Source organism: Micromonospora sp. NPDC049645, assembly GCF_040675155.1.
Classification (GTDB): Bacteria; Actinomycetota; Actinomycetes; order Mycobacteriales; family Micromonosporaceae; genus Micromonospora.
Genome location: NZ_JBFAOI010000004.1, coordinates 1 through 113,466 on the forward strand (window position 1 = coordinate 1; position 113,466 = coordinate 113,466).

109 protein-coding genes (1 of these 109 only partly in view) are annotated in these 113,466 nt (G+C 72.4%); 57 read left to right on the forward strand and 52 right to left on the reverse strand.

Translation table 11 applies throughout. The annotated features are described in order from the left end of the window. Positions 1-126: 126 nt before the first annotated feature. On the reverse strand, positions 127-1,143 hold the full coding sequence (sigB, locus tag AB0J33_RS11560) for an RNA polymerase sigma factor SigB (RefSeq protein WP_363612421.1): 1,017 nt from the start codon (positions 1,141-1,143) through the stop codon (positions 127-129). A gap of 231 nt (positions 1,144-1,374) precedes the next feature. Between sigB and AB0J33_RS11565 the strand changes: the two genes are divergently transcribed. Beyond that, on the forward strand, positions 1,375-2,163 hold the full coding sequence (locus AB0J33_RS11565; protein ID WP_363613168.1) for a sporulation protein: 789 nt from the start codon (positions 1,375-1,377) through the stop codon (positions 2,161-2,163). 72 nt (positions 2,164-2,235) lie between these two features. Here AB0J33_RS11565 and dtd read toward each other — a convergent pair whose 3' ends face one another. Together dtd and AB0J33_RS11575 are read right to left on the reverse strand one after the other, a co-directional pair. Continuing rightward, positions 2,236-2,658 (reverse strand): D-aminoacyl-tRNA deacylase, encoded by a 423-nt coding sequence (gene dtd / locus AB0J33_RS11570; protein ID WP_363612423.1) that lies wholly within the window; start codon positions 2,656-2,658, stop codon positions 2,236-2,238. Continuing rightward, on the reverse strand, positions 2,658-4,142 hold the full coding sequence (locus AB0J33_RS11575; RefSeq protein WP_363612425.1) for a methyltransferase: 1,485 nt from the start codon (positions 4,140-4,142) through the stop codon (positions 2,658-2,660). The genes dtd and AB0J33_RS11575 overlap by 1 nt, the downstream gene beginning before the upstream one ends. A gap of 95 nt (positions 4,143-4,237) precedes the next feature. Between AB0J33_RS11575 and AB0J33_RS11580 the strand changes: the two genes are divergently transcribed. Continuing rightward, the gene (locus tag AB0J33_RS11580; protein ID WP_363612427.1) at positions 4,238-4,828 is read left to right on the forward strand and encodes an HhH-GPD-type base excision DNA repair protein; all 591 of its coding nucleotides are present in this window, start codon (positions 4,238-4,240) and stop codon (positions 4,826-4,828) included. Positions 4,829-4,840: 12 nt separating this feature from the next. Here the strand turns inward: AB0J33_RS11580 and AB0J33_RS11585 are convergent, their stop codons facing one another. Both AB0J33_RS11585 and AB0J33_RS11590 read right to left on the reverse strand, forming a co-directional pair. Continuing rightward, positions 4,841-5,152 carry a hypothetical protein gene (locus tag AB0J33_RS11585; protein WP_363613170.1) on the reverse strand — a complete coding sequence of 104 codons (312 nt, stop codon included), beginning with the start codon at positions 5,150-5,152 and terminating at the stop codon, positions 4,841-4,843. Positions 5,153-5,166: 14 nt separating this feature from the next. Beyond that, entirely contained in the window at positions 5,167-5,454 is a 288-nt protein-coding gene (locus AB0J33_RS11590; RefSeq protein ID WP_124771959.1) for a hypothetical protein, read from the reverse strand. A 104-nt stretch (positions 5,455-5,558) separates the two neighbouring features. Between AB0J33_RS11590 and AB0J33_RS11595 the strand changes: the two genes are divergently transcribed. Beyond that, complete coding sequence (locus AB0J33_RS11595; RefSeq protein WP_030337423.1) at positions 5,559-5,918, forward strand: DUF3099 domain-containing protein; 360 nt, start codon at positions 5,559-5,561, stop codon at positions 5,916-5,918. A 30-nt stretch (positions 5,919-5,948) separates the two neighbouring features. Here the strand turns inward: AB0J33_RS11595 and AB0J33_RS11600 are convergent, their stop codons facing one another. Together AB0J33_RS11600 and AB0J33_RS11605 are read right to left on the reverse strand one after the other, a co-directional pair. Further along, the gene (locus AB0J33_RS11600; RefSeq protein WP_363612430.1) at positions 5,949-6,848 is read right to left on the reverse strand and encodes a PfkB family carbohydrate kinase; all 900 of its coding nucleotides are present in this window, start codon (positions 6,846-6,848) and stop codon (positions 5,949-5,951) included. Next, a complete protein-coding gene (locus tag AB0J33_RS11605) occupies positions 6,845-7,780 on the reverse strand; it encodes a pseudouridine-5'-phosphate glycosidase (protein ID WP_363612432.1) in 936 nt (311 codons plus the stop codon). The genes AB0J33_RS11600 and AB0J33_RS11605 overlap by 4 nt, the downstream gene beginning before the upstream one ends. An 88-nt stretch (positions 7,781-7,868) precedes the next feature. On the opposite strand from AB0J33_RS11605, the gene AB0J33_RS11610 reads away from it, so the two are divergent. The 3 genes from AB0J33_RS11610 to AB0J33_RS11620 all read left to right on the forward strand — a co-directional run bounded on the left by AB0J33_RS11610 (position 7,869) and on the right by AB0J33_RS11620 (position 10,737). Continuing rightward, positions 7,869-8,087 (forward strand): DUF3039 domain-containing protein, encoded by a 219-nt coding sequence (locus AB0J33_RS11610; RefSeq protein WP_007456912.1) that lies wholly within the window; start codon positions 7,869-7,871, stop codon positions 8,085-8,087. Positions 8,088-8,127: 40 nt separating this feature from the next. Then, complete coding sequence (locus AB0J33_RS11615) at positions 8,128-8,790, forward strand: trimeric intracellular cation channel family protein (RefSeq protein WP_363612435.1); 663 nt, start codon at positions 8,128-8,130, stop codon at positions 8,788-8,790. A gap of 213 nt (positions 8,791-9,003) precedes the next feature. Then, positions 9,004-10,737, forward strand: a complete 1,734-nt coding sequence (locus AB0J33_RS11620; RefSeq protein ID WP_363612437.1) for a DEAD/DEAH box helicase — start codon at positions 9,004-9,006, stop codon at positions 10,735-10,737. A 393-nt stretch (positions 10,738-11,130) separates the two neighbouring features. Here AB0J33_RS11620 and AB0J33_RS11625 read toward each other — a convergent pair whose 3' ends face one another. After that, complete coding sequence (locus AB0J33_RS11625; RefSeq protein WP_030337431.1) at positions 11,131-11,364, reverse strand: hypothetical protein; 234 nt, start codon at positions 11,362-11,364, stop codon at positions 11,131-11,133. A 245-nt stretch (positions 11,365-11,609) separates the two neighbouring features. After that, positions 11,610-13,220: an RNA polymerase sigma factor gene (locus AB0J33_RS11630; RefSeq protein WP_363612439.1), complete on the reverse strand. Its 1,611-nt coding sequence runs from the start codon at positions 13,218-13,220 to the stop codon at positions 11,610-11,612. Positions 13,221-13,869: 649 nt separating this feature from the next. Between AB0J33_RS11630 and AB0J33_RS11635 the strand changes: the two genes are divergently transcribed. Then, positions 13,870-14,688, forward strand: coding sequence for an inositol monophosphatase family protein (locus AB0J33_RS11635; RefSeq protein WP_363612441.1), 819 nt, complete (start codon positions 13,870-13,872; stop codon positions 14,686-14,688). Between the two features lie 46 nt (positions 14,689-14,734). On the opposite strand, the gene AB0J33_RS11640 is transcribed toward AB0J33_RS11635, so the two are convergent. Further along, positions 14,735-15,250, reverse strand: a complete 516-nt coding sequence (locus AB0J33_RS11640; RefSeq protein WP_363613172.1) for a LytR C-terminal domain-containing protein — start codon at positions 15,248-15,250, stop codon at positions 14,735-14,737. 432 nt (positions 15,251-15,682) lie between these two features. Between AB0J33_RS11640 and AB0J33_RS11645 the strand changes: the two genes are divergently transcribed. Further along, on the forward strand, positions 15,683-15,979 hold the full coding sequence (locus AB0J33_RS11645) for a DUF4193 domain-containing protein (protein ID WP_007075406.1): 297 nt from the start codon (positions 15,683-15,685) through the stop codon (positions 15,977-15,979). 116 nt (positions 15,980-16,095) lie between these two features. Next, positions 16,096-16,953, forward strand: a complete 858-nt coding sequence (locus AB0J33_RS11650) for a hypothetical protein (RefSeq protein WP_363612444.1) — start codon at positions 16,096-16,098, stop codon at positions 16,951-16,953. A 20-nt stretch (positions 16,954-16,973) separates the two neighbouring features. Here the strand turns inward: AB0J33_RS11650 and AB0J33_RS11655 are convergent, their stop codons facing one another. Next, positions 16,974-17,501: a DUF3093 domain-containing protein gene (locus AB0J33_RS11655; protein WP_363612446.1), complete on the reverse strand. Its 528-nt coding sequence runs from the start codon at positions 17,499-17,501 to the stop codon at positions 16,974-16,976. Positions 17,502-17,591: 90 nt separating this feature from the next. Between AB0J33_RS11655 and dut the strand changes: the two genes are divergently transcribed. The 4 genes from dut (at position 17,592) to AB0J33_RS11675 (ending at position 20,020) form a co-directional block, all read left to right on the forward strand. Further along, positions 17,592-18,128 carry a dUTP diphosphatase gene (gene dut, locus AB0J33_RS11660; RefSeq protein ID WP_363612448.1) on the forward strand — a complete coding sequence of 179 codons (537 nt, stop codon included), beginning with the start codon at positions 17,592-17,594 and terminating at the stop codon, positions 18,126-18,128. Between the two features lie 25 nt (positions 18,129-18,153). Beyond that, entirely contained in the window at positions 18,154-18,816 is a 663-nt protein-coding gene (locus tag AB0J33_RS11665; protein ID WP_363612450.1) for a DUF3710 domain-containing protein, read from the forward strand. Positions 18,817-18,930: 114 nt separating this feature from the next. Further along, the gene (locus tag AB0J33_RS11670; RefSeq protein ID WP_363612452.1) at positions 18,931-19,311 is read left to right on the forward strand and encodes an OB-fold nucleic acid binding domain-containing protein; all 381 of its coding nucleotides are present in this window, start codon (positions 18,931-18,933) and stop codon (positions 19,309-19,311) included. Between the two features lie 25 nt (positions 19,312-19,336). Next, complete coding sequence (locus AB0J33_RS11675) at positions 19,337-20,020, forward strand: DUF3159 domain-containing protein (RefSeq protein ID WP_363612454.1); 684 nt, start codon at positions 19,337-19,339, stop codon at positions 20,018-20,020. A 37-nt stretch (positions 20,021-20,057) separates the two neighbouring features. Here AB0J33_RS11675 and AB0J33_RS11680 read toward each other — a convergent pair whose 3' ends face one another. After that, positions 20,058-20,747, reverse strand: coding sequence for a TrkA family potassium uptake protein (locus AB0J33_RS11680; RefSeq protein WP_363612456.1), 690 nt, complete (start codon positions 20,745-20,747; stop codon positions 20,058-20,060). A gap of 2 nt (positions 20,748-20,749) precedes the next feature. Beyond that, the gene (locus tag AB0J33_RS11685; protein WP_363612458.1) at positions 20,750-21,415 is read right to left on the reverse strand and encodes a TrkA family potassium uptake protein; all 666 of its coding nucleotides are present in this window, start codon (positions 21,413-21,415) and stop codon (positions 20,750-20,752) included. 164 nt (positions 21,416-21,579) lie between these two features. On the opposite strand from AB0J33_RS11685, the gene AB0J33_RS11690 reads away from it, so the two are divergent. The 3 genes from AB0J33_RS11690 (at position 21,580) to dxs (ending at position 27,011) form a co-directional block, all read left to right on the forward strand. Continuing rightward, on the forward strand, positions 21,580-23,658 hold the full coding sequence (locus AB0J33_RS11690; protein ID WP_363612460.1) for an APC family permease: 2,079 nt from the start codon (positions 21,580-21,582) through the stop codon (positions 23,656-23,658). A gap of 40 nt (positions 23,659-23,698) precedes the next feature. Beyond that, entirely contained in the window at positions 23,699-24,937 is a 1,239-nt protein-coding gene (locus tag AB0J33_RS11695) for a TRAM domain-containing protein (RefSeq protein WP_363613174.1), read from the forward strand. A gap of 127 nt (positions 24,938-25,064) precedes the next feature. Beyond that, positions 25,065-27,011 carry a 1-deoxy-D-xylulose-5-phosphate synthase gene (dxs, locus tag AB0J33_RS11700; protein ID WP_363612462.1) on the forward strand — a complete coding sequence of 649 codons (1,947 nt, stop codon included), beginning with the start codon at positions 25,065-25,067 and terminating at the stop codon, positions 27,009-27,011. Between the two features lie 232 nt (positions 27,012-27,243). Here dxs and AB0J33_RS11705 read toward each other — a convergent pair whose 3' ends face one another. Beyond that, positions 27,244-28,398 (reverse strand): hypothetical protein, encoded by a 1,155-nt coding sequence (locus tag AB0J33_RS11705; RefSeq protein WP_363613176.1) that lies wholly within the window; start codon positions 28,396-28,398, stop codon positions 27,244-27,246. A 308-nt stretch (positions 28,399-28,706) separates the two neighbouring features. On the opposite strand from AB0J33_RS11705, the gene AB0J33_RS11710 reads away from it, so the two are divergent. Both AB0J33_RS11710 and AB0J33_RS11715 read left to right on the forward strand, forming a co-directional pair. Continuing rightward, on the forward strand, positions 28,707-30,560 hold the full coding sequence (locus AB0J33_RS11710) for a hypothetical protein (RefSeq protein ID WP_363613178.1): 1,854 nt from the start codon (positions 28,707-28,709) through the stop codon (positions 30,558-30,560). Then, positions 30,560-32,356, forward strand: coding sequence for a hypothetical protein (locus AB0J33_RS11715; protein WP_363612464.1), 1,797 nt, complete (start codon positions 30,560-30,562; stop codon positions 32,354-32,356). Before AB0J33_RS11710 ends, AB0J33_RS11715 begins: the two co-directional genes overlap by 1 nt. Here AB0J33_RS11715 and AB0J33_RS11720 read toward each other — a convergent pair. Next, positions 32,353-34,242, reverse strand: a complete 1,890-nt coding sequence (locus AB0J33_RS11720; protein ID WP_363613180.1) for a hypothetical protein — start codon at positions 34,240-34,242, stop codon at positions 32,353-32,355. The two genes, AB0J33_RS11715 and AB0J33_RS11720, sit on opposite strands and share 4 nt — an antisense overlap. A gap of 110 nt (positions 34,243-34,352) precedes the next feature. On the opposite strand from AB0J33_RS11720, the gene AB0J33_RS11725 reads away from it, so the two are divergent. Further along, positions 34,353-35,624, forward strand: coding sequence for a PQQ-binding-like beta-propeller repeat protein (locus tag AB0J33_RS11725; protein ID WP_363612466.1), 1,272 nt, complete (start codon positions 34,353-34,355; stop codon positions 35,622-35,624). On the opposite strand, the gene AB0J33_RS11730 is transcribed toward AB0J33_RS11725, so the two are convergent. Continuing rightward, entirely contained in the window at positions 35,625-36,776 is a 1,152-nt protein-coding gene (locus tag AB0J33_RS11730) for a C39 family peptidase (RefSeq protein ID WP_363612468.1), read from the reverse strand. It lies immediately after the preceding gene. Between the two features lie 144 nt (positions 36,777-36,920). Here AB0J33_RS11730 and AB0J33_RS11735 point away from each other — a divergent pair, with 144 nt between their 5' ends. From AB0J33_RS11735 to AB0J33_RS11745, 3 genes are all read left to right on the forward strand, one after another. Next, complete coding sequence (locus tag AB0J33_RS11735; RefSeq protein ID WP_363612470.1) at positions 36,921-37,589, forward strand: response regulator transcription factor; 669 nt, start codon at positions 36,921-36,923, stop codon at positions 37,587-37,589. Continuing rightward, on the forward strand, positions 37,586-38,761 hold the full coding sequence (locus AB0J33_RS11740; RefSeq protein ID WP_363612472.1) for a HAMP domain-containing sensor histidine kinase: 1,176 nt from the start codon (positions 37,586-37,588) through the stop codon (positions 38,759-38,761). Before AB0J33_RS11735 ends, AB0J33_RS11740 begins: the two co-directional genes overlap by 4 nt. A 244-nt stretch (positions 38,762-39,005) precedes the next feature. Beyond that, positions 39,006-39,395 (forward strand): VOC family protein, encoded by a 390-nt coding sequence (locus tag AB0J33_RS11745; RefSeq protein ID WP_363612474.1) that lies wholly within the window; start codon positions 39,006-39,008, stop codon positions 39,393-39,395. Positions 39,396-39,459: 64 nt separating this feature from the next. Here AB0J33_RS11745 and AB0J33_RS11750 read toward each other — a convergent pair whose 3' ends face one another. From AB0J33_RS11750 to AB0J33_RS11770, 5 genes are all read right to left on the reverse strand, one after another. Further along, complete coding sequence (locus AB0J33_RS11750) at positions 39,460-40,263, reverse strand: hypothetical protein (protein WP_363612476.1); 804 nt, start codon at positions 40,261-40,263, stop codon at positions 39,460-39,462. A gap of 169 nt (positions 40,264-40,432) precedes the next feature. Then, the gene (locus AB0J33_RS11755; protein ID WP_363612478.1) at positions 40,433-42,493 is read right to left on the reverse strand and encodes a 3-hydroxyacyl-CoA dehydrogenase NAD-binding domain-containing protein; all 2,061 of its coding nucleotides are present in this window, start codon (positions 42,491-42,493) and stop codon (positions 40,433-40,435) included. Beyond that, the gene (locus AB0J33_RS11760; protein ID WP_363612480.1) at positions 42,490-43,713 is read right to left on the reverse strand and encodes a thiolase family protein; all 1,224 of its coding nucleotides are present in this window, start codon (positions 43,711-43,713) and stop codon (positions 42,490-42,492) included. Before AB0J33_RS11760 ends, AB0J33_RS11755 begins: the two co-directional genes overlap by 4 nt. 192 nt (positions 43,714-43,905) lie before the next feature. Next, positions 43,906-45,231: a ribonuclease D gene (locus AB0J33_RS11765; protein WP_363612482.1), complete on the reverse strand. Its 1,326-nt coding sequence runs from the start codon at positions 45,229-45,231 to the stop codon at positions 43,906-43,908. 95 nt (positions 45,232-45,326) lie between these two features. Next, positions 45,327-45,899, reverse strand: coding sequence for a DUF3000 domain-containing protein (locus AB0J33_RS11770; RefSeq protein WP_363612484.1), 573 nt, complete (start codon positions 45,897-45,899; stop codon positions 45,327-45,329). A gap of 149 nt (positions 45,900-46,048) precedes the next feature. Here AB0J33_RS11770 and hemE point away from each other — a divergent pair, with 149 nt between their 5' ends. Genes hemE through hemQ form a run of 3 tightly spaced genes read left to right on the forward strand, consistent with a single transcriptional unit; the run spans position 46,049 to position 49,260 of the window. Beyond that, positions 46,049-47,146 (forward strand): uroporphyrinogen decarboxylase, encoded by a 1,098-nt coding sequence (gene hemE, locus AB0J33_RS11775; protein ID WP_363612486.1) that lies wholly within the window; start codon positions 46,049-46,051, stop codon positions 47,144-47,146. Positions 47,147-47,152: 6 nt separating this feature from the next. Beyond that, positions 47,153-48,562: a protoporphyrinogen oxidase gene (gene hemG / locus AB0J33_RS11780; protein ID WP_363612488.1), complete on the forward strand. Its 1,410-nt coding sequence runs from the start codon at positions 47,153-47,155 to the stop codon at positions 48,560-48,562. Continuing rightward, on the forward strand, positions 48,559-49,260 hold the full coding sequence (hemQ, locus tag AB0J33_RS11785; RefSeq protein WP_363612490.1) for a hydrogen peroxide-dependent heme synthase: 702 nt from the start codon (positions 48,559-48,561) through the stop codon (positions 49,258-49,260). Before hemG ends, hemQ begins: the two co-directional genes overlap by 4 nt. A gap of 112 nt (positions 49,261-49,372) precedes the next feature. Here hemQ and AB0J33_RS11790 read toward each other — a convergent pair whose 3' ends face one another. From AB0J33_RS11790 to AB0J33_RS11805, 4 genes are all read right to left on the reverse strand, one after another. Then, positions 49,373-50,425, reverse strand: a complete 1,053-nt coding sequence (locus tag AB0J33_RS11790) for a lytic polysaccharide monooxygenase (protein WP_363613182.1) — start codon at positions 50,423-50,425, stop codon at positions 49,373-49,375. Between the two features lie 163 nt (positions 50,426-50,588). Beyond that, positions 50,589-51,044 (reverse strand): GNAT family N-acetyltransferase, encoded by a 456-nt coding sequence (locus AB0J33_RS11795; protein ID WP_363612492.1) that lies wholly within the window; start codon positions 51,042-51,044, stop codon positions 50,589-50,591. Positions 51,045-51,068: 24 nt separating this feature from the next. After that, positions 51,069-52,010: an EamA family transporter gene (locus AB0J33_RS11800; RefSeq protein WP_363612494.1), complete on the reverse strand. Its 942-nt coding sequence runs from the start codon at positions 52,008-52,010 to the stop codon at positions 51,069-51,071. A 211-nt stretch (positions 52,011-52,221) separates the two neighbouring features. Further along, positions 52,222-52,482 (reverse strand): hypothetical protein, encoded by a 261-nt coding sequence (locus AB0J33_RS11805; protein WP_030336232.1) that lies wholly within the window; start codon positions 52,480-52,482, stop codon positions 52,222-52,224. Positions 52,483-52,638: 156 nt separating this feature from the next. Here AB0J33_RS11805 and AB0J33_RS11810 point away from each other — a divergent pair, with 156 nt between their 5' ends. From AB0J33_RS11810 to AB0J33_RS11820, 3 genes are all read left to right on the forward strand, one after another. Continuing rightward, positions 52,639-52,914 carry a glycoside hydrolase gene (locus tag AB0J33_RS11810; RefSeq protein ID WP_363613184.1) on the forward strand — a complete coding sequence of 92 codons (276 nt, stop codon included), beginning with the start codon at positions 52,639-52,641 and terminating at the stop codon, positions 52,912-52,914. Positions 52,915-53,022: 108 nt separating this feature from the next. Then, positions 53,023-53,769, forward strand: a complete 747-nt coding sequence (locus AB0J33_RS11815; protein ID WP_363612496.1) for a lytic polysaccharide monooxygenase — start codon at positions 53,023-53,025, stop codon at positions 53,767-53,769. A gap of 65 nt (positions 53,770-53,834) precedes the next feature. Continuing rightward, entirely contained in the window at positions 53,835-54,437 is a 603-nt protein-coding gene (locus AB0J33_RS11820) for a DUF305 domain-containing protein (RefSeq protein WP_363612498.1), read from the forward strand. Between the two features lie 12 nt (positions 54,438-54,449). Here the strand turns inward: AB0J33_RS11820 and msrB are convergent, their stop codons facing one another. After that, entirely contained in the window at positions 54,450-54,854 is a 405-nt protein-coding gene (gene msrB / locus AB0J33_RS11825) for a peptide-methionine (R)-S-oxide reductase MsrB (protein ID WP_203152073.1), read from the reverse strand. 47 nt (positions 54,855-54,901) lie between these two features. Between msrB and ligD the strand changes: the two genes are divergently transcribed. The 11 genes from ligD to AB0J33_RS11880 all read left to right on the forward strand — a co-directional run bounded on the left by ligD (position 54,902) and on the right by AB0J33_RS11880 (position 66,607). Then, on the forward strand, positions 54,902-55,933 hold the full coding sequence (gene ligD / locus AB0J33_RS11830; protein WP_363612500.1) for a non-homologous end-joining DNA ligase: 1,032 nt from the start codon (positions 54,902-54,904) through the stop codon (positions 55,931-55,933). Positions 55,934-56,245: 312 nt separating this feature from the next. Continuing rightward, positions 56,246-56,545: a nucleoside triphosphate pyrophosphohydrolase gene (locus tag AB0J33_RS11835; RefSeq protein WP_363612502.1), complete on the forward strand. Its 300-nt coding sequence runs from the start codon at positions 56,246-56,248 to the stop codon at positions 56,543-56,545. Positions 56,546-56,558: 13 nt separating this feature from the next. Then, positions 56,559-57,230, forward strand: coding sequence for an HIT domain-containing protein (locus AB0J33_RS11840; RefSeq protein ID WP_363612504.1), 672 nt, complete (start codon positions 56,559-56,561; stop codon positions 57,228-57,230). Next, positions 57,223-57,858: a hypothetical protein gene (locus AB0J33_RS11845; protein WP_363612506.1), complete on the forward strand. Its 636-nt coding sequence runs from the start codon at positions 57,223-57,225 to the stop codon at positions 57,856-57,858. Before AB0J33_RS11840 ends, AB0J33_RS11845 begins: the two co-directional genes overlap by 8 nt. A 185-nt stretch (positions 57,859-58,043) precedes the next feature. Then, positions 58,044-58,478 (forward strand): DUF2975 domain-containing protein, encoded by a 435-nt coding sequence (locus AB0J33_RS11850; RefSeq protein ID WP_363612508.1) that lies wholly within the window; start codon positions 58,044-58,046, stop codon positions 58,476-58,478. Beyond that, positions 58,478-58,693, forward strand: coding sequence for a helix-turn-helix transcriptional regulator (locus tag AB0J33_RS11855; RefSeq protein ID WP_363612510.1), 216 nt, complete (start codon positions 58,478-58,480; stop codon positions 58,691-58,693). Before AB0J33_RS11850 ends, AB0J33_RS11855 begins: the two co-directional genes overlap by 1 nt. Beyond that, positions 58,690-58,854: a hypothetical protein gene (locus tag AB0J33_RS11860; protein ID WP_363612512.1), complete on the forward strand. Its 165-nt coding sequence runs from the start codon at positions 58,690-58,692 to the stop codon at positions 58,852-58,854. The genes AB0J33_RS11855 and AB0J33_RS11860 overlap by 4 nt, the downstream gene beginning before the upstream one ends. Positions 58,855-58,982: 128 nt before the next feature. Continuing rightward, positions 58,983-62,168, forward strand: a complete 3,186-nt coding sequence (locus AB0J33_RS11865; protein WP_363612514.1) for an ABC transporter permease — start codon at positions 58,983-58,985, stop codon at positions 62,166-62,168. Beyond that, positions 62,165-64,873, forward strand: a complete 2,709-nt coding sequence (locus tag AB0J33_RS11870) for an FtsX-like permease family protein (RefSeq protein WP_363612516.1) — start codon at positions 62,165-62,167, stop codon at positions 64,871-64,873. Before AB0J33_RS11865 ends, AB0J33_RS11870 begins: the two co-directional genes overlap by 4 nt. Before the next feature lies 1 nt (position 64,874). Next, positions 64,875-65,870 (forward strand): ABC transporter ATP-binding protein, encoded by a 996-nt coding sequence (locus tag AB0J33_RS11875; RefSeq protein ID WP_363612518.1) that lies wholly within the window; start codon positions 64,875-64,877, stop codon positions 65,868-65,870. 50 nt (positions 65,871-65,920) lie between these two features. After that, complete coding sequence (locus tag AB0J33_RS11880; RefSeq protein ID WP_363613186.1) at positions 65,921-66,607, forward strand: ABC transporter ATP-binding protein; 687 nt, start codon at positions 65,921-65,923, stop codon at positions 66,605-66,607. Positions 66,608-66,994: 387 nt separating this feature from the next. Here the strand turns inward: AB0J33_RS11880 and AB0J33_RS11885 are convergent, their stop codons facing one another. Beyond that, positions 66,995-67,447 carry a GNAT family N-acetyltransferase gene (locus AB0J33_RS11885; protein WP_363612520.1) on the reverse strand — a complete coding sequence of 151 codons (453 nt, stop codon included), beginning with the start codon at positions 67,445-67,447 and terminating at the stop codon, positions 66,995-66,997. Positions 67,448-67,520: 73 nt separating this feature from the next. On the opposite strand from AB0J33_RS11885, the gene AB0J33_RS11890 reads away from it, so the two are divergent. Next, positions 67,521-68,033, forward strand: a complete 513-nt coding sequence (locus AB0J33_RS11890; RefSeq protein WP_363612522.1) for a potassium channel family protein — start codon at positions 67,521-67,523, stop codon at positions 68,031-68,033. Here the strand turns inward: AB0J33_RS11890 and AB0J33_RS11895 are convergent. Continuing rightward, a complete protein-coding gene (locus AB0J33_RS11895) occupies positions 67,960-69,522 on the reverse strand; it encodes an alpha/beta hydrolase (RefSeq protein ID WP_363613188.1) in 1,563 nt (520 codons plus the stop codon). The genes AB0J33_RS11890 and AB0J33_RS11895 overlap by 74 nt on opposite strands. A gap of 67 nt (positions 69,523-69,589) precedes the next feature. Further along, entirely contained in the window at positions 69,590-70,705 is a 1,116-nt protein-coding gene (locus tag AB0J33_RS11900; RefSeq protein WP_363612524.1) for an ATP-dependent DNA ligase, read from the reverse strand. A 135-nt stretch (positions 70,706-70,840) separates the two neighbouring features. On the opposite strand from AB0J33_RS11900, the gene AB0J33_RS11905 reads away from it, so the two are divergent. Continuing rightward, the gene (locus tag AB0J33_RS11905) at positions 70,841-71,053 is read left to right on the forward strand and encodes a hypothetical protein (protein WP_363612526.1); all 213 of its coding nucleotides are present in this window, start codon (positions 70,841-70,843) and stop codon (positions 71,051-71,053) included. 121 nt (positions 71,054-71,174) lie between these two features. Next, entirely contained in the window at positions 71,175-71,597 is a 423-nt protein-coding gene (locus AB0J33_RS11910; RefSeq protein ID WP_363612528.1) for an SRPBCC family protein, read from the forward strand. On the opposite strand, the gene AB0J33_RS11915 is transcribed toward AB0J33_RS11910, so the two are convergent. The 11 genes from AB0J33_RS11915 to AB0J33_RS11965 form a co-directional block, all read right to left on the reverse strand. Continuing rightward, a complete protein-coding gene (locus AB0J33_RS11915; protein WP_363612530.1) occupies positions 71,572-72,066 on the reverse strand; it encodes a GNAT family N-acetyltransferase in 495 nt (164 codons plus the stop codon). The genes AB0J33_RS11910 and AB0J33_RS11915 overlap by 26 nt on opposite strands. A gap of 58 nt (positions 72,067-72,124) precedes the next feature. After that, positions 72,125-73,045, reverse strand: coding sequence for a DNA-3-methyladenine glycosylase 2 family protein (locus AB0J33_RS11920; protein WP_363612532.1), 921 nt, complete (start codon positions 73,043-73,045; stop codon positions 72,125-72,127). 106 nt (positions 73,046-73,151) lie between these two features. Then, positions 73,152-73,799 carry a hypothetical protein gene (locus AB0J33_RS11925; RefSeq protein ID WP_363612534.1) on the reverse strand — a complete coding sequence of 216 codons (648 nt, stop codon included), beginning with the start codon at positions 73,797-73,799 and terminating at the stop codon, positions 73,152-73,154. 203 nt (positions 73,800-74,002) lie between these two features. After that, positions 74,003-74,785 (reverse strand): zf-HC2 domain-containing protein, encoded by a 783-nt coding sequence (locus AB0J33_RS11930; protein WP_363612536.1) that lies wholly within the window; start codon positions 74,783-74,785, stop codon positions 74,003-74,005. After that, positions 74,782-75,474, reverse strand: a complete 693-nt coding sequence (locus tag AB0J33_RS11935) for a sigma-70 family RNA polymerase sigma factor (RefSeq protein WP_363613190.1) — start codon at positions 75,472-75,474, stop codon at positions 74,782-74,784. Before AB0J33_RS11935 ends, AB0J33_RS11930 begins: the two co-directional genes overlap by 4 nt. 125 nt (positions 75,475-75,599) lie before the next feature. Next, entirely contained in the window at positions 75,600-76,457 is an 858-nt protein-coding gene (locus AB0J33_RS11940) for a fused MFS/spermidine synthase (protein ID WP_363612538.1), read from the reverse strand. Positions 76,458-76,475: 18 nt separating this feature from the next. After that, complete coding sequence (locus AB0J33_RS11945) at positions 76,476-77,435, reverse strand: hypothetical protein (protein ID WP_363612540.1); 960 nt, start codon at positions 77,433-77,435, stop codon at positions 76,476-76,478. Between the two features lie 115 nt (positions 77,436-77,550). After that, a complete protein-coding gene (locus AB0J33_RS11950) occupies positions 77,551-80,025 on the reverse strand; it encodes an SMC family ATPase (protein ID WP_363612542.1) in 2,475 nt (824 codons plus the stop codon). Beyond that, entirely contained in the window at positions 80,025-81,173 is a 1,149-nt protein-coding gene (locus tag AB0J33_RS11955; RefSeq protein WP_363612544.1) for an exonuclease SbcCD subunit D, read from the reverse strand. The genes AB0J33_RS11950 and AB0J33_RS11955 overlap by 1 nt, the downstream gene beginning before the upstream one ends. An 18-nt stretch (positions 81,174-81,191) precedes the next feature. Beyond that, complete coding sequence (locus tag AB0J33_RS11960; protein ID WP_363612547.1) at positions 81,192-82,943, reverse strand: ATP-binding protein; 1,752 nt, start codon at positions 82,941-82,943, stop codon at positions 81,192-81,194. 148 nt (positions 82,944-83,091) lie between these two features. Next, positions 83,092-83,838 (reverse strand): pyrimidine reductase family protein, encoded by a 747-nt coding sequence (locus tag AB0J33_RS11965; protein ID WP_363612549.1) that lies wholly within the window; start codon positions 83,836-83,838, stop codon positions 83,092-83,094. A gap of 150 nt (positions 83,839-83,988) precedes the next feature. Between AB0J33_RS11965 and AB0J33_RS11970 the strand changes: the two genes are divergently transcribed. From AB0J33_RS11970 to AB0J33_RS11995, 6 genes are all read left to right on the forward strand, one after another. Then, positions 83,989-84,552 (forward strand): plasmid pRiA4b ORF-3 family protein, encoded by a 564-nt coding sequence (locus tag AB0J33_RS11970; protein ID WP_363612551.1) that lies wholly within the window; start codon positions 83,989-83,991, stop codon positions 84,550-84,552. A 302-nt stretch (positions 84,553-84,854) separates the two neighbouring features. Continuing rightward, a complete protein-coding gene (locus tag AB0J33_RS11975; protein ID WP_363612553.1) occupies positions 84,855-86,144 on the forward strand; it encodes an extracellular solute-binding protein in 1,290 nt (429 codons plus the stop codon). 109 nt (positions 86,145-86,253) lie between these two features. Beyond that, positions 86,254-87,225, forward strand: coding sequence for a sugar ABC transporter permease (locus AB0J33_RS11980; RefSeq protein ID WP_363612555.1), 972 nt, complete (start codon positions 86,254-86,256; stop codon positions 87,223-87,225). A 10-nt stretch (positions 87,226-87,235) separates the two neighbouring features. Beyond that, entirely contained in the window at positions 87,236-88,078 is an 843-nt protein-coding gene (locus AB0J33_RS11985; RefSeq protein WP_363612557.1) for a carbohydrate ABC transporter permease, read from the forward strand. After that, positions 88,075-89,496: a GH1 family beta-glucosidase gene (locus tag AB0J33_RS11990; protein ID WP_363612559.1), complete on the forward strand. Its 1,422-nt coding sequence runs from the start codon at positions 88,075-88,077 to the stop codon at positions 89,494-89,496. The genes AB0J33_RS11985 and AB0J33_RS11990 overlap by 4 nt, the downstream gene beginning before the upstream one ends. An 82-nt stretch (positions 89,497-89,578) precedes the next feature. After that, the gene (locus AB0J33_RS11995) at positions 89,579-90,625 is read left to right on the forward strand and encodes a LacI family DNA-binding transcriptional regulator (RefSeq protein ID WP_363612561.1); all 1,047 of its coding nucleotides are present in this window, start codon (positions 89,579-89,581) and stop codon (positions 90,623-90,625) included. Positions 90,626-90,708: 83 nt separating this feature from the next. On the opposite strand, the gene AB0J33_RS12000 is transcribed toward AB0J33_RS11995, so the two are convergent. Then, complete coding sequence (locus AB0J33_RS12000) at positions 90,709-91,920, reverse strand: acyl-CoA dehydrogenase family protein (RefSeq protein ID WP_363612563.1); 1,212 nt, start codon at positions 91,918-91,920, stop codon at positions 90,709-90,711. Continuing rightward, positions 91,920-92,999 (reverse strand): phosphotransferase family protein, encoded by a 1,080-nt coding sequence (locus AB0J33_RS12005; protein ID WP_363612565.1) that lies wholly within the window; start codon positions 92,997-92,999, stop codon positions 91,920-91,922. The genes AB0J33_RS12000 and AB0J33_RS12005 overlap by 1 nt, the downstream gene beginning before the upstream one ends. 202 nt (positions 93,000-93,201) lie before the next feature. Here AB0J33_RS12005 and AB0J33_RS12010 point away from each other — a divergent pair, with 202 nt between their 5' ends. The 3 genes from AB0J33_RS12010 to AB0J33_RS12020 all read left to right on the forward strand — a co-directional run bounded on the left by AB0J33_RS12010 (position 93,202) and on the right by AB0J33_RS12020 (position 96,952). Further along, positions 93,202-94,926 (forward strand): thiamine pyrophosphate-binding protein, encoded by a 1,725-nt coding sequence (locus AB0J33_RS12010; RefSeq protein WP_363612567.1) that lies wholly within the window; start codon positions 93,202-93,204, stop codon positions 94,924-94,926. 158 nt (positions 94,927-95,084) lie between these two features. Next, the gene (locus AB0J33_RS12015) at positions 95,085-95,786 is read left to right on the forward strand and encodes an amino acid-binding protein (protein WP_363612569.1); all 702 of its coding nucleotides are present in this window, start codon (positions 95,085-95,087) and stop codon (positions 95,784-95,786) included. Between the two features lie 89 nt (positions 95,787-95,875). Continuing rightward, a complete protein-coding gene (locus AB0J33_RS12020; protein ID WP_363612571.1) occupies positions 95,876-96,952 on the forward strand; it encodes a GNAT family N-acetyltransferase in 1,077 nt (358 codons plus the stop codon). Between the two features lie 10 nt (positions 96,953-96,962). Here AB0J33_RS12020 and AB0J33_RS12025 read toward each other — a convergent pair whose 3' ends face one another. Then, positions 96,963-97,361 carry a VOC family protein gene (locus AB0J33_RS12025; RefSeq protein WP_363612573.1) on the reverse strand — a complete coding sequence of 133 codons (399 nt, stop codon included), beginning with the start codon at positions 97,359-97,361 and terminating at the stop codon, positions 96,963-96,965. Positions 97,362-97,436: 75 nt separating this feature from the next. After that, on the reverse strand, positions 97,437-99,002 hold the full coding sequence (locus AB0J33_RS12030; protein WP_363612575.1) for an aldehyde dehydrogenase family protein: 1,566 nt from the start codon (positions 99,000-99,002) through the stop codon (positions 97,437-97,439). Between the two features lie 435 nt (positions 99,003-99,437). On the opposite strand from AB0J33_RS12030, the gene AB0J33_RS12035 reads away from it, so the two are divergent. Continuing rightward, positions 99,438-102,341, forward strand: a complete 2,904-nt coding sequence (locus AB0J33_RS12035) for a glycoside hydrolase family 9 protein (protein WP_363612577.1) — start codon at positions 99,438-99,440, stop codon at positions 102,339-102,341. Between the two features lie 250 nt (positions 102,342-102,591). Here the strand turns inward: AB0J33_RS12035 and AB0J33_RS12040 are convergent, their stop codons facing one another. The 3 genes from AB0J33_RS12040 to bioB are packed head-to-tail and all read right to left on the reverse strand — an operon-like array spanning position 102,592 to position 104,329. After that, a complete protein-coding gene (locus AB0J33_RS12040) occupies positions 102,592-103,098 on the reverse strand; it encodes a GNAT family protein (protein WP_363612579.1) in 507 nt (168 codons plus the stop codon). 4 nt (positions 103,099-103,102) lie between these two features. Next, positions 103,103-103,312, reverse strand: a complete 210-nt coding sequence (locus AB0J33_RS12045; RefSeq protein ID WP_363612581.1) for a hypothetical protein — start codon at positions 103,310-103,312, stop codon at positions 103,103-103,105. Positions 103,313-103,333: 21 nt separating this feature from the next. Then, positions 103,334-104,329 (reverse strand): biotin synthase BioB, encoded by a 996-nt coding sequence (gene bioB, locus AB0J33_RS12050; RefSeq protein ID WP_363612583.1) that lies wholly within the window; start codon positions 104,327-104,329, stop codon positions 103,334-103,336. A 156-nt stretch (positions 104,330-104,485) separates the two neighbouring features. Here bioB and AB0J33_RS12055 point away from each other — a divergent pair, with 156 nt between their 5' ends. The 4 genes from AB0J33_RS12055 to AB0J33_RS12070 are packed head-to-tail and all read left to right on the forward strand — an operon-like array spanning position 104,486 to position 108,694. Next, a complete protein-coding gene (locus tag AB0J33_RS12055; RefSeq protein ID WP_363612585.1) occupies positions 104,486-105,622 on the forward strand; it encodes an 8-amino-7-oxononanoate synthase in 1,137 nt (378 codons plus the stop codon). 55 nt (positions 105,623-105,677) lie between these two features. Beyond that, positions 105,678-106,403, forward strand: coding sequence for a dethiobiotin synthase (gene bioD, locus AB0J33_RS12060; RefSeq protein WP_363612587.1), 726 nt, complete (start codon positions 105,678-105,680; stop codon positions 106,401-106,403). A gap of 54 nt (positions 106,404-106,457) precedes the next feature. Next, positions 106,458-108,017, forward strand: coding sequence for a histidine kinase (locus AB0J33_RS12065; protein ID WP_363612589.1), 1,560 nt, complete (start codon positions 106,458-106,460; stop codon positions 108,015-108,017). A gap of 11 nt (positions 108,018-108,028) precedes the next feature. Continuing rightward, positions 108,029-108,694, forward strand: coding sequence for a response regulator transcription factor (locus AB0J33_RS12070; RefSeq protein WP_363612591.1), 666 nt, complete (start codon positions 108,029-108,031; stop codon positions 108,692-108,694). Positions 108,695-108,730: 36 nt separating this feature from the next. On the opposite strand, the gene AB0J33_RS12075 is transcribed toward AB0J33_RS12070, so the two are convergent. The 5 genes from AB0J33_RS12075 to AB0J33_RS12095 all read right to left on the reverse strand — a co-directional run bounded on the left by AB0J33_RS12075 (position 108,731) and on the right by AB0J33_RS12095 (position 113,260). After that, on the reverse strand, positions 108,731-109,501 hold the full coding sequence (locus tag AB0J33_RS12075) for an ABC transporter permease subunit (protein ID WP_363612593.1): 771 nt from the start codon (positions 109,499-109,501) through the stop codon (positions 108,731-108,733). Then, positions 109,498-110,430, reverse strand: a complete 933-nt coding sequence (locus AB0J33_RS12080; protein ID WP_363612595.1) for an ATP-binding cassette domain-containing protein — start codon at positions 110,428-110,430, stop codon at positions 109,498-109,500. The genes AB0J33_RS12075 and AB0J33_RS12080 overlap by 4 nt, the downstream gene beginning before the upstream one ends. An 89-nt stretch (positions 110,431-110,519) precedes the next feature. Continuing rightward, positions 110,520-111,368 carry a polysaccharide deacetylase family protein gene (locus tag AB0J33_RS12085; protein ID WP_363612597.1) on the reverse strand — a complete coding sequence of 283 codons (849 nt, stop codon included), beginning with the start codon at positions 111,366-111,368 and terminating at the stop codon, positions 110,520-110,522. A 35-nt stretch (positions 111,369-111,403) separates the two neighbouring features. Next, positions 111,404-112,582 (reverse strand): cytochrome P450, encoded by a 1,179-nt coding sequence (locus AB0J33_RS12090; protein ID WP_363612599.1) that lies wholly within the window; start codon positions 112,580-112,582, stop codon positions 111,404-111,406. Between the two features lie 9 nt (positions 112,583-112,591). Continuing rightward, entirely contained in the window at positions 112,592-113,260 is a 669-nt protein-coding gene (locus AB0J33_RS12095) for a 50S ribosomal protein L11 methyltransferase (RefSeq protein ID WP_363612602.1), read from the reverse strand. Between the two features lie 149 nt (positions 113,261-113,409). On the opposite strand from AB0J33_RS12095, the gene AB0J33_RS12100 reads away from it, so the two are divergent. Further along, on the forward strand, positions 113,410-113,466 hold the 5' end (the start) of the coding sequence (locus AB0J33_RS12100) for a hypothetical protein (protein WP_363612604.1). Its footprint extends 834 nt past the window's final position; the window shows 57 of its 891 coding nt (coding positions 1-57); it begins with the start codon at positions 113,410-113,412; the stop codon falls past the right edge of the window.

The following is a 113,466-nucleotide window of genomic DNA, read 5'->3' on the forward strand; positions in this document are numbered from 1 at the left end:
CCGCCCCTGGTGGGGGGGGGGGGCGCGGCACCCGGCCCGGACCCGGGCGCGCGCCGGCTCGCTTGGGCCGGGTTCGCACGGAAGGCCCCGGCGAACCGCCGGGGCCTTCCGTGCGAACCGGGTGCGTCAGCAGGCGTACGCCTCCAGGCGCTGGGCCCGCTCCGGGGCGCGCAGCTTCAGCAGCGTCACCTTCTCGATCTGCCGGATCCGCTCCCGGGACAGGCCGAACTCCCGACCGACCTCGTCCAGGGTGCGCTGCCGGCCGTCGTCCAGGCCGAACCGGAGCCGGATGACCGCCTGCTCCCGCTGGGACAGGGTGGCCAGCACGATGCTGACCTCGTTGCGCAGTTCGCCCTGGGCGGCGGCGTCGCCCGGCTCGGTGCGCGGGTCTACCGAGGCGACGAAGTCGCCGAGCGCGCTCTCACCGTCGTCGCCGACGGCCTGGTCCAGGCTGACCGGCTCCCGGTCGTACGAGATCAGCTCGATGACCTGGATCTCGGGGATCTCCAGTGCGCGGGCGACCTCGCTGACCGTCGGTTCGCGGCCCAGCGTCACCGCCAGCTCGCGGCGGGCCCGGACCATCCGGTTGACCTGCTCGACCATGTGCACCGGGATGCGGATGGTGCGGGCCTGGTCGGCCATGGCGCGGGTGATGGCCTGTCGGATCCACCAGGTGGCGTACGTGGAGAACTTGTAGCCCTTGGCGTAGTCGAACTTCTCCACCGCCCGGATCAGGCCGAGGTTGCCCTCCTGGATCAGGTCGAGAAACGCCATGCCACGGCCGGTGTAGCGCTTGGCGATGCTGACCACCAGCCGCAGGTTCGCCTCCAACAGGTGGTCCTTGGCCGCCCGACCCTCCGCGACGATGAGCTCCAGGTCGGCTCGCAGCTCCGCGGAGACCGGGGTGCAGGTGGCCAGTTTCTCGTCGGCGAACAGGCCGGCCTCGATGCGCCGTGCCAGGTCGACCTCCTGCGCGGCGGTCAGCAGCTTCGTCCGGCCGATCCCGTTGAGGTAGGCCCGGACCAGGTCGGTGGAGATGCCGCGCTCGTCGGTGGCGTCCAGGTCGACGAGAGCGTCGCCGGCCCCGTCGGTGTCGGTCGTGGTGGCCGGGCGCGTCCGGTGTTCCGTCATCTGCAGGACCATCTCTGTCTCTCCCCGTTTCCACGTCTGTGCCGTGTCTCCGGCCCAGTGGTGCCGGTGTGACAACAGCTTGGCGGGCGGGGCGTAAAACGGGAGTGAGGCGATCGGGCACCCGACAGGAATCGGGTCGGATCGCTGGCGGGGTGTGTCATCCCGCCGGTGGTTGCCCGTCCCGGCTACGTTGCGGACGGCCGGCCACCTCTGGCCGGCCGAGGACGACTGATGGAGGACGGCGTGGTCTTCAAGCGGCTGATGAAGGCGATGGGGGTCGGCGGCCCGTCGGTGGAGACGGTGCTGGCCAACCCGAACTGCCGCCCCGGCGGCCAGTTGGAGGGCCGCATCCAGGTGGTGGGTGGCGACCACCAGGTCGACATCGACCATGTCACTCTCGGGCTGGTCACCCGGGTCGAGGTCGAGAGCGGCGACAACGACTACGACACCACGCAGGAGTTCCACCGTCAGCAGGTCACCGGCGCGTTCCGGCTGGAGCCGGGGCAGCGCTACGACCTCCCGTTCCGCTTCGACGTGCCGTGGGAGACACCGGTCACCGAGCTGTACGGGCAGCACCTGCACGGGATGACGATGGGCCTGCGTACCGAGTTGGAGGTCGCCCGCGCGGTCGACAAGGGTGACCTGGACGCCGTGGCGGTGCAACCGCTGCCCGCGCAGGAGCGACTGCTGGACGGGTTGCTGCGGCTGGGTTTCCGGTTCGCTCGCGCCGATGTGGAGCGTGGTCACATCTACGGCGTACGTCAGACGTTGCCGTTCTATCAGGAGATCGAGTTCAGCCCGGCGCCGCAGTACGCCCGCTCGATCAACCAGTTGGAGGTCACCTTCATCGCCGACGCGCAGCAGATGCAGGTGGTGCTGGAGGTCGACAAGCGTGGCGGTGTCTTCACCGAGGGCCGGGACGCCTTCGGCCGGTTCACGGTCGACCACGCCACCGCCGGCCGCACCGACTGGAGCGCGGAACTCGACGACTGGCTCCGCCAGTCCCTGACCCGCCGTGGCCTCTTCTCCTGACCACCTCCACCCCGGGGCCAACGGGCGGAGGGTGGCGGCCGGGGGTGGGTGGGGCCGGGGGTGGGTGGGGCGTTAGAGGTCCAGGAGGAGGGTTTGGGGGCCGATGTTGGTGCTCTCGACCAGCATGTGGGTGCGGAAGCGGCCGGTCTCGACCTTGGCGCCCCGCTCACGCAGGGCCTCGACGACAGCGGTGACCAGCGGTTCGGCGACCTCGGCGGGGGCGGCGGCGATCCAGCTCGGACGGCGACCCTTGCGGACGTCGCCGTAGAGGGTGAACTGACTGACCACCAGGATCGGGGCGCCGGTGTCGGCGGCGGAGCGTTCACCGTCCAGGATGCGGACCTCGTGCACCTTGCGGGCCATCGTCTGCGCGGTCTGCGCGGTGTCGGTGTGGGTCACCCCGAGCAGCACCAGCAGACCGTTCTCGATCGCGCCGACCACCTCGCCGTCGACCGTCACGCTGGCCCGCCCGACGGTCTGCACCACCGCCCGCATCAGCCGGTCACCGGCTCGATGAAACCGCGCTCCACCAGGTGCGCCACGATCGGGCCGGCGGCCTCGGCCATCTCGTCGGGCTCGACGTCGTGCGCGGCGGCGAGCAGGGCGAGCTGATCACGCAACGCCAGCCGACCGTCGGCGCCGCCGACCAGCGCCAGCACCAGCGGGTCGATCTCCTCGGTCCAGCGCAGACCGTTCGGCATCGCGAGGACCTGCCGGTCCACCCCCCAGCCCTCGTCGCCCATGGTCGCCTCCTGCCGCAGCTGGAGGCCCTCGGCGGCCCGGTAGCGCTCGGCGAGCAACGATTCGGTGTCGCGTACCCGAAGAAAGTCCTGGCGGTCGAACCAGGCGCTGATCTGGTCGCCCAGCGGTGGCTGCACCCGCTGACGCAGGTCCTCCACCCGGACCACCGGGTCGGCGTGCCCACCGCGGCGCAGGGACACGATGCCGAAGCCGATCCCCTCCACCTTGTGCGCGTCGAACCAGTCCAGCCAGGCGGCCATCCGCTGCGGGTCGGCGGTCTCGCCGACGTCGGTGAGCCACAGGTCGACGTACGCCATCGGGTCGGCCACCTCGCGCTGGATCACCCAGGCGTCCAGGCCGGTGCCGGCGAACCAACCGGCCACCCGCTCGTCCCATTCCTCGCCGGCGACGTGCACCCAGTTCGCCAGGTACTGCATGGTGCCGCCCTCGGTGAGCAGGCCCGGCGCGGCGGCGGCCAGCTCGGCGCCGATCGCGTCACCGACCCGGCCGGAGTCGCGGTAGACGTGCGTGGTGGTGCCCGGCCCGACCACGAACGGCGGATTGCTCACCACCAGGTCGAACCGACGGCCAGCCACCGGAGCGACCAAATCGCCCCGCAGGAGCTCCCAGTCCTGACCGTTGAGCGCGGCGGTGGTCGCGGCGAAGCGCAGCGCCCGCTCGGAGAGGTCGGTGGCGGTCACCGACCGGGCGTGGGTGGCCAGGTGCAGGGCCTGGACTCCGGAGCCGGTGCCCAGGTCCAGTGCGGTGTCGACCGGCCGACGCATCGTCGCGCCGATCAGGGTGTGGGTCGCCCCGCCGACGCCGAGGACGTGTTCGGCGTGCAACGGGCGACCCGGTCGGGCGCTGGCCGGCACGTCGGCGAGCACCCACCAGTCGTCGCCGTACGGCTCCAGGTCGACGCCGGCGCGCAGGCCGTCTCCGTACCGCTCGACCAGCCCGCCGGCCAGCGCCTCGGCCAGGCTCAGCGGCGCCAACGCGGCGGCCACCGCCGCCTCCGGCTCGGTCTGGTCGCAGATGAACACCCGGATCAGGGTGCCGAGCGGATCGCCGTCCTCGGTGGCGCGTAACGCGGCCCGGTAGTCGTTGCGGGCGACCGCGGCGGTCGCCTGGGCGCCCAGCCTCTCGGCGATGCCGTGGCCGGTGAAACCGGTCCGGGTCAGCGCGGTCCGCAGCGCGTCGACACCGGCGGGGGAGAGCAGCATGTCGTGTTCGTCCACCCCGCCATCCTGCCCTCCGTCGTACCCCGGGTCAGCGGCACCCGCCGGTAGACGTCGGGGTGTCGGTGCCCACCCGGATCGGCGCGGGAGGCAGGATGGTCCGCATGACGCTTGTGCTGCCCATCGATCCGGAGGCGAACCGGCTGCTGGAGCGCAGTCCGCTGGCCCTGCTGCTCGGCATGGTCCTCGACCAGCAGGTGCCGATGGAGAAGGCGTTCTCGTCGCCGTACGTGCTGGCGCAGCGGCTCGGTCACGAGCTGGACGCGGCGGAGCTGGCTGGGTACGACCCGGAGGCGCTTGTCGCGATCTTCGCCCAGCCGCCCGCGTTGCACCGGTTCCCGAAGGCCATGGCGGCCCGGGTGCAGGAGGTCTGTCAGGTGCTGGTGGAGCGCTACGACGGCGACGCGGCGCTGCTCTGGGCCGACGTCGCCGACGGGCCGGAGCTGCTGCGCCGGGTCTCCGCGCTGCCCGGCTTCGGCAAGCAGAAGGCGCAGATCTTCGTGGCCCTGCTCGGCAAGCGGTTCGGGGTGACCCCGCAGGACTGGCGGGAGGCCGCCGGCGGGTACGGCGACCCGGGCGCGTACCGGTCGGTGGCCGACGTCACCGACGCCGACTCGCTGCGCCGGGTGCGGGAGTTCAAGCAGCAGATGAAGGCGGCGGCGAAGGCGAAGACCGCCGACGCCTGACCCGGGGGCCGTTCAGGCGGCGGTGGGGTGCGCCAGTGAGGCCAGCGCGCGCCGGACGTCGGCCAGCGAGACGGTGGCCGAGTCGTCGAGGTCGGCCAGGCCCGCCTCGATCCACTGGCGCATCAGCGTGGTGACCCCGATGCCCCGGGCGTCGGCGGCGGCGCGGACCCGCTCGTAGGTGTCCAGTGGCAGCCGGACCGAGCGGCTCACCATCGGCACGTCGGTGTCGGGGGTGGGCAGGTCCGCCGCCGGGCTCTCGTTGATCAGCTCGGCGATCCGGTCGCCGCCGCCGTGGAACTGCTTGGTCGCGTCGTTACGGTGCATCGTCACGGCCCCCTTTATCGGCGATCTCTCCGTACGGCCTCGTCGTAGCGCTTGGACTCGACGTCGCTCAGCTCGCGGGCGGAGAGGATGTCCCAGTCGTTGTCGGTGCCATCGGCCTCGGCGAGCAGCACCGCCAGCCGGCGGCCCCGACGGGCGGCGGCGTAGACCACCATCACGTCGTCGCCCAGATGGCGGATGACCCGGCGGGCGCTGTGCAGCGCCTCCCAGACTTCCCCGGGCGTGACGTCGTAGACCCTCAGGTTGGCCAACGCCTCGTCGGTGAAGCTGAACCTGCTGCCCACGCAGCGGAGCGTACCACGGACGTAACACGCACCGGGATGAGTCGAAGTTCGCTGATCACGCGGCCGCGGTGACAGGATGAGGCGTAATCCCCTCGAGGAGGTCCATGGTGAAGCGTCAGGCGTACCAGCCGATTCTGATCACCGACGCCTCGCGCAGCCAGGACGATCAGCTCAACAGTCGCCAGCGCCGCTACGTCCTGATGATGGGCATCCGGGTGCTGTGCATCATCGTCGGCGCGATCCTGGTCGGTGCGAACGCCCCACTGCTCTGGCTGTGGCTGCCTTTGTGCGGCCTCGGCATGGTGCTCATCCCCTGGCTGGCCGTGCTGCTGGCCAACGACCGGCCGCCGAAGGAGGAGCACCGGCTGGCCAACCGGTTCCACCCCCGTCAGCAGGACGACACCCCGCCGATGAGCCTCACCGCCGAGGAACGCCCGCACAAGGTCATCGACGTCGAACCCTGACCCGCGCGGGCGGGCCAGGGTTCGCGCCCGTCAGGGCTGTGGCCGGGCCCCGGCCGTGGAGACGGCCAGCGCGCCCAGGTCGGTGGCGCGGCTCAGCGCCGCGCTCGGGGTCGCACCGGCGAGCCAGGCGGTGAGCAGACCGGCCGCGAAGGCGTCGCCCGCCCCCGTGACGTCCACCACCGCCACCCGCCGGGCCGGTGTCACACACACCGCCGCGGTGCGGTCGACCCAGACCGCACCGGCCGCGCCGCCTTTGACCACGACCCGCCGAGCCGTCGCCGACAACGCACGCCCCTGCGCCGCCGGGTCCAGCCCGCCGGCCAGCACCGTGGCCTCGTCCGCGTTGACCAGGAGCAGGTCGATGTCGCGTACCCAACTCAGGAACGCCGCCGCGCCGACCCGCCGCAGCGGCGCCGCGGAGGCCGCGTCGACGCTGGTGGTGAGCCCGCGCTCGCGGGCGGCGGCCAACGCCCGCAGCCCCGCGCCGCGCGACGCGGCGTCCAGCAGGGTGTACGCGGACAGGTGCAGATGCCCCGCGTCGGGCGCCGCCGCGACGGCCTGGTCGACGTGCGCGGCGCTCAGCCGCAGGTTCGCGCCCCGCTGGCTGACCATGGTGCGTTCGTCGTCGTGGGCCAACACGATGACCGTGCCGGTCGGGGCGCCCTCGATCCGCTCGATCGCGCAGTCGACGCCCGCCCGGTCCAGCTCGGCCACCCGGTCCCGCCCGGCGTCGTCGGCACCGACGGCGCCGACGAGCGTGACGTCCACCCGTTGCGCGGCGACCCACGCGGCGGTGTTGGCCGCCTGACCGCCGCCACCGAGACTGATCCCGGCGCCGGTGTCCGAGCCGGCCGCGAGCGGCCCGGACAGTACGGCGACCACATCGGTGATCACGTCCCCGACGACGACCACCCGGGCCGGTCGGGTCATGCCGCCACGGCGGTGCCGCGGGCCGCCGCGGCGACCGCGATCCGCGCGGCCAGGTCGGCGTTGCGCAGGATGATCCGGACGTTCACCGCGAGGCTCGCGCCCTCGGTGGCCGAGTGGAAGTGCGCCAGCAGGTACGGGGTGACGGCCTTACCGGTGATCCCGTCCCGCTCCAGCAGGGCCAGACCGTCGGCGAGCGTCCGGTCGTGCAGCTCCGGGTCGAGTTGCTCGTCGACCGGCAGTGGATTGGCGATGAGCAGTCCGCCGGTGTGCACGGCCTGCTCGTCCCGGGCGGCGAGCACGGCGGCGACCTGCTCCGGTGAGTCCACCGACCAGTCCAGGTCGAAGCCGGCGTCGGTGCGGTAGAAGCCGGGGAAGCGGCGGGTGCGGTAACCCACCACCGCGACCCCGAGGGTCTCCAGGCGCTCCAACGTCGCGCCCACGTCGAGGATCGACTTGACCCCGGCGCAGACCACCGCGATCGGGGTCTGCGCCAGGGTGACCAGGTCCGCCGACTCGTCGAAGGTGTGCGCGGCCTCCCGGTGCACCCCGCCCAGGCCGCCGGTGGCGAACACCCCGATGCCGGCGGCGGCGGCCACCGCGCTGGTCGCGGCCACCGTCGTCGCGCCGTCCGCACCGGTCGCGGCCGCCACCGCGAGGTCGCGGACGGAGAGCTTCGTCACGCCGTCGACCGTGGCCAGCCGGGTCAGCTGCGCGTCGTCGAGGCCGACCACCAGCCGTCCGGCGATCATGCCGATCGTCGCCGGAACGGCCCCGGCGTCCCGAACCGCCCGCTCGATCTCCCGGGCCACCCGCAGGTTCTCCGGGCGGGGCAGACCGTGCGAGACGATGGTGCTCTCCAAGGCGACGACGGGCCGGCCGTCGCGCTGGGCTTCGGCCACCTCGGTGCCGTAGCTGATGCGAAAGTCAGTCACACGGGCACCGTACGGGGTCGGGCCTCGGCCGGGCTCAAGTGGACCCGGCCGTGATGACCTGCCAAACTTGACGGTTGGAGGTGCAGACGTGAGCACAGAGGTTCTCGAGCGTCCGGAGCTGAAGGACGCCGACACCGGTCCCGAGATGTTCCACTACGTCCGCAAGGAGAAGATCGCCGAGAGTGCCGTCATGGGCACTTTCGTCGTCGCTCTCTGCGGCGAGACCTTCCCGGTCACCAAGGCGGCCAAGCCGGGTTCACCGGTCTGCCCCAAGTGCAAGGAGATCTACGACTCGTACCGCGAGTGAACCTCGGCCCGTGTCCCGGCGGGCGACGTAGCCTGCGGCGGTGACCACCTCCACCGCCCTGCTCCTCGCCGACCTGACCGGGGTCGCGGTGTTCGCCGCCTCCGGCGCCTCGGCGGCGGTGGCCAAGCGGCTGGACCTGTTCGGTGTCGCGTTCGTCGGTTTCGTGGCCGCCCTCGGCGGTGGGATCTTCCGGGACCTGGTCATCGACGAGGTGCCGCCGCTGGCCTTCGCCGACTGGCGGTACGCGGCCACCGCAGCGGTCACCGCGCTCGCCGTCTTCTGGCTGCACCCGCAACTGGCCCGGCTGCGTACCACCGTGCTGGTGCTGGACGCGGCCGGCCTGGCGCTGTTCACCGTCACCGGCACGCTCAAGGCCCTCGACGCCCGGGTGCCGGCGGTCGGCGCCTGCCTGATCGGCATGCTCACCGCGATCGGCGGCGGACTCGGCCGCGACCTGCTCACCGCCGAGATCCCGGTCGTGCTGCGCCGGGAGATCTACGCGCTGGCCGCGTTGGCCGGCTCGGTCCTGGTGGCGTTGCTGTACGTCACCGGGCAGACCGGGCCCGCGCCGCTCACCGCCGCCGCCGTCCTGGTCTTCGGTCTGCGCCTGATCGCGTTGCGCCGACGCTGGTCCGCGCCGGTGGCCACGCTGCGTCCGCCACGTACCGGTTCGGCGGATCCACGCACCGACCGGGAGTGGTGAGACGGTCCGACCGGGAGTGGTGAGACGGTCCGACCGCTCTTCGATCGGGTGCGGGATTGTGACCAGCGTGGCGTCGCCTGGGCCCGACGGCCCGCGCTGGTTATGCTGAGTCGGCCTTCGCGGCAGCTTCTGCGCGGAGGCGTTTTCATGGGCGGCGGATCCTCGTGGCCCTCGCCCGGGGTCCGCCATCGTGCGGTCGGAGAGGAGCTTCGCGTGGCAGCCCGGACGCCGGTGCTCGAGACGTTCCCGGCGCTGCGCGCCTGGCAGCGCAAGGCGCTGGTGGAGTACCTGCGCCGACGTACCGAGGACTTCACCGCGGTCGCCACGCCCGGCGCCGGCAAGACCACCTTCGCCCTGCGGATCGCGGCCGAGCTGCTCGGTGACGGCACCGTGGAGGCGGTCACCGTGGTCGCCCCGACCGAGCACCTGAAGAACCAGTGGGCAGACGCCGCGGCCCGGGTGGGCATCCAACTCGACGCCGCGTTCCGCAACGCCGACCTGCACTCCGCGGCCGACTTCCACGGCGCGGTGGTCACCTACGCGCAGGTGGGGATGGCCCCGCAGGTGCACCGGCGACGCACCATGACCCGCCGGACCCTGGTCATCCTCGACGAGATCCACCACGCCGGCGACTCCCGGTCCTGGGGCGACGGGGTGAAGAACGCCTTCGAACCCGCCGTACGCCGGCTGATGCTCACCGGGACGCCGTTCCGCTCCGACGACAACCCGATCCCGTTCGTCAGCTACGAGCGGGGCGGAGACGGGCTGCTGCGCTCCCGCGCCGACTCGGTGTACGGCTACTCCGACGCCCTGCGCGACGGCGTGGTCCGGCCGGTGCTCTTCCTGGCGTACTCCGGGGAGACCCGCTGGCGCACCAACGCGGGGGAGGAGTTGGCCGCCCGACTGGGCGAGCCGATGACTCAGGACCTGGTGGCGCAGGCGTGGCGTACGGCCCTCGACCCGGCCGGCGACTGGATGCCACAGGTGCTGCGCGCCGCCGACGCCCGACTCACCGTGCTGCGCAACGCTGGCATGGCCGACGCCGGTGGTCTGATCATCGCCACCGACCAGCAGACCGCCCGCTCGTACGCCAAGCTGATCGAGCAGGTGACCGGCGAGAAGGCCGCCGTGGTGCTCTCCGACGACCAGGGCGCGTCCGCCCGGATCGCGACGTTCGCGGCGTCCGACCAGCGGTGGCTGGTCGCGGTGCGGATGGTGTCCGAGGGTGTCGACATCCCGCGACTGGCGGTCGGGGTCTACGCCACCAGCGCCAGCACGCCGCTCTACTTCGCCCAGGCGATCGGCCGGTTCGTACGGGCCCGTCGACCCGGGGAGACCGCGTCGGTCTTCCTGCCCAGCGTGCCGCACCTGCTCGGGCTGGCCAGCGAGATGGAGACCGAGCGCGACCACGTGCTCGGCAAACCCAAGGAAGCCGACGGATTCGACGACGACCTGCTGGAACGCGCGCAGCGCGACGACCAGGCCAGCGGAGAGTTGGAGAAGCGGTTCGCGGCTCTCTCGGCCACCGCCGAGCTGGACCAGGTGATCTTCGACGGCGCGTCCTTCGGCACCGCGGCCCAGGCCGGCACCCCGGAGGAGGAGGAGTACCTCGGCCTGCCCGGCCTGCTCACCGCCGACCAGGTCTCGCTGCTGCTGACCAAGCGGCAGGCCGCACAGCTCGCCGCCCAACGCCGTCGCACGGCCGACGGGGCCGCTCAGACGGCCGCTGCGCCCACGGCAGCGCCACCGGCACCAATGAGTGCCGCCCAGCGTCGCGTGGCGCTCCGGCGGCAACTGAACGCCCTGGTGGCCGCCCGACACCACCGTACCGGCCAGCCACACGGCAAGATCCACGCCGAGTTGCGTCGGCTCTGCGGCGGGCCGCCGAGCGCCCAGGCCACTATCGAGCAGCTCGAGGAACGCATCGCCACCGTGCAAACCCTCTAGACCCGCCCCATCGGAGGGCTGGCGGGGACGCTACGTGCTGGGGCGTGGGCGACCTGTACCGGCGGTGGCGAGGACGCTGGCCGGGACGCTGCCGACTGCGGTACCGAGGATCAGGGTGTCACGGGCGGGCACCTGGGCGGCGCTGCTGGCTCTGCTCGGCTCCGGCCGGGCCGAAGGACTCCCCGTCCCTGCGGCTACGGCTGCCCTCTGTGCGCGTCCCCGGATCAAGATCGTGCAATCTCCACGATGTAGTGGCATCGGTGCGTCGGTGAGGCCCCTACATCCAGGTTCGAGCGTGACCTTGGCGGAGTGCGGGGCGCGGGGCGTTTGGACAGAAAAGTCGGCCGGAGGCACCCTCTGGGTGCCTCCGGCCGGCTATGTCGGTTTGCGGATCTAGTTCGCCATCAGATCGGCGCCACGCCAACTGAAATCGGGCTCCGTTGCGAACCGCTCGGTGATCTTCACGAGATCCTCCGCGTACTTGTTCGCGTGGTGCCCGCAGAACACCAGCTCGCTCCCACCCGCCAGAGTGATCCGGAGCTTCCCGGCAGCATTGCAGCGGTCGCACCGTTCATCGGCGGCTGGGGGCGCCACCGTCTCGGGCGGCGGCGTGAGGGTCGGGGTCATCGCCTTCCTCCTCTGGTCGTCACCGATGAACAATCTCTTCGGTCGTTGCTCACCTATCGTGCAACACCCTTACTAGGCACTGCCTTCCCTGTGTGCCCGCGGGGGACCGAGGTCACACCTGGAAGGGACAGTGTGCCGTGCACCCAGGGTGCCACGTCAACGATCACATTCGTGCATCCGGACGATCTCCATCTGGTGTTGCACACCAGGTGGTCAAAACGACACGTTCAGTTGACGAAACCGGCTCAGTCCAGGTAATCCCTGAGGACCTGTGACCGGGACGGGTGACGCAACTTCGACATCGTTTTGGACTCGATCTGCCGGATCCGCTCCCGGGTCACCCCGTAGACCTGGCCGATCTCGTCCAGCGTCCGAGGCTGGCCGTCGGTCAGGCCGAAGCGCAGGCGTACCACACCCGCCTCACGCTCGGAGAGCGTCTGTAGCACCTGCTGGAGCTGGTCCTGCAGGAGCGAGAACGAGACCGCGTCGACCGCGACCACGGCCTCGGAATCCTCGATGAAGTCACCGAGCTGGCTGTCGCCCTCGTCGCCGATGGTCTGGTCCAGCGAGATCGGCTCCCGAGCGTACTGCTGGATCTCCAGCACCTTCTCGGGTGTGATGTCCATCTCCTTGGCCAGCTCTTCCGGGGTGGGCTCGCGGCCCAGGTCCTGGAGCAGCTCACGCTGTATGCGGCCGAGCTTGTTGATGACCTCGACCATGTGCACCGGGATGCGGATGGTGCGGGCCTGGTCGGCCATGGCGCGGGTGATGGCCTGTCGGATCCACCAGGTGGCGTACGTGGAGAACTTGTAGCCCTTGGTGTAGTCGAACTTCTCCACGGCCCGGATCAGGCCGAGGTTGCCCTCCTGGATCAGGTCGAGGAAGGCCATGCCACGGCCGGTGTAGCGCTTGGCCAGCGACACCACCAGTCGGAGGTTCGCCTCCAGGAGGTGGTTCTTGGCGCGCTCGCCGTCGCGGGAGATCCAGCCCAGGTCACGGACCATCTCCCGGACGAGCTTCTCCTCGCCCTCGTCGGCGGCGCGCAGCCGCTCGGCGGCGTAGAGCCCGGCCTCGATCCGCTTGGCCAGCTCAACCTCTTGCTCGGCGTTGAGCAGCGGAACCTTGCCGATCTGCTTCAGGTACGCCCGGACGGAGTCGGCGGAGGCGGTCAGCTCGGCGTCGCGCCGGGCCTGCTTGAGGGCCTCGGACTCCTCGTCGTCCCACTCGAAGTCGTTGTCGGTCGCGGAGGCGGCGGCGTCGGTCTCGGCGGCCTGGGCCAGCTCGGCCGGCTCCTCGACCACCACGTCCTCGATCGCGGCGGCCAGCTCCTCCGGGTCGATATCGCCCTCGGCGCCCTCACCCTTGGCCTTGCCGGCGGCCTTGGTCGGCTTGGCCCCGGCGGCCGCGGCCACCGTCGCCTTGGTGGCTCGGGTCGACCTGGTCGCCTTCGTCGGCGTCGCCGCGGCGGCCTCGGCGGGGGTGCCGGTCGCCTTGCGGGCGGCCACCTTGCGCGGGGCCGGCGTCGAGGGGGCGTCGTCGGCGGCGGGCGCCTGCTTCGGGGCGGGCGCGGCGGCCTTCTTGGTGGTCTTGGCGGTGGTGGCCCGGGACGCCGGCGTGGTCGAGCGAGCCGCGGCGACGCGTCGGCGGGTGCTCGCCGAGCCGTCCACCACCACGGTCACGCCCGCCTCGGAGAGCGCCCGCAGGATCTTCTTGGCCTGGGCCGGAGTCACCTCGGCGGACTCGACGGTGCGCGCGAGCTGGGCCGACGTGAGCTGACCACCGGCGCTCTGCGCGTGGGCGATCAGGGTGTCGGTGAGCGAGCGAACGTCGGCGCCGGGCTGGCGGGGTTCTGTCACGAATGACCTTCCGGAGGCGAAGAGCGGGCACGGCGGGTTCGTCCAGCGCAGCGAGGGTTACCGTGCCGGGCGATGTGGTTGAGGGACCCTCGTGTCACGGTCCGGCCGGTGCTCGGCGGTCCGTGCCGCGTGGGCAGGGGTGAATTGTAACGCCGTCTGCGGCGATCATCCTGCTCCGCACCGCGTACCGCCGGTGAGGACCGTCGGTGCGGCGGAGATCTGGACTTTCGGGTAATGATAGCCGCGCGACGGGCGGAGGGTTCGCGTCGTCGAAGCCCGCGGTGCGCAGATCGTGGCCAAACTGCCGCTTGAGCAGGCGATAGCAGCCCACCGTGACGGTTGCGCCGCTGCGCCGGTGGATCGGTGGGGGCGCCGGTGCCGTCCCGAGCACGTCGCGGTCGGGCAACGTTGGTGGGCCGAGCGGGTCCAGGGCGGTAGGCACTTAAGCGACATTACCTGACCTAAAGGGGCATGTTGGTCAGGCTTGGTGGCTCAAGACGCGCGGATGGGCGAGGGGTGCCCACCTAGCCGGTGGGCGGCGGCGAAGATCCTGGTCTGGTGCCGTCGCGCGGCGTCCGGGACGATGATCTTCGGAAGCCGGGTCGGCAGGCGCATCCACTTGCACCCGGAGTGCGGAAAGAGGCGAACCATGACCAATTCGGCAACGACGCCGCCGGAGCTGCTCGCGATCGCGATCGAGGTGGCTCGGGACGCGGCGGACACCGCGTACCGGATGCGCGCCGAGGGGGTCGTCGTCGCCGCGACGAAGAGCACCGTCACCGACGTGGTCACCGCCGCCGACCGGGCCGTCGAGCGACAGATCCTCGACGCGCTGGCCGCGCGGCGCCCGGACGACTCGGTGCTCGGCGAGGAGTACGGCGAGGGCGCCTCCGGTGCGGCGCGTAGCGGGGTGCGGTGGATCGTCGACCCGATCGACGGCACGGTGAACTACCTGTACGGGCTGCCGCACTCCGCGGTCTCGCTGGCCGCCGAGGTGGACGGGGTGGTGGTCGCCGGGGTGGTGCGCAACGTGAACACCGGCGAGGAGTGGACCGCCACGGCCGGCGGCGGAGCCTGGCGCGACGGTGTCCGGCTGCGCTGCTCCGACGAGGTCGACCTGGGTCAGGCGCTGGTCGGCACCGGCTTCGGCTACGACGCGGGTCGGCGGGCCCACCAGGCGCAGGTGGTGGCCGGGTTGATCGCACACGTGCGGGACATCCGCCGGCTCGGTGCCGCCGCCCTGGACCTCTGCCTGGTCGCGGAGGGTCGGCTCGACGCGTACTTCGAGAAGGGCCTCGCGGCCTGGGACCTGGCGGCGGGCGGGCTGGTGGCCGCCGAGGCGGGGGTCCTGGTCGCCGGCCTGGCCGGCGGACCGCCGGGGCCGGACCTGGTGGTCGCGGCGCCGCCCGCCCTCTTCCCGCCGTTGCACGACCGGCTGGCCGCGCTGGACGCCGCCGGCGGACCGTGATCGCTGGGCGATCGGCCGAACCGGCGGCGAGGGCTCGGTTACGCCGTCACTTGGCCGGCGGCGACGGGCAGGAGCCCTTGGGCGCGATCGGCGGGCCCGAGTCGCCGAGCGACTGGTTGACCTCGGTCGTGGTGGCGAGCTGCTGGAAGCCGTTGCCCAGCACCACGTCCACGATGTCGTCGGTGCGCTTCTCGTCGTAGCCCGGCACGGCGTCGTTGAGGAAGTACGCCTGGAGCAGGTGCGCGGAACCGACACCCTTCGGGCCGAACCGCAGCACCGCGACGCCGGCAACCTGCTTCTTCTCGGTTGCGGTCTTCTTGACCTGGAACTGTCGGTTGCTGAACTCGTCGGCGACGGTACGGGCGAGGCCGGGCTGGTCGGTGGCGTTGAACACGTTGATCTTGACGTCCTTGCGTTCGCGCAGGGTCAGATCCGCCAGTGGCCAGCCCTCGGGGCAACCCGCCGCGGTGCCCGCCTTACCCTGGCTGTCGCGGACCACGGCCACGACGACGAAGACCAGGGCGATGACCGCCAGCAGACCGACGACGACGAGTGCTCGCACGCGCGCAAAACTCATCAGGGCACTCCCCGGACCTCAGGTGGGTGGTGGCGGCCACCAGCGATCGCTCAGGCCGCCGGCCGTCGAATACGCCGCTGAGGTTAACGGTTGTCCGGCCGTCGCGTGGAAACAGCCCGACATGCCGGCGCGCCGACCGCGAACCAGGTACTACTACCCCTATCTTCGTGTCGCCTGAATCACATTGGGAACAACTTCGCGTGCGGGGCGTACATCTCAGCCGCAAGGGCGGTATACATGCCTCGCCCAAGGGGGGGTAAGGTTCCGCGCTCGCAGGGGAGTCGCCCCGGCGAGCTCGACCCGTTCGGTCCTCGGGTCGGGTGCCCGACACAAGTGGTGGCCGGCCAGCGGAACCGAAACAGCGTCGTCCGGCGTTACAACCGGAAGCGACAACATCGATATGGGAGAGTGAAACCGATGGCCACCGACTACGACGCCCCGCGTCGCGACGAGGTCGACCTCGGCGAGGACAGCCTGGAAGAGCTCAAGGCACGGCGCGTCGACTCACAGTCAGGCGCGGTGGACGTCGACGAGGCCGAGGTGGCCGAGAGCTTCGAGCTGCCCGGTGCCGATCTGGCCGACGAGGAGCTCACGGTCAAGGTGCTTCCGATGCAGCAGGACGAGTTCCGGTGCGCCCGCTGCTTCCTGGTCCACCACCGTAGCCAGCTGGCAGTCGAGCGTAACGGCGAGCTGATCTGCCGCGAGTGCGTCTGACAACCACGACACCAGCGGCGGCCTCCTGAACGGGGCCGCCGCTGCCGGTGTAGGCATGCGCCAGCGGTGGGTACCTGCTTGACTCGTAGCGGGTAGCCACAGCACCGGGAGGTCCGATGAGCGATCGAGGCGGCACCACCGACGGCGGCACGGACAAGCTCGGTGCCACCGGCGGCGGCACTGACGATCGCGGTGCCACCGGCGGCGGCACTGACGATCTCGGTGCGACCGTCGCGGCGCTGACCGCTGACGACATCGAGCCGGCCCGACGCCGCCAACTGCTGACCCGGATGGTCGGGCAGGCCCGTGCCCGGGGCATCTCCGACCTGTTCAAGCCCCGGGCCGCCGTGCGCTGGATGGTCGACACCGTCACCGAGATCGCCCCGCACGTGCCCGTGCGGGACCTGGACACCCTGCGCCGACACTTCCCCGGTCTGGACGATGCCGCCCTGGCCGACAGACTCATCCGCAACGCGTCCCGGACCACCGCCGCGATCGGCGCGGCCGGCGGTGGCGTCGCCGCCGTCGAGTGGACGGTCGCTCCGACCCTGCTCTCCGCGCCGGTGCTGCTCGCCGCCGAGACCGTGGCCGTGGTGGCGGTGGAGCTGAAACTGGTCGGCGAGCTGCACGAGATCCACGGTGTCGAACTACCGGCCGGCGGCAGCCAACGAGCGGTCGCGCTGGTGCACTCCTGGGCCACCCAGCGTGGGGTCAACCCGATGGTCCCCGGCGTGGGGGTGGGCGCGGTGCTCGGCACCGCCGCCCGCAAGGAACTGCGGGACATGCTGCTGCGGCGTTTCGGCCGCAACCTCACCACGCTCGGGCCGTTCCTGACCGGCGCGGCGGTGGCCAGCTTCCTCAACCGCCGGGCCACCCAGCAGATGGCCGACCAACTCCAGGTCGACCTGCGCCGACGGGGCATCGCGCGGCCCGCGCCACCGGCCGCCCTACCGGGCCCGCCGACCGGCACCTGACCGGACCATCGGCCTCGGGGTCAGCTCCGCTCGCTCGCCGCGGGAGCGGACACCGCCGGCACGTCCCGTGCGGCAAGCACCGCCTCGGCCAGCTCGACCGGGTGGCGGGTGCTGACCACCCAGAACGGGGTCGGGTCGGCGGGGTCATCCAGGATCACCTGCACGGCGCCGCCGATCCACGGTCGCTGCACCACGAAGGCCAGCGGGTCCGCGCCGACCCCGAGCACCTCACGGCGGCCGGCCGCGTCCAGCGGCACCACGTCGGCCACGAAACGCACCGGCAGGCGGGCGTCGTCCACCAGCAGCTCGGAATCGGACACCCCGACCCGGATCCGGCCCAACCACCACAGCCCGACCGCGGTGAGCGGCACCAGCACGGCGAACGGCAGCCAGGTGCGGACGCCGGAGGCGCCCATCCAGATCTCGACGGCCAGCAACGCGGCGGCCACCAGCCCGGCCAGCCACAGCCACCAGGGCAGATCCAACCGCTCGGCGTACGCCGAGCGGGGGGCGACCGGCGGCTGATCGGCCGACGGGGAGGGCGACATGCTCACTCCTGCGAGGGTACGGCGCACGGCGGCGCGACGAACCGGCAGGATGGCAGGGTCACCCCGAGAACCGGACGGAAGAGGGGACCCGTGACCGACGTCGTACCCGTGCCCGTACAGCTGCTCGACCCCGAGCTGCCGCTGCCCACGTACGCCCATCCCGGCGACGCGGGGGCCGACCTGGTGGCGGCCGCGGACGTGGAGCTGCCACCCGGCGGCCGTGCCCTGGTGCCCACCGGCGTGGCCGTCGCGCTGCCGGAGGGGTACGTGGGCCTGGTCCATCCCCGGTCCGGTCTGGCGGCCAGGCTCGGCGTGACGGTGCTCAACGCGCCCGGTACGGTCGACGCCGGCTACCGGGGTGAGATCCTGGTCAACCTGATCAATCATGATCGGGATGTGCCGGCGAAGATCTCCCGCGGCGACCGGATCGCGCAGCTCGTGGTCCAGCAGGTCGCACGGGCGCGGTTCGAGCCGGTGGTCGAGCTGCCCGCGTCCCGGCGCGGGACCGGTGGGCACGGGTCCACCGGTGGGCACGCCGGGCTGGTGCCGTCGCCGACGGGCCAGGACCGGGTCGAGCGGCGGCCGAACGAGCCGGGCCGCGGGCAGACGGAAGAGGTGGCAGGGTGAGTGTGAACAGCGGAGGGCAGGCGCAGTGATCTTCTCCCGAAAGCGGGCCGACGCCGAGCGGCAGACCCGTGACGAGCGGGCCACCCAGGTCCCGGACCAGGGCGATGCGGCGCCGACGCTGGAGCGCGGCCCGTACGACATCTCCGAGGACTACGACGACGTGCAGCGACTCGACCTGGGCAGCCTGCACATCCCGGCGATCGCCGACGTCGAGGTGCGGGTGCAGGCCGACCCGCAGGGTGTGATCCAGCAGGTGGTGCTGGTGCACGGCGACAATGCGCTCCAGCTGGGCGTCTTCGCCGCGCCCCGGTCCGAGGGGATCTGGGACGAGGTGCGCGAGGAGATCCGGCAGTCGCTGCTCCGCGACGGGGCGAGCGCGCAGGAGGTCGCCGGCGAGTACGGCCCGGAGCTGCACGCCCAGGTGCGTACCCCGGACGGTGCGACGAACCTGCGGTTCGTCGGGATCGACGGCCCCCGCTGGATGGTCCGTGGCGTGTTCCAGGGCCCGGTGGCCACCGACCCGGCCATGGCCGGGCCGCTGGTCGAGTGCCTGGACGGCCTGGTGGTCGACCGGGGCCAGGAGGCGAAGCCGGTCCGCGAGCCGCTGCCGCTGCGGCTGCCCCGGGAGATCGCCGACCAGGCCGCCACCGAGGAGGGCGACGCCGCCGCCGAGCCGCGCCAGGTCTGACCCGCCCGCACCGGCCCGCCGGAACCAGCCCCGTCGGCGTACGCTGGCGGCACGGTTCCGGCGCCGCCGGGGCCGGCCGGGGACGGCGAGCGTGGAGAGGGTGACGCGGAGGTCATGATGACCGACGAGAGCCGGGTGTCGCTGCGGCGCATCCTGCAACGGTTCACCGCCAGCGAGGCCGAGATCGACGCGCAGGAGCTGCGTCGGGAGAGCGCCGAGTGCGGCGGGATCCCGGCCCAGCAGTGCTCCCGGGGCCAGCTGGTCTCGGTCGCCGGGCGGCTGCGCACGGTGGTCTACACGCCGCGTACCAATCTGCCGACCCTCGAGGCCGACCTGTACGACGGCAGCGACGTGGTCACCCTGGTCTGGCTGGGGCGACGACACATCGCCGGGATCGAGCCGGGCCGGCACCTGACCGCCCGGGGCCGGGTGGCGATGCGCGACGACCGCAAGGTCATCTACAACCCCTACTACGAGCTGGACTCGCCCAAGTGACGGCACTGCGGACGGAAGGCCGGCGATGACGACGGGACAGGACCGGACGGCCCAGCCGGAGACCAGCCCCCAGGACGAGGAGCCGCTGCCGACGATCGCCGAGCAGATGGCCGACCAGCTCGGCGGCTGGCGTGGGCTGGTCGAGTCCAGCATCCCGGTCGTGGTGTTCGTCGTCGCCAACATCATCGGCGAGCTGCGGCCGGCGGTGATCGCGTCGATCGCGGTGGCGGTGCTGATCGCCGGGCTGCGGCTGGCCCAGCGCCGTCCGATCCGGCACGCCGTCAACGGGCTGTTCGGCGTCGGCGTCGGCGCGGCCATCGCCTGGCGCACCGGCGACGAGCGGGACTTCTACCTTCCCGGCATCCTCTACGGCATCGGGTACGGCGTCGCTCTGCTGATCTCCGCCGCGATCCGGCAGCCGCTGGTGGGCTGGATCTGGTCGGTGCTGGTCGCCAAGGGCCGCTCGGAGTGGCGAGCCGACCCGAAGCTGGTGCGCACATTCACCCAGCTGACCGTGCTCTGGGGCGTGGTCTGGCTGGCCAAGGTGGGGGTGCAGGCCGGGCTCTACCTGGCCCACCAGGACACCGCGCTGGGCGTGGCCCGGCTGGCGCTGGGCTACCCGCCGTACGCGCTGCTGCTGCTGATCACGGTCTGGACGGTGCGCCGGGTCACCCGGGAGTCACCACCGGCCCCGCTGCCCGGCGCCTGAGCGGGGCCGAGCCGCCCGGCTCGTGCCTGTCCGCCGCTCACCGTGAGCCGCGGGTCCGTTCGACGCTGTCCGGCCCGAGGATCACCGCGCGGACCTCGTCCTCGACCTCGGCGGTGCAGACGAAGATCAGCTCGTCGCCGGCCTCGATCGGGTCGTCCGGGCTGGGCACCAGGACCCGCTTGCCGCGCAGGATCGCCACCAGCGCGGCGTCGCGGGGCAGCGGCACGGCGTGGATCGGCTGACCGACGTACGGGGCGGTCGGCGGCAGGGTGATCTCGACCAGGTTCGCCTCGCCCTGTCGGAAGGTCATCAGCCGGACCAGGTCGCCGACGGTGACCGCCTCCTCGACCAGCGCGGCCATCACCCGCGGCTTGCTCACCGCGACGTCCACGCCCCACTGCTCGGTGAAGAGCCACTCGTTCTCGGCCCGGTTGACCCGGGCGACCACGCGCGGCACCGCGAACTCGGTCTTGGCCAGCAGCGACAGCACCAGGTTGGTCTTGTCGTCGCCGGTGGCCGCGACCACCACGTCACAACCGGCGACGTTGGCCTCCTCCAGGCTGGCCACCTCGCACGCGTCGGCGAGGACCCACTCGGCGGCCGGCACCCGGTCCGGTCGCAGCATCTTGGGCTGGCGCTCGATCAGCATCACCTGGTGGCCGTTGTCGATCAGCTCCTGGGCGATCGAGCGGCCCACGTTGCCCGCGCCCGCGATGGCGATCCGCATGCTCAGTGCCCCCCTTCCGGCGGCGTCGCCGCCACCGACGTGACCGTCGCCACGATGTCGTCGCTGACCAGCATGAACACCTGGTCACCCTCCTGCACGACGGTGGAGCCGGTGGGCAGCGTGCCGATGCCGAAGCGGATCAGGTAGGCCACCCGTGCCCCGGCCGCGTCCTCGAGTGATCGCACCGGCCGGCCGATCCAGTCCTTGTGCACCGGCACCTCGACGATCGACACGGTGCTGGTGGGATCGCGGAAGATCTCCACGTTGCCCTCCGGCACCAGGTGTCGCAGCATCCGGTCGGCCGTCCACCGCACGGTCGCCACGGTGGGAATGCCCAGCCGCTCGTAGACCTGTGCCCGGCGCTGGTCGTAGATGCGGGCGGCGACCCGGGACACGCCGAACGTCTCGCGGGCCAGCCGGGCCGAGATGATGTTGGAGTTGTCGCCGCTCGACACCGCCGCGAAGGCGTCCGCGCGCTCGATGCCGGCCTGCCGGAGCACCTCGCCGTCGAAGCCGGCCCCGGTCACCGTGATCCCGGCGAAGTCGGGGCCGAGCCGGCGGAAGGCGTCGGCGTCCTGGTCGATCACCGCCACCGAGTGCCCTCGGGACTCCAGGCTGTGGGCGAGGGTCGACCCGACCCGGCCACACCCCATGATCACGACGTGCACGCTGTCCCTCCCAAGGTGCGTACCGCTCCCGCTGCCGGTGCCCTTCCGAGTGCGAGCCTGCCACGTCCCGGTGGCCAGCGGGGACCGACCGTACCCCCTCGTGCTGAGCGGCGGTGATCGCCCACCCCCGCCGTCCCGCCGTGGTGGTCGTACCCTTGGCGTTCGTGGCCAGTCCCACCTCGCTGCTGAAGCGGCTTCTTCTCGGTCGACCGTTCCGGTCCGACCGGCTGCAGCACACCCTCCTGCCGAAGCGCATCGCGCTGCCCGTGTTCGCCTCCGACGCGCTGTCCAGCGTCGCGTACGCGCCCGACGAGATCCTGCTGACCCTGTCCATCGCCGGCGCCTCCGCGTACGTCTTCTCGCCGTGGATCGCGCTGGCCGTGGTGGTGGTCATGCTCACGGTGGTGGCCAGCTACCGGCAGAACGTGCACGCCTACCCGTCCGGTGGCGGCGACTACGAGGTGGCCACGGTCAACCTGGGCCCGAAGTTCGGCGTCGGGGTGGCCAGCGCGCTGCTTGTCGACTATGTGCTCACGGTGGCGGTGTCGGTCTCCTCCGGGGTGGCCAACCTGGGCTCCGTGGTGCCGTTCGTGGCCACCCACAAGGTCCTGATCGCGGTGAGCGCGGTGGTCCTGCTGAGCGCGGTCAACCTGCGCGGCCTGCGCGAGTCGGGCACCGCGTTCGCGATCCCCACCTACGGCTTCGTCATCGTGATGGCCGGGATGCTGCTCACCGGCCTGTTCCGGGTCTTCGTGCTGGGTGACGACCTCCGCGCGCCGAGCGCCGACCTGGTCATCCAGGCCGAGCACAGCGTGACCGGTTTCGCGCTCATCTTCCTGCTGCTGCGCACGTTCAGCTCGGGCGCCGCCGCCCTCACCGGTGTCGAGGCGATCTCCAACGGGGTGCCGGCGTTCAAGGCGCCGAAGAGCCGCAACGCCGCCACCACCCTGCTGCTGCTCGGCAGCATCTCGGTGAGCATGCTGGTCGGGATCATCTGGCTGGCCCGGCTGACCCACCTGCAGTTCGTCGAGGATCCGAGCCTGCAGATCGTCTCCGGCCCCGAGGGGTACGTGCAGAAGACGGTCACCACCCAGCTCGGCGAGACGGTCTTCGGCTCCGGGTCGATCCTGCTCTACGTGGTGGCCGGGATGACCGCCCTGATCCTCTTCCTGGCCGCGAACACCGCGTTCAACGGCTTCCCGGTGCTCGGCTCGATCCTCGCCCAGGACCGCTACCTGCCCCGGCAGTTCCACACCCGGGGCGACCGGCTGGCGTTCTCCAACGGCATCGTCTTCCTCGCCCTCTTCGCGATCGTGCTGATCGTCGGCTTCCAGGCCGAGGTGACCCGACTCATCCAGCTCTACATCGTCGGGGTCTTCGTCTCGTTCACCGTCTCCCAGGCCGGCATGATCCGGCACTGGAACCGGCGTCTGCGTACCGAACGGGACCCGGAGGCGCGCCGCCGGATGCACCGGTCGCGGGCCATCAACACGTTCGGCGCGGGCCTGACCGGCGCGGTGCTGGTGATCGTCCTGATCACCAAGTTCCTGCTCGGCGCCTGGATCGCGATCGCCGCGATGGCGGTGATCTACGTGTTGATGCTGGCCATCCGCCGGCACTACGACCGGATCGCCGTGGAACTGACCCCGCCGGACGAGGGCCGGGCCGTGCTGCCCGCCCGAAACCACGCGATCGTGCTGGTCAGCAAGCTGCACCAGCCGACGCTGCGGGCCATCGCGTACGCCCGCGCCACCCGACCGGACACGCTGACCGCCGTGACCGTCAACGTGGACGAGACGGACACCCGGGAGTTGCAGGCCGAGTGGGAGCGCCGGGAGATGGCCATTCCGCTCACCGTCATCGACTCGCCGTACCGGGAGATCACCCGACCGATCCTGGACTTCGTCGCCTCCACCCGCCGCAAGTCGCCCCGGGACGTGGTCACGGTGTTCATCCCCGAGTACGTGGTCGGGCGGTGGTGGGAGAACCTGCTGCACAACCAGAGCGCCCTGCGCCTCAAGGGCCGGCTGCTCTTCGAACCGGGGGTGATGGTGGTCAGCGTTCCGTGGCAGCTCGCGTCGACGGCGAACAAGAACCTGGACCGGCTGGACGCCACGTTGTCCCGGACGCCGGCGCGGGGCCCGCGGAGCACCGTGCCGGTCGCCGCCCCGCCGGTGGTGTCCGCGCCGTCCGACGAGGGCGACCGGGCAAGCGGCGGGACGGCGGGGAACGCTCGTGACTGAGCCGGGCGGGCAGCGGAACGTGACACCCCTGTCGGCGTCGGTGGCCTTCGAGCGGAGCCTGGCCGAGACGGACCGGGTGGAGCTGACCGTCGATGCGGTCGCCCCCGGCGGGCACTGTGTCGCCCGGGTGGACGGGCAGGTCGTCTTCGTCCGGCACGCGCTGCCCGGTGAACGGGTCATCGCCGAGGTCACCGAGGTGCACCGGGGGTTCGTCCGGGCCGACGCGGTGACCGTGCTGGAGCCCTCACCGGACCGGGTCGAGCCGCCCTGCCCGTACGCGAGGCCCGGTGCCTGTGGCGGTTGCGACCTCCAGCACGTCGCCCCGGCCGCGCAACTGGCCTGGAAGACCGCCGTGGTACGGGAACAGTTGGTCCGCCTCGGTGGGCTGACCGACGTCGAGCTGGATCGGCTCGGCGTCCGGGTCGAGGCGCTGCCCGGCGGGCTGCTCGGCTGGCGCTCCCGGGTCCGGTACGCGGTGGACGCCGCGGACCGCGCCGGCCTACTCAAGCACCGCTCGCACGAGGTGGTGCCGATCGACCGCTGCCGGATCGCCCACCCGGCCATCCAGCAGCTGCCGGTGCTCACCCCCAGCGGCGCGCGTTGGCCGGCCGCCGAGGCGGTGGAGACCGTCGCCAGCACCGGCGGGGACGTGACCGTCACCGAACTCCGCGACGGGGCGCCCACCCCGGTCAGCGGCCCGACCGAGGTCCGCGAGGTCGCCGCCGGACGGGACTGGGCGCTGCCCGCGTCCGCGTTCTGGCAGGTCCACCCGGCCGCCGCGGACACCCTCGCCACGGCGGTGCTGGAGTTGCTGGACCCACAGCCGGGCGAGATCGCCTGGGACCTCTACGGCGGCGCCGGGTTGTTCGCCGCCGGCCTGGCCACCCGGGTCGGCACGACCGGCCGGGTGACCCTGGTCGAAGCGGCGGCGCAGGGCGTCGCCGCCGCCCGGGAGAACCTCGCCGACCTGCCCACCGTCGAGGTGGTGTCGGCCCGGGTGGAGACCGCGTTGGCCCGCCGGCGGATCACCGGCCCGGTCGACGTGGTGGTGCTCGACCCGCCGCGCGCCGGCGCCGGTGCCCCGGTGGTCCGCGCGCTGGCCGCCGCCGGCCCACGGGCGGTCGCGTACGTGGCCTGTGACCCGGCCGCCTTCGCCCGGGACGTCCGCACCTTCGCCGACCTCGGCTGGCGGCTGGCGGCGCTGCGGGGCTTCGACCTGTTTCCGATGACACAGCACGTCGAGCAGGTCGGGTTGCTGCTCCCGCCGGACGGGCGGTAGGACGGCGCGACCGGCGCCACGTGTCGACGCCTGACCGGGCGCACAGCCGCCAGTGCCCTGCCCGGTCCGGGCGACCGGGGCTCGGGCCGAGCTGCGGAGTACCGGGCGGCCGATAGACTCTCCGGTCATGAGCGTTGAAGAGGACACGGCCAACCACGGCCGGCTGCTGGGGACGGTTCGCGGTCCGCAGGACGTCAAGCGGATGTCCGGCGAGGAACTGGACGTCCTCGCCGCCGAGATCCGGGACTTCCTGATCACCAAGGTCTCCCGTACCGGCGGGCACGTCGGGCCCAACCTCGGTGTGGTCGAGCTGACGCTCGCCATGCACCGCGTCTTCGACTCCCCCCGGGACCGGCTCCTGTTCGACACCGGCCACCAGGCGTACGTACACAAGATCATCACCGGGCGTCAGGCCGGCTTCGACAAGCTCCGCCAGCGCGGTGGCCTCTCCGGCTACCCCAGCCAGGCCGAGAGCGAGCACGACCTCATCGAGAACTCGCACGCCTCCACCGCGCTGTCCTACGCCGACGGCCTCGCCAAGGCGTACGCCCTGCGTGGTGAGGCGCGCAGCGTCGTGGCCGTGGTCGGCGACGGCGCGCTGACCGGCGGGATGTGCTGGGAGGCGTTGAACAACATCGCCACCGCCGGCAACCCCCTCGTGATCGTGGTCAACGACAACGGCCGCTCGTACGCTCCGACCATCGGCGGGCTGGCCGACCACCTCTCCTCGCTGCGGCTCAACCCCGGCTACGAGAAGGTCCTCGACACCGTCAAGGACGCCCTCGGCTCCACGCCGCTGGTCGGCCGACCGATGTACGAGGTGCTGCACGCGGTCAAGAAGGGGATCAAGGACGCGGTCGCCCCGCAGGCCATGTTCGAGGACCTCGGCATCAAGTACGTGGGCCCGGTGGACGGGCACGACGTCGCGGCGGTCGAGGTGGCGCTGCGGGCGGCGAAGAACTTCGGCGGCCCGGTGATCGTGCACGCGGTCACCCGCAAGGGCTACGGCTACCGTCCCGCCGAGGAGGACGACGCCGACTGCCTGCACGGCCCCGGCAGCGCCTTCGACGTGGAGACCGGCGCCCTGCTGGCCGCCCCGTCGGTGAAGTGGACGCACGTCTTCGCCGACGAGCTGCTGGCCGTCGCCGACGAACGCCCGGACGTGGTGGGCATCACCGCCGCCATGGCCGAGCCGACCGGCATCGCCAAGTTGGCCCGCAAGTACCCCGAGCGGGTGTACGACGTGGGCATCGCCGAGCAGCACGCGGCCACCTCGGCGGCCGGGTTGGCGCTCGGCGGCCTGCACCCGGTGGTCGCCGTCTACGCCACCTTCCTCAACCGCGCCTTCGACCAGGTCCTGCTGGACGTGGCGATGCACAAGCTGCCGGTGACCTTCGTGCTGGACCGGGCGGGCATCACCGGCCCGGACGGGCCCAGCCACTACGGCATCTGGGACATGTCGGTCTTCGGGGTGGTGCCCGGGCTGCGGATCGCCGCGCCGCGCGACGCCGCCACGCTGCGCGAGGAGCTGCGCGAGGCGGTGGCCGTCGACAACGGCCCGACCGTCGTGCGGTTCCCGACCGGCGCGGTCGCCGCGGACCTGCCGGCGCTGCGCCGGGTCGGCCCGGTCGACGTGCTGGCCGAGTCCGCCCGTACCGACGTGCTGCTCGTCGCCGTCGGCTCGTTCGGCCAGTTGGGCATGGAGGTGGCCGCCCGGGTCGCCGAGCAGGGCTACGGCGTCACCGTCGTCGACCCCCGCTGGGTGCGCCCGGTCCCGGCGGAGCTGGTCGAGCTGGCCGCCCGTCACCGGCTCGTGGTCAGCGTCGAGGACGGCGTCCGGGTCGGCGGGGTGGGCGACGCGCTCGCCCAGGCGATGCGCGACGCCGACGTCCGGGTGCCGCTCAAGGACCTCGGTGTGCCGGCCGACTGGCACCCGCACGGCACCCGCGCGCAGATCCTCGCCGATCTGGGCCTGACCGCCCAGGACGTGGCCCGCAACGTCACCGGCTGGATCTCCAGCCTGGACGCCACCCCGGACCGCCTCACCCCCAGCGACGCCGCCGCACAGAACTAACCCGAAACAAAAAGGGCGGGGCGGCAACCAACAATCCGCCACCCCGCCCCGCGCCGTGCCCCGCGCCACCCCCCGCCCGCCCTCCGCGCCCCGCCGCAGGGTCGATCAAGGACTTGTGGTGCCTCACAGAAGGGGCGAAAGGCCGCTTACTGCCCACCATTACTCCATGATCGACCCCGACGAGGGTGGGGCCGTCCGTGCGGGGGCGGGTGGGGTGGGGAGAGGGGCTGGGTTAGTGGGGGGAGATTGAGCGGTAGTGGGTTTTGTCGGTGTTGGCGAGGCTGTAGGTCTGGGAGCGGGACGGGGTGGGGATGACCGCCAGGCCGGGGCGCTCGACCAGCAGGGGAGTGCCCGGTGGGACGGACAGCGAGCTGTCCCGGGTGGGCCGCCAGCTCAGCACCACCAGCGGTTGCCCGGGCACCGGCAGTTGGTACGCCTGCAACGGCGTGGCCCGGTCGGCGGGTGAGACGACGGGCGCGCTCCCGTCGGCCGGCCGGTAGACCACCGCGGTCATCGCGCCGGCGTCGGTGTCCCAGCTGAGCTGCTGCAACTCGGCCGCCTCGCCGCCACCCAGGGCGACCTCGCCGAGCGAGCGCACCGTGAGTTTCGCCATCGGCCAGGACGTCGGCACCGAGCGGGGGGCGTCCCGGTCACCGATCCGGCGCGGGATGCTGCCGAACGGACCCCGATCGCCGGCCAGCACGCAGGTGTCCAGGCCGGCGAGCGCGCGACGGCCCGTACCGGACTCGTCGCGGACCAGCGGATAGCGCGGGTCGACGGTGCCGGTGCCCAGGTCGAGCAGCCGGTCGGCGGCCCGCCCGCGGGGCAACGACTCGGTGGTTCGCAGGGTGGCGGTCACCGCGACGGCCGTGCAGGACGGCACGTCGACCGGCGCGCTGAGTCCGTCGGCGATGGTCAACGTGCGGTTCTGTGGCCCGAGGAGGGTCTGCACCCGGGCCGAGACCAGGTAGCGCCGGCCGCCGGCCGTCTGCACCGGCAGCACGTCGGAGTAGACGAGGTAACCCGGGTCGGTGTATTCGGTGGCGCGGGTCACCGCGTACCGGTCGCCGTCGCGAGTGAGTTGCAGCAGCCAGGACGCGCTCTCGCCGGGCACGTCGGCGGCCACCAGCGCCACCGGGGCGCCGTCGACCCGACCGGAGAAGAGGATGCCGGACGACGGCAGGTGCGCGCGGTCGTCGGCCGGTGACCGCCAGTTGCGCACGGTCGCGGTGACCGCCGCCGTCGCCGTGGGGTCCGCGGAGAGGTCGCCGCGCGGCGGCCACACGGCGAGGGTGCCGTCCAGGCTGTCGTACCCGACGCGCAGGTCCTGCGGCTTCCGCTCGGCTACCGGACCGCAGGCCGTGCTGGCCAGCAGCGCGCTCAACAGGACGGGAAGCGCCCTGCCGTACCGACGGCCTGGAGTCACCTGGCCCGCCCCCGATCGCCTCGCCGTCGCTGTCGGAAAGCGCCATAGTACGAGATGTCCGGTGCCGACCCTCAGTTGGCCGGCACCGAACCCACCACAATGGACACCACCGGGGCTTTAGGCCGTTTTGGTTGCTCCGGTAGACTCCGCCGACTGTGACGCCTGCCGAGTCCCGCGCCCTGCCCGCGCCGCACCCGGAGGCGGCAGACGACTCCGCCGAGCTGGTGAGCTACCGCACACCGGTCGGCCTCTTCGCCGGCCCGCCCGCGCTGACCGGCTCCACCACCACAACAGACACGGTCGCAGCCCCGGCCGAGCCAGCAGCGTCGGCGGACAGCGCGGCCGAGGACGCGACCCCGACGTCGACGCGGGCGCGGTGGCGTCGGTGGACGCGGCGGCGGCAGCACCTGGCGGTGGGCGGGCTGTTCCTGCTCGCCGCGCTCTGGGTGACGAGCCGGATCTGGCTGGACCCGTCCGGCCGGGTGGCCTCGCTCTACACCGGTGACCCGGCTCAGGTGCAGTTCTTCCTCGCCCACTCGGTACGCGTGGTGCTGCACGGCGAATACCCGTTCTACACCGAACAGTTCAACTACCCCGACGGCGTCAACCTGATGGCCAACACGGCCGTGCTGGCGCTGGGCATCCCGATGGTCCCGGTGACGCTGCTGTTCGGGCCGGCGGTCTCCTTCGTGGTGCTTGTCACGCTCGGCCTCGCCGGCACCGCGATGGCCTGGTACCTCATGCTCTCCCGCCACCTGGTGCGTACGCCGCTCGCGGCGGCGGTGGGCGGCTGGTTCTGCGGGTTCTCGCCGGCCATGCTCTCGCACGCCAGTTGGCACCCGAACATCATCAGCCAGTTCCTGCTGCCGTTCATCGTCTGGCGCGTGCTGGTGCTCACCCGCTCCGGCAGACCGGTTCGGGACGGGGCGTTGCTCGCCCTGCTGGTCACCGCGCAGGCGTTCATCAACGAGGAGATCCTGCTCTTCACGGCGTTGGCCTGTGGCGTCTTCCTGTTGGCGGTGCTCGCCCAGGAACCGGCCCGGTGGTGGGCGGCGTGGCGGCCCCTGGGTGCCGGTGTGGCGACCTGCGCGGTGCTGGCCGGGGCGCTGCTGGCGTACCCCCTGTACGTGCAGTTCGCCGGGCCGATGGCCTACCACGGGCTCAGCGACGCGGTGCAGGACTACGGCAACGACATCGCCGCCTTCTTCGCCCCCGGCTCGCCCACGCTCGGCGGCAACCAACGCGCCAACATCAACCTGGCGCCCAACTACTCCGAGGAGAACGCCTTCTTCGGCTGGAGCCTGTCGCTGCTCGCCATCGGCATCGTGGTCTGGCTGCGTCGGGAGTTGATCGTCCGGGCGCTCGCGGTGACCGGCGTGTTCTTCGCCGTGCTGTCCCTCGGTGAGCGGGTGTCCTGGTGGGACCGGGAGCTGATCACCGGGCCGTGGCAGTGGTTGGTGCACCTGCCGCTGCTGGACGCCGTGGTGCCGACCCGGTTCGGTCTGATCACCAGTGTGGTGATCGGTCTGCTGCTCGCGCTCGCCGTCGAACGGGCCTGGGCGCTGCGTCCGGCCGAGCAACGTACCGTCCGCACGCTCACCGCCGCGGGCCTGGCGTTCGCGTTGCTGCCGATCGCACCGATGCCGCTGCGGATGGTCTCCCGCCCGCCGGTGCCGGACTTCATCACGGCCGACCGGTGGCGGGCGTACGTCGGGCCGGACCAGACGCTGGTGCCGATCCCGGTACCCAGCATGGGCAACACGCACGGCATGCGTTGGGCGGCGGCCACCAACCTCGACTTCAAGATCCCCGGTGGGTACTTCCTCGCGCCCCGCAACGGCAACACCGGTGACGCGGGCCGGTTCGGTGGTCGTCCCAGCGGGGTGGGCCAGATGCTGGAAGAGGTGGCGACCACCGGCCGTACGCCGAAGCTCGACGACCGGCAGCGTCGCCGGTTCACCGACGAGTTCCGGCACTGGCGGGCGGCGATCCTGGTGCTACCGGTGCGGCAGCAGAACGCCGAGCCGCTGCGACGTACCGTCGAGGAGCTGGTCGGCCCGGGCCGCCAGGAGTTGGATGTCTGGGTCTGGGACGTCCGGACGCTCACCGACCGTTCGGTCTGATGACCACCGGGACGACGTCCCCGAACACCTCGTCGCCGGCGGCGGTCGGCGCGTCCCGTCCAGCCTGGCCGCGGGACGCGCTGGTGGTGGCCGGCTATCTGGGCCTCGCCGTGCTGGTGACCAGCGGGCAGTGGGGTCATCCGTGGCGACTGTTCCACCAGGCCGGCGACCAGATCCTCTTCGAATGGATGTTGGCGCACGCGGCACACGCGGTCGCCGAGGGGGAGAACCCGCTCTACAGCGCCGGTTTGAACGCGCCGGACGGGATCAACCTGATGGCGAACACCTCGGTGCTCGGCCTCGGTGTCCCGCTGACTCCGGTCACCCTGCTCTTCGGTTCGCAGGTGGCGTTCTGCGTGGCGGTGGTCTGCTGCCTCGCTGGTACCGCAGCCGCCTGGTACGTGCTGCTGCGCCGCCGGTTGGTCACCACCCGGTCGGCGGCGGCGGTGGGCGGGCTGATCTGCGGATTCGCCCCGGGCATGATCGCGCAGGCGGGCGCGCATCTGCACGTCGCCGCGCAGTTCCTGGTGCCCGGGATCCTCGCCCTGGTGTTCCGGCCCGGCGCGGATGCGGGGCGCCCCGGCGGGTGGCGGGCCGGCGTGGGTCTCGGGCTGCTGCTCGTCTGGCAGGTCTTCATCGGCGAGGAGGTGCTGGTCTTCCTGGCCCTCGCGGCCGGGGTCTTCGCGCTGGCCTACGCGCTCGCTGACCGGGTGGCCGCCCGGCGGCTCGCGCCGGCTCTCTTCGGCCGGCTGGCGGTCGCGGCCGGGGTGGCGGCGGTGGCCCTGGCGTACCCGCTCTGGTTCCAGTTCCACGGCTCGCAGCACTACTCGGGCATGGCGTTCGCCACGCAGGGCTTCCAGCTGGACGTCGCCTCGTTCACCGCGTCGGCCCGGCAGACCGTGCTCGGTGACGACTGGTTGCCCGGGTTGCTGTCGCCCAACCCGACCGAGGAGAACTCGTTCTTCGGCCCGGGTCTGCTGGTGCTCGCCGTGGTGATCGTGATCTGGCAGTGGCGACGACCGCTGGTCCGGGCGCTGGCCGTCTGTGGCGTGGTGTTCGCCCTGCTCTCGCTCGGCGACGAGCTGCGGGTGGACGGTGACGCCACCGGCATTCCGGGCCCGTACCGGCTGGTCAGCGGGTTGCCACTGCTCGACCTCGCGGTGCCGGCCCGGTTCGCGCTGGTCTGCGTACCGGTGCTGGGTGTGCTGGTGGCGCTCTCCCTGGACCGGGTCCGGGCCGCCGACGGGCCGACCGCGACGCCGGGCCTGCCGGTGCGGCTGCTGTGGGCCGGCGCGGTCGCCGCCGCGTTGCTGCCCCTGGTGCCGACGCCGATCCGCGTGGTGCCGGTCGCGCCGGTGCCGGCGTTCATCGCCGCCGGTGGCTGGCGTCCGCTGGTGCCGCCCGGCCGGACGGTGGTCGCGGTGCCGCCGGTCACCGGTGCCGGGCGGAGCCCGGTGATGCTCTGGTCCGCCCGCAGCGGCCTGGCGTTTTCCGCGCCGGGCGGTTACTTCATCGGGCCGAGCGGCCCGGACGACCCGACGGCCCGCTGGGGCGCGCCGGACCGGCCGACGTCGGTGCTGCTGCGCCAGGTGGCCGACACCGGCGTGGCGCCGGTGCTCACCGACGCCGACCGCCGCCAGGCCGTCGAGGACCTGCGGCACTGGCGGGCCGCGGTGGTCGTACTCGGTCGGCTGGAGCACGGCGACCCGGTCCGTCGAACCGTCGACGACCTGCTCGGCCCCGGCCGGCCGGTCGACGGCGGGTGGTTGTGGGACGTGCGGGGTCGCGTCGACTAACCCACCAGGGCGCGGACGTCCCAGACCCAGACGTCGTCGACCCGCTGCGGTGGCCCGAGCAGCCCGGTGACCAGCTCGCGCAGCACCGCCTCGCGTGGGTGCGCCCCGAGCACCACCACCGACGCCTTCCAGAACCGCAGGTCCTCGACGGCCTGGCGGCGGTTCTCCTCGGTGAGCGCCGGAACCGCGTCCTTGTCCATCGTGGAGTAGATGAGCGAACTGGTCGGTCGGTTCGGCGCGCCGAAGACTCCCTCGCCCAGCTCGTTGGGGCCGATGAAGTAGCCGCCCGGGACGGGGAACTCCTGCCCGGTCAGGGCACTCCAGCGCAGCGTCGGCAGGCCGTGCACGTTGCTCGGGATCGGCACCGGCACCAGGGTGCGGCCCGCCGGCACGTACGGCCGCCAACCACCCGCGGTGATGAAGTGCGGCGGCGGGTCGATCTGCTGGGCGGGCAGCGGCCGTGGGAAGAGCGGCAGCACGGCGAGGGCGACCGCCGCGTACCCCACCGGGCGCAGCCACCGACGGCGGGCCGCGACCGGCGCGGCCGGCTCGTCGGACGCCGCCGGGGCCGCCTCGGCCACGCGCTGGGCCGGCACCCGCGGCCGGTCGGCCACCGGGCGCCCCTGCCGGTACGCGGCGTCCCAGGTCAACGCGAGCAGTACGCCCACCGCGCCGGCGACCACCAGCGCCAACCGGGTCGGCATCATCATCTCGACCAACGGCAGATCGTCCGACACGTACGACCACGGACCGCGTACACCGGTCTCCACACCGTCGAAGCGCACCCACGGCCCGATCGCGGCCACGGTGAACACCACGATGAGCACCGCGACGATCCGGGTGGCCAGCGAGCGGCGGACCAGCAGCACCAGGGCCACCACCGAGAGCAGCACCAGCGGCCAACCGAACCAGGTGTTCTGCTCGGTCAGACCGATCGTCTTCTCCACCGCCGGGTCACCGGCCCAGGTGTCCCGGGCGAAGGTGACGAAGGCGACCAGGTCCTCGCCCCAGTTGTGGAACACCCCGCCCTGTAGGCCCCGGTAGGACTGCGGGCCGTTGAACTGGAACCAGATCGGGTACGCGGTGAGCACCAGGGCCAGCCCGCCGGCGACACCCAGACCGGCCAGGAAGGTGCCGGCGGCGGCCCGGGTGGCCCTCGGCCGCTGCACGGCGTACGCCAGCACGATGACCAGGCAGGCCAACGCGGTGAGCAGCAACATCTCCTCGTTGATGAAGATCTGGTACGCCACCAGCGCCCCGAGTACGAGCCCGTTGCGCCGCCACCGGTCGGGCTCGGCCAGGGTCAGCACCCGCACCACGATCAGCGGAAGCAGGAAGTTGGACACGAAGTTCGGTTGGCCGTTGGCGTGGTGGATGATTCCCGGCGCGAAGCCGAGGAACGCGCCTCCGACGAACGCCGCCGCCCGGGAGCGCACCAGGTGGCGCGAGAGCATCCAGTACCCGGTGCCGGCGGTGGCCGCCAGCGCCGCACCCAGGTAGAGGGCGTACATCACCTGGGGGCCGAGCAGCATGGTCAGGGGGGCCAGCGGCAGGGTCACCCCGAGCAGTGAGGTGTTGGCCATCATGTTCACCCCGTCCGGGGCGTTCTGGCGGGCCGTGAAGAGCGGGTTCTCCAGGTGCCGCACCGAGTACGCGCCGTGCGCGAACAGCCACTCGAACCAGCTGTGGTCGGTGGGCAGGTGCGACGAGACCCGGCCGGTGACGTCACCCCAGTAGTTGAGGCAGACGAACACGCCCAGCAACACATAGGCTCCGAGGGCCAACAGGTCGGCTCGGGCCGGGCGGCGTCGGGGCCGCCGTGTCGGCTCGACCTCGGCCGGGTCGGCGTCGGTCAGGGATTTCAGCGAAGGGTCTACCACCGGCACGGCCACGACGCGCCATCGTACAGGCGAGGGTCCGTCGCTTTTGCCGGGCCGGTGTGCCCCACGGCCGGTTTGCCGTACGTTGCTCCCGTTACCCCATGATGGAGGGCCCGGTGATCGACCTCGGTGAGCTGCGGCACGGTTCGGACCCGGACCCGCTGTCCCGCCCGCCCCGCGCCAACGGCCGGTCGGTGCGCTACGCGCTGGCGCTGCTGCTGGTGCTGGTCACCGTGGGTGCCGCCGCTGTCCCACCGCCCCGCCGGACCATGGTGACCCTGCCGGCCCGACCTGGGGCTGACGTGCTGGTCGACGGTGATCTGTTGCTGGGCATCGAACCGATCGACGACACCCGGACGCTGCGACGGCGGCTGGCCGCGTACCGGCTGCCCGGCGGCGCCCCGGTCTGGCAGGCGTCGCTGCCCGGCGAGGCCCGGTACTGGGGGATCGTCCCGCTGGCGGGGATGCTGCTGGTCACCGGGTACGAGATCGGCCCGGACAGTCAGAGCAGCGTGACGGTGGCGCTGGACCGGGCGACCGGGGCGTACCGGTGGCAGCAGCCGGGCAGCGCCACCCCGCTGGCCGACGGCAGCCTGCTGCTCCAGTCCGGCGGCGAGGGCCAGCCGGTGAGCGTGCGGACGGTCGATGCCTGCTGCGGCACCGTGCGGTGGCAGTTGCCCGCCGCCGCGAACGTCGAGGTTCAGCACAGCGGGCCGGGAGCCGCCCGGGTGGTGCTCCACCAGCGCAACGGGCCGACCGAGGTACGAGACACGGCCACCGGCGCGGTGCTGGCCCGCGCCGACCTGCGCCCACCCGACGGCGGGCCACTCACCTTCGTGCAGGTCATCGACGACCTGCTGGTGACCGTCGGCGGCGAGCCGACCACGGTCACCGGATACGGGCTCGACCGGCTGGACCGCCGCTGGACCAGCACGGGCGTCCGGGTCGAGTTCGTGGCGGACTGCGGCCCCGTCCTGTGTCTGCGCACCGGCGCCAACGAACTACAGGCGATCGACATCGCGACCGGCCAGCTGCGCTGGCGCAGCGAACGCTGGCGGTGGGGCTGGCCGTTCGACGGGCGGCTGATGGTCAGCGCGAACGAGGGCGGTGCGGTGGAGCACTACCTCGTGCTCGATGCGCTGACCGGCCGGCTGGAGGCCGACCTGGGTCAGTGGGTGCTGTTCCAGCTCGGCATCGGCGGCCGGCTGCTGGGCGTACGCCGGCACCCCGACAGCGGGGTGATCGTCGGTGAGCTGGACATCCGCGCCGGGAAGGTGCGCATCCTGGACGTGCTGCCGGAAGCCGTCGGGGACTGTCAGGCGATCGTGGATCACCTGCTCTGCGCCACCCCGAACGGCCCGTACCAGCTCTGGACGTTGCCGGACTGATCACCAGTTCGGCTGGGCGGGCGGCGGGGGCAGCCGCACCGACGCGGGTCGCAGCACGTACGCCACCCCACCGCTGCCGCGCTGCCAGACCGCCTCGAACCCCTGCCGGGGCACGGTACGACGGACCGCCTCGTCGTCCGGGGCGTACGGGTCGTTGAGCACCGGGTCGCCGCCGGCGGTGAAGCCGACCAGCACCATCAGGTGCCCTCCGGTGTCGTACCCGAGCCCCGGCACCTCGTCGGCCCGGAACGCGGCCGAGACGATCAGTGGGATACCGGCGGCGACGAACGCCTCCGCCTCGGCCAGCGACCGCAGTCGGGTGACGAACGCGTCCACTCCGTGCAGGCCGGCGTACGCGGTGTTGAACGGCCAGTTGCCGGCCCCGGCGTACGCGTGGTCGTAACAGTGCCGGGCGGCGTGCACCACCACCGGACGCGGGCCGGACGGCTGCACCCAGGCGTAGTGCTCCGGCGTCGGCTCGGCCCCCCAGTAGGCGAGCACCATCGAGGTGCAGGTGGGGCTGCACCAGGAGTCGCCGCCGCCACCCCACTGCGGGTACTGCCCGGCGTGCAGCCGCTGGGAGTAGCGGGGCACGTCCAGCACGATCCCACGGGCGGCGGTCGAGGCGGGTTCCCGCTCGTACCCCTGGTGGCTCGGGGTCGGCCCGGTGGCGACCGCGCCGATGCTGCGCAGCACCGGGCCGTTCGGGCTGCCGGCGGGCCGGCACAGGGTCACCCGCGCCTGCCACCCGGTGACTGTCGCTCCGGTCACGATCAGGGTGTCGGTGTCGACCCGGGCGGCGGCGTCGCGCTGGCCGGGCACCGAGGTGCGTCGTACCGCGCGGTCGTCGGCCGCCCAGCGGGCCAGCCGGTACCAGCCGGTGCTGGGCGCGTCGTCGTGCCAACCGCGCAGGTCGACCTCGATCCAGCAGCCGTCCGGGGTGTCGGCGGTCCAGGACGGCACCACCTCGTCGACGACGAACCCGACCCGTACCGGCGGTGACGTCCAGGTGCCCCGCCGATCCACGCCGCCGAGGGCGAGCCCCCGGTGGGTGGCGAGCAGGGCGTCGCCGCCCCCGCTGCTGGTGTCGGCCGGCAGGTGGAAACCCCGGTAGGCGATGTCCCTCCAGGTGGGCGGTGCCGCAGTGGTCATGCCAGGTCCGTCCCGTCGCTCGGTGCCGGCGGACAGCATCGCGTACGCCGTGGTGGCCCGCAACGCCGACCGGCGCGGGCGGCGAGGGACGATTGTTGCCGGCCGGCACTAGGTTGTCGGTGGTCAGCAGCGAGGAGGCCGGGGATGCGGGTACTGGTGGTGGAGGACGAGCGCAACCTCGCCGACGCGATCGCGCGCGGGTTGCGCAAGCGGGGGATGGCGGTCGACGTGGCGTACGACGGCGATGCCGGACACGAGGCGGCGTTCGTCACGCGGTACGACGTGGTGGTGCTCGACCGCGACCTGCCGGGTGTGCACGGCGACCAGATCTGCGCCGATCTGGCGGCCTCCGGCGCGCTGACCCGGGTGCTGATGCTCACCGCCAGCGGCACCGTGGCCGACCGGGTGGAGGGGTTGCAGCTCGGCGCGGACGACTACCTGCCCAAACCGTTCGCCTTCGACGAGTTGGTCGCCCGGGTGCAGGCGCTGGGCCGGCGGGCCACCCCGGCCGCGCCGCCGGTGCTGGAACTCGCCGACCTGGTGCTCGACCCGGCCCGCCGGGTGGCCACCCGCGCCGGCCTGCCGGTGGAGCTCACCAACAAGGAGTTCGGGGTGCTCAGCGAGCTGCTCAAGGCACGCGGCGCGGTGGTTTCCAGCGAGGAGCTGCTGGAGCGGGTCTGGGACGCGAACACCGATCCGTTCACCACCATCGTCCGGGTCACCGTGATGACGTTGCGCAAGAAGCTCGGCGACCCGCCGCTGATCGAGACGGTGGTCGGCGCGGGCTACCGCACCGCCGAGGCGGCACGGTGAGCAGGCGGTTGCGGCCCACCCTCAGGTTGCGGCTGACCCTGCTCAACGGCGTGCTGCTGATCGGCGCCGGGGCCATCCTGGTGTTGTTGGCCTGGCTGCTGGTCCGTGACGCGTTGCGCCCCACCGACGAGTTGGTGCCCGGCACGACCGTGTTGCTCTCCGACGGCCGGGAGATGGACGCCGCCCAGTGGCAGCGGCAGTTGGTCGATGCCGCCTCCGGGGAACTGCTGGCCAAGGGGCTGGTCGCGCTGGTGGCGATCAGCGTGGTCGGGGTGGCCGGCGCGTACGCGGTGGCCGGTCGTGCGCTGCGCCCGCTGCACCAGGTCACGGCGACCGCGCAGCGGCTCGGTGAGGCGACCCTGGACCAGCGGATCGGTTACTCGGGCGCCGACGACGAGGTGGCCGAGCTGGCCAAGACGTTCGACGCCATGCTGGACCGGATCGCGTCCGCCTTCGAGGCGCAGAAGCGCTTCGTGGCGAACGCCTCGCACGAGCTGCGTACCCCGCTCGCCGTGATGCGTACGGAGATCGACGTGACGCTCAGCGACGACGACGCGGACGCCGCCGAGTACCGACGGATGGCGACCGTGGTCCGGGACGCCTCCGAGCGGGCCAACGGACTGGTGGACGCCCTGCTGGTGCTGGCCCGCAGCGAGGCGCAGGCCGGGCGGCAGCTGGGCCGGCGTACCGAGTGTGACCTCGCCGCGGGCACCGCCAACGCGTTGTCGGCGATGCGCCGCGAGGTGGAACGGATCGGCCTGCGGGTGCAGACGTCGCTGGAGTCCGCGCCGGTCGTCGGCGACCCGGGGCTGCTCGACCGGTTGGCCGGGAACCTGATCGAGAACGCGGTCCGCTACAACCACCTGCACGGCCGGCTCTGGGTGCGTACCGGCACCGACGGCGACCGGTCCTGGCTGGTGGTGGGCAACACCGGCTTCGAGGTGGATCAGGCGGACGTGCCGGGGTTGTTCGAGCCGTTCCGCCGTGGTGGCCGGGAACGCACCGGCGCGCGGGGTTCCGGCCTGGGGCTGTCCATCGTCCGGGCGGTCTGCGACGCGCACGGCGGTAGCGTGCGGGTGGTCGCGCAGCCCGGTGGTGGTCTGGAGGTGACGGTCACCCTGCCGTCGGCGGACGCCCCGGTGGTGCCCGGCACGGTGCCCACCGCCGGCTGATCGGGGTTGCGCACGCCGTTCGGCCGATGGCAAGATCGCGTCGTCAGCTTGAGCGGAAGGGGGTGCGTCGATGTCCACCATGTCCAACTCCGCGCCCCGGGTGAGCGCCGGCTGACTCCCGGAGGCGGAGCGTCCCCGTACGAGCCGGGCGCTGATCGCCCACCCGAACGGAAATCAGTTCCTCACGTGGTGCGCCGCGCCCGGAAACGGGGCCGCACCACGTCACCCACCGTGGAGGACCACCGTGAGTTCGACCATTCACAACATCAGCTTCGACTGTGCCGACACGTACGCCCTCGCCGGCTTCTGGGCGCAGGTCTTCGAGTGCCCACGCCAGCCCGACGACTTCCCCGGCGACCCGGAGGCGATGCTCCTGCCGCCGGGCGGACCGGAGGTGCTGTTCATCGCCGTGCCCGAGGGCAAGACGGTGAAGAACCGGCTGCACCTGGACCTGCAACCCGCCGACCGGACCCGGGCGGAGGAGGTCGAGCGGCTGCTCGGCATCGGCGCGACGCTCGTCGACGACCAGACCCGACCGGACGGCACCGGCTGGGTGGTGCTCGCCGACCCGGAGGGCAACGAGTTCTGCGTGCTGCGCAGCGCCGCCGAGCGCGCGGCGACGTCGGCCGGGTAACTCGCGCCACGGCACGGGGCCCCGGCCACCCCGAGGGGTGGCCGGGGCCCCGGACCGGTGCAGCTCAGGACTGTTGCTCGACCTGGCCCCGGATCGTGGTGAACTCGGCCTTCGCCTGGTCGGCGGACTTGAAGTACATCACCACCATGCCCAGGCTGCCCCGGTCGGCCCAGACGCAGATGCCCAGCGGAACGCTCTGGGCCTTGCCGTCGCCACAGCGGGCCTCACCGCCGAGCGGGCCGGCGTCGACGGTCGCCATGTCGCCCACCGTCAGCTCGGTGGCGAGCCCTGTCACGTAGTCGTCGAGCGCCTTCGTCAGGTCCGTCAGCAGCCCCGACACGCCCGTGATCATGACGAGGTCCTGCTTCGTCGGGTCGCCGTAGAAGGCGGCGACCGTGCTGGTCTCGTTCTGTGCCTTCGATTTCATCCCGGTGACCGCCTGGTCGGCGGCGTTCTGCAGCTCGGGGTCGGTGAGCTTCGGCCGGCCGGCGAGGGTGGCCGGCGCGACCACCCGGGTCCTGCTGGCATCGACGACGGCGCTCACGTCGTCCTTCACGACGAACCAGGTGATCGCCACGCCGCCGAGGCAGAGCACCAGCACCACGGCCAACACGATCAGCACGATCTTGCCGACGTTCGACTTCTTCGCCGGGGGCGGGCCGCCGGCCAGGTTCGGGTCACCGTAGGGGAAACCCGGCTGCGCGGGTGGGAAGCCACCGGGCTGCGCGGGTGGGAAGCCACCGGGCTGCTGTGGCTGTCCCTGCTGCTGCTGCGGCGGCGGCCATCCGCCAGGCTGCTGGCCCGGCTGCTGCGGCTGGTGGGGCGAATCGTGCGGCGGGCCGTAGGGATTGGCCGGCGGCTGGGACATCAGTCAGCTCCAAGATGGGGGTGCAAAGCGCGTGATCCTAACCCGGTGTGGAGCTGACCGTTGTCCCCGCGTACACCCGGATCCGGAACCTGTTGATCACAAACGGTCGCGGTGGCCGGCCGTCCACGAGGGACGGTCCGACCACCGCGACGGTGGTGCTGCGATTCGCTCAGGCGGGCAGGCTCGCCGCTCCGGGCGGCAGGAACCGCTGGCCGGTGACCCGCTCGGAGGTGCCGGTCCGATCCAGGTACGGCGTGACGCCACCCAGGTGGAACGGCCAACCGGCGCCCAGGATCATGCACAGGTCGATGTCCTGCGCCTCGGCGACCACACCCTCGTCCAGCATCAGCCGGATCTCCTGGGCGAGCGCGTCGAGCGCGTTCTGTCGTACCTGCTCGGCGGTCAACGGCTGGTCACCCACGACGAGCAGCTTGGCCACCTCCTCGTTGACCTGGTCGTCGACCACGAGCGGTTGGCCCGAGTCGGCGATGCGCTTGAGGTTCTCGCTGACCCCGAACCGGTCCGGGTACGCGGCGTGCAGGGTGCCGCCCACGTGGTACGCGACGGCCGGCCCGACCAGCTGGAGCAGGGCGAGCGGACGCATCGGCAGGCCCAGCGGGTCCAGTGCGCTGTTCGCCACGTCCAGCGGGGTGCCGGCGTCGACGGCCGCGAAGACGGTGCCCAGGAATCGGGTGAGCAGCCGGTTCACCACGAACGCCGGAGCGTCCTTGACCAGCACGCTCGACTTCTTGAGCTGCTTGCCGACCGCGAACGCGGTGGCCAGGGTGACGTCGTCGGTGCGTTCGCCCCGGACGATCTCCAACAGCGGCAGCACCGCCACCGGATTGAAGAAGTGGAAGCCGACCACCCGCTCCGGGTGCTCCAACTCGGCGGCCATCTCGGTGATCGACAACGAGCTGGTGTTGGTGGCGAGCACCGCCTCCGGGGAGACGATCTTCTCCAGCTCGGCCCAGACCTGCTTCTTGACGCCCAGGTCCTCGAAGACCGCTTCGATGACGAAGTCGGCGTCCGCGAAGGCAGACTTGTCGACCGTGCCGCTGACCAGGCCGTACAGCTTGGCGGCGGTGTTCTTGTCCATCCGGCCCTTGGTGACGGCCTTCTCGATCTGGGTGTGCACGTAGCCGACGCCCTTGTCCACCCGGGACTGGTCGAGGTCGGTCAGCACCACCGGCACCTGGAGGCGGCGGGCGAACAGCAGCGCCAGCTGGCTGGCCATCAGGCCGGCGCCGACGATGCCGACCTTGGTGATCGTGCGGGCCAGTCCCTTGTCCGGTGCGCCGGCCGGGCGCTTGGCCCGCCGCTGCACCAGGTCGAACGCGTACAGGCCGCTGCGCAGCTCCTCGGAGAAGACCAGGTCCGCGAGGGCCTCGTCCTCGGCGGCGGTGCCGGCGGCGAAGTCGGCGTCCTTCGCCGTCTCCAGCAGGTCCAGCGCCTTGTACGCGGCCGGAACCGCGCCGTGCAGCCGCTGGTTCAGCGTCTCCCGGGCGAAGTAGAGCACGCCCGCCCACATGTCCTTGTCGACCTCTGGCCGGGTCACCGTGACCTGACCGCGGACCACCCCGGCGGCCCACTCCAGGGACCGTTCGAGGAAGTCGGCCGGCTCCAACAGGATGTCCGCGATGCCCAGCTCGGCGGCCTGCTTCGGCTTGAGCATCTTGTTCTGCATCAGCGGGTTCTGGATGATCACCTGGGTCGCGGCGGGGATGCCGATCAGGTTCGGCAGTAGTTGCGTGCCGCCCCAGCCGGGCACCAGACCGAGGGACACCTCGGGCAGCGCCAGGGCCGTCGCGCCGCCGGAGAGCGTCCGGTAGTGGCAGTGCAGCGCCAGCTCCAGGCCACCGCCCATCGCCGCGCCGTTGACGAACGCGAACGTGGGGACGGTGCTGTCCTTGAGGCGGGCGAAGACCCGGTGACCGAGCCGGCCGATCTCCAGCGCCTGCTCGCGGTCGGCGAGCTGCGGCAGGCCGACGATGTCGGCGCCCACGCAGAAGATGTACGGCTTGCCGGTGATCGCGATGAACGCCGGGTCCGCCGCGAGCGCGGCCGTGATCGCCTCGTCCAGGCTGGTCAGCCCACCCGGACCGAAGGTGTTCGGCTTGGTGTGGTCGAAGCCGTTGTCAAGCGTGATCAGGGCGGCGGGACGGTCCAGCCCCGGTACGTTCACCGGACGCAGCAGCGCCCGGGTGACGACCTCGTTCGGTGCCTTCACTTGTTGCCACCCTCCCCCTGAGCAGGCTTGCTGGACCCCGTCCAGTGTGGGTTCTCCCAGATGACCGTGCCGCCCATGCCGATGCCGATGCACATCGCGGTGAGGCCGTAGCGGACCTCGGGGTGCTCGGCGAACTGGCGGGCCAGCTGGGTCATCAGCCGTACGCCGGAGGAGGCGAGGGGGTGACCGATGGCGATCGCGCCGCCCCACGGGTTGACCCGCGCGTCGTCGTCGGCGATGCCGAAGTGGTCGAGGAAGGCGAGCACCTGCACGGCGAACGCCTCGTTCAGCTCGAACAGGCCGATGTCGTCGATGCCGAGCCCGGCCAGGCGCAGGGCCTTCTCCGTCGACGGGATCGGGCCGACGCCCATCACCTCCGGCTCCACGCCGACGAAGCCGAACGACACCAGCCGCATGGCGACCGGCAGACCCAGCTCGCGGGCGGTGGCCTCGTCGGCCAGCAGACTCGCGGTGGCACCGTCGTTCAGGCCGGCCGCGTTGCCCGCGGTGACCTTGCCGTGTGGGCGGAACGGGGTCTTCAGGGTGCCCAGCTTTTCCAGCGAGGTGTCCCGGGGGGCCTCGTCCACCGTGGCGAGACCCCAGCCGCCCTCCGCGTCGCGGATCGACATCGGCACCAGGTCGTCCTGGAGCTTGCCGTTGGCGTACGCCTTGGCGGTCTTCTGCTGCGACGCGAGCGCGAACGCGTCGGTGCGTGCCTTGGTGATGTGCGGGACCAGGTCGTGCAGGTTCTCCGCGGTGGCGCCCATCACCAGCGCGGACGGGTCGACCAGTTTCTCCGCGATGATGCGCGGGTTGGGGTCGACGCCCTCACCCATCGGGTGCCGGCCCATGTGCTCGACGCCACCGGCGATGGCGACGTCGTACGCGCCCATGGCGATGCCGCTGGCCACGGTGGTCACCGCGGTCATCGCCCCCGCGCACATCCGGTCGATGGCGAAGCCGGGAACGGTCTTGGGGAGCCCGGCCAGCAGGGCGGCGGTGCGGCCGATGGTGAGGCCCTGGTCGCCGATCTGGGTGGTGGCCGCGATGGCGACCTCCTCGACCCGCTCCGGGGGCAGCTGCGGGTTACGACGCAGTAGTTCCCGGATGCAGCGGATCACCAGGTCGTCGGCGCGGGTGTTGGCGTACATGCCACCCGCCTTGCCGAACGGGGTACGGACGCCGTCGACGAAGACGACGTCGCGAACTTCACGGGGCACTTGAGCCTCCTATTCGACCGTGACTCGGCCTTCGCGCCGGGCGGGCACGCCGGACCGAACGGGGGTCGCCGACACGGGCACGTTTCCCCCGGATGCTACTCGCCAGTAACCATCAGCGCCCCCACCCCCCGCTGTGGCCCACCCCACACCCAGCCCAGCCCCACGCCCCCGGGCCAGGCCAGCTTCCGACGATCAGGACGTTGACGGGGGAGTTAGGGCTTCGGTCAGATCGGGGGTGAGGAGGCCGATCTGCCATTCGCGCGCGTTGAGGCCGCGCAGCGTCTCCGCGACCGTCTCGTCGGTGATCTCCTCCGGCGGGGTCCAGGCCAGTCGACGGACCGAATCCGGGGTGATCAGGTTCTCCGGCGGGAGGTTGTGCGCGCCGGCGATCCGGATCACGACCTCCCGGCAGCGGGCCAGCCGACCGGCCGCCACCGGGTCCCGTTCGGCCCAGCGGTGCGGCGGGGGCGGGCCCTCCACGGCCGGCGAGACCGGCAGGGAATCCTCCGGCAACTGCCGGGCGTCGTCGAGCGCGGCGAGCCAGGTGCGGGCCAACCGACGAACCGACCGACCACCGAAACCGGGGAGGGTCAGCAGGGTCTTCTCGTCCCTCGGGTCCAGCTCGGCCGCGGCGATGATCGCCGAGTCGGGCAGCACCCGACCGGGCGCGGCGTCCCGCCGGGCGGCGATCTGGTCCCGGGCGTACCACATCGAGCGGACCCGGGCCTGGGCCCGCGCCCCCCGCAGCCGGTGGATGCCCGAGGTGCGCCGCCACGGTTCCGCGCGCACCCGCGGCGGGCGGGCCCCGGTACGGACCAGCGCGGCGAACTCCTCCGCGGCCCAGGCCGACTTGCCCTGCCGGGTCAACTCGGCGTCGAGCGCGTCCCGCAGGTCGGTGAGCAGTTCCACGTCGAGAGCGGCGTACGTCAGCCACGACTCGGGAAGCGGTCGGCTCGACCAGTCGGCCGCCGAGTGGTGCTTCTCCAGGGTGAACCCGAGCAGCTGCTCGGTCAGCGCGGCCAGCCCGACGCGTTCGAAGCCGGCCAGCCGCGCCGCCAGCTCGGTGTCGAACAGTCGACGTGGGCGCAACCCCACCTCGGCCAGGCAGGGCAGATCCTGGCTGGCCGCGTGCAGCACCCACTCGGCCTCGCCGATCACCGCGTCCAGCGCGCTGAGGTCGGGCAGCGGTAGCGGGTCGATAAGCGCCGTACCCGCGCCGGCCCGGCGCAGTTGCACCAGGTACGCGCGCTGGCTGTAGCGGTAGCCGGAAGCCCGCTCGGCGTCCAGGGCGACCGGGCCGGTGCCCGCCGCGAAGCGGGCCACGACCTCGGCAAGCTCGGCCGGAGCGGCCACCGGCTCGGGGGTGCCGTCACGCGGGGCGATCAGCGGAACGGGCCCACCGTCGGCCGGTTCGGCCCCCTCGCCCGCCGGCTGCGGCTGGGCCGACGGCGGGTGTTGGGGTGCGTTTCCCGGAAGTTCCTCGGTGGGCCGACGGCGCAGGGGTGGTTCGTCGGTCACCTGCCAACCCTAGTGCGCGCGGAGATCCGGCGGGTGCAGCCGGTCCGGCGTGTGTCGAGCAGGTGTCCGCGAAGTGTCCTTCCGGACGCCGACCATCAGGCTGCGCCGGCGGGACGGCGGTCGGAGAGGGCGGTGACGCCGGGTGGGGGGAGGCCGGCGGTGGAGGCGAGCAGCGCGCACCAGCCGAGCAGGTGCGGGGTCAGGCCGTCGTCGATCGGTGTCCAGGAGGCGCGGATCTCGATGTCGCCGATGGTGGGTGGCCCGGCAAGGTCGCCGAACCGGGTCGACATGGTCTGCGTCACCGTCCCGCCGATCGCCCGGTAACCGGCGTCCTGCGCGTCCAACGCGTCGGTCAGCCACGTCCAACCGACCCCGGGAAGCAGCGGGTCGGCGGCCAGGTCGACCTCCAACTCGGCGGTCACGTAGGTCACCAACCGCAGGGTGCCCTGCCACGCCTCGTGCCCGGCCGGGTTGTGCAGCAGGATCAGCCGGCCGGTCGCCACCTCGTCGTCGTCGCGCAGCACGGTCGCGGAGAGCGCGAACGCGTACGGGGCCAGCCGCTGGGGGGCGCCGACCTCCTCCAGGGTGATCTCCGGCCGAGGGGCGGCCGACCGCAGCCCGGCGACCGCGCGGGCGAACGTCTCCGGGAGCGCGATCGGGGGGGCCATGTCGGCAGCCTATGCCGACGCCCGCCGCCCGCTTCGACGGCGCGCCGACGCTCACCCAGGGGCCCCTGCGCCAACACGGCGGTAAGGAACGGTGCCCTTCCTCTCACCCCCACCCGGTTTCCGGTGGCGGGCGTGGCACGATTGCGGCGATGACCACGGACACCACGGGCACTGTCGCCCGAGACGGAGATTCCCGCCCCGGCGGACCGGCAGACTCGCCCTTCATCCGGGCGTGCCGACGTCGGCCCGTCCCGCGCACCCCGGTCTGGTTCATGCGCCAGGCGGGCCGCTCCCTCCCCGAGTACCGGGAGATCCGGGCGAGCGTGCCGATGCTGGAGTCCTGCCGCCGCCCGGAGCTGGTCACCGAGATCACCCTCCAGCCGGTGCGCCGACACGGCGTGGACGCCGCCATCCTGTTCAGCGACATCGTGGTGCCCGTCGCCGCGGCCGGGATCGACCTGGACATTGTGCCGGGCACCGGCCCGGTGGTGGCCGAGCCGATCCGCGCCGCCGCCGACGTGGAGCGGATCCGACCGATCACCCGCGACGACGTCTCGTACGTCGACGAGGCCGTCCGGCAGTTGGTGGTCGAGCTGGGCGACACCCCGCTCATCGGGTTCGCCGGTGCGCCGTTCACCCTCGCGAGCTACCTGGTGGAGGGCGGGCCGTCGCGTACCCACGCGAAGACCAAGGCCCTGATGTACGGCGATCCCGAGCTGTGGCACGCCCTCTGCGCCCGGCTGGCCGACGTGACGCTCGCCTTCCTGCGGGTGCAGATCGAGGCCGGCGTCTCCGCCGTGCAGCTGTTCGACTCGTGGGCCGGCGCGCTCTCCGAGGCCGACTACCGCCGCTTCGTGTTGCCGCACTCGACCACCGTGCTCAGCGGGCTGGCCAGCGCCGGGGTGCCCCGGATCCACTTCGGGGTGGGCACCGCCGAACTGCTCGGCGCGATGGGCGAGGCCGGCGCGGACGTGGTCGGCGTCGACTGGCGTACGCCGCTGGACGTGGCGACCGGCCGGATCGGCCCGGACAAGACGGTGCAGGGCAACCTGGACCCGTGCGTGCTGCTCGCGCCGTGGCCGGTGGTGGAGGCCGAGGTGCGCCGCATCCTGACCCAGGGCCGGGCCGCCCCCGGGCACGTGTTCAACCTCGGCCACGGGGTGCTGCCGGAGACCGACCCGGACGTGCTGACCCGGGTGGTCGCGCTGGTGCACGAGCTTTCCAGCCGCCGGGCCGACCAGGGCTGACCGACGATGCGGCAGCCCTGGCGGGTGGCGGTGGTCGGCGGCGGGATCGCCGGGCTGGCCGCCGCGGTCCGGCTGCGCGACCGCGCTCCGGCCGGCACCGAGATCACGGTGTACGAGCAGTCCGGCGCGTTGGGCGGCAAGCTGCGTACCGGGGAGTTGGCCGGTCAGCCGGTGGAGTTCGGCGCGGAGTCGTTCCTGATGCGCGACCCCACCGGCGCCGAGAGCGCGGCGGTGGCGTTGGCCCGCCGGCTCGGCCTGGCCGAGAAGATCGTGCACCCCACGGTGGGGCAGGCCGCGCTGGTCATCGACGGGGGGCTGCGCCCCATCCCGGGCGGCACCCTGGTGGGCGTACCCGGGGATCTGGATCGGGTGGCCACGGTCGCCCGCCCGGCCGCGGACGCCGACACCGACGGAGGTCGGCCGCTGGTCGGGCCGGACGCGGACGTCTCGGTGGGCGCGCTGGTCCGGTCCCGCTTCGGGGACGAGGTGGTCGACCGACTCGTCGACCCGATGCTGGGCGGCGTGTACGCCGGCCGCGCGGACGATCTCTCCCTGGTCACGACGATGCCGGCGCTGGCCCGCGCGGCGCGGGTGGAACACACCCTCACCGGGGCGGTTCGGGCCGCGCAGGCCGCCGCGCCGCGTGCGCCCGGCGCACCGGTCTTCGGGACCCTGGCCGGTGGGCTGACCACGCTGGTCGAGGCGGCGGTGACGGCCAGCGGCGCGACGGTACGCCGCGACGCCGCCGTGCGGGAGTTGGCCGCGACCGGCACCGGCTGGCGGCTCACCGTCGGCCCGACCCGGGACCCCGAGTTGGTGGACGTGGACGCCGTGGTGCTGGCGGTGCCGGCGCGACCGGCGGCGCGGCTGCTCGCCGGTCCCGCGCCGGAGGTGGCGGCGGGCGTCGGTGCGTTGGACTACGCGAGCGTCGCGCTGGTCAGCATGGTGTTGCCGCAGCCGCGACTGCCGGAGCTGTCCGGGTTCCTGGTGCCCAGCACCGAGGGCCTGCTGATCAAGGCGGCGACCTTCTTCACCACCAAGTGGGGGCACCTGCGCCGGCCGGACGGGTTGGCCCTGGTGCGCGCCTCGGTGGGCCGGTACGGCGAGGAGGCGCATTTGCAGCGCCCCGACGCGGACCTGGCGGCCACCGTGCACCGCGAGCTGTCGGCGGTGCTCGGCATCCCACTGCCCGCCCCGGTCGACGGGCACGTGCAGCGGTGGGGCGGGGCGTTGCCGCAGTACGCGCCGGGGCACGCCGACCGGCTCGCCGCCGCGCGGACGGCGTTGCGGGCCGCGCACCCCACAGTGGTCCTCGCCGGCGCCGGCTACGACGGGGTCGGCATTCCGGTCTGCGTCCGCTCCGGTGAGACGGCGGCCGAAGAGATCATCACAGCACTGGGAGGATCGGCGAGATGACCGAGCAGACCAACGCGGCCCGGTTGCGGGAGCTGAACGACAGCATCCGCTACACGATGTGGTCGGTGTTCCGGGCCAGCTCCCCGCTGCCGTCGCTGCGGGACAACGTCACCGGCGAGGTCGAGTCCCTCTTCGACGAGCTGGCCGGCAAGGACGTCGTGATCCGGGGCGTGTACGACGTCTCCGGCCTGCGCGCCGACGCGGACGTGATGATCTGGTGGCACTCGGCGTCCAGTGACGCGCTCCAGGACGCGTACCTGCGGTTCCGCCGCACCACGCTGGGGCGGGCGCTGACCCCGGTGTGGTCGCAGATGGCGCTGCACCGGCCGGCGGAGTTCAACAAGAGCCACATCCCGGCCTTCCTCGCCGGTGAGGAGGCCCGCCCCTACCTCTGCGTCTACCCGTTCGTCCGCTCGTACGAGTGGTACCTGCTGCCCGACGCCGAGCGGCGTGAGCTGCTGGCCGAGCACGGCAAGATGGCCCGCGGCTACCCGGACGTACGGGCCAACACGGTCGCCTCGTTCGCGCTCGGCGACTACGAGTGGATGCTCGCCTTCGAGGCCGACGAGCTGCACCGGATCGTCGACCTGATGCGGGACCTGCGCGCCTCCGGGGCCCGCCGGCACGTCCGCGAGGAGGTGCCGTTCTACACCGGCCGCCGCCGCTCGGTAGCCGAGATCGTCAACTGTCTGGTCTGACCGTCGGGCGCGGGCCGGTGGAGCATGGCCCGTTCGCGGATGGGTCGCCGGCGCCGCCGTGTTTCCGCCGACCGGCGCCGCACCCCCGCCCGGGTGCGGCGCCGGACGGGGATCAACTGGTCGTCGTGCAGGTGACCAGCGGAACCGGGTTGCTGCCGTTCCAGGAGCCGAGGAAACCGAACGTGGTGCTCGCTCCGGCGGCGAGGGTGCCGTTGTGGCTGACGTTGCGCGCGGTGACCAGCGTGCCGTTGGTGCTGACCGTGGTGTTCCACGACGAGGTGACCTGCTGGCCGTCGTTGTAGTTCCAGCTCACCGACCAGCCTCGGACGGGTGAGCCGCCGGCGGTCACCTTCACGTCGGCCTGGAAGCCACCGGCCCACTGACCGGTGATCTGGTACGTCGCCGAGCAGGCGCCGGCCGGCGGCGGGGTGGTCGGGGGTGGGGTGGTCGGCGGGGGAGTGGTGGGCGGCGGGGTCGTCGGCGGGGGAGTGGTGGGCGGGGTGGTCGTCCCGCCGCCGAAGTCGACGTCGCTGCACAGGTAGTACGACTGGTCCAGGTGGCTGGCCTGCCAGATGGTGTAGACGATGTGCCGCCCGGTGCGTCCGGGTGCGCTGACCGGGATCTGGATCGAGACGCCACCGGTGTCCGGGTTCCACTGCGAGGCCGGGGTGTTGCCGATCTGGCCGGCCAACTCCAGGTCACTCCAGCCGAGCGGCTGGGTGGCCGAGTTGAAGCCCTGCTTCGTCACGTACACCCGGATGTAGTCGGCGCCGTGGGAGGCCTGGTCGAAGAAGCGCAGCCGGAAGTTGTTCGACACCGAGGTGGTCTTCCAGGCGCCGACGGTGTCCAGCGCGTTGTAGCGACCGTTCTGGGTCCGCCCGCCACTGCACAGCTGGCCGTTGGGGATGGCGCCCTGGTGGTTGCCCGCCACGCCCTCCCGGAACAGACCGTTCCAGTTCCACATGGCGTTCGGGTCGGACTGCCAGGCCTGCCAGCACGTCGGGTCCTCGGTGGCCATCCGAGGATTCTGGAAGTCGCTGCCCCAGCGTTGCCAGCAGCTGTAGTTGCGCGAGGCGGGGTCGACGACCGACCCGTGCGCCGAGGCGGACGGGGCCAGCACGGTGGTGAGCGCGGTCGTCACCAGGAGCGTGGTGGCCGCCGCGATGGCGAACAGCCAGAGCACGTGACGTGATCGGAGAAGAGTGGACACGGAGCCCCCGGGGGGATGAGGTCGGACGTCGACACCCGGATCGTCGGGAGTTGCCCACTCCCGCGCCTAATCGCTGGCTCCCGCGACGGCTCTACCCGGCACCATGCCAGCCTGATCGTCAGGCGTCAATGGCGTTCCGGCGCATCGGCGTGTGCGGGATGCCGTCCTCGACGTACTCGGGGCCGCTGACGGCGAAGCCGTGCCGGCGGTAGAACGCGACGAGGTGCGACTGGGCGTCCAGCACGCAGGGCCGGTTGCCCACCACCTCCAGCGCCGCGCTCATCAGCCGACCGGCGTGGCCGCCGCCGCGTGCCGTCGGGGCCACCACCACCCGTCCGATCCGGGCGGCGCCGTCCGGGTCGGCCAGGATCCGCAGGTACGCCAGCGGCGCGCCGCCGTCGGTCAGCCACAGATGCCGGGTGCCCGGCTCCACGTCCCGCCCGTCGAGTTCCGGGTAGGGGCAGTTCTGCTCCACCACGAACACGTCGATGCGCAGCTTGAGCAGGTCGTGGAAGGTGCGGGCGTTCAGGTCGGCGAAGGAGGCGGTCCGGATCTCGGTGGTCTGCTGGGGCATCCACCGATGGTAGGTCGAGCGGGTTCACGTGCTGTCCGCCCGGTCGGGCGCGACGTAGGTGGCGGCCACGGCGGTGAGCAGCAGGACGCCGCCGACGAGCACCGGCAGCGGGAGCGGTTCGTGCAGCAGCGCCACCGCCAGCGCCGCGGCGGTGAGCGGTTCGAGCAGGGTCAGCACGGCCGCGACACTGCCCGAGGTGGTGCGCAGCCCGGCGTAGAACAACGCGTACGCGAGCGCGGTGGTGACCACGCCGAGGTGCAGCAGCAGCGCCACGGTGTCGAGGCGTAGCGGCACGCCGACCCCGGCGACCAGGGCGAACGGCGCCAGGGTCAGCGCGCCGACCACGGTGGAGACGGTGGTCAGCGTCATCGGCGCGGTGCGCTGCGACACCTGCCGGCTGATCAGGGTGGTCACCGCGTAGCCGAGGCCGGAGCCGGTAGCCGCGAGCAGGCCGAGCAGCGGGGCGGGCGCCGCCGCGCCGGGTTGCTCGGTGGCGGCGGTGATCAGGACGAGGCCGGCCACCGCCGCGACCAGGGTGCCGAGCCGCAGCGGGCCGGGCAGCCGGCGGGCGTGTACCGACTCCCAGGCCGCGGCGAGCACCGGGGCCAGGCCCAGACTCACGATGGTGGCCACGCTGACGCCGGCCCAGGCCACGGCGGCGAAGTAGAGCGCCTGGTAGAGGCCGAGACCGACGCCGGTGAGCAGCAGCGGTACGGGTGCGGCGCGCAGGGCGGCCACGATCGTGCGCAGCCGACCGGCGGTGCACGCCAGCAGCACGAACGCGGCGATGGCGAGGCGGTGGAAGCCGATGCTCACCGGGCTGAGCCCGGTGCCCTCGCGTAGGAGTTGCACCGCCACGCCGGTGGTGCCCCACAGCATGCCGGTGACGGTGATCTGGATCAGGCCGCTGCGGGCGGCGTGGCGGGCGGCCGAGGCAGCCGGCAGCGCGGTACGGGTGGTGGACATGGAGGCGCTCCGAAGGGTGAGCCGTTGACGGGGACGACGTCGACGGAGCGCGTACGGCAAGGTGGCCGAGCGGGGTCAGGTCACCCGGTCGGCGCGAGGCGCGGCGCTCCGCTCAGGAGCGCGGCGGGGGAAGGACGCCCAGGAATGGCCGCATGGCGACGACCGTACCGCAGATTGGTGCTCGGGTTGGCCCGCGGCCGGAGCGGCGCGGTCAGGCCGGGCGGGCGCCGACGGCGTCGCGGACCTCGGCGCCCACCGCGCCCTCGACGGCGCGGGCGCAGTGCGCGCAGCAGAAGAAACGGCCGTTGACCTCGACGCCGTGCCCGACGATCTTGACCTGGCAGTGCTCGCAGATCGGTGCCATGCGGTGGATCGCGCACTCGAACGAGTCGAAGGTGTGCACGTCGCCGCTGACGGTGTGCACCTCGAACGCCATCCAGTAGTCGTTGCCGCAGACCTCGCAGGTTGCCACCGGAACCTCCATGAAAGTGGACGATTGCCTACAGAATCCCCCAGGATGCGAGGACGTGGGATGGAACGGGGGCGCTTGGACGCCGGTGGCGGCGTGTCGGCGTCGGCGTGTTGCCCGTTATGCCGGGTGAACCGCCGCAACCCCCGGAGGATCATGGTGATCAAGCGCAGCAAACTCTTCGGCAACCAGACCCGGGTCACCTTCTGTCTGCCCCGCGATGTCCCGCCCGGCCCGGTGAGCGTGGTCGGCTCCTTCAACGGCTGGCAGCCGGGCCGGCACGAGCTGGTGTCCCGCCGCGACGGCACGCGGACGGTGACCGTGAAGCTGCCTCCGGGGGAGCACCGGTTCCGTTACCTCGGCACCGGCGGCGTCTGGCTGGACGACGACTCGGCCGATCAGGTCGACGACCGCGGCAGCCTGCTCAGGCTCTGAGAACAAAACCGCCACCATCAATGGATTTATCGATGAGAGTCTTTACTGTTAACAATGTTTAAATTACCTTGGGGGCACCTCACCGGACCTGGAGAAGGAGCTGCCCCGATGCTTCGAAGAATGACCGTCCCGCTGGTGGCGGCGGGCGCTGTCGCCGCCACCCTCACCGTCGCCGCCCCCGCGCAGGCGCACGGCTACGTCTCCGCCCCGCCCAGCCGGCAGGCGCTCTGCGCGCAGGGCCGGGTGCCCGACTGCGGGCAGATCAAGTACGAGCCGCAGAGCGTCGAGGGGCCCAAGGGCCTGCGCAGCTGCAACGCCGGCATCGCCCAGTTCGCCGTCCTCAACGACGACAGTCGAGGCTGGCCGGCCACCTCGGTGGGCAGCTCGCTGACCTTCACCTGGGTGAACACCGCCCGGCACGCCACCAGCAACTGGGAGTACTGGATCGGCAACACCCGGGTCGGCGTGGTCAACGGCAACGGCCAGCAGCCGGGCGCCACGGTGTCGCACAACGTCAATCTCGGCGGCTTCTCCGGCCGGCAGAAGATCCTCGCCGTGTGGAACATCTCCGACACGGCGAACGCCTTCTACTCCTGCATCGACGTGCAGATCGGCGGTGGCGGGTCCAACCCGAACCCCACCCCCACGCCGACCCCGACATCCACCCCACGGCCCACCCCGACCGCCACGCCGACCACCCCGCCCGCCCAGGGCGGCACGTGGACGACGGGCCGGGCGTACCAGGTCGGCGACCAGGTCACCTACGGCGGAGCGACGTACCGCTGCCGGCAGGCGCACACCGCGATCCCGGGCTGGGAGCCCCCGAACGTGCCGGCGCTCTGGCTTCAGGTCTGACCGCGCGGGTGCGGCCCCCCTGGCCGCACCCGTGTCGCCGCTCTCGCGTGAACGGAGCAACCGGCATGCCCCGCCGTACCCCGCTGGCGTCCCTCGTCGTCGCTCTGCTGCTCACCGGCGCCTGCGCCGGGTCGCCCACGTCGAGCCCGTCGACCCTGCCGCAACCAGCCCCCGCGTCCCCGGCCGGCTCGGCGGCGGCCGGGTCCGCGGCGCCCTCGGCCGACGGCGACGCGATGAGCGGGATCGACGTGGTGTTCCTGAGCACGATGGTCGGACACAGCGAACGCACCCTGCAGATCGTCCGGCTGGCCCGGGACCGGCTGCACGACGACGCGTTGCGCACCCTGGCCGCCGCCATCGAGGCCACCGAGACCGACGAGTTGGCCGCGATGCGCGGCTGGTTGCCGACGACCGGGCCGGGCGCCAGCGCCGCCGCGCACCACCACGACGGGCACGGCGACGACGCCGCGCTCGACCGGCTGCGGACCGCGTCGACCGCGGACGTCGACCGCGTGCTGCGCCAGGTGCTCGCCGAGCACCAGCGGTCGGCCGCCGACCTGGCCCGAGCCCAGGTCGACGTCGGTCGCAACGAGCGGGTCCGCGACCTGGCCCGACGCATCGAGCAGTCCCGCACCGCCGAGGTCGAGCTGCTCAGGGGTACGCCCTGAGTGGCGCGTCGGTCAGCGGGGTTCCAGTCGGACCGAGATCGAGTTGACGCAGTGCCGGGTGTCCTTCGGGGTGAAGCCCTCACCGTGGAAGACATGCCCCAGGTGACTGTCGCAGCGGGCGCAGCGGATCTCCGTACGCGCCATGCCGAGACTGCGGTCCTCGATCTCCTTGACCCGGCCCGGGATGGCGTCGTCGAAGCTCGGCCAACCGCAGTGCGAGTCGAACTTCGTGTCGCTGGAGAACAGCTCCAGCCCGCAGGCGCGACAGTGGTAGACCCCCTGGGTCTTGGTGTCCACGTACTCGCCGGTCCACGGGCGTTCGGTGCCGGCCTCCCGCAGGACGTGGAACTCCTCGGGGGTCAACCGGACCCGCCACTCGTCCTCGGTCTTCGGCAGCTCATTGTCGTCAAGACTCACCCGTCAACGGTACGTCGAACGTCGGTGGCGTGGCATATGGTCGCGAGATGGCGGGCACCAAGGCATTGGTCACCGAGATCGAGGTGGCCGGGCACAGCGTACGGCTGAGCAGTCCGGACCGGGTGATCTTCCCCCAGCGGGGCTTCACCAAGGCGGACGTCTTCCACTACTACCTGGCCGTCGGCGACGGGATCATGCGCGCCCTGCGGGACCGGCCCACCACGCTGCAACGCTTCCCCGAGGGCGTCGAGGGTGAGGCGTTCTTCCAGAAACGGGTGCCCACCCGTGGGGTGCCACCCTGGGTGACGACCGCGCAGATCACCTTCCCCAGCGGTCGCAGCGCCGCCGAGCTCTGCCCGGCCGACCTGGCGCACGTGGCCTGGGCGGCGCAGATGGGCACCATCGTCTTCCACCCCTGGCCGGTGCGAGCCACCGACGTCGACCAGCCCGACGAGCTGCGCATCGACCTGGACCCGCAGCCCGGCACCGACTTCGCCGACGCGGCGCGGGCCGCCGGCGAGGTCCGGGCGCTGCTCGACGAGCTGGGTGCGCCCGGTTGGCCGAAGACGTCCGGCGGTCGGGGCGTGCACGTCTACCTGCGCATCCAACCCCGCTGGACGTTCACCGAGGTGCGCCTGGCCACCATCGCGCTGGCCCGGGAGGTGGAGCGCCGCAACCCGGATCTGGTCACCACCGCCTGGTGGAAGGAGGAGCGCGGCACCCGGGTCTTCATCGACTTCAACCAGATGGCCCGTGACCGGACGATCGCCTGCGCGTACTCGCTGCGGGCCAACGCGCGGGCCACCGTCTCGACCCCGGTCACCTGGGACGAGCTGCCCGACGTCGACCCGGACGACTTCGACCTGCGTACCGTGCCGGCCCGGCTCGCCGAGCGTGGTGATCCGCACGCCGGCATCGACGACGCTCCGTGGGACATCACCCCGCTGCTGGAGTGGGCCGAGCGCGACGCCGCCGCCGGCCAGGGCGACCTGCCGTACCCGCCGGATCACCCGAAGATGCCCGGCGAGCCCAAGCGCGTGCAGCCCAGCCGCGCCAAGCGCACCCCGGACAGCCCCTGACCGACCCGCGGCGCAGTAGTTGATGGGCCTCCCCACGGTCCATCCGTAACCCCGCGCTCGTCTGGTCCGGCTGCACCTCGCTGACCCTGTCCAGCTGCCGCGCCGCCACCGCTACCACCGACGGATGTGAGCTGCGGCGGATAGCCGAACACGCCGAGCCGTTCAGCGCCGTCCGGACGCTAATCGGCGCGACAGGTAGAACCGATCGAGTCGACGATCCCGCATTCGCGGATTCGGGGGTCCGCCGTCACGGCGATGAGTTAGTTGTCGCCGTGCGTACCATGGTATCGAGACACCTGAGTGGAGGTTGCCATGCCGGCGAAGCTCGTACGGGACAGGATCCCGGCCATTATCGAGGCGGCTGGGCGTTCTCCGGTCATCCGACGGGCTGAACCTCGGGAAATGCTTCCGCTGCTGCGGGCGAAACTGGTGGAAGAGGTTGACGAGTTTCTGGCCAGCGACGATCCCATGGAACTGGCTGATGTGCTGGAGGTCGTTTTCGCCTTAGCGAGTCGACTCAACCTGTCGCAGACCGAACTTGAACAGGCGAGGGCACGAAAGGCCGCAGACAACGGCGCTTTCAATGATGGTGTAATACTTCTCGGGCGGTGACAGGAGTAACGACATGGTTGATGTCGGAACGATGGAATGCCCATTCTGTGTCGAGTTCGAAGATGTGGAGAAGAGCGAATTTCGGCGCCTGTTCCCACGGGATGTTCTGCCGAGCAGGGTTCTTGAGCAAGATTCCGACTTTGTCCTCATTGCTGGTATCGGCGCGTTCCGGCCCGGCTACCTATTGCTCATTCCACGGTCCCATGTAAAACGCTTCGGTGATCTGTCGAGAGCGGTTGCCAGGCGGGCGGAGGCGTGGCGGCTCTCCTGCCTGAGGAACTTGCGAGGCCGTTTTGGCGAGGTGGTCATGTTCGAGCACGGCGGGACCCGCACCGACGCCGCAGGAGGCTGCATCGACCACGCCCATCTCCACCTCGTGCCGTGTCGCGTGGACCTCATGTCCGAACTGGACCGTCGGATGCCCTTCACATCGGCCGGCGACCTCTCGGAACTGCCGGCGACTGTCCGCGATCGGCCCTATCTGCTCGTTCAGCAGGGTGCTGACATGCGGGCCTACTTTCCGCAGGAGAGGCTGCCGTCGCAATATATGCGACGCTTGATAATGCAACTGGAGGGGACGCCGGACAACTGGGATTGGGCCGTGTTCGCGGGTAAGGAGAACGTCATGGCAACGGTGCGGATCCCGTTGTCGGATGCTCCGGGCGCTTGGTTGCCCAATGCCTGACCCATCCAGCCGCAAACTCCGCACTCAACGGGCGGCCCGGGTCCCCAGATATGAAGATATCGAGGCGAATTACCTGGAATCGCTCACTGCTGAGAAGTCCGCGTCCCTGACCGAACTGCAGAACGCCACCACGTGGGGTCTCACCATCATCACCACCGGGGCCCTGTTCATCGTGGGGCGAGCGACCTTCCCCGATTATCTCTCATTGCTCGGGCTGCTGGTGCTCATGGTGCTGGCCACGCATTTCACCACACGAACCGCCAAGGGGTATATCAATGTGGTGCGTTGGAGCCTGATACAGCGTATGCTGATTTCCGGTTTCCTTGATGAAGTGCCCGATATCGAGGGTCGCCGGCAGGTGATACGCGCGTACCACTTGGATTGGGCACTTCCGGTGCGGCGTCGCGACGTGGTCTGGAAGTCTCTGGTCGAGCTTGGCTACGGCTATATATTCGTCCTACTGGTCGGCGCTGTGGTCTACTGCCTCACCGAATTGCCGTTGGCGTTACATCACTACCTGGCCCTGGCCGTTGCGTTGGGGATGATTTTGTTCGATCTGGTCGTGTTTTCCCGCTCCCCCTACATGCGTCGCCCCGTTCCCCACTCGGATGCCCGAAGGCTGCGGTAGGCGTGGGTGCGGTCGTCGGAGACGCGTGTGGGGGTTGCGCGGACGGGGGTCGCCCAGGGTTCCCAGCCGCCGACGGCGGATGGTGGCCGACGCCCCGGCAAGCGATTGACTTTCGATAGGTAACGAGCGAAACTCGATGCATGGTGACAGAGCATCGAGCGGTTGCCGCTCTCAGAGTCTTTCTCGTGGTGCTGTTCGGGGTGCTGGTCGTGTTCCAGACCCTCTCGCTGCCCGGGCAGTTCGCGTACATGGCCCAGCAATCGCCGGAGGACGCCCACCTGCGCTGGCCGGCGACCGCCGTGACGGTGTTCTGGGTGCTCTGCGTCCAGGTCGTCATCGTCGCGACGTGGCAGTTGCTCAGTCTGGTCAAGAACGACCGCATCTTCACCGAGGCGTCCCTCAAGTGGGTGGACGCCATCGTCTGGGCCATCGCCGCCGCGTGGGTGGTGCTGGTGGGCGTCTTCCTCTGGGTCGGCTTCAACGCGGACGATCCGGGACTGCCCCTCCTGCTGTTCCTCCTGACCGTGGGCGTCACAGTGCTGGGGCTCCTCATGGTGGTGATGCGGGCACTGCTGCGGCAGGCCACCACGCTGCGCAGCGACATGGAAGCGGTGATCTGATGCCCATCGTCGTCCGCATCGACGTGCAGTTGGCCAAGCGCAAGATGAGCGTCGGTGAGTTCGCCGAGCGTGTCGGGCTCACCCCCGCCAACGTGGCGGTGCTCAAGAACGGCCGCGCCAAGGCCGTCCGCTTCAGCACCCTGGAGGCGATGTGCCGGGTGCTCGACTGCCAGCCCGGAGACCTGCTGGAGTGGGTCGAGGAGGAAACCTCATGAAGTACGCCCTGACCGTCGTCGCCGTCCTCGTGATCGCGCTCGGTGTCGCCGGCATCGTGCACGGGGAGGCCGACGACTCGCCGGGCCTTCAGCTTCTCGGCGTCGTACTCGTGCTCGGCGCGGTGGTGTTCGGCATCCGCAACCTTCGGGGCGGCAGCTGACCGCTCGCCCGCGGCCCGGCCTCACCTGACCCTTCTCCTAATAACGATCATGTAACGGGCGCGAACCTTTCCCGGTGGGTGACCTGTCTTGATGGTCGTCGGCCCGCCAGGGCCAGGGGAGGCGTCGGATGAAGCTGGTGTGGAGGCGGGCCCGCGAGGCGCGGGGGTTGCTGGTCGCCGCGGTGGTCGCTGCCCTCGTCGCCGTCGCGTTGGTCACCGGCCTATCCGACTACAACTGTCGGGCGGTGGACGCCGGGCAGCGCGCCCTGGTCGCCGCCTCGCCAGCCGAGGAACGCGGTCTCCTGGTCAGCGGCTCGGGAGGGCGGGACGCGGCCGAGTTCGCCAGCCGCGACAGGGCGGTCCGGGCCGAGTTCGCCAACGGGCTCGGCGGTGCCCCGGTCAGTGTCGTCGCCGCCCGTTACGGCACCGGTCGGGAGTTGACCGGCGACCTCGGACAGGTCCCGCGTCCGGACGACGAACCGGTCTTCGCGAGCCTGGCCACACTCGACGACCTGGCCGGCCACGTCGAGCTGACCAGCGGCGCCTGGCCCCACCCCGGGGCGAACCCCGTCCAGGTGAGCCTGCCCGAGCGGGTCGCCGGCACGCTGGGCCTGACCGTCGGAGACCGCGTCCCGGTGCGTGACCGGGCCACCGAACGGCGCGGGGAGCTGGTACTCGCCGGCACCTGGCGGCCCCGCGACCCGACCGACGCGTACTGGTTGCTGGCGCCCGGTGTGGGGACGGGCAGCGTCGGCTCCGGCACCTCGTACGGGCCGTTCACGCTCGACCCGGCCGACTTCGCGACCACCTTCCCGGGCACGGTGTCCGCGTCCTGGCTGGCCCAGCCGGACCTCGGCGGCGTCGACACCGCCGACCTGCCCGCCGTTCGGAAGGCTCTCACCGAGGCGGCCTCGGCCGTGCCCGAGGCCGCCCAACTGGGCAGTTCCGGGCAGACGGTGACCAAGATGGAGCGGTTGCTGGACCGGATCGCCCGCGCCGACCTGGTGGGTCGCTCCTCGCTGGCCACCCCGCTGCTGCTCATCCTGGTGCTCGGTGGGTACGCGCTGGTGCTGGTCGCCGCGCTGCTGCACGAGGACCGCCGCCCGCAGACCGCGCTCCTGCGCGCCCGCGGCGCCGCCCGTCGGCAGTTGGCCGGCCTGGCGGCCCGGGAGGCGACCCTGGTGGTCGCCCCGGCCGCCGTGCTCGGGCCGCTGATCGCCGCTGAGGCACTGCGGTACGTCCGACCCGGCGGGTCGAGCGACCTCGCCACCGCCGGCGGTAACACCACCCTGGTCTGGGCGGCGGCGGCGGCCACCGCCGCCGGTTGCCTCGTCGCCATGGTCCTTCCGACGCTGCGCGGCGCCGGCACGTACGTCGCCGACATGGCGGCCCGATCCCGGCCCAACCGGGCGGCGAGCGTGCAACGCGCCAGCGTCGACCTGGTTCTGCTGGCACTCGCCGTGCTCGCCTGGGTGCAGCTACGCCGGTACGCCTCACCGCTGGCCGGCTCGAACGGCCGGCTCGGGCTCGACCCGCTGCTCGTCGCCGCCCCGACGCTTGGCGTGCTGGCCGGTGCCGTGCTGGCGCTGCGGGTGCTCCCGCCGCTCACCCGGTTCGCGGAGCGGTTCGTCGACCGACGCCCCTGGACCGCCACCATGTTCGGCATGTGGCAGGCCGGTCGGCGTCCACACGCCGGCCCGGTCCTGCTGCTCGCCCTCGCCGTCGGTGGCAGCACCCTGGCCTGGTCCCTGATCAGCACGGGGGAGCGGTCCCAGGTCGAGCAGGCCGGGCACACGGTCGGCGCCGACCTTCGGGTGACCGAACGCGGCGGTGCCGCCCCGCCGACCCGGGCCGGTCAGCTCGCCGCGCTGTCGGGCGTCAGCCGGGTGCTGCCGGCGTGGCGGGACGAGGTGCGGGTCGGCCGGGCGGACCTGCCGGTGACCGTGATCGGCGTGGACCCGGCCAGCGCCCCCGGCGTCGTGCGACTCGCCGACCGCCTCGGCGACGGTGCGGCGTCGGAGCAGTACCAGCGCATGCTCGATGCGCGTGGGGCTCCCGCGGGTGTCGAACTGCCCGCCGGGGCACGTGCCGTCACCGGCACGGTCCGCACCCCGGTGAGCAGCGCCGCCCGGCAACTGCGGGTCGCGGTGACGCTGCTGGTCACCACCTCCGACGGGCTCGCCCTGCGGCTGCCGGCGGCCGACGCCGACGGTGACGGCCGGGCCACCCGGTTCACCGTGCGACTGCCCGACCTGGGCGGGACGCGGCTGCGGTTGGCCGGGTTCGAAGCCGACGGCGGGTTGGCCGCCGGCAACGCCTACCGATTCCAGCTGGACGGGTTGACGGTGGTCAACGCCGACGGCACGGCCCGGCCCGCCGAGCTGAGCGGCGACTGGGTGATGACGGCCCCCGGCGAGAAGCCCACGCCGGTGCGGACCACCGGGGGCGGGTTCGCCGCGGTCCACGCCGTGGAGGTGATCCCCGGCGGTCAGTTCGCGTATCAGCCGCCCACCCGGTTCTCCATCGTGCCCGGCGGGACCAGCACCCCCGTACCGGTGCTGATGACCCCCGAGGTGCGCGAGGCGCTGAGCCTGAGCGTCGGCGACACCGTCGACCTCACGCTCTCCGGGGCGACAGTGCCGGTCCGCCTGGTCGGTGAGCTGGACGCGGTGCCGACCACCACCGGGGCCGGCGTGTTGCTGGACCTGCCCGCCGCGGTCGACGCGCTGATCCGGGCGGACGGAACGGTGCGACCCGTACCGGAATGGTGGGTCGGCGCCGCCGACGCGACGGCCGCCGCCCGTGCGGCCGGCGAACTGCCCGGGGTCACCGTGCTCGACCGCGCGGCGGCGATCGAGGCAGCCGCCGACGATCCGTACTGGCGCGGCGCGCGTACCGGAATGCTCGCCGCCGCGTTCGGCGCGGTGCTGCTCGCCCTCGTCGGCCTGATGGTGGACGTGTGGGCGACCGGCCGGCGCCGGCTCGGCGAGTTCGCGGTGCTGCACACCCTCGGCGCCACGCCCCGGCTGATGGCCCGGGCGCTGCTGGCCGAACAGAGCTTCCTCGCCGGCATCGGCGTGGGCGTCGGGTTGTTACTGGGCGCCGCGGTCGGCGCGACCATGGCCCCGCTGGTCATCCTCACCCCGGCCGCCGGCCGCCCGGTTCCCCCGGCGACGTTCGTGTTGCCCTGGGCGCCGATCGGCCTGACCGCGGTCGGTCTGCTGCTGGCGGCGCTCGCCTTCAGCGCGTTCATCGCCACCGGCATCCGTCAGCGGGTGGCGGCGGTGCAGCTGCGAATCGGGGGAGAACGATGAGCGTCGGGGCGGCCGTCCGGCGGGTCCGGGCGTACGGGGGGCAGTTCCTGCTGCTGGCGGTGCTGACCCTGGTGGTCACGCTGCTGATCAGTGGAGTGCCCCGGCTGGTCAACCGACTCGCCGAACAGGGGCTGCGGGCGCAACTGAGCAGCGAGCCGGCCGCCCGCCGGGACATCTCGTACAGCACCAGCGTGGTGGGCGCGACGTCGAAGAACACGGCGACGGGCAGCGCCATCGAGCGGTTCAACACCCTGGCCACCGAGATGCCGCCGCAGGTGCGCTCGGCGGTGACCGAGCGGTGGTACACGGTGGAGAACCCGCCGGCCCGCGTGGTCGGGCCGGACCTTGCGGCCCGCAACCTGCTGGTCGACCTGGGCCTGCGCGCCGTGCCCGACGTTCAGAGCGCCAGCACCCTGGTCGAGGGAGCGTGGCCGAGCGAGACGTACGTTCCCGGCCGGCCGATCGAGGTGGCGCTCGACGTGGACGTGGCCGGCAAGCTCAACCTGCGTGCCGGTAGTCAACTGCGCATCGGCAACGCCGATCAGAACGGCGCCCTGTCCGACGACGCCCCGCTGCTGGTGGTGGGGTTGTTCCGCCCGAACGATCGCGCGAACGGCATCTGGGACGGGTTGCCGGCGCTGCTGCGGGTCACCGAACCGCTGGGCGACGGCGAGCCGTTCATCATCGTCGGTGTTGTCGCGCAGTCGCCGTTCAACAAACGGGCCGCGGCGGGCTGGCCGATCCAGACCACCTGGCGGTACCGGCTCGGCGTCGACACCATCGACGCACGGCAGCTGGACCAGATGATCGACGGATTGCAGAAGCTGCAACGCGAGAGGCCGCCGGACCTCAGCGTGACGCTGGGCGTCGACGTCCCGCTGCGCGCCTTCGCCGCCCAGATCGACGCCGCCCGAACCCTGCTCGCGGTGATCGCGGCCGGCGTACTGGCCACCCTGGCGGGGCTCATCGTGCTCGCGGCCGGTCTCGCCACCCGACGACGTCGGGCAGAGTTCGTGCTGTTGCGCGCCCGAGGGGGCGCGGCCACGGCCGGCGCCCGGCGCAGCCTCGCCGAGTCGGTGCTGGTGGTACCGGTAGCCGCCGTGGTGGGCTGGTGGCTCGGCACCCTGTTCCCCGGCTCGCCGGACCCGATCACGCCGTACGTCATCGGGGCGGCCGTGCTGGTCACGCTGGCACTGCCGGTGGCGACGCTTGCGGTGCCGGCCGGGGCGGCGGCGCGCCGTGACCTGGTCCGGGTGCGCCCGTCGGCCCGTCGGCTCACCGTCGAGGTGTCCCTGCTGCTGCTGGCCGTGCTCGCCGCGGCGCTGCTGCGCCGACGTGGCCTGACCCTCGGCGAGGTGGACCCGCTGCTCGTGTCGGTGCCCGTGCTCCTGGCGATCGCGGCGGCGGTGCTCGCGTTGCGCGCGTACCCCTGGCCGTTGTTGCTGCTCAGCCGGCTGGCCGCGCGGACCCGGGGCAGCGTCGCCTTCCTCGGCACGGCTCGCGCCGGTCGCGCGGCGGTCGCCGCTCCGCTAGTCGTGGTGGTGCTGGCGATCGGCACCGCGGCGTTCTGCGCGGTCGTGGCAGCTGGCGTCGACGCGAGCCGGGAACGGGCCGCCGCCCAGATCGTGCCCGCCGACGCGGTGATCCGTGGCGAGCGTTTCGCGCCCGACACCGTCGAGGAGCTGGGCCGCCTGCCGGGGGTTCGCGCCGTCACGCGGGTGCTGTACGAGACCGACGAGCGGCTGGCGGCGGACGAGTTGGGCACCGACGCCCGGGTCGCGCAGACGGACGTGCTGCTCATCGACGGCTCGGGGCTGGACGCGGTGGCCCGGGAGTCCGAGGTGGACCTGCCGGTGCCGGCCGCGCTGCTCGCCGCCCGGCCCGGCCCGGGGCCGCTGCCGGCGATCGTCTCCCCGGCGGTCGCCGCCGACCTGGCCAAGGCCGGGCTGGACGGCTCCGCCTTCATCCCGGTGCAGGGCCAGCGGTACGAGTTCCGGGTGGCCGGCACCGAGGAAGGTTTCCCGCTGTTGCCGGCCAACGCCGGCCGGTTCGTCATCCTGCCCTGGCAGGCTCTGCCGACGCGCACCACCACACCGGTGCCGACCAGCCTGCTGGTCGCCGGTGACTCGCTGGACGCGCAGGCGCTCCGCGTCGCCGGGGACCAGGGGCAGGAGCGCTACCAGCGCAACGGAACGATCGTCGGTCGGGAACGGCCGCTCGGCGTCACCGTCGACACCCGGGCGGACGTTCGCCGGAATCTCGGCGAGGGCGGGGCGAACGGGGTGCTGGCCTTCGGGTTCGTGGCCGGGGCCGTCGGCGGCTCCGTGCTCGGACTGTTGGCCATCGCGTTCACCGTGCTGGCCGGCGCGCGTGCCCGGGGCCAGGTGCTGTCCCGGCTGCGCACCCTCGGCCTGTCCCGCCGGCAGTGGCGCGGGCTGCTGCTGGTCGAGTTGACCCCGCTGGTCGCGGTGTCGGTGCTGACCGGCGCGCTCGTCGGCGCGGTGCTGCCCCTGCTGCTCAACCCGGTGCTCGGCCTGTCCGCGTTCACCAGTGGTGTGCCGGTGCGGGTGGCGTTCGAGCCCAGCCTGGTCGCTGCGGTGCTCGCGCTCGGGGCGGTCGCCCTCGGCTTCGCGGTCGCCGTCGAGGCCCTGAACAACCGCCGGTTGCGCCTCGGTGAGGTGCTGCGGCTCGGAGAGGAGAGCTGAGATGACCGCTACCGCCCAGACTCCACTGGTGCCTGATCTGGCCGCCCTGCAACAGCGGGCCGCGCAACGCGCCGCCGAGCGGGCCGGCGGGCAGGACCGCCTGCGCGGGCACATCGTCTGCGACGGCCTGGTGCGCATCTTCAAGACCGAGGGGGTGGAGGTGGTTGCCCTGCAGGGGCTCGACCTGGTCATCGACCGGGGGGAGCTGGTGGCGATCGTCGGGGCCTCCGGCTCGGGCAAGTCGACCCTGCTCAACATCCTCTCCGGCCTGGACACGCCGACCGCCGGTATCGCCCGGGTAGCCGACTACGACCTGCTCTCGCTCTCCGCCAAGCGGCGGCTGAGCTACCGGCGGAAGCTGGTCGGGTTCGTCTGGCAGCAGACCGGCCGCAACCTGCTGCCCTACCTCAACGCGCTGGAGAACGTCGAGTTGCCGATGCAGTTGGCCGGCGGGCGTGGCCGCAGGGCCCGCCGTGAACGGGCCCGGGAACTACTCGACCTGGTCGGCGTCGGCTACTGCGCCGACCGGCGGCCGGGGCAACTCAGCGGCGGCGAACAGCAGCGGGTCGCGGTGGCGGTGGCGGTGGCCAACGACCCGGAGGTGCTCTTCGCCGACGAGCCGACCGGTGAGCTGGACGAGGCGACCGGCGCGGAGGTCTTCGCGGCGCTGCGCACCATCAACGCCGAGCTGGGCGTGACCATCGTGGTCGTCACCCACGACCACGCCGTGGCCACGCAGGTCCGTCGGACCGTCGCGATCCGCGACGGCCGGACCGCCTCCGAGGTACGCCGGACCGCCCGGATCGGCGCGGACGGCAACACCGAGCTGGTCAGTGAGGAGTACGCGGTGCTGGACCGGAACGGGCGGATGCAGCTACCGGCGGCGTTCGTCGACGCGCTCTCGCTGAAGGAGCGGGTTCGGCTCGACCTGGAGCCGGACCATGTACAGGTACGGCCCGGCGACCGGGCGTCGGACGAGCGGGGGGCACGGGCATGAGCCGTCGGGACATGGTGGTGACCGGCGCGGCCGGGCTCGGCGGTGCGGCCATGACGCACCCCGGCCAGGTGGTCCGGGTCAGTGGCGTCAACCGGACCTTCGGCCGGGGCGAGCACGCCGTGCACGCGGTGCGGGACGTCTCGTTCACGGCCGACCGTGGTGAGCTGGTCGCCATCCGGGGTCGGTCCGGGGCGGGCAAGACCACGCTGCTGAACATGATCGGCGGGCTGGACCGGCCGGACAGCGGTCAGGTGGTGGTGGCCGGCCACGAGGTGACCTCGGCCGGCGAGGCGGAGCTGCTGCGGCTACGCCGGGGCACGGTCGGGTTCGTGTTCCAGACCTTCGGGCTGGTGCCGATCCTCTCCGCCGCCGAGAACGTCGGCGTGCCGTTGCGGCTGGCGCAGGTGCCTGCCGCGCAGCGGGAGGAGCGGGTCGCGGTGCTGCTGGAGCTTGTCGGCCTGGGCGGACACGCGGCCCAGCGCCCGTACGAGCTGTCCGGTGGTCAGCAGCAGCGGGTCGCGGTGGCCCGCGCGTTGGCCAACGAGCCGGACCTGCTCATCGCCGACGAGCCGACCGGCCAGCTCGACTCGGAGACCGGCCGATCCATCATGGACCTGCTACGCGCGGTGGTGCACGCGCGCGGCATGACGGCCCTGGTGGCCACCCACGACCCGGCCCTGATCGACCTCGCCGACCGGGTGCTCGTCCTGCGCGACGGTCGCCTGGTCGACGGCTGACCCACTGCTCGTCGGCGTGGTCCGCGCGCTGCGGTCCGCGCGCTGCGGTCTGCGCGCTGCGGTCCGCGCGCTGCGGTCCGCGCGCGGTGGGCCGCGCTGCGGGCGGCGGGTTCGGTCAGCGACGGCTGACTGTGGTCGTTCGCCTCCTGTAGAGCTGCCCCAAATTTGGGGCAGGGGGTGGACCCGGTGCCGGTCGCTCGTGCGGGCCGTCGACGGGACTCGCGGCCCCCCGGGAGGGTGGTTCGCTGCCTCCGAAGCGTGGCTCGCGGCCCCCCGGGAACGTGGCTCGCTGCGTCCGAAGCGTGGCTTGCTGCCCCAGCAACGGGGCAGCTCTACAGGTGCCGAGTAGCTGCCGGGGTCCGAGACACGACGCGCAGTGGCGGTGGGTCAGAGCGCGAGCTTCATGCCCTGGTGGCTGGCCACGAAGCCAAGGTTCAGGTAGAAGCGGTGCGCGTCCGCGCGGGTCTTGTCCGTGGTCAGCTGCACCAGGGCACAGCCGCGCGCACGTGCCTGGTCGATGGCCCAGTTCATCAGGTCCCGGCCCAGCCCCTGGCCACGCCGGTCCGAGCGGACCCGGACCGACTCGATCAGGGACCGTTCGCTGCCGTGCCGACCCAGGCCGGGAATGTAGGTGATCTGGAGGCAGCCGACCAACTCACCGGCCTGCTCGGCCACGATCAGTTGGTTGCGCGGGTCGGCGGTGATGTCCGCGAACGCCTTCTCGTACGCCTCGTCGACCTCGGTGAAGTCCCGGGCCTTGCCGAGGACGTCGTCGGCGAGCAGGGCGATGACGGCGGGCAGGTCGGCCCGGACCGCTTCCCGGTAGGTCACGTCGGTCATGCCGGTGATCCTGGCACAGCGAAACCGGCGGATGGGTGTCGCCGCTTGCGGGCGACGGGCAGCATGGGGCGGCATGGAGCTAGTGCTGCTGCCGTTCCGGTGGACGTATCGGGCGTTGGTGTGGTTCGCGAACTCGCCCCGCACGCTGATCACCTCGTACCTGTTGATGATCGTGGTGGCGGGGGTCATCTACGGGGAGGTCGAGCAGCGCAGCCCGGCCGACGCCGTCTGGTGGGCGGTGGTGACCGCCTCCACCGTCGGTTACGGCGACATCTCGCCGACCACCTGGGCGGGTCGAACGCTTGCCGCGCTGCTCATCTCGACCATGGTGCTGCTGGTCATCCCGCTGATCACCGCGCACTTCGCGAGCCGGCTCATCGTCGACGACGATGCCTTCGAGCATGAGGAGCAGGAGCAGCTCAAGGCCGACGTGCGCCGGATGCGCGTGCTGCTGGAGGAATTGGCCGCCCGGCAGGGGATCGATCTGCCCCCGCTGCCGCCGAGCCAGCCGGTCACCGGGCCGGACAGCGCTTCCCGTCCGGTGGCACGGTCAGGTCGAGCAGGTAGGCGTCGACCGCGTTGGTGATGCAGGACGTCTGCGGGTAGGCGGTGTGCCCCTCGCCCTCCCAGGTGAGCACCCGACCGACGCCAAGCATCGACGCGAGCCGCGGGGTCTGCTCGTACGGTGTCGCCGGGTCGCCGGTGGTGCCGACCACCACGATGGGTGGCGCGCCGTTCGCCTTGCCGGTCGGGTACGGGTCACGCCCGCCCGGCCACTCGACGCAGCTCAGCATGCCGACCGCCAGCGCCGGCCCGAACAGCGGGTATTTCCCCCGCCACTCCGACTGCAACTGCCGGATCTGCTCCCGGCTCGGCTTCTCCGTCTCGTCGGCGCAGTTGACGGCCAGATTGGCGTCGAACAGATTCGAGTAGTGCCCGTCGTCCGCCCGGCCGGCGTACGCGTCGGCGAGCCGGAACACGTCCTTCGGGTCGCCCTCGGCCAGCCGGTCGATCGCCTGGGCCAGCTCCTGCCAGCCGGACTCGGTGTAGAGCGACGAGATGACCGCGTAGAACACCCAACCGGCGGTGGCCTGCCGACCGTCCGCGCCGCGTACCGGGGAGACCCTGGCCTTGTCGATGGCCGAGGTGACCGCGGCGCGCGCGTCCGGGGCGATCGGGCAGCGGCCGGCGTTCGCCGCGCACCAGCGGGTGAAGTTGGTGAAGGCCCGTTCGAAGCCGCGAGCCTGGCTCTCCGAGCCCTCGACCAGCCGCTGCTGCGGGTCGACCGCGCCGTCGAGGACCAGCGCCCGCACCCGCTGCGGGTAGAGCTGGGCGTACGTGGCGCCGAGCAGGGTGCCGTACGAGTAGCCGATGTAGGTGAGCTTGTCGTCGCCCACAGCGGCGCGGACGGCGTCCATGTCGCGGGCGGCCTGCTCGGTGCCGTACAGCGGCAACTGGTCGCCGTACCGGTCGCCGCAGCCGCGCCCGATGCGCTGGCTGAGGCCGACGAAGCCGTCGAACGCCGACTGGCTCGCCGGGTCCGGGTCGTAGCCGAAGCTGGCGTCCAGGTCGGCGTCGGAGATGCACTTCACCGGGCTGGACCGGGACACCCCGCGCGGATCGAAGCCGACGATGTCGAACCGCTCGGTGATCGAGGCGGGCAGCCCGCCGAACTGCGGGCCGAAGGAGAGGTAGACGGCGGTGTCGACGCCGGAGCCGCCCGGCCCGCCCGGGTTGACCACCAGCGAGCCCACCCGGTCGCGCTGCTTGCTGGACCGCGCACGCAGCAGGGCGATCTCGAAGGTCTGCCCGGCGCCCGGGCCGGCGCTCGCCCCACCGCCGGTGCCCCAGTCGCGGGGAACCGCGATCCGGGCGCACTCGTAGCGCATGTCCGGTGCGCCCCGCCCGACCAGGTCGTCGGCCACCTCCGGGCAGGGCCGCCAGGTCGGTGCGCTGCCGGTCGGGGCGGCCTCACCCTGAACCTCGGTGCGGGGAGCGAACGCGGGCAGCGTGCAGCCGGCGGTGAGTAGCGCGGCGACGCCGAAGGCGGCCAGAGTGCGACGGACCCGGCGCAGGGCCGCCTTCCGAGGCTGGTCGACGGTGCGGGTCACGTGGTCCTCCGGGATCGGGTCGACGGCCAGGCTACGCCGGGTCGGCGGCGGCCCGGTCCACGGTGGTCGCCGGGTCGCCGCGCAGCACCTGATCGACGTCGAAGCGGATCGGCCGGTCGAGCTGGTCGTAGCGGCAGGATCGGGGGTCGCGGTCCGGGCGCCACCGCACGAACTGGGCGGTGTGCCGGAACCGCTCGCCCTCCATCGCGTCGTAGCCCACCTCGACCACCAGCTCCGGGCGCAGCGGCTCCCATTCCAGGTTCTTCGTGCCGGTCCACCGGCTCACCCCGCCGGGAATGCGTTGGCCGCGCTCGTGGTCGCCATGCACCCACGGGTGCTCGCCGCCGGTGTCCCGGTAGGGCGCCAACTCGTCGAGCAACTCGGTGCGGCGGGCCATGCTGAACGACGCGCTCACGCCCACGTGGTGCAGGACCCCGGCGTCGTCGTAGAGACCGAGCAGCAGCGACCCCACCACCGGGCCGGACTTGTGCCAGCGGAAGCCGGCCACCACCGCGTCCGCGGTGCGGGCGTGCTTGACCTTGAACATCAGCCGTTTGCCCGGCTCGTACGGCAGGTCGGCCGGCTTGACGATCAAGCCGTCCAGCCCCGCGCCCTCGAAGACGTCGAACCAGCGGCGTGCGGTCTCCGGGTCGGTGGTCACCTGGGTGACGTGCACCGGCGGACGAACGTCGGCCAGCGCCTGGACCAGCCGCTCCCGGCGGAGCGGGTACGGCTGGTCGAGCAGCGCCTCGTCACCGATGGCCAGCAGGTCGAACGCGACGAAGTCGGCGGGCGTGGTCTCGGCGAGCAGCTTCACCCGCGACGCCGCCGGGTGGATGCGCTGGGCCAGCAGCTCGAAATCCAGGCGCGGCTGGCCGGACGGCCCGTCCCGCCGGATCACGATCAGCTCCCCGTCGACCGCGCACCGCTGCGGCAGCTGCCGACGGGCCTGCTCGACCACCTCGGGGAAGTAGCGGGTCATCGACTTGCCGCCCCGGCTGGCCAACTCGACCTCGTCACCGTCGCGGAACACGATGCACCGGAACCCGTCCCACTTGGGCTCGTAGGTCACCCCGGGGGTGGTGGGCAGTTTGGAGACACTCTTGGCCAGCATCGGCTCGACGGGCGGATTGATCGGCAGGTCCACGCCGCCCAGTCAATCAGACGGTGCCGACAGTCGTGAGGCAGATCACCGTGGCTGGCCGGGCGGCGTGTCCGGTCCCGCGTCGCTCGTCCCGACCGGGCGAATCACATAACCCCAGGTCAGAGCTACTTTCGCGAGGTGTCCGAGTGGGTCTGTGACTGCTGCGGGCGGTGGCGGGTGAGCGTCGAGCTGATCCGGGGCCGCTACCGCTTCCGGCTGACCCGCCGCTACCCCGAGCGGTTCGGCGGCGGCCGGAACGTGCTCGGCGAGGTCGGCTCGGTGGCGGAGCTGGAGGAGCTGCTGCGTCGGCGTACCCCGCTGACCCTGGCCGACCTGCACGAGGCCGCCTGACCCGCCGAGCCGGCCTCCCTTGTGGAGGGCGGCCGGGATCGAGCGCCGGTGTCACAATGCTCCCGGCGGCCTCGTCTGCACCCGTGGCGGTGCCGGGCGGCGCAGCCGGGGAGGGGACACCATGCGGTTCGAGGCCGACACCGAGATCGCTGCGGACGCCGAGCAAATCTGGGCCGTGCTTGTGGACGTGCCGCGCTGGCCGGAGTGGACGGCCTCGGTGTCACACGCCGAGCGGGGCGAGCCGGGGCCGCTCGCCGTCGGCGCGACCGCGCGACTGACCCAGCCGAAACTGCGGCCGGCGGTGTGGCGGGTCACCGAGTTGACCGACCGACGGGAGTTCGTCTGGGTCTCCGACGCGCCGGGTGTGCGGACCGCGGGAGAGCACCGCCTGCTGCCGCTGCCCGACGGGCGTACCCGCGTCGAGTTGGCCATCGACCAGTCCGGCCCGCTGGCCGGACCGATCGGCTGGCTGTACGGCCGGCTGCTGCGCCGGTACGTGCGGATGGAGGCCGACGGACTCAGGCGTCGCTGCGAGCGGGGCTGACGCCCGGCTTCTCCAACACCGCCAACGAGATGCCGTTCGGGTCGGGGCGGTGCGCCACGATCCGGTAGCCGTGCCGCTGGTAAAACCGCAGGTTGCGCGCGCTGTCCGCGCCGGTGAACAGGGTGAACCGGGCCACCCTGCCGGCGCAGGCCCGCTCGATGGCGGTGAGCAACTGCGCCCCGACGCCCCGCCCCTGCTGGTCCGGGACGACCGACAGGCGACCGACGTGCGCGGTGTCCCCGTCCAGGTGGGCCCGTACCGAGCCGACCAGCCGGTGCCCCAACCGGGCGGCGAGCACGATGGTCGGGCCGGCCAGCACCGTCACGACCTCGTCCAACGTCTCGGTCAGCGGAGGCAGGAACGGATCGGTGTAGTGCTGCGCCTCGCTCAGGTACGCGGCCCGCTGCACGGTGAGGATCTCGCCGGCGTCCACGACACCGGCCGGGACGATGCTCGCCTCGGCGTTCATCCGGGCAGCACACCACAGCCGCAATCGCCGTCGCCGGGCGACCCGAGGCCGAAGAGACTCAGAATCGGGCGAACGAGCGGATCGGGGCGCGCGGGCCGTACTTGGGCGCCCGGATGCCGGCCGCCTCCAACAGCAGGCACACCCGACCCCGGTGACCTCGGAACGGCTCCAGCAGGGTCAGCATCCGGGCGTCGTCGCCCCGCGGCTCGCCGGCCAGAGCCCAGGCCACCGTGTTCGGGATGTGGTAGTCGCCGACGCTCACCGCATCAGGGTCCCCGTACGCGAACCGGACCACCTCGGCGGCCGTCCACGGCCCGATGCCGGGGATCGCGGTCAGCTGGCGGGTGGCCTCGGTGGCGTCGACGCAACGCTCCAGGCGGTCGGCGAGCGCCGCGGCGCGACGGAGCGTGTCGGCCCGCCGCTGCTCCACCCCGAACGGGTGGAACACCCAGTACGGGGTCGCGGCCACCGCGGCGGCCTCAGGCGGCAGGAGCAGCGGCTGAAGCGGGCCGGGCGCCGGCTCCCGGAAGTGCCGCACGGTCGCCGCGTACGCCCGGTATGCCTCCTTGCCGGTGACCTTCTGTTCGAAGACCGCGCGCAGCAGTCGGGGGAAGACCTGCCCGGTGGCGGGGATCCGTAGCCCACGGTGCTCGCGGGCCAGCCGGGCGACGAGTGGGTGCGCGGCGGCCAGCTCGTCGAAGCCGGCCAGATCGTCGCGCAGCCCCGCGATCGCGTCGGCGCGGGCCAGCACGTGCTCGGCGCCCGGCCCGTAGCCCTCCGCGAGCAACTCGCCGCCGGTGGGCCGCAGCGCGAGGGTGGCCGGACCGTCCGGGGTGCGGGTGGCCCACCAGAACGTGCCGGCGGCCACCCGCGCGCACGGGTCGTACGGGCTGAAGGTGAGCGCGCGGACCGACGCGGCCAGCCGGTAGCCGACCGGGGGGTGCAGCACCCTGGTCGCGGTGGGTCCGGTCTCGGTCACCCCGCTACTGTGCCAGGTCAGAGTGGGCCCCGGCACCCCGGGCACGACGGTGGCCGGCCGCGCCCTCCCCGGCGACGACCGACCACCGTGCTCGTGGCGAGCGGGCTCAGTACGAGTAGCCCGAGCCTCCGGCGTCGCTGGAGCCGCTGTCCGCCGGGGGCGCGACCGCCTTCGGCGTGCCCTTGGGCAGGCAGCTCAGGTTCTTCTTGCCGTCCGGCTGGACCACGAACCAGGTGCCACCGACAGCCTGGCCCTTCCACTGGCCGGGCTTCTTGTCGCCGATGTAGCGGTAGACCGGCCAGCCGCCGACGGTGAGCTGACGGGTGCCGTCCTGTCGGGTCACGCTGCCGACCTTGTCGTCGGAGACGCCGGTGAGCTGCGGGTTGCCGTCGGTCAGTGCCGGGGGCCACACCTCGGCGCACTTGTCGACGCAGTTCGACGACGGCGGGTCGGCGGTGTCCTTGTCGAAGCGGTACAGGATCCAGCCGTCCTGGTCGGTGACCACCTTGCCCATCCGGGCGACGCTCTTGCCGACCAACTTCTCGGTCAGATCGACGTCCGCGGGCGGGGCGTCGGCGGCCGGCGCCTCCGCGGATGCCGAAGCCTCGGGTTCAACCGTCGCGGTGGGCTCGGCCGCGGCGACGGCGACCGGCTCGGCCGCGCTCGAGTTCGCCCCGTCGTAACCCGCGGGAGCGCAGGCCGTTAGTGCGACCATCGCGCTCGCGACGATGACGGTCCGCTTCATCTGTGCCACGTGCCCTCCTCATTCTTGACAGTTCACCCATAGGTACGGCGGGCAGGCTGTCAAGGTTGAAGTAGTAACAGTGGTCAATTTCACCTGAATTGATTGAACCGTTTCGGGCCCTGGCGCGTACGCCCCCGCGAGGGCATCCGGCTTACAACGACAGATCGGCGCCGGCCATTGTGAAATGACCGACGCCGATGCGGTAGGTGTGCCTAGATGGGCACCGTGACCAGCGGACTCGCCACGCCGTTCCCGTCCACCGACTGCACCTGAAGCTGCTTGATGTCAGCTGGCAGGGCCGACGTCGAGGCGCTCAGTTCGAGACCCTGCGGCCGGGTGTTGGTGCCGTAGCCACCATCCGGCACCAACCAGGTCGAGATGACCTCGGTGCTGGCGTTCTTTCGTACCACCACCAGTCGGCAGGTGCGTGGGCCGGGCAGCTTTCGCAGGATGAAATTGATCCTGGTGCCGTAGTCCTTCGTCACCAGGAACATGGTGGTCTGCACACCGGTGGTCGGGTCGGTCGCCTCGACCTGGTCGCCCTCCTCCTCGGTGCCGCCCACACCCGGGCCGCTCGGCGCGGCCGTCGGCCCGTTCGTCGGCGGATCGTTCGGCGCGCTCGGCGTCGACTCGGCGAGCACCCCCGGCGGCTGCTCGTTGCCGGTCACGCTGACGAACCCGTACCCGGTCAACCCGCCGAAGACCACCACCGCGGCGGCCGTCGCGAGCATCTGACGAAACCGGGTACGCCGCCGGTCGGCCCGGACCGCGCCGAGCGTCCGGTCCAGCAGGGCCGGGTCGGTCGCGGTCTGCTCCAGCGCCATCATCGTCTCGCCGTCGATGTCGGAGAGCAGCCCGACCACCGGCACCATCGTCTCCAACTCGGCCGCGCACGCCCAGCAGGTGGCGAGATGCTCCTCGAACCGCTCGGTGTCCTGCTCGTCGAGCACACCGAGCGCGTACGCCGCGACGTCCATGTGGTCCGGCCGGCTCATTCTGTCACCCCCCGCTCCTGCAGAGCCGTGCGCAGCGCGCGCAGCGCGTAGTAGACCCTCGACTTGGCGGTGCCCAGGGGTAGCCCCAACTCCTCGGCCGCCTCCGGCACCGTCCGCCCCCGAAAGTACGTCGAGATCAGAATCTCCCGGTGCGACTGACTGAGCGTACGCAGCGCGTCCGCCACCGTCATGGTGCGCAGCACCCGGTCGGTGCTGTCCGCCTCGGCGAACGCGGTGAGGTCCCGGTCGTACGTCTCCGGTGGCCGGGCCTCCTGGCTGCGGTGCTCGTCGATGGCGATGCGGCGGGCCACCGTGACCAGCCACGGCCGCAACGAGCCCTGCCCCTGCGTGCCCAGGCGGTGCGCGTTGCGCCAGGCCCGCAACAGCGTCTCCTGGACGATGTCCTCCGCACGCTGCCGGTCCCCCCCGGTGAGGCGCATGACGAACATCAGCAACGGACCGGCGTGCTCGGCGTAGAGCTGACGGATCAACTGGTCGGAGTGGCTGGCCTCGGTTGACGTCGCCTGATGGCGCCCGGGCGCCGGTCGCGGCGTCACCGGACCATTCTGGCGAGACGTCGCGTGCGCGTCGACCCCCCGGGCAGACGAGGTTGACCGTGACGAGGGTCGCGCCGACAACCAGTCCGCGCGTACCGCGTCGCCATGCCAGCCGGCCGCCACCGCGTGCATGCAGACCTCCGGGATGTCCGTGACCAACGCCGACCCACGAGGTGGGCCGCCCGGTGGTACGCAACCGCGGTCCCAGCGGATCAACGAACGGCGGAAAAATTTCTGCGCCGCCGTCCAGTGGACGGTCAGCGGCGGACCGAGAACAGCCCCGGCGGCGGCGGATCGGAGCCGGTCGCGTCGGCGTCCCGAACGAGCTGCGCGCCGCCGGCGAAGCGGTCCAACTCGTCGCCGGCCACCACCCGCCCGGGAAACCAGTCGCCGGCAGCGCGCCGGCTCAACTCCGGCACCGGTGGGGTGCAGCGCCCGGCGACCAGCACCAGATTGCCGTACCGACGCCCACGCAGCACCGCCGCGTCGGCGACCAGACATGCCTGCGGCAACACCGAGCGGACCGTGGCGACCTGCCCACGGGCGTGCCGCAGCGGCGGGCCGTCGGCCAGGTTCGCCAGGTACCAACCGGCGGGGCGGAGCACCCTCGCGACCTCTGCGGCGTACTCCACCGAGGTGAGGTGAGCCGGGGTACGCGCACCGGCGAACACGTCCGCCACCACCACGTCGTAGCTGCCCTCCCGGGTGGACGCCAGCACCGCCCGCGCGTCCTGCACCCGGACCCGCAGCCGGGCGTCGGACGGCCACGGCAACACCCGACGCACCAACTCGACCAGGGCGCCGTCCACCTCGGACACCCGCTGGGTCGACCCGGGTCGGGTGGCGGACACGTACCGGGGCAGGGTCAGGGCGCCACCGCCCAGATGCAGCACCCGCAGCGGCGCGCCGGCCGGTGCGATCAGGTCCACGGCGGCGGCGAGCCGCCGCACGTACTCGAACTCCAGGTGGGTGGGGTCGGTCAGGTCGACGTGCGACTGCGGCGCGCCGTCCAGCAGCAGCGTCCACGAGCCGGCCCGGTCGGGATCCGGAACCAGCTCGGCCAGCCCGGTGTCCACCTGCTCGGCCACCCGGTCACCCGCCCGTTTACGCCCCACCGGAACCAGTTTCCGCACTCATCGGGCCGCGCGGGCCGCGGCGGTCAACGCCCGGTGCAGCAGCCGGGAATCGCCGAGCAGCGCCCGCAAGCGGCGCTCCAGACCGGCGATCGGAATCAGGTTCTGCGGGGCCCGCGGATCCTTGTACGGGGTGGACGCGAAGCGCGGCAGGGTGACCAGCGACAGGTCGGCCAGCTCGATCGCCGCCTCGACGGGCAGGTCGGCGGAACACTCCACCCGGACGATGCCCGCCCACGGCGCGCCGATCGCCACCGGCAACCGCAAATACCACGACCAACCACCCCAGGCGGTGCCGAGCCGGAACACCGGGGAGCGCTCACCCGACGCCATCCCGGTCACCACCGCGGTCAGCCGGGCGTCCAGGTACTGACTGTGCTGGGTCTTGATGTAACCCAGGGTGCGCGGCAACTGCCGGCGACTACGCAACGGGCCGTCCACCACCAGCAGGTCACCGTCGACCCGGGCGGCGTCGGACACCGCCACCTCCAACGCGGTCAGCGGACCCTGCACGGCCGCCGGCAGCTTCGCCAGCTCGCCGGTGCCACCCACCCGGTGCACCGGGTAACGGATCGCCCCCGCCACCACGTCCTGCGCCGACGGGCTCGCGGTGAACAAGCCCCGACCAACCCGGGTGCCGGCCAGCTGCGCGGCACCCCGACCCAGGTCGCACCGGACCACCCCGGCCGCGTACGAGGCCGCCAAACCGGGAAACGACCCACCGTCGGTCTCGGCCGTCCAGATGCTCGCGTCGATGCGACGAACCCCGTCGACCAGCAACACCACGTCGGGTGCCCGCACCCCCGGACGTACCCCGATCGCCCGCCAGTCCACGGCGGGCAACTCCACGTCCGCGTCGACCTGCGCGCTGCTCGGCGCCGCCGGCCCGGCGGCAGACGCCTCGAACGACGCCCCGTACGCCGGGTCCCACGAATCGACGAAGAACGCGGCGTCGCTCACCGGCCGGTCCCTTCGTTCGCGACTGCGGGTCTCCGCTGCGCTGCACTCCTCGCGCTCACCGGCCGGTCCCTTTCGTTCGCGACTGCGGGGCTCCGCTGCGCTGCACTCCTCGCGCTCACCGGCCGGTCCGCTCCACGCGCGCGGACCGGGCATCCTTGCGCACCTCGAAGCGGACCGGGATCCGCTCCGCCAACGCCGACACGTGGGTGACCACCCCGACCATCCGGTCGCCCCGGGCGGCCAGGTTTTCCAGGGTGGCCGCCACCGTGTCCAGGGTGGCGCCGTCGAGTGTGCCGAAACCCTCGTCCAGGACGATCGACTCCAGGCTCGCCGCCGTGGTGGACATCCCGGCCAACTGCTCGGAGAGCGCCAACGCCAGCGCCAGCGACGCCTGGAACGTCTCACCGCCGGAAAGGGTGCGCACACCCCGCCGCAGCCCCGCGTCGTGGTGGTCGACGACGAGGAACTCGCCCTTGTCGTGCACCAGCTCGTACTGCCCGGAGGACAGCTCCCGCAGGATCCCTGACGCGCCGTCGACCAGCAGGTCCAACGCCTCGGCCAGCAACCACCGCTCGAAGTTGTTGGCCCGCAGGTGCCCGGCGAGGGCGCGCGCCACCTGCGCCTCCCGCTCGTGGCCCGCCCGCTGCTCGCGCAGCGCACCGGCCTGCTCGCGGCGCTCCCGCAGCCGCCGCCGGTCGGCGTCGGCCCGCTCCACCGCCACGGTCGCCGCGTGCACCGGGTCGTCCCCGACCGGCACGTCGACGGCGGCGAAGATGCCCGCGATTGCCCGCTGCACGCCGTCGGTTACCGACTCCGCCTCCGCCACCGCGGCGGCCCGCCCGGCCCGGTCGGCGCGGCGACGCTCCGCCTCGGTCGTCGCCCAGCCGGTCAGCGCCGCCCACGCGGCGGCCACGTCGTCCCGATCGGTCGCCGGCGGACCGAACCGGGCCAGCCCGTCCCGGGCGACGTCGAAGGCCCGCCACGCCGCCCGCAGCCGCTCCTCGGCGGCGTCCACCCCGGCCCGAGCCTGGCGGGCGGCCTCGCGACCAGCCCGGACCGCCGTCGCCGCCTCCTCCAGAGCACGCCGCAACCGGGCATGCTCAGCCAACTCCCGACGCAGCACGGCCGGCTCGGCCGCGCCGGAGAGCTGCCCGTCCAACTCGGCCAGCCGGGCCTCCAGGTGCTCCTGCCGGGCCCGCGCCTGCACCAGCAGCCGCTCCAGCTCACGCGCCGCCGCGTCCCGCTGCTGCACCGTCGCCTGCGCGGCCTTGGTCGCGGCCCGCGCCGCCTTGCCCGCCGCCGTCGCGGCCGCCACCGCCGAATCGGCCGGCACCGCCGGCACCGTGGCCACCGGCTGCTCGCACACCGGGCACGCCGCGCCGGCGTGCAGGTGCACCCGCAGGCTCACCGCCAGGTCGGTGGCCTTCGCCTCCTCGTGCGCCCGGAAGGCCGCCTCCAGCTCGGCGTCGGCCCGCTCGGCCTGGACACGGGCGGCGGACAGGGCCGCCACCGCCGCGACATGCTCGTCGTTCGCCGCGCGCACCGAGGCGCGGACCGTGTCGGCCTCCCCGGACAGCCGGTCCCGATCGTCGTACGCCCGCAGCTGGAGTCGCAGCGCGCTCTCGTCACCGGCGGCGGCCAGCTCACCGCGCAGCTTGTCCTCGCGCTCCTCGGCCAGCGACACCCCGGCCGCCGCCGACTCCGCCTCGGCCCGCGCGGCGGTGACCGCGCGCGCCACCTCGGCCACCCCACCCGGGGCGCGCACCCCGGTCAGCACGGTCAGCTCGTCGTCCAGGGCGGTCAGCGCCGCCGCCGCCTGCCGCGCGGTGGCCCGGGCCGCCGCCAGCTCCGGCACCGCCTCGGCCACCGCGGTCGCCAGCTCGGCCATCCGGTCGACCCGGGCGTCGGCCTCGGCCAACGCCTCGTCGTCCACGCCGGTCAGCCCGGCGAGCACCTGGTCGACCGCCTCCAACCGGGCCTCCGCCTGCGCGGCGCGCGCGGTCGCCTTCTTCTGTACGTCCTCGTAGACGCCGAGGCCCAACAGGTTGACCAGGATCTGCTGCCGCGTCGCCGGCTTGGCGTGCAGGAAGTCGGCGAACTGCCCCTGCGGCAGCACCACACAGCTGGTGAACTGCTCGTACGGCAGCCCGACGGCCTCCAGCACCGCCTGCTCCATCTCGGCCGGCGTGCCGGCCACCACCTCGCCGAGGTCGTCCGGGCTCAACCCGGTGTCCAGTTTGGTCACGTCGAAGCCGGCCGGCATCAGCTGCAACCCGGCGTTCGCGGTCTTGACGTTGCCCCGGCCGTCCCGGCGGACCACCCGGGTCGCCACGTACCGGGCGCCACCGGACTCGAAGACCAACCGCACCCGCGCCTCGGTCGCCGACGGGGCGAGCGCGTTCGCCAACCCTCGGGCACCGCCCCAGCGGGGCACCATGCCGTAGAGGGCGAAACAGATCGCGTCCAGCACGGTGGACTTACCCGAGCCGGTCGGGCCGATCAGCGCGAAGAAGTCGGCGTCGGTGAAGTCGACAGTGGTCTCGTCCCGGAAGACCGTGAACCCGGCCATGTCCAAACGCATCGGACGCATCAGTGCTCGACCTCCTCGAAGAGCTCGTCGAAGAGCTCCCGGACGCCCTCGTCGTCGTGGCCCCGGCTGTCCAGGTAGTCGGCGAACAACTCCCGCGGCGAACGCCCCGAACGCTGCGCGATGCGCGCGCCACTGCCCGGCGCGGCCAACAGCTCCGGGTCGATCCGGATCTCCAGGGCCCGGGGGAGCAGCTCCTGGACCTCCTCGCGCAGGCCGGCGCGGGGTTGCTCCCGCACGAACACCCGCAGCCAGGCGTCCGGCGCCTCGATCTCGGCGAGCTGGGCCAGGGTGCCCCGCACCGTGCGCAACGCGCTCGCCGCGGTCACCGGCACCTCCCGCACCCGCGCGGCGGTGCTGGCGGTCACCTCGACCACCGTCACCGAGGGGACGTTCTCCTGCTCACCGAAGTCGACCGCGAGCGGGCTGCCGCTGTACCGCACCGGGCAGGGGCCCTCGACCCGCTGCGCCCGGTGCAGGTGGCCCAGCGCCACGTAGTGCGCGGTGGCCGGGAAGACGGTGGCCGGAACGGCGTAGCCCAGCACGGTGTGCGCGTCGCGCTCGCCGCCACCGGTGGCCGCGCCGGTCACCGTGAGATGCGCGGTGACCAGGTGCACCCGGTCCGGCTCGGTGAAGCCCTCGGTCAGTCGCCCCAGCACCCGGCCCAGATGGTCGGCGTACGTCTGGTTGGTCTCCGCGGCGGTCAGCTCGTACATCTCCAGCGCCCGCACCGCGTACCGCTGGGACAGGAACGGCAGCGCGGCCAGCCGCCACCGTTCGCCACCGGCGGTGGTGCCGTCGATGATGTGCTCGTCCGGGTTTTCCCGCACCCCGCCGCGCAGCGAGATGCCGGCGGCGTCGGCCCACGGGCGCAGCGCGTCCAGCGCGGGCCCGTTGTCGTGGTTGCCGCCGATCGCCACCACGTCCGCGCCGGTGCGCCGCAGCGCGGTCAACGCCCGGGTGACCAGGCGGGTCGCCTCCGAGCTGGGCGCGGCGGTGTCGTAGAGGTCACCCGCGACGATCACCAGATCCGGCTGTTCGGCACGGGCGATCTCGATCACGCCGGCCAGCACGGCCTTGTGCTCGTCGCCCCGGGACTGCCCCTTGAGCACCTTGCCCACGTGCCAGTCGGAGGTGTGCAGGATCTTCATGGCTGTGCGAGCCCCCAGCTAGAACGGGATGTCGTCGTCGGTGCCGCCGCCGGAGCCCACCACGGCGAACGGGTCGGCGGACTGGGTGATCGAGCGCAGCGTCTCCGATGGGGCCCGGCCCGCCTCGGAGACCCGGGTGGCCCAGGCCGGGAACGGGAACTCCAGGCAGAGCGGCACCGGGATGTCCGGCTGGTTGACGAACATGGTGCCCGGCTTGGCCAGCAACGCCCGCTGACGCTGCGCGGGCGGCAGGAAGCCGTACTCCGGGCGGGACGCCTCGGCCGGGTCGAGCCGGCCGACCACCCGGATCGCCGAGTTGGTGACGATCCGCCGCTCCACCTCGCTCGCCGTCTGCTGGGCGCCGATCAGGATCACCCCGAGTGAGCGGCCCCGCTCGGCGATGTCCAGCAGGACCTCCTTGATCGGCGAGGAGCCCTCCCGGGGGGCGTACTTGTTGAGCTCGTCGAGGACCACGAAGAGCAGCGGCTTGGCGGTGCCGGACTTCTCCTTGCGCTCGAACTCGCTCTTGAGCGTCACACCCACCACGAACCGCTGCGCGCGGTCCGGCAGGTTGTGCAGGTCGACCACCGTGACCTGCGCCGACTCGCTCGTGTTGATCGAGTGCGGGCGGCGGGCCGCGAGGTCGCCGCGGATCAGCCGGGCGAGGTCCTTCTTGCTGCCGATCAACCGTCGGGCGAACGCGTTGACGGTGCCCAGCCCCACCGCGCTGCCCGCCCAGTCGGAGCGGGTCTCGTCGTCGTTGAGCTGGTCGACGATGTGGTCGACCAGATCGCCGTAGGAGCCGAGCCGGACCCCGTCGATGCTCACCCCACCGTCGGCGGGCTGGGCGTAGCGGGCCAGGTGCGCGGCCACTGAGTGGACCACCATCGTGTACTGCTGGCGCTCGTCGTCGGCGTCGGCGAAGACGTACGGCAGCAGGCGGTCGGCGCAGAACTCGCTCAGCGTCCAGTAGAACGAGTCCACCCCGGTCAGTCGGCTGCTCACATCCGGGGTGCCGGCCGCGTCGCCGACCCGGGGCGGGGCGTACACCCGCACGTCGGGAAAGGCGCCGGCGCTCAACCCGAGCTTCGCGTACGCCGCGCGGGTGGGCTCGTCGAGGCGGGTGTTGGGGTGGTCCAGGAAGAGCAGGTCCTCGCCCTTGACGTTGAAGATCAGCGCCTTGGCGTTGACCGCGTCGCCGCCCAGCACGCCGGAGCGGAACACCGAGTAGAGCAGGAAGGTGGCGAAGCTGGTCTTGGTGGCCACGCCGGAGATGCCGGAGATGGAGACGTGCGCGCCCCGGCTGCCGTCGAGGAAGTCGGCGTTGAGGTAGACCGGGACGCCGTCGCGACCCATGCCCATCGGGATGCGCCGTTCCATCCGGTCGAAGTGCAGCGCGCGCGCACGGGCGTCGCCCTCGGCCCGGTGCACCACGGCGCCCGGGGTCGGCGGCACGTACAGCTCGGGGTCGACCCGGGTGGTGGTGATCTCGGCGGCCTCCTGCACCTGCGCGGGCAGTGTGCCGTCGGCGATGGCGAACACGTCCGAGTCGAACTGGGCGCCCTCGTGCCGAGCACGGACCTGGGTGACCACCCCGGCGATCGTCACCGGCTCCCGGTTCGGAAGCTCCCGCCGGGTGACGACCACGTCGTCGAGCTGGAGGTAGCTGCCCGGCGCCACCGCCGTCCAGAACTGCAACGGGGTGGCGTCGGCGGTGCCCAGCACCCGCCCGACCGCCTCGCCAGGGCTGTCGAGGTGGGCGTCGGTCATCGGGCGACTCGGGTCGCTCGGGCATCACGGTCGGCGCGCATGCCCTGCATCCTGCCCGAGGAGTACGACAGGTCGCCACGCGACGCGGCGGACGACACCATGGGCCGTCACACTCACGACGGTAGGTGTGTGGCCTGGCGACGGTCGGTCACCGCCGGGCGTGGCGGAGCAGGAGGACGCCGTCCTCCGCGGCGAGGACGTGCCGCAGTTGCAACTGCCGGGGCGGTGCGGCGTCGCCGGCGGTGATCCGGCCGGAGCCGGGCCCGGCGAGCAGCGGCGAGACGGTGAGGCACAGCTCGTCCACCAGGTCGGCGGCGGTGAGCGCGCCGAACAGGTGTGGGCCGCCCTCGCAGAGCAGTTGGCTCAGACCGCGCCGGTGTAGCTCGGCGAGACCGGCGGTCAGGTCGACCCGTTCGGTGCCGCAGCGCAGCAGTTCGGCGACATCGGTGAGGCCGGATGGCGGAACGGCGGCGGCGTGGGTGAGCACCAGCGGGCGGGTCGGCGCGTCGGCGAAGGCGGCCTGCGCCGGATCGAGGTCGAGCGAACCGGAGACGACCACCAGCGTGGGGTACTCGGCCAGCCCGTTGGCGCGGCGCCAGGCGCGGCGGCTCTCGTTGAGCCGGACCGCCCGGTAGCCCTCGTGGCGCAGCGTACCGGCGGCCACCACCAGGGCGTCGCAAACCATCCGTAGCAGACCGAACACCCGCTTGTCCGGCTCACCGGAGAGCCCGGCGGAGTAGCCGTCCACGGTGACCGCGCCGTCCAGGCTGGCCACGAAGTTGACGCGCAACCGGGGCTCGTCGGCACGGCCGTAGAGGGCGGTCAGCGCGGCGTCGTCGAGCGGCTGCGTGGACGGCTCGGGCCAGAGCCGTCGGATCGGCATTCCGACGGTCATTCGCCGGCCGGACCGGTGACCGGAGGGGGCGGTTCGGCGGTACGGTGCTGACAGTCGCACCAGTTCCGGCCCGGGCAATCGTCGTGTCGGCGGGCCCGGCACGCTCGGCAGATCATGCTCGCAGCCTAAGCCGCGGGAGGACAGGACAGCATGCCGCGTCAGATCTTCCAGCTGAAGATGTCTCTCGCCGGCGTCCGTCCGCCGGTGTGGCGCCGGGTGCTCGTGCCGGCCGGTTACACGCTGGACCGGCTGCACCGGGTGGCGCAGCACGCGATGGGTTGGCAGGACTGCCACCTGCACTCGTTCGAGATCGACGCGGTGCAGTACGGCGAGCCCGACCCGGACGGGGAGTTGGCGCTGCACGACGAGTTGGACGTGCGGCTCGACGCGGTGCTCGGCAAGGGCAGCCGGTTCTCCTACACCTACGACTTCGGCGACTGGTGGGAGCACGACCTGGTCGTGGAGGACGCGCTGACCGTCGACCCGGACGAGCGGTACCCGATCTGCCTGGCCGGCGAGCGGGCCTGCCCGCCGGAGGGCATCGGCGGGCCGTCGGGCTACCAGGCGCTCCTGGAAGCGCTGGGCGACCAGACCGACGCGGCCGACCTCGTCAGCCTCCGCCAGGCGATGCTGCGGGACTGGGCGGGCTCCACCTTCGACCCGTCCCGATTCGACCCCGCCCGCGCCACCACCCTCCTGCGCCGCTTCTGCTGACGCGCCCCCGGCGGGCCCTTGTTGATCAAGAAGTTTGCGTCGACGGGGCGGTTTCTCCCGACCGAAACCTCTTGATCGCCTGGGTGGGGCGGGGGGTGCGGGTGGGGTCCGCGGGGTGCAAGTAAACGGCGGTAACGATCTGGGAACGCTCCCAACGTCCTATTGACACCCCCGTTACCCGCCGGCAATCTCATGGGAGCGCTCCCGGAGGTGGCGTGGCTCACTCACGGACCCCGGCCTGGCGCGACGGGCACCCCCCACCACACCCATCCAGCCTCACCACCGGAAAGAGGGGTCAGCGCATGAGTGTCACCACGCGACGTACCCGCCTGGCGGCCGTCGCCCTGGCCGCGACCACCGCGATCAGCGGTCTCGCGGCCTGCGGCAAGGACGACGACAAGCCGGCGGCCGGCGAGAAGCCGGCCAAGCTGGTCGTCGACACCTTCGGCGAGTTCGGCTACGACGAGCTCGTCAAGCAGTACGAGAAGGACACCGGCATCAAGGTCGAGCTGCGCAAGACCGCGCAGGTCGGTGAGTACCGGCCGAAGCTGGTCCGCTACCTGGCCACCGGCAAGGGCGCGGCGGACGTCACCGCCCTGGAAGAGGGCATCCTCAACGAGTTCAAGGCCAACCCGCGTAACTGGACCGACCTCACGCCGCTGGTCGCGGACCACTCCAAGGAATATCTGCCCTGGAAGTGGGAGCTGGGCAAGTCGCAGGACGGCCGGCTGATCGGCCTGCCGACCGACGTCGGCAGCCTCGCCGTCTGCTACCGCAAGGACCTGTTCCAGGCGGCCGGCCTGCCCACCGAGCGCGACCAGGTGTCGGCGCTCTGGCCGGACTGGAAGGGCTTCCACGACGCCGGTCTGAAGTACAAGCAGGGCAGCGGCGGCAAGGCGTTCATCGACTCGATCACCGCCGTCTCCAACGGGGTGATGTTCCAGGGCAACGGTGACCTGTTCTACGACAAGGAGAACAACATCATCGCGGACACCAGCCCCGCGGTGAAGAACGCCTGGGAGACCGCCACCTCGATGGCGGACATCTCCGCCAAGGCGGGCACCTGGTCGCCGGAGTGGTCGGGCGGCTTCAAGCAGGGCACCTTCGCGGCCACCCTGTGCCCGTCCTGGATGCTCGGCATCGTGTCGGACAACTCCGGCCCGGCCAACAAGGGCAAGTGGGACGTCGCGGCGGTGCCGGGCGGCAGCGGTAACTGGGGCGGCTCCTGGCTCGCGGTTCCGGAGCAGAGCAAGTACCCGAAGGAGGCGGCGAAGCTCGCCGAGTACCTGACCAACGCGAAGAGCCAGGTGGACGCGTTCAAGCTCAAGGGCCCGCTGCCCACCAACCTGGAGGCGCTGAAGAACGACGCGTTCCTCAGCTACACCAACGAGTACTTCAGCAACGCGCCGACCGGCAAGATCTTCGGCGAGAGCGTCGCCAAGATCCAGCCGATCCACCTGGGTCCGAAGCACCAGGCGGTGAAGGAGAACGCGCTCGAGCCGGCCCTGCGGGCGTTCGAGAACGGGCAGGCCGACAAGGCGAAGGCCTGGGAGCAGTTCACGAAGGACGCAAAGACTCAGGGTGCCTTCTGAGTGATTCCCTGTCGGTGGCGTCCGGGGATTCCCGGACGCCACCGGCCGGTCCCCTCCGCGTAGCGCCCTGCGCGTGGGCCCCCGGGCCTCGCCGGAAAAGGAAATTCGCATGAGCCTGTCGGCCACGACGGCACCGCCGTCGCCAGCAGCACCGCCTTCTCCCGACGTCGCTTCCCGACGCGACCGGCGAAGGCTACTCAACCGCCTCGATGTCAAGTACTCGCCGTACCTCTACATCGCACCGTTCTTCCTGATCTTCGGTGCGTTCGGGTTGTACCCGATGGCGCGCACCGCCTGGATGTCGCTGCACGACTGGGACATGATCGGCGAACACTCGTTCATCGGCTTCGACAACTACACCCGGCTGTTCTCCGACGAGTACTTCTGGAACGCGCTGGTCAACACGTTCGGCATCTTCGCCCTGTCGACCATCCCGCAGCTGTTGCTCGCCCTCTTCCTGGCGAACCTGCTCAACCGGACCTTCCTGCGCGCCAAGACCTTCTTCCGGATGGCCATCTTCATGCCGAACGTGGTGTCGGTGGCCGCGGTCGCGATCGTCTTCGGGATGCTGTTCCAGCGGGAGTTCGGCCTGTTCAACTGGCTGCTCAGCCTCGTCGGTGTCGACGCGGTCGACTGGGACGGGCACCGGTGGAGTTCCTGGTTCGCCATCTCCTCGATGGTCAACTGGCGGTGGACCGGATACAACACCCTGATCCTGCTCGCCGGGATGCAGGCGATCCCGAAGGACCTCTACGAGGCCGCGGAGATCGACGGCGCCAGCCCGTGGCGACAGTTCTGGCAGATCACCCTGCCGATGCTCAAGCCGACCTTCATCTTCGTGGTCATCCTGTCCACGATCGGCGGCATGCAGCTCTTCACCGAGCCGCTGCTCTTCGGCAACGGCAACATCATCGGCGGCAACCAGCGGGAGTTCCAGACGCTGGCCATGTACATGTACGAGATGGGCATCGTGAACCTGAACACCGCCGGCTACGGAGCAGCGGTGGCCTGGGCGATCTTCATGATCATCGTCGTGGTGTCGCTGTTCAACTTCCTACTCGTCCGCCGCTCGGCGAAGTGAGGAGAGATCGATGATCTCGGCTTCCCAGCGCCTGTGGCGCACCAGTCCGCTGACCTACGTGGCGCTCGTCCTGGCGGCGCTGCTGTCGATCTACCCGTTCTACTACATGATGGTGATCGGCAGTCGCAGCCTGGACTCCATCAACGACGTGCCGCCGCCGCTGACCCCCGGTAGCGCGTTCGGTGACAACTTCGGGCGGGTGCTCGACAACGACGCCGCCAACTTCCTCACCGGCATGATGAACTCGATCATCGTCTCCTCGGTGGTCACCGTGTCGGTGGTGCTCACCGGCTCGCTGGCCGGGTTCGCCTTCGCCAAGCTGAAGTTCAAGGGCAGCAACGCCCTGCTGCTGGCGATCATCATCACCATGATGATCCCGACCCAGATGGGGCTCATCCCGCTCTGGGGCATGATGCAGGACCTCGGCTGGTACGACACCCTCTACGCGGTCACCGTACCGTTCCTGGTCAGCGCCTTCGGCGTGTTCATGATGCGGCAGTACGCCAGCCAGGCCATCTCCGACGAGCTGATCGAGGCCGGCCGGGTCGACGGGGCGAGCACGTTCCGGATCTACTGGAGCATCGTGCTGCCCGCGCTGCGCCCCGCCGCCGGCGTGCTCGGTCTGCTGACCTTCATGGAGACCTGGAACTCGTTCATCTGGCCGTACGCCATCCTCACCCCGGAGAACCCGACCCTCCAGGTCTCGCTCTCCTTCCTGTCGTACGCCTACTACACCGACTACTCCCAGGTGTTCGCCGCCACGGCGATCGGCACCATCCCCCTGGTGATCGTTTTCCTCGTGTTCGGCCGCCAGATCATTGGCGGGATCATGGAAGGTGCCGTCAAGTCGTGAGCAACCCCGCCAGCCCACCCGCCGTCGACGTTCTCGACGAGCGTCCCGGGCTGACCTTTCCGCCCGGATTTCTCTGGGGGGCCGCGACGGCGGCGTACCAGATCGAGGGGGCGGCGGCCGTGGACGGCCGCACCCCGTCGATCTGGGACACCTTCAGCCACACCGAGGGTCGGGTCGTCGCCGGGCACACCGGCGACGTGGCCTGCGACCACTACCACCGGCTCGGCGACGACGTCGCCCTGATGGCCGAGCTGGGCCTCAAGTCGTACCGTTTCTCGGTCTCCTGGTCCCGCGTGCAGCCGGGTGGCGTCGGCGCGGCCAACCCGCGCGGCCTGGACTTCTACCGGCGGCTGGTCGACGAGCTGCTGGCCAACGGCATCGAGCCGTGGCTCACCCTCTACCACTGGGATCTGCCGCAACCTTTGGAGGACGCCGGCGGTTGGCCGGCCCGGGACACCGCGGCCCGCTTCGCCGACTACACGACGCTGGTGGCCGACGCGCTCGGTGACCGGGTGCGCTACTGGACCACGCTGAACGAGCCGTGGTGCTCGGCGTTCCTCGGCTACGGCTCCGGCGTCCACGCCCCCGGCCGTACCAACGGAGCGGACGCGGTGCGCGCCGGTCACCACCTGATGCTCGGTCACGGCCTGGCCGTGCAGGCCCTGCGGGCCGCCCGGCCGGCCGCCGAGGTGGGCGTGACCGTCAACCTCTACCCGGTCGACCCGGCCAGCGACACCCCCGCCGACGCGGACGCCGCCCGGCGGATCGACGGGTTGGCCAACCGGTTCTTCCTGGACCCGCTGCTGCGCGGGTCGTACCCGCAGGACCTGGTGGCCGACCTCAGCGCGGTGACCGACTTCGAGCACGTGCGCGACGGCGACCTGGCGACCATTTCCACGCCGCTGGACCTGGTCGGGGTCAACTACTACAGCCGGCACGTGGTCGCCGCTCCGGTCGAGGGCGTCGCGGCCGACCCGGCCCCCTCGTGCTGGCCGGGCAGCGAGGACGTCCGGTTCGTCACCCGTGGCGTTCCGGTCACCGACATGGGCTGGGAGATCGACGCGCCGGGCCTGGCCGAGACGCTGCGCCGGGTGCACGACTACACCGAGCTGCCCCTGTACGTCACCGAAAACGGGTCCGCGTTCGTCGACTCGGTGGTCGACGGGGAGGTCGACGACGCCGATCGGCTTGCCTACTTCGACGCTCATCTGCGTGCCGCACACGAGGCGATCGACGCGGGAGTGCCCTTGCGGGGATACTTCGCCTGGTCGTTGATGGATAATTTCGAGTGGGCCTGGGGTTACACCAAGCGGTTCGGCATGATCCATGTCGACTACGACACCCAGGTCCGCATCCCCAAGTCCAGCGCCAAGTGGTACGCCTCGGTGATCCGGCGCAACGGTCTGGCCGCACAATAGGCTCGGGCCAGCCATCAGGACGGCCCCGGCGTCCACCTCCCGTAGGTGGCGCCGGGTCCGCCCGCCGTCGGAGGAGCAGACGATGACAACGCAGCGCACCCGGTCGCTCGGGCGCCCGACCCTCGACGCGGTCGCGGCACGTGCCGGCGTCGGCCGGGGCACGGTTTCCCGCGTGGTCAACGGCTCGCCCCAGGTCAGCCCGGAGGCCCGGGCCGCGGTCCAACAGGCCATCGCCGAGCTGGGGTACGTGCCGAACCGGGCCGCCCGTGCGCTCGTCACCCAGCGGACCGACTCCGTGGCGCTGGTGGTGTCCGAATCCGGCGAACGCGTCTTCACCGAGCCGTTCTTCGCCGCGATCGTGCGGGGGATCAGCTCCGGGCTGCTGGAGACGCCGATGCAACTCTGGCTGGCCATGGCGCAGTCGCCGGTGGAGCGGGAGCGGGTCGAGCACCACCTCACCAACCAGCATGTCGACGGCGTACTGCTGCTGTCGTTGCACGACTCCGACCCGCTGCCGACCCTGCTGGAGGAGCGTGGCCTGCCCGCCGTGCTCGGCGGTCGGCCCGCCCGGATGCTGCAACCCGGCGCCCAACCGGCCTGGTTCGTCGACGTGGACAACGTTGGCGGGGCCCGGCAGGCGGTGGAGTACCTGGCCCGGCAGGGTCGGCGACGCATCGCCACCATCGCCGGCACGCAGGACATGGGCGTCGGCCTGGCCCGGTTGACCGGCTACACCGAGGCGGTCAAGGCCACCGGTGCCGGCGTCAACCCCGACCTGATCGCGTACGGCGACTTCAGTGAGGGCAGCGGCGCGGCCGCCATGCGCCGGCTGCTGGACACCTGCCCGGACCTGGACGCGGTGTTCGTCGCGTCCGACCTCATGGCGTTCGGCGCGCTGCGTACCCTGCGTGAGGCCGGTCGGCGGGTGCCGGAGGACGTCGCGGTGATCGGCTTCGACGACGCGACGATCGCCCTCCGCGCCGAGCCGCCGCTGACCACGGTCTTCCAGCCGGTGGAGGAGATGGGCCGCCAGATGGCCCGCCTGCTGGTGGCCCGGATCCGCGGCGAGGAGCTACCCGCCTCGCACATCCTCCTGGACACCCAACTGGTCCACCGAGCCTCCGCCTAACCCCACCCCCCGTCCCCCGGCTACCCACCCCCGGCCCTCAGCGGGCGCGCGGGGGCGGGTAGCGCGGGGGCGGTCGGGCGGGGTTACTGGGCCCAGCGGCGGAGTTCGCGTTTGGCCAGGGAGTTGCGGTGTACCTCGTCGGGGCCGTCGGCGAGGCGCAGGGTGCGGGTCTGCGCCCAGAGGGCGGCCAGTGGCGTGTCCTGGCTGACGCCGGCGCCGCCGTACCCCTGGATGGCCTTGTCGATCACCCATTCCGCCATCGCCGGCGTGCCGATCTTGATGGCTTGGATCTCGGTGTGCGCGCCCTTGTTGCCGACGGTGTCCATCAGCCAGGCCGTCTTGAGCACCAGCAGCCGGGCCTGCTCGATGCGGACCCGGGACTCGGCGATCCACTCCCGGACCACGCCCTGCTCGGCGAGCGGTCGGCCGAACGCGACCCGCCCGAGCGCCCGCTTGCAGAGCAGCTCCAATGCCCGCTCAGCCATTCCGATCAATCGCATGCAGTGGTGGATGCGGCCCGGCCCCAGCCGGGCCTGGGCGATGGCGAAGCCGGTGCCCTCGGCGCCGATCAGATTCTCCGCGGGCACCCGGACGTCGGTGAAGTCGATCTCGGCGTGTCCGCCGTGCGAACCGTCGGTGTAGCCGAAGACGGTCATGCCCCGGCGCACGGTCACGCCGGGGGTGTCCCGGGGGACCAGCACCATGCTCTGCTGGCGGTGCCGGTCGGCGCTGGGGTCGGTCTTGCCCATCACGATGAAGATCTCGCAGCGCGGGTCCATCGCCCCGGACGACCACCACTTGCGCCCGTTGATCACGTACTCGTCGCCGTCGCGGATGATCCGGGTGGCGATGTTGGTGGCGTCCGAGGAGGCCACGTCCGGCTCGGTCATGCAGAACGCCGAGCGGATCTCGCCCTCCAGCAGCGGCATCAGCCAGCGCTGCCGCTGCGCCTCCGAGCCGAACTCGGCCAGCAGCTCCATGTTGCCGGTGTCCGGTGCCGCGCAGTTGACCGCCTCCGGAGCCAGGTGCGGGCTGCGCCCGGTCAGCTCGGCGAGGGGAGCGTACTGGAGGTTGGTCAGGCCGGCGCCGTAGCGCGGGTCGGGCAGGAACAGGTTCCACAGGCCGCGCTTGCGGGCCTCCGCCTTCAGTTCGGCCAACACCGGGGTACGCGACCACGGGTCACCGGCGGCCACCTGCTCGGCGTGCACGGCCTCGGCCGGGTAGACGTGCTCGGTCAGGAACCGGGTCAGCTCGTCGCGCAGTTCCTCGGTCCGGCTGTCGAATGAGAAGTCCATCACCGCTCCCTGGCGGCGGTCAGCCCGTGCGCGACCAGCGGTGCCACCATCTCGCCGATCCGGTCGAAGCCCTCGCCGAGCGTCTGCCCGAGCGTGTGGCGGTAGTGGATGCCCTCGCAGATGACCGCGAGCTTGAAACAGCCCAACGCCACGTGCCAGTGCAGCGGCCCGACGTCCACGTCGGCGCGTCCGGCGTACCGGTCGATCAGGTCGCCGCCGGTGGGGAAGCCGGCGCGCGGGCCGAGCCCGTCGGCGACCGGGTTGCCCGCTGCGGTGTCACTCCCGCCGAGCACGTCCCAGTACGTCAGCAGCAGCCCCAGGTCGGCGAGCGGGTCGCCGAGGGTGGCCATCTCCCAGTCGAGCACCGCGTGCACGGCGACCGGGTCGGCCGAGGCGAGGAGGTTGTCCAGCCGGTAGTCGCCGTGCACGATCCGGCCGGCGTTCGCGCCCTCCGGGGCGGTTGCCGCGAGCAGGTCACGCAGCTCGTCGATGCCGGGCAGTGGGCGGCTGCGCGACCGGTCGAGCTGCCCGGCCCAGCGGCGGACCTGTCGGGCCAGGTAGCCCTCCGGGCGGCCGAAGTCGGCCAACCCGACGCTGGACGGCTCGACGCGGTGCAACGCCGCGAGGGTGTCCATCATCGCCATGGCGAGGGCCCGGCGTCGCTCGTCGCCCAGCGGGTCGGTCTGCGCGCGGGTGCGGAACACCTCGCCGGGCATCCGCTCCATCAGGTAGAACGGCGCGCCGATCACCTCCGGGTCGGTGCAGAGCAGCAGCGCGCCCGGGACCGGCACCTCGGTGGGCGCCAGCGCCGAGATGACCCGGAACTCGCGGCCCATGTCGTGCGCGGTCGCCAGCACGTGCCCCAGCGGCGGGCGGCGCAGCACGACCTCGCGGTCGCCGAGGCGCAGCAGATAGGTGAGGTTGGACTTGCCGCCCGCGATCAGCTGGGCCCGCAGCGGCCTGGCGGCCAGCTCGGGTCGGTGCTGCTCCAGATGGTCGGCGAGACGGTCCAGGGCGAGCCCCGCCGGGGAGTCGGGAACGGCCTCCGGCCGTGACGCATCGACGGCCGGATCACTCATCCGACCAGTTGATGGCAGCCCGTTCACGTTGTCAAGGTCAGATTCATCTGACGCGTCGTCGGGAGGGTCTCGGCCACTCGTGCGGGGTGCCGCCACCGGTTGAGTCGCCACCGCGAACAATCCCCGCCTTTCCGGCAATTGTCCGGATATCGTCTTGATGGCGGGTCGCGGCGGTGGCCTACGGAACCGACGGGGGTCAATCATGGCGAAGGCGACCAAGGGTACGACGACGGTTGGTGAGCTGTTGCTCAGCCGGCTCCACGACCTCGGGGTGCGCCATGTCTTCGGGTTGCCGGGGGACTACAACATGGATTTCCTCGATCAGATCGAGGCGTTCGACGGGATCGAGTGGGTCGGCAGTTGCAACGAGCTCAACGCCGGCTACAGCGCCGACGGGTATGCCCGCCTCGCCGGCGTGGCCGCGATCCTCACCACGTTCGGTCCCGGTGAGCTGTCGGCGGTCAACGCGCTGGCCGGGGCCATGGCGGAGTCGGTGCCGATCGTCTCGATCGTCGGCGGTCCGACCGAGGAGATCATGCGGCAGCGCACCTCCATGCACCACTCACTCGCCGACGGCGACTTCGACCACTGGGTACGGGTGGCCCGCGAGGTGACGGTCGCCCAGACCTCGCTGACCGCGCAGAACGCTCCGGGGGAGATCGACCGGGTGCTCACCGAGTGCTGGTCGCAGCAGCGTCCGGTCTACGTCCGGATCCCCGGCGACGTGGCCCACGCCGAGGTCGCCGGGCCGGGGCAACGGTTCACCCGCCCCGAGCCGGTCGTGGCGTCCGGGCAGCTCGACGCCTTCGCCGCGGCCGCCCGGCGACTGCTCTCCGGTGCCGAGCGGCCGGCCATGCTGGTGGGAAACCTGCCGATCCGCTTCAACCTCGGCGCGGCCGTCACCGCCATGGCCGCCGAACGGAACTGGCCGGTAGCCGCGCAGTCGCTGGGACGGGGTCTGCTCGACGAGTCCGACCCCCACTACGTGGGCATCTACAACGGCGGCGACAGCGCCGACGGCGTCGGTGAGGTCGTGGAGGGCGCGGACGCGCTGGTCTGCGTGGGCACCACGTTCTTCGACTGGGACGGACTGTTCACCGCCAACCTGAAGGTGGACCGGGTGATCAGCCTGCACCGGGACGCCGCCGTCGTCGCCGGCACCCGCTTCGCCCCGGTCGCGTTGCCGGCGGCGCTGCGGTGCCTGCACGAGATCGCGCCGAACCGTACGGCCGAATGGTCACGCGCGCCGCTGTTGGCAGGTGACCCGCCCGTACTCGACCCGTCGAGCAACGAGCCGATCCGGCAGGCGCGGCTGTGGCCGGCGGTCCAGAGCATGCTGCGCGAGGGGGACATCTTCGTCCCGGAGACGGGCACCCCGTCGTTCGGCGCGGCGACGATGCGTCTGCCCGCCGGGGTCACCGTTGTGGAGCCGCCCATCTGGGGCTCGATCGGCTACGCCACCCCGGCCGCCTTCGGTGCCGCGGTGGCGGCACCGGATCGACGGACGGTGCTCGTCACCGGCGACGGATCACTCCAACTGACCGTGCAGGAGATCAGCCGGATGCTCGCCAGGAACCAACGCCCGATCATCATCGTCGTCAACAACGGCGGCTACACCGTCGAACGGGCTGTCGACGGACGGCACCAGCCGTACAACGACATCGACAACTGGCGGTACACGGAACTGCCCGCGGTGTTCGCACGGGACAGGACCTGCACCGCCCACGTCGCGCGTACCGAGGGCGAGCTGGCCGCCGTCCTGGCCGGCATCGACGGCGCCCCGGCCCAGTTGACCCTCATCGAGGTGGAGACCGACCGGCTGGATCTGCCCGCCGGGATGCCCCAGTGGGGTCGGGAGACGTCCGCCGCGGACTACCACGCACAGCTCGCCTCCACACCGGTCCTGCCCCTGGGCGGGCTGCCCTGAGCGTCGGCGGCTTCGACACCCGCCGTGACCAGCCGGTCGCGGACCTGCGAATTTCCGCTCGGGACATGCCCCTGCAACAGGGACGAAATGGTCATCGTCCAGGCTGGGACCAGCCTGCCGGCCGCTCTTTCGCCGGCCCGCCGAGCGGAGGGACAGTCATGTTGCTGCGAGTTCGGGTCACCCTGCCGGACCGTCCGGGCACCCTGGGTCAGATCGCCCGCACGTTGGGCGTCTCCGGGGCGGACATCGTCCAGGTGGTGGTCCTCGAACGACTCGGCGGGCGCGCGGTGGACGACTTCACGGTCGTCTGGCCGGGCGCGGCGCGGGTGGAGCGGCTGCTGGCTGGCCTGGCGGCGATTCCGGGCGTGCGGGTGGACGGTGTGTGGCGGGCGATCGGCGCGCCCACCACCACCGGTCAGGACGCGGAGCTGCTGGCCCAGGTCGCGGCCAACCCGGCCGACGGGTTGGCCACCCTGGTCGACGCGGTGCCCGGGCTGCTGGCCGCCGACTGGGCCGTGGCCGCCGTGGTGCCGGTCGACTGGGCCTCCCGCACCGGCGGCGGCGGGGCGACCGTGGGGCACGCGAGCTGGCGTGCTCCCGTACCCCCGCGGTTGCCGGAGGTGACCCCGCTGCGCGGTCGGTCGATGACCACGCCCGACGGCACCCACCACGCGATCGCGCCCTTCGGCCGGGCGGGCCTGGTGCTGGTGGTGGCCCGCGAGCACAGCGAGACGCTCTCCGCGGCGGCGTTCCACAGCACCGAGGTGGATCGGCTCACCCAGCTGGTCCGCGCCTGCGCGGTGATCCTCGGTGACCGACTGGACCTCGTCGGCGCGCCGCCGGTGGTCACCGGCCCCTGAGCGGCCCGAGGAGTTCCCGGGCCGACACCGCCGAGCAATCGGGCGGCAACAGGCGGGGGTGAGGCTCTTACCGGGGAAGGGAGCCAACCATGACGTTGTGGCGGATCCGGGCGACGGTGGACGACCGGCCGGGTTACCTGTCGGTGCTCACGGCGAGCCTCGCGCTGCGCGGGGTCAACATCCTCACCGTGCAGGTGCAGCCGACCGAGCAGGGCGCGGTGGACGACTTCCTGGTCGACGCGCCGGACACGCTCGACGAGGCCGAGCTGGTCGCCGCCGTCGAGCGGGGGCGGGGCCGGGACTGCTGGGTGGCGCGCAGCGAGGCGCGTGGCCTGGCCGACCAGCCCACCCGGGTGCTCGGGCTGGCCGACCGGCTGGTGCGGGACCCGGACGGGACGGGTGAGGCGTTGCGGGCCCTGCTCGCCGCCGACGTCGTCAGCTGGCGGCCGGCGTCGGTCGGTGCCGAACGGGGGATCAGCGGCGCGAGCATGCTGTTGGCCGATCCGGTGGGCGGTTCGTTCGCGCTGCGCCGCGCCGCGCCGGATTTCACCCCGGCGGAGTACGCGCGGGCGCAGGCCCTGGTCCAGTTGGCCGCCACCGTGGCGCGCCGGGCCGCCGAACAGGTCACCCTGGTGCTGCCCGACGGCGCGGAGGTGGCCGTCCGGCCGGCCAGCGCGCACGACCTGTCCGGCGTGGTGGAGCTGCACGAGGCGTGCTCGGCGCGCAGCCGGCAGCGGCGTTACCTGAGTGGGGCGGCGCTGCCGCAGCCGGCCCGCCTGCGTCGGCTGCTGGAGCCGGCGCGCGGGTTGACGCTGATCGCCACGAGCACCGGCCCGGACGGTACGGCCGAGTCGGTCGTCGCCATGGCAAACCTGCTCGCCGAGGGCGACGAGGCCGAGGTGGCGCTGCTGGTGCGAGACGACTGGCAACGGCGCGGGCTCGGCTCGGCGTTGCTGCGCCGGCTGGCCCAGCATGCCGAGCGGGCCGGGTACGCGGCGCTGCTGCTGCACGTTCAGGCCATCAACGACCCGATGCTGCGCACGCTGCGCCGGCTGGGTCGGCCCAGCACCGCGGAGCGCGACGGCGGGTTGCTCACCGTGACGGTGCCGATCGCCGTCGCCGCCCTGGCGGACCGTCCGGGCACCTCTCTGGCGCCCGGCGGGTAGCGGGCCCTGCTCAGGCCCGGGGCGGCTGGCGGTGGCCGGAGACGCAGAACCGGTTGCCCTCCGGGTCGGCGAGCACGACGTACGGCGGCTCGGTCGGATGCGGGTCGGTGGGATAGTGCCGCCAGTCGACGATCCGCGCGCCGAGGGCGAGTAGCCGGTCGAGCTCGTCGTCGAGCGGGCGCCCGCCGGCGTCCAGATCCAGGTGGAGTCGGGGGAAGCTCCGCACCGGGCTCTCGCTGAGGTCCATCGCGAGAGGTATGCCCGGCGCCCCCGGCGGCGGCTCCAGCACGATCCATTCGTCGCCGGCGAACCGGGGCTCGCGGCGGCGGTAGCCGAGGGCCGCGGCCCAGAACGCTCCCGCCCGCTCGGCGTCGGACACGCCCAGGGAGAGCTGCGCGATCAGTGCCATCTCCCGACGGTACGCGCCGACGCGGTCCCCCTGTGCGCGCCGAGCGTCCACAGGGGGCTTCTCGCGTTCTCGCCGTCAGGTGGTGGGGTAGCTGCTGTAGTCGGGGAAGTTGCCGTAGAGCCGTCCGGCGCCACCGACCGTGACGGCCTGCACCAGCAGGTCGCCGCCGACGAACGCGCCCTTCCAGGAGGCGCCCCGACCGCCGAACGGCTCGTCCCGGTCACCGCGCGAGCGCGGCTTGTTGATGCCCACCTTGAACGCCTGCAGGTCCACGGCGAGCTTGCCGGCCTCGTCGGTGTCGTCGCAGGCCAGGGACGCCACCAACGCGCCGTTGGAGGCGTTCATCGCGGCCAGCAGCTCGTCGGTGGTGTCCACCACGACGATGGTGTCGACCGGCCCGAACGGCTCGGCGTGCATCAGCCGTGATCGGCCGGGCGGGGCGAGCAGCACCGACGGCGCGACGTACGCCGAGGTGTCCTGCCCGGGGAGGAACGGCGCCCCGGTGAGCTTGCCCCGGTGCAGGGGGACCGCGCCGCCGCGAACCGCCTCGTCGACCTTGCGGCGCAGCTCGTCGGCCTTGGCGGCGCTGATCAGCGGCCCGAAGTCCAGCTCGGGCAGCGGGTCGCCGCCGGTCCAGGCGTCGTCGACGGCGAGCGGGTGACCGAAGCGGACCGAGCGGACGACCGGCAGGTACATGTCGAGGAACTCGTCGACCAGGTCGCGTTGCACCACGAACCGGGGGTACGCGGTGCAGCGCTGCTTGCCGTACTCGAAGCCCTTCTTGAGGTGTGCGGCGAGCAGGTCCCACTGGGAGAAGTTCCAGATGCCCCAGGCGTTGAGCCCCTCCTGCTCGATGAAGTGCCGCTTGTCGCTGTCGAGCAGCGCGGCGGCCACCTTGCCGCCGTTGGACCGGCCACCGACGAACGCCACCGCGCCGATCTCGGGTGCCCGGACCAGCACCTCGGACAACTCCTCGCCGCTGCCGGAGAGGAGCGTGGCGGGCAGGCCGGCCCGGCGCATCAGGGCGTGCGCGACGGTCAGGCACACCGCGCCGCCCTGGGACGGGGTCTTGGCGATGACCGCGTTGCCGGCAAGGAGTTGCACCAGCTCGGCGTGCACCAGCACGCTCATCGGGTAGTTCCACGACGCGATGTTGCTGACCGGGCCGGGCAGCGGCTCGCGGCCGTCGGCGAGCATCCGGTCGATCTCGCCCGCGTACCAGCGGACGCCGTCGAGGGCCCGGTCCACGTCGGCGCAGGCCAGCCGCCACGGTTTGCCGATCTCCCAGACGAGCAGCAGGGCGAGCAGGTCGCGGTGGGCGGTGAGCGAGTCCAGGGCGTCGGCGACGCGGGCCTTGCGGTCGGCGAGCGGGGTCTGCGCCCAGGTCCGGTGCGCGCTGGCGGCGTGCGCGACCGCGGCGCGGGCGGTGTCGGCGTCGAGCCGGGGCAGGTTGATGACGACGGTGTTGTCCACCGGGGTGCGGACCGCGGCGGGCTGGCCGCCTCCCCGCCACTCGCCCTGAACCAGGTTGTGCAGGGTGGTGACGCCGTCGACCTCGGCGCCGAACGCTTCGGGTGTGGCGGCCACCGCGCGGGCCAGGACGTCGGACCAGGCGGTGCCGTCGGCGAGTCGTAGTGCCATCGCTTCTCCTCAGGGTTGACCGGGGAGCGGCGGCGTCGATGGCACCGCTGGTGATCGGTACTGTCCCGCGCCCGGTAGCGGGTCAGCAACAGTACGTTTGTCTGGCTGGCGGCCGAAGCGCTGAAACGGTGTGCGGATCTTTCGAGAAGCGTGGGCCGCCACCTGCGGAAACTGGGAAGACGAATCGACTAATGTCGATGGTGTGAGATGGTCCGCACAGGTTACCGCCGAGTACGGAAGCGGCCCGCGCGTACCCCGGGCGGACGGCAGGCTTCCCAACCGACGGCCCGCCCATTACATTGTCGGTTATCCATGGGAGCGCTTCCACGACTTCCCGTGGTCACACCGCCACCCCGCTGTCGCCGGTGGCCGTGCCGCCCCCACGCCGTCCCGCGTCGGTGCGACCGCCGGCGGCGCCTCCGACAGGAGCCCGCCATGCGCCACCTGACCCGGCCGTTCAGCGGCCAGCCCGGCCGGTCGCCGGCCGCCGACCAGCCCTGGCCGCGGCGTCTGCTGGCCGTCGGCGTCGCGCTGCTCACCGGCGCGTCCCTCGCGGTGACCGCCCCGCCGTCCGAGCCCGCCGCCGCCGCGCCGGCGGCGACCTACAACTACGCCGAGGCGTTGCAGAAGTCGCTGCTCTTCTACGAGGCGCAGCAGTCCGGCCGCAAGCCCGACTGGAACCGGGTCTCCTGGCGTGGAGACAGCGCGCTCACCGACGGCGCCAGCGCGGGTCTGGACCTCACCGGCGGTTGGTACGACGCCGGTGACCACGTCAAGTTCGGCTTCCCGATGGCGTTCAGCGCCACCATGCTCGCCTGGGGCGCGGTCGAGTACCGCGGTGGCTACACCACGTCCGGGCAACTGCCGCACCTGCTCAACAACCTGCGCTTCGTCAACGACTACTTCATCAAGGCACACCCGTCCGCCAACGTCCTCTACGGACAGGTCGGCAAGGGCGACGACGACCACAAGTGGTGGGGCCCGGCCGAGGTGATGCCGATGGCGCGGCCCGCGTACAAGATCGATGCGAGCTGTGGCGGCGCGGACCTGGCGGGGGAGACGGCAGCCGCGATGGCCGCCTCCTCGATGGTGTTCCGGCCCACCGACGCGACCTACGCGGACAAGCTGCTCGGCCACGCCCGGCAGCTCTACACCTTCGCCGACACGGTGCGGAAGTCCTACCACGAGTGCATCACCGACGCCACCAGCTTCTACCGCTCCTGGAGCGGCTGGCAGGACGAGCTGGTCTGGGCCGCGATCTGGCTGCACCGGGCCACCGGCGAGGCCAGCTACCTGGCCAAGGCCGAGAGTGAGTACGACAAGCTCGGCACCGAGAACCAGTCCACCACCCGCTCCTACAAGTGGACCATCGCCTGGGACAACAAGCAGTTCGGCGCGTACGTGCTGTTGGCCAACCTGACCGGCAAGCAGAAGTACGTCGACGACGCCAACCGGTGGCTGGACTACTGGACCGTCGGGGTCAACGGTCAGCGGGTGCCGTACTCGCCGGGCGGGATGGCGGTGCTCGACTCCTGGGGCGCGCTGCGTTACGCCGCGAACACCTCGTTCGCCGCGCTGGTCTACAGCGACAAGACCACCGACACCACCCGCAAGGCGCGCTACCACGACTTCGCCGTCCGGCAGATCAACTACGCGCTCGGCGACAACCCGCGCAACTCCAGCTACGTCATCGGGTTCGGCGCCAACTCGCCGCGCAACCCGCACCACCGCACCGCACACGGCTCCTGGTGGGACAGCCAGACCGTGCCCGTCGAGACCCGGCACACGCTCTACGGCGCGCTGGTCGGCGGCCCGTCCTCGGCCAACGACGCGTACAGCGACAGCCGGTCGGACTACGTGATGAACCAGGTGGCCACCGACTACAACGCCGGCTTCACGTCCGCGCTGGTCCGGCTGACCTCCGAGTACGGCGGCACGCCGCTGGCGAACTTCCCGGTCGCCGAGACGCCGGACATCGACGAGCTGACCGTGGAGACCACGGTGACGCAGGCCGAACCGCGGGCCACCGGGCTCAAGGTGATGGTCTACAACAAGTCCGCGTTCCCGGCCCGCGCGCTGACCGACGGCCGGTTCCGGTACTACTTCCGGCCCGACGGCACCGGCCCGGTGCAGGTCACCGCCGGCTACACCCAGGGCTGCCCGTCCCCGACCACGGCCAAGCAGTTCAGCGGCGACATCTGGTACGTCGAGGTGGACTGCACCGGGTACACCATCGCCCCGGCGGGTCAGTCGCAGCACCGGATGGAGGTCCAGTTCAAGGTCGGCGTGCCGGAGGGCGGCACCTGGGACCCGACCAACGACCCGTCGTACCAGACCACCGCCGGGCCGAACCGGAAGGTGCCGCTCTACTCCGGAGCCACCCGCGTCTGGGGCGAGGAGCCCGGCCCGGTCGTCCCGGACACCACCGCGCCGACCGTCCCGGGCACCCCGGTCGCGTCCGGCCTCACGCCCCGCTCGGTCACGTTGACCTGGACGCCGTCCACGGACAGCGGCGGCAGCGGGCTCGCCGGGTACGACGTCCACGAGTTCATGGTCGGCAACGACGTGGTGGCGATCCGCCGGGTCACCGAGAACTCGATCACCATCAGCACACTGCTGCCCGAGCGGACGTACGAGTACAGGATCGTGGCCCGCGACGGCGCGGGCAACACCTCGGCCGCCTCGCCGAAGCTCACGGTGACCACGCCACCGGCCGGCACCGCCGACACCACCGCGCCGAGCACGCCCGGCACCCCGGTCGCCTCGGCGGTCACCGCCACCGGGCTCACCCTGGCCTGGACCCCGTCCACCGACAACGTGGGCGTCACCGGTTACCGGGTGTACCGCGAGGCCGGCACGACCGACGCGCTGGTCGCTTCGCCGACCGGCACCACCCAGGCGGTGTCCGGGCTGACCGCCTCGACGGCGTACCAGTTCTACGTGGTGGCCGTGGACGCGGCGGGCAACACCTCCGCGGCGTCCGCGCCGGTCGCGGTGACCACCGCGGCCCCGCCGGTCGGTGGCGCCTGCGCGGTGGGGTACGCCACCACCGACTGGGGCGGCGGCTTCACCGCCAACGTGTCGATCACGAACACCGGCAGCACCGCGATCAACGGCTGGACCCTCCGGTTCAGCTTCCCCGCCGGACAAACCGTCAGCCAGGGATGGTCGGCGGCGTTCAGCCAGAGCGGCGCGGCCGTCACCGCCACGAACCTGTCCTACAACGGCACGATCGCGGCGGGCGCCTCGGTGAGCTTCGGCTTCAACGGCACCGCCACCGGGAGCAACCCGAAACCGACCGCCTTCACCGTCAACAACACTCCCTGCACGGTGTCCTGACCAGCCCCACGACGAGATCTTGGACAGTTACCGTTCCGTGCGGACGGTAACTGTCCAAGATCTGCATCCCGGGTACGTCGAGCGTCGTACCCGGGATGACGTCGCCCGGCGGACGCGGCCCGGATGGTGTTGTTGGGTTCGCCCCGTGGCGCACGGGCGCACCTGATGCCGGCCGGCCGCCTCAGCCCGCACCGGACGGCCGGGGGCGCCCGTCGACTGCCCGACGGTCACCCGCTGTGGGACGGCTGAGTCACTCCACCAGGTCGTCGGCGAGCAGGTCCATCAACAGGCCGTCGTGCCAGCGGCCGTCCGCGCCGCGCTCGTAGCGGCGCAGCACCCCCACCGGACGAAAACCAACCTTGGCGTACGCCCGGATGGCGGCGCTGTTCGCCGCCGCCGGGTCGATCGTGAAGCGGTGGTGGCCGTACTCGTCGATCAGGTGGCGGACCAGGGTGCGGATGGCGTCACCGCCGAGGCCGGCGCCGCGCTCCGCCGGATCGAGGAAGACGTCCAGGCTGGCGTGCCGGTAGTCCGGGTCCGGTTCGGCGTACCACTGGATCGCGCCTATCACCCGGCCGTCGTGCTCGATGGCGTACAGCGCCAGGTCGTCGTCGGCCAGGTCGGCGCGGACCGAATCGGCCAGGTCGTCGCCGCCCCGCCACCACCGGCGTACCTCCGGGTCGGCCCGGATCGCCGCGAGGGCCGGCACGTCCGCGGCCGTCGCCGGCCGTAGTGTCACCGCACGCCCGCGCAGCACCGGCTCAGCCCCGGATCTCGCCGTGCTCGACACAGACCGCCGACCAACCCACCGGCAGCACCTGCACCTTCATCCGGCGCCGGCACTGCGGGCAGTAGCGCGGCGGCTCCAGCGTCCGGGCCACCGCGCACGGCTCGTGCCCTCCGACCGCCGCGTCCTCGCCGCAGCGGTCACACCAGAGCTGCGCCGCCGTGGGCTCGACAAGCTCGGTCACGTCGTCCTCACCGGTCCGTCTCTACAGGGTCGCCGAAAGGGCCTTGACCGGCATCTTCAGCTCGTTCAGCAGATCCAGGTCCGCCGTCGCCGGTCGCCCCAGCGTGGTCAGGTAGTTGCCGACGATCACCGCGTTGATGCCACCGAGCAGACCGTCGCGGGTGCCGAGGTCACCGAGAGTGATCTCGCGGCCACCGGCGTACCGCAGGATGGTGTGCGGCATGGCCAGCCGGAACGCGGCGATGGCCCGCAACGCGTCCTTGCCCTCCACCACCGGGCGGTCACCGAGCGGGGTGCCGGGGCGCGGGTTGAGGAAGTTGAGCGGCACCTCGTGCGGGGCCAGCTCGGCGAGCTGTGCCGCGAACTCGGCCCGCTGCTCGACGGTCTCGCCGAGGCCGAGGATGCCGCCGCAGCACACCTCCATGCCGGAGTCGCGAACCATCCGCAGCGTCTCCCAGCGCTCCTCCCAGGTGTGCGTGGTGACCACGTTGGGAAAGTACGACCGGCAGGTCTCCAGATTGTGGTTGTAACGGTGCACGCCCATGTCGACCAGGTCGTCGACCTGCTCCTGACTGAGCATGCCCAGCGACGCGGCGACCTGGATGTCGACCTCCGCCCTGATGGCGGCGACACCCTCGCGCATCTGCTTCATCAGCCGGGCGTCCGGGCCACGGACTGCGGCGACGATGCAGAACTCGGTCGCCCCGGTCTTGGCGGTCTGCTTCGCCGCCTCGACCAGCGACGGAATGTCCAGCAGGACCGAGCGCACCGGGGAGGTGAACAGGCCCGACTGGGAGCAAAAGTGGCAGTCCTCCGGGCAGCCGCCGGTCTTGAGCGACACGATGCCCTCGACCTCGACCTCCGGGCCGCACCAGCGCATCCGCACCTCGTGGGCGAGTTGGAGGGCGGCGGGCAGCTGCTCGTCGGGCAGGTTCAGCACGGCGAGGATGCCGGCCTGATCGAGGCCGACACCGTCACCCAGGACCTGGGTCCGGGCCTGGTCGAGGATCTCTGGCATGGCTCGTACCCTACAAGGCCCCCCGATCAGCCGTAATGGCCTGGCAGTTCGGCGACGGCTCACACCGAGTGGATTCGTCGGGCCGATGGTGGCGGGTGGTAATTTCGCCCGGCGGGTGTCGGGGCTGACCGGGCACGCACAGCGGGGAGGGTGACGGTGGCGGACTGGCTGGCGGCGCTCGACCGCCGCGCGCAGCTGCGGGCGAAGGCCGGGCTCACCCGGCGGCTACAGCCGCGTCCCGCCGACGACCAGATGACCGATCTGGCCGGCAACGACTACCTCGGGCTGGCCACCCACCCGGAGGTCACCGCCGCGGCCACGGCGGCGCTGTCGGCGTACGGGCTGGGGGCGACCGGGTCGCGTCTGGTGCGGGGCTCCACCGATGCGCACCGGGCGCTGGAGGACGACCTGGCCCGCTGGCTGGGCACCGACGCCGCACTCGTCTTCTCGTCCGGCTACCTGGCCAACCTCGGTGCGCTGCGAGCGCTCGTCCAACCCCGAACGCTGCTCGTCTCCGACGCGCACAACCACGCCTCCCTGATCGACGGCTGCCGCATCTCCGGCGCCGAGACGGTGGTCACCCCGCACGCCGATGTCGACGCGGTCGCCGCCGCGCTCGCGGCCGCGCCGGGCCGCCCCGCGGTGGTGGTGACCGAGTCGGTCTTCTCCGTCGACGGCGACCTCGCCCCGCTGGCCCGGTTGCACGCGGTGGCCCGCCGCCACGGCGCACTGCTGCTGGTCGACGACGCGCACGCGTTCGGCCTGACCGGCCCGGCCGGGGCGGGCGCGGTGGCGGCGGCCGGGCTGGCCGGCGAGCCGGACGTGGTGGTCACCGCCACCCTGTCCAAGGCGCTCGGTGGTGCGGGTGGCGTCGTCGCGGGCCCGGCCGAGTTCGTCCGGCACCTGATCGAGACCGGGCGCACGTTCATCTTCGACACGGCACTGCCGCCGGCGGTAGCCGCCGGTGTGCACGCCGCGCTGCGGCTCGCCCGGGCCGGCGACGACCTGCGCGCCGAGCTGTCCGACCGGGTGGGGTTGGCGGTTGATCGGCTGCGGGCGGCCGGGCTGACCGTCTCCGCCCCGGACGCGGCGGTGATCTCGGTGACCGCCCCCGGGCCGGAGGCGGCGACCGCCTGGGCCGCGGACTGCCGGGACCGGGGCGTCGCGGTGGGCTGTTTCCGGCCACCGTCCACCCCGGACGGTGGCTCCCGCCTGCGCCTCACGGTCAGCGCCGGGGTGCCCCGGGAGGCGTTCGAGCGGGCGCTGGGTGTCATCGTGGAGTGTGCCCCGTGAGCGCGAGGAGTGAGCCGGGTTTGCGAGCCCCGCAGTCGCGAACAGAGGTAATGCCGTGAGCGGGTGGGCCGGGCCGGTTCTGGTCACCGGGACCGACACCGAGGTCGGTAAGACGGTGGTGACCGCGGCGATCGCGGCCGCCGCGCAGGCCGCCGGGTTGCGGGTGGCGGTGGTCAAGCCGGGGCAGACCGGTACGGCCGGTGGTGAGCCCGGTGACGTGGACGCGGTGAACCGGCTGGCCGCGCCGCTGACCGGTCGTACCTTGGCCAGCTATCCGGATCCGCTCGCCCCGTTGGCCGCGGCGCGGGTCGCCGATCTGCCGCCGTTGGAGTTGTACACGGCAGTGGACGCGGTCCGTGCGGAGGCCGACAAGCACGACCTCGTGTTGATTGAGGGCGCGGGTGGGTTGCTGGTGCCGATGGGGCTGCGTCCGTCGGGGGAGGCGTGGACGATGGCCGACCTGGCGGTGTCGCTGGGAGCGCCGGCCGTGGTGGTCGCCCGCGCCGGGTTGGGCACGCTTAACCACACCGCGCTGACCCTGGAGGCGCTGGATCGTAGGGCGGTGCCGGCCGGCGTGGTGATCGGTGCCTGGCCGACCAGGCCGGAGTTGGTGCACTGGACGAACCTCACCGATCTGGTGCCGAATCTGCTCGGCGCGTTGCCCGACGGCGCGGGCGCGATGGACCCGGGGGTGTTCCGACGCTCCGCGCCGGGTTGGCTCACCCCGGCTCTGCACGGCGTGCTCGACGACTGGCGGGTCTGGGCCGAGGAGAGCGGCTGAACACCTGACTTTCGTCGGTGTCCGCGCAGGTCGGGCGTGGGTAGCCTGACCGCCGTGCGGATCCTCGACTCCGCGCCGCCGGGTTGGCTGGACCGGCGGCGTCGCCTGCTGCTGGACGTGCTGCTGTGGGCGGTGGTGGCCGCCCCGGTCGGCTATGCCGGGGCCAGCCCGCCCTACCCGCCGTACGCGTTGCCGCTGCTGCTCGGCAAGTTGCTGTTGTTCGGTGTGGCGGTGGTGGCGGGTCGACGTGCGCCGTTGGTCGGCCTGGTGCTGGTGGTGCTCGGGTCGTTGGTCGACGGCAACTTCGTGTTCGCAATTCCGGTCTTCAGTTATCTCGCCGGACGGCGCAGCGCCACTGCGGGCCCGGTGATCTCGGTCTTCGTGTTGCTCGCGGCCGGTGGCACGGCGCTCAACCTGGGGCTGCTGGGCACGGGTGCGGCCACCTGGTTCCTGCTCGCCTCGGTGCTGCTCTTCGCCGCCGTGTTTCCCTGGCTGGTCGGTCGGTACCGCCGCCAGCAACAGGAGTTGGCCGACGCGGGTCGCCGGCACGTCGACGCGCTGAGCCGTGAGCAGCGGGGTGCCGCCGAGCGGATCCGGTTGCGGGAGCGGGCCCGGATCGCCGGGGAGATGCACGATTCGTTGGGTCACGACCTCAGCCTGATCGCGTTGCGCGCCGCAGCCCTGGAGGTCGCCGCCGACCTCGACGACCGGCATCGGGCCGCGGCGGGGGAGTTGCGGGCCAGCGTCTCCGCCGCCACCGAGCGACTGCACGAGATCATCGGGGTGCTCCGCGAGGAGGGTGGCGCGTCGTTGCGCCCGAGTGGGGAGAGCGTCGCCGACCTGGTCGAGGGTGCCCGGGAGGCTGGCATGGTGGTACGGCTGGACGCCGCCCCGGCGGTCGCGGAGCTGCCGGCGATGACCGGTCACGCGGCGCACCGGATCGTCCGGGAGGCGCTGACCAACGCGGCCCGGTACGCCCCGGGCGCCCCGGTCGACGTGCGCCTCAGCCGCGACGGCGACCGGGTCGAGGTGACCGTGGCCAACGATGCGCCGCCGGCCGGGCCGCTGCCGGCTCCGCCGTCGCGGGGCAGCGGGCTGCTCGCCCTCGCCGAGCGGGTCCGCCTGGCCGGCGGGACGCTCGACGCCGGGCACCGGGCCGGTGGCGGGTTCGCGGTACGGGCGATGTTGCCGACCACCGGGTCGCCAGCCGAGGCGGTCGGTGCGGCGGTCGACGTCGGGTTGCCGGCACACTCCGACGAGTGGCCCGGCCCGGTGGATGCCGAGCGGCGGCTGCACGACGCCCGGCGGAGGGTCCGGCGCAGTCTGCTGGTGGCGCTCGTGGCGCCGGTCGGCTTCGCCCTGGTGCTCTCGCTCGTCTACTACCCGGTGGCCACCGCCGGAACGGTGCTGGACCGGGCCACCTTCGACCAGATGCGCGTCGGCACGGCCCGGTCGGAGCTGGTCGGGCTGCCCCGGCGGCAGTTGGAGGCCCCCACGGCGGTGGACCGGGCCGGCTGCGAGTACTACACCGATGGCAACTTCCCCCTCGCGGAGCCGACCTGGCGGCTCTGCTTCACCGATGGTCGGTTGGTCAGCAAGGAGTGGATCGTCTAGTGGACATTGACATGACGGGGGCACCGCCGATCCGGGTGGTGTTGGCCGACGACGAGGCGATGATCCGGGCCGGGGTCCGGGCCATCCTCGCCAGCGATCCCGGCATCGAGGTGGTCGCCGAGGCCGGCGACGGGCACGCGGCGGTCGAGCTGGTCCGTGCCCACCGGCCCCGGGTCGCGCTGCTGGACATCCGGATGCCGCGGCTGGACGGCCTGGCCGCCGCCGCCGAGATCCGCCGGGTGGTGCCGGACACCGCGACGATCATGCTGACCACGTTCGGCGAGGACGACCACGTGGCGAGGGCGCTCGGGCACGGTGCCAACGGGTTCCTGCTCAAGGCCGGCGACCCGCGTGAGCTGATCGCCGGGGTGCACGCGGTCGCCGACGGCGGGGCGTACCTGTCGCCGCGGGTGGCCCGCCGGGTGATCGAGCTGGGGGCCGGGCAGCTGGCCCGCCGACCCGCCGCGCGGGACCGTACGGCCGGGTTGACCGAGCGGGAACGGGAGGTGCTGGCCCTGGTCGGGGCGGGCCTGTCCAACGCCGAGATCGCCCGCCGGCTGCACCTCGTGGAGGGCACCGTGAAGAGTTACCTGACCAGCATCTTCACCCGGCTGGACGTACGCAACCGGGTGCAGGCGGCGATCCTCGCGTACGAGGCGGGGTTGGTCGACGGCTGAGCGGGGGCCGGACAGCCCCCACTCAGCCCGCCTGCCCTACGCGTCGCGGCGGCGCAGCGCGGCCCGGCCCAGCAGCAGCGCCGCGCCGGCCCACCCGGCGAGCACGAGCAGCCCGACCAGGGGTGGGTACGGTTCGGTGTCGCCGGCCAGGAAGTGCCCGCCGGCCACGCCGGGGAACACGTCGGCGATCCGGTTCAGCACGTCGATGTCCGGCTCCTGGAGGGACAGCGGCACGATCATCAGGGTGGCGAGGAGCACGGTGAGCGTGAGCACCGCGCTGCGCAGCGCGGCACCGAGGCCGAGGGCGAGGACGCCGACCAACGCCAGGTAGGTGGCCACCGCCACGATGTCGCCGATCGTGTCGGCGGCCGGGGCGCTGCCCCACTCGCCGAGCACCGGCCGGGCGACCAGGGCGCCGACACCGCCGAGCAGCAGCCCGAGGGCGAAGGTGACCGCGCCGGCGACCGCGGCCTTGGCCAGCAGCACCCGACCGCGCGACGGTGTGCACTGCAACGTCGTCCGGATGGTGCCGCTGGTGAACTCGGCGGTGATCGCGAGCAGGCCGAGCGCCAGCACCACGTACTGGGTCAGCTCGACCGAGTCGATCAGCACGCTGCCCACGGTGACGATGCCCCGGTCGTCGGCCGGGTCGTCGTTGGTGTTGCCGTTGGCGGCGTAGATGGCCAGTTGACCGGCGCTCGCGGCCATCACCAGCAGCCCGGCCAGCGCCGTCCACCAGGTGCTCCGGACCGAGGAGAGTTTCGTCCACTCGGCGGCCACGACGCCGAGCCGGGTGTCGGTGCTCATCGTGCCCCACCTCCGGTCGGGCCACCCGCGTACTCGACGCTGTCGGCGGTCAGCTCCATGAACGCCTGCTCCAGCGACGCGGCGTGCGTGCTCAGCTCGTGCAGTCGTACCCCCAGCTCGTGTGCCAGGTCCCCGACCTGGTCCGCGGTGGCGCCGGTGACGGTCAGCTCGTCCCGGTCGGCCGCCTCGACGCTCGCGCCGACGGCGGTGAGGCGCGCGGCGAGGGCGGCCAGCCCGTCCGGGTGCGGGCTGCGGACCCGGACGGCGACGCTGCCGCGCGCGATCACCTCGCCGATCGGCGCGTCGGCGAGCAGCCGTCCCCGCCCGATCACCACGAGCTGGTCGGCGGTGAGCTGCATCTCGCTCATCAGGTGGCTGGAGACGAAGACTGTCCGCCCCTCGTCGGCCAGCGAGCGCATCAGCTGCCGCACCCAGCGCACCCCGTCCGGGTCGAGGCCGTTCACCGGTTCGTCGAACATGAGCACCGGCGGGTCGCCGAGCAGCGCGCCGGCGATGCCGAGCCGTTGGCCCATGCCGAGGGAGAGCGCCCGCCCCGGCTTGCCGGCGGCCCGTGCGTCCAACCCGACGGTGTCCAGCACCTCGTCGACCCGGCGGGTCGGGATGCCGTTGCTGTGTGCCATGGCCCGCAGGTGCGCCCGGCCGGACCGGGCCGGGTGGATGGCCCGTGCGTCGAGGAGCGCGCCCACCGCGTGCAGTGGCCGGCGCAACTCCCGGTACGGGCGCCCGTCGACCAGGGCCTGCCCGGCGGTGGGACGGTCCAGCCCGAGGATCATCCGCATGGTGGTGGACTTGCCGGCGCCGTTGGGGCCGAGGAAGCCGGTGACCCGGCCGGGCGCGATGTCGACGGTCAACGCGTCGACCGCGACGGTCGACCCGAACCGTTTCGTCAACCCACGTAATGTGATCATGCGCTGACGCTAGGCGCGGGGCTGGTTGCCGCACCGCGCCCGAACGGCACCAGGTGACCCTGACTTTCGTCAGGCCGGCGGCGGCGCGGTCACCGGATGTAGTCGGTGAGCAGGGCCGGGGTGAGCCCCGCCCGGTGGATCGCCTTCAGCGCCGCGAGCAGGTCGTCCATCAGCGCCGGCCGGAAGTGCATGAGCAGGATGTCGCCGGGGTGCACCACCTTCTCGGGGGTCTGGTAGCGGACCTTCCCCTCGTGGACAGTCTCGGTCCAGTGCAGCACCGCCTTGGTGCCGCAGTCGTGCGCGGCCTGAAGGGTGGTGGAGTCGTACTCGCCGAACGGGGGGCGGAACAGCGTCGCTCGGGTGCCGAAGAGCGCCTCCAGCCTGTCCGCCGCACCGCAGATCTCCTGCTTCTGGTGGTCGTACGACCGGCCGGCCAGCGAGGTGTGGTTGATCGTGTGGTTCTCGACCATTCCGCCCGCCACCTGGATCTGCCGGAAGTAGTCGGTGTGCTCCGCCGCCGCCGGTGAGTTGAGGAACATCGTGACCGGGATGCGCGCCTGCCAGATGAAGTCGATCGCCCCCGGCGGGCGGGCCAGACCACCGTCGTCGATGGTGATGAAGGCGACCTTGTGGTCGGTCGGCAGGCGGTGCCAGAACGCCGCCGTGCCGGTGGTGGGCAGCGGCACCGGCTGCGGGATCGGCGCTTCGGGAAAGGTCGGCACCTGGGCGACGTACCAGGCAAGGCTCTTCAACGGCGGTTTCGCGGTCGCCGACGGCGAGGCCGACGGGGTCGGGGTCGGGGCGGGCGCGGTCGGCTGGGGCACGGTGATCCGTCGGGCGTGTGCCGGGTGGGCGGGACCGACTGTGCAGCCGGTCAACGCCAGCAGGGCCAGCAGCGGTACGACGGCAGGGATCCGACGGGTGGGGGTGGCTGACACGCCCGGAAACATACCGAGCGGAGGTCAGGATCCGGTCAGCCCGGTGAACCCGGGAAGCGGCGGACCACGAACGCGTCCGGCATCCGGAAGGTGAGATTGTCCGGGCACCAGGGCGGGCGGACCACGGTCACCGTGTCCAGCAGCGGCGCGGTCTCGGCCACCACCACGGCCGCCTCCATCCGGGCCAGCACGTCGCCGACGCAGCGGTGCGCGCCCGCCCCGAACGCCAGGTGCCGGCGCGATCCACGCTGACCCGGACGGAACTCGTCGGGCGACTCCACCACCTCCGGGTCCCGACCGGCGCGGCCCAGCCACAGCACCAGGCTGCTACCCGCCGGCACCTGCGTCCCGCCCAGCGTGCTGTCTGTCGCGGCCACCCGCCGCCAGGTGACGATCGGTGGTTCCAGCCGCAGTCCCTCCTCCACCACGTCGGCCGCCGCCACCTCGCCGGTGCGCAGGCCGGCCCGTACCGCCGGCTCACCGGTCAGCCGGTGCAGCAGCAGGGTGAGGAACTGCGAGGTGGTCTCCTGCCCGGCGACCAGCAGGAAGAAGAGCGCGCCGACCACCACGTCCGGCGGGTGCCCGGCCGCCCGCAACTCGGCGGCCAGCCCGCCACCGGTGGCCGCGAAGGCACGCAGGACCCGGTGGAAGCGGCCAACCTCGGCCGCGAGCACCAGCTGCCGGTCGGCGTCCAGCGGCGCCCAGAACAGCTCCAGCGCGGCGCGGGCGAACTCCTTGACCGCGCCGACCGACGCGTCCGGCAACTCGACCATCCGGGCCAGCACCAGCAGCGGCAGGTCGGCGGCGAGGTCGGCGTACAGGTCGACCGGCTCGCCGGCGTCCAGCGCGGCACCGATCCGGACGACCCGGTCCCGGACCAGCGCGGTGAGCCACTGCCGCTGCGCGGCGACCCGGTCGGGGCGCAACGCGTCCGCGACGATCGCCCGGATCCGCGGGTGGCTGGCACCCGAGTTGTTCGCCAGGGTCGGCGGCAGCCGGAACCGGTGCGCGGCGAGCACCCGCAGCGCGGTCACCGGCATCGGGGTCACCGCGTCCAGCGCGTTGTCCGGCCGGTAGCGGACCGGGTCGGCGAGGACCTGGCGGACCAGCGCGTGCCGGGTGACGACCAGGTGGGTGCCGCCGACGTGGTCCGGCACCCGGGCCACGTCCGGCCATGCGGGGTCGGCCACCTGCGCCCAGCTGCGGAACAGCACCCGGACACGCTAGCCGGCGGCCCCCGGCAGCCCGGCCCGCAGTCGCCAGACGGTGGTGCGCTTCACCCGCACGCTCTCCAGCGCCTCCGGCACCGGCACGTCGTACGCGGCCAGCTCGTCGAAGCGGTCCCGGGGCAGGAACGCCCGGCCGGGGTCACCGACCAGCGCCGGCGCGCCGGCCCGGGTGGCGCGCAGCAGGAACCGGAGGACCCGACGGGCCATCGCGTCGCTGTAGAAGACGTCGCCAGCGAGCACCACCTCGGCGTCCCCGGCGTCGCCGTCGAGGATGTCCCCGAACTCGGCGTCGACGCGTACCCCGTTGGCCTCGGCGTTGAGGGCGACCGCCGCCACCGCCAGCTCGTCCACCTCGACGGCCCGCACCGACGCCGCGCCGGCGCGGGCGGCGGCGATGGCCACCAGGCCGGACCCGGAGGCGAGGTCGAGCACCCGGCGGCCGGCGACCAGCTCCGGGTGGTCGGTCACGTAGCGGGCCAGCGCCTGCCCGCCGGCCCAGGCGAACGCCCAGAACGGCGGCGGCCGGTCGGTGGAGAACTCACCCTCGGTCAGCTCCCACAGCCCGATCGGCTCGTCCGCCTGGTGCAGCCGCACCTCGGGGACGAAGGGGACCGGGGCCAGCCGGGCGTGCAGCCGGACGAACGTGCTGGAGAGCTCGGACACGGCGCGATTCTCCCAGCGGCCGACTGCGGGCGTGTCGCGGGGGAGCGGTGACCGGTTCACCACCGTCGGTGAAAACCCACCCTGTGCTTGCCGTCCGGTGCGAACACACCCGTCTGGTCGGGCCGGTGCTCCGCTTCTAGCGTTGCGGGGTGGAGGCGACCGAACGGAGGGCGGCGGTGGTGACGGTGTGGCGGTATGCGCTGAGG

Bases quoted from the DNA above. Each gene is read 5' to 3' on its own strand.
- AB0J33_RS11910 (WP_363612528.1), top strand. From the start codon at position 71,175: ATGCGGTTCGAGGCCGACACCGAGATCGCTGCGGACGCCGAGCAAATC.
- AB0J33_RS11625 (WP_030337431.1), bottom strand. From the start codon at position 11,364: ATGACCCCGACCCTCACGCCGCCGCCCGAGACGGTGGCGCCCCCAGCC.
- AB0J33_RS11635 (WP_363612441.1), top strand. From the start codon at position 13,870: ATGACCAATTCGGCAACGACGCCGCCGGAGCTGCTCGCGATCGCGATC.
- AB0J33_RS11960 (WP_363612547.1), bottom strand. From the start codon at position 82,943: ATGACCGACGCCCACCTCGACAGCCCTGGCGAGGCGGTCGGGCGGGTG.
- AB0J33_RS11600 (WP_363612430.1), bottom strand. From the start codon at position 6,848: ATGACCCGACCGGCCCGGGTGGTCGTCGTCGGGGACGTGATCACCGAT.
- ligD (WP_363612500.1), top strand. From the start codon at position 54,902: ATGGCGGGCACCAAGGCATTGGTCACCGAGATCGAGGTGGCCGGGCAC.
- AB0J33_RS12010 (WP_363612567.1), top strand. From the start codon at position 93,202: ATGGCGAAGGCGACCAAGGGTACGACGACGGTTGGTGAGCTGTTGCTC.
- AB0J33_RS11820 (WP_363612498.1), top strand. From the start codon at position 53,835: ATGCCCCGCCGTACCCCGCTGGCGTCCCTCGTCGTCGCTCTGCTGCTC.
- AB0J33_RS11595 (WP_030337423.1), top strand. From the start codon at position 5,559: ATGGTGAAGCGTCAGGCGTACCAGCCGATTCTGATCACCGACGCCTCG.
- AB0J33_RS11950 (WP_363612542.1), bottom strand. From the start codon at position 80,025: ATGCGTCCGATGCGTTTGGACATGGCCGGGTTCACGGTCTTCCGGGAC.
- bioB (WP_363612583.1), bottom strand. From the start codon at position 104,329: ATGCCAGAGATCCTCGACCAGGCCCGGACCCAGGTCCTGGGTGACGGT.
- AB0J33_RS11670 (WP_363612452.1), top strand. From the start codon at position 18,931: ATGATGACCGACGAGAGCCGGGTGTCGCTGCGGCGCATCCTGCAACGG.
- AB0J33_RS11985 (WP_363612557.1), top strand. From the start codon at position 87,236: ATGATCTCGGCTTCCCAGCGCCTGTGGCGCACCAGTCCGCTGACCTAC.
- AB0J33_RS11650 (WP_363612444.1), top strand. From the start codon at position 16,096: ATGAGCGATCGAGGCGGCACCACCGACGGCGGCACGGACAAGCTCGGT.
- AB0J33_RS11750 (WP_363612476.1), bottom strand. From the start codon at position 40,263: ATGTCCCAGCCGCCGGCCAATCCCTACGGCCCGCCGCACGATTCGCCC.
- AB0J33_RS11930 (WP_363612536.1), bottom strand. From the start codon at position 74,785: ATGAGCCGGCCGGACCACATGGACGTCGCGGCGTACGCGCTCGGTGTG.
- sigB (WP_363612421.1), bottom strand. From the start codon at position 1,143: ATGGTCCTGCAGATGACGGAACACCGGACGCGCCCGGCCACCACGACC.
- AB0J33_RS12080 (WP_363612595.1), bottom strand. From the start codon at position 110,430: ATGATCACATTACGTGGGTTGACGAAACGGTTCGGGTCGACCGTCGCG.
- AB0J33_RS11835 (WP_363612502.1), top strand. From the start codon at position 56,246: ATGCCGGCGAAGCTCGTACGGGACAGGATCCCGGCCATTATCGAGGCG.
- AB0J33_RS12000 (WP_363612563.1), bottom strand. From the start codon at position 91,920: ATGGACTTCTCATTCGACAGCCGGACCGAGGAACTGCGCGACGAGCTG.
- AB0J33_RS12015 (WP_363612569.1), top strand. From the start codon at position 95,085: ATGTTGCTGCGAGTTCGGGTCACCCTGCCGGACCGTCCGGGCACCCTG.
- AB0J33_RS11855 (WP_363612510.1), top strand. From the start codon at position 58,478: ATGCCCATCGTCGTCCGCATCGACGTGCAGTTGGCCAAGCGCAAGATG.
- AB0J33_RS11955 (WP_363612544.1), bottom strand. From the start codon at position 81,173: ATGAAGATCCTGCACACCTCCGACTGGCACGTGGGCAAGGTGCTCAAG.
- AB0J33_RS11800 (WP_363612494.1), bottom strand. From the start codon at position 52,010: ATGTCCACCACCCGTACCGCGCTGCCGGCTGCCTCGGCCGCCCGCCAC.
- AB0J33_RS11965 (WP_363612549.1), bottom strand. From the start codon at position 83,838: ATGACCGTCGGAATGCCGATCCGACGGCTCTGGCCCGAGCCGTCCACG.
- AB0J33_RS12075 (WP_363612593.1), bottom strand. From the start codon at position 109,501: ATGAGCACCGACACCCGGCTCGGCGTCGTGGCCGCCGAGTGGACGAAA.
- AB0J33_RS11815 (WP_363612496.1), top strand. From the start codon at position 53,023: ATGCTTCGAAGAATGACCGTCCCGCTGGTGGCGGCGGGCGCTGTCGCC.
- AB0J33_RS11970 (WP_363612551.1), top strand. From the start codon at position 83,989: ATGCCGCGTCAGATCTTCCAGCTGAAGATGTCTCTCGCCGGCGTCCGT.
- AB0J33_RS11715 (WP_363612464.1), top strand. From the start codon at position 30,560: ATGACCACCGGGACGACGTCCCCGAACACCTCGTCGCCGGCGGCGGTC.
- AB0J33_RS11935 (WP_363613190.1), bottom strand. From the start codon at position 75,474: ATGCACGCGGTGGCGGCCGGCTGGCATGGCGACGCGGTACGCGCGGAC.
- AB0J33_RS11915 (WP_363612530.1), bottom strand. From the start codon at position 72,066: ATGAACGCCGAGGCGAGCATCGTCCCGGCCGGTGTCGTGGACGCCGGC.
- AB0J33_RS11655 (WP_363612446.1), bottom strand. From the start codon at position 17,501: ATGTCGCCCTCCCCGTCGGCCGATCAGCCGCCGGTCGCCCCCCGCTCG.
- AB0J33_RS12020 (WP_363612571.1), top strand. From the start codon at position 95,876: ATGACGTTGTGGCGGATCCGGGCGACGGTGGACGACCGGCCGGGTTAC.
- AB0J33_RS11975 (WP_363612553.1), top strand. From the start codon at position 84,855: ATGAGTGTCACCACGCGACGTACCCGCCTGGCGGCCGTCGCCCTGGCC.
- AB0J33_RS11580 (WP_363612427.1), top strand. From the start codon at position 4,238: ATGGTCCGCATGACGCTTGTGCTGCCCATCGATCCGGAGGCGAACCGG.
- AB0J33_RS11645 (WP_007075406.1), top strand. From the start codon at position 15,683: ATGGCCACCGACTACGACGCCCCGCGTCGCGACGAGGTCGACCTCGGC.
- AB0J33_RS11770 (WP_363612484.1), bottom strand. From the start codon at position 45,899: ATGGCCCCCCCGATCGCGCTCCCGGAGACGTTCGCCCGCGCGGTCGCC.
- AB0J33_RS11885 (WP_363612520.1), bottom strand. From the start codon at position 67,447: ATGACCGACGTGACCTACCGGGAAGCGGTCCGGGCCGACCTGCCCGCC.
- AB0J33_RS11735 (WP_363612470.1), top strand. From the start codon at position 36,921: ATGCGGGTACTGGTGGTGGAGGACGAGCGCAACCTCGCCGACGCGATC.
- AB0J33_RS11865 (WP_363612514.1), top strand. From the start codon at position 58,983: ATGAAGCTGGTGTGGAGGCGGGCCCGCGAGGCGCGGGGGTTGCTGGTC.
- AB0J33_RS11875 (WP_363612518.1), top strand. From the start codon at position 64,875: ATGACCGCTACCGCCCAGACTCCACTGGTGCCTGATCTGGCCGCCCTG.
- AB0J33_RS11980 (WP_363612555.1), top strand. From the start codon at position 86,254: ATGAGCCTGTCGGCCACGACGGCACCGCCGTCGCCAGCAGCACCGCCT.
- AB0J33_RS11880 (WP_363613186.1), top strand. From the start codon at position 65,921: ATGACGCACCCCGGCCAGGTGGTCCGGGTCAGTGGCGTCAACCGGACC.
- AB0J33_RS11840 (WP_363612504.1), top strand. From the start codon at position 56,559: ATGGTTGATGTCGGAACGATGGAATGCCCATTCTGTGTCGAGTTCGAA.
- AB0J33_RS11870 (WP_363612516.1), top strand. From the start codon at position 62,165: ATGAGCGTCGGGGCGGCCGTCCGGCGGGTCCGGGCGTACGGGGGGCAG.
- AB0J33_RS11995 (WP_363612561.1), top strand. From the start codon at position 89,579: ATGACAACGCAGCGCACCCGGTCGCTCGGGCGCCCGACCCTCGACGCG.
- AB0J33_RS12030 (WP_363612575.1), bottom strand. From the start codon at position 99,002: ATGGCACTACGACTCGCCGACGGCACCGCCTGGTCCGACGTCCTGGCC.
- AB0J33_RS12070 (WP_363612591.1), top strand. From the start codon at position 108,029: ATGACGGGGGCACCGCCGATCCGGGTGGTGTTGGCCGACGACGAGGCG.
- dtd (WP_363612423.1), bottom strand. From the start codon at position 2,658: ATGCGGGCGGTGGTGCAGACCGTCGGGCGGGCCAGCGTGACGGTCGAC.
- AB0J33_RS11680 (WP_363612456.1), bottom strand. From the start codon at position 20,747: ATGCGGATCGCCATCGCGGGCGCGGGCAACGTGGGCCGCTCGATCGCC.
- hemQ (WP_363612490.1), top strand. From the start codon at position 48,559: ATGACCGAGCAGACCAACGCGGCCCGGTTGCGGGAGCTGAACGACAGC.
- AB0J33_RS12005 (WP_363612565.1), bottom strand. From the start codon at position 92,999: ATGAGTGATCCGGCCGTCGATGCGTCACGGCCGGAGGCCGTTCCCGAC.
- hemG (WP_363612488.1), top strand. From the start codon at position 47,153: ATGCGGCAGCCCTGGCGGGTGGCGGTGGTCGGCGGCGGGATCGCCGGG.
- AB0J33_RS12035 (WP_363612577.1), top strand. From the start codon at position 99,438: ATGCGCCACCTGACCCGGCCGTTCAGCGGCCAGCCCGGCCGGTCGCCG.
- AB0J33_RS11890 (WP_363612522.1), top strand. From the start codon at position 67,521: ATGGAGCTAGTGCTGCTGCCGTTCCGGTGGACGTATCGGGCGTTGGTG.
- AB0J33_RS11795 (WP_363612492.1), bottom strand. From the start codon at position 51,044: ATGCCCCAGCAGACCACCGAGATCCGGACCGCCTCCTTCGCCGACCTG.
- AB0J33_RS11585 (WP_363613170.1), bottom strand. From the start codon at position 5,152: ATGCACCGTAACGACGCGACCAAGCAGTTCCACGGCGGCGGCGACCGG.
- hemE (WP_363612486.1), top strand. From the start codon at position 46,049: ATGACCACGGACACCACGGGCACTGTCGCCCGAGACGGAGATTCCCGC.
- dxs (WP_363612462.1), top strand. From the start codon at position 25,065: ATGAGCGTTGAAGAGGACACGGCCAACCACGGCCGGCTGCTGGGGACG.
- AB0J33_RS11845 (WP_363612506.1), top strand. From the start codon at position 57,223: ATGCCTGACCCATCCAGCCGCAAACTCCGCACTCAACGGGCGGCCCGG.
- AB0J33_RS12025 (WP_363612573.1), bottom strand. From the start codon at position 97,361: ATGGCACTGATCGCGCAGCTCTCCCTGGGCGTGTCCGACGCCGAGCGG.
- AB0J33_RS11860 (WP_363612512.1), top strand. From the start codon at position 58,690: ATGAAGTACGCCCTGACCGTCGTCGCCGTCCTCGTGATCGCGCTCGGT.
- AB0J33_RS11730 (WP_363612468.1), bottom strand. From the start codon at position 36,776: ATGACCACTGCGGCACCGCCCACCTGGAGGGACATCGCCTACCGGGGT.
- AB0J33_RS11675 (WP_363612454.1), top strand. From the start codon at position 19,337: ATGACGACGGGACAGGACCGGACGGCCCAGCCGGAGACCAGCCCCCAG.